We start from the raw sequence: 115,343 nt of genomic DNA on the forward strand, positions 1-115,343 counted from the left end.
TTTCCCGGAACGCACGCAGGATCTCCTGGCGCTCCGCCACCGAGATGCGCCCGCTGCGAACCGCACTTTCGGCGACCTGGCGGAACTGTTCCTGCATATGCTTGGGCTCGTACTCTACATAGCTCAGCACGTCGGAAATACTGTCACCGTGGAACTCGCGGGCAAAGTCGAAACTGCCATCCGGGTTGATCGTGACATTCACCACGTTGGTATCGCCAAACAGATTGTGCAGGTCGCCGAGGGTCTCCTGGTAGGCGCCCACCAGGAAAACGCCGAGAATGTAATCCTCGTCTTCGCGCAGTGGGTGCAGCGGCAGGGTTTTGGAGGTACCTGCGGGCAACGAGAAATTATCGATCTTGCCGTCGCAATCACAGGTCAGGTCAGCGAGCATCGCTTCACGACTGGGCGACTCCTGCAGCCGATGCAGCGGCATGATCGGGAACAGCTGGTCGATAGCCCAGATGTCCGGCAGGGACTGAAACAGGCTGAAATTCCCGTAGTAGATGTCCGACAGGACTTCACTCAGGTTTTCCAGCTCGGGCGGCACCCGGGCCACGCCGGGCAGAATCTGGGCGATGCGCTGCAACACAGCCAGGCAGATATCCTCTGCCATGGCGCGTTCACGCAGGCTGGCCTGACCGTGATTGAACATGTCCCGCACTTCATCACGGTAAAACAAGGCGTCGTTATAGCACTCCTGGAAATTTGCATCGCTCACCACCCGCAACACTTCCTGAATGTGTTTCAGCGGCTCGACGCAATCGGCGCCGATGGTTGCAGGCAGGTCCATCGGCTCGCAACTGCGCACATCCAGCACATTGAACAGCAACAACGACGAATAGGCGACGGTGGCGCGCCCGGACTCGGAAATGATCACCGGATGCGGTATCTCCAGAGGGTCGAAGGTCTCGCGAATACTCTCCACAATATTCACGCAGTATTCTTCCAGCTGATAGTTCATGCTGTGCGTACTGTTGGTGCGCGCGCCTTCATAGTCCACCGCGAGACCGCCGCCCAGGTCGAGGTAGCCCATGGCTGCCCCCTCCTCTACCAGCCCCGCATAGTATCGACAGGCCTCCAGAACACCGTTGCGCACATTGCGAATGTTCGGCACCTGGGATCCGAGGTGACAGTGCAGCATCTGCAGGCAGTGCAGCATACCCGCGGCACGAAGCTCATCGACAACTGCGATCAGCGCAGCGGTGGACAGGCCGAAAATCGAGCGGTCGCCGCTATCCTGGCTCCAGTGTCCATCAACCTTGACGGAGCTCTTCATGCGCACGCCGATCAGTGGCTCAACGCCGAGTACCCGGCTGCGCTCGATGATCATGCGCAGCTCGCTCAACGATTCGAGGACGAAAAAGCAGGGATAGCCCATGCGGCGTGCGTACAGACCGAGATCGATAAACTCGGAGTCCTTGTAGCCGTTGCATACCACCAGGCTTTCGGTATCCCGCAGCTGGCTCAGGGCGATGGTCAGCTCCGCCTTGCTGCCGGCCTCGAAGCCGTGATGGTAGCGGCTGCCGTAATTGGCAATTTCTTCAATGACATGACACTGCTGATTGACCTTTATCGGGAACACACCGCGGTAGACGTTGTTGTAGCCACCGCTGGCGATGGCGTCGGCAAACGCCTCGTTGAGCACCTTGATTCGGTGATCCAGCACGTTTCGGATGCGCAGCACCGCCGGCATTTCCAGATTGCGCGCGCGCATGCCGGCAACGATATCCATGAGGGAAACGGTGGTGTCTGCGTCACCGGTAGTGACCGTGACCTGCGCCTCGCCACTGTCGGAGATACTGTAGTAGCCTGCGCCCCAGGCATTGATACCGTAGAGTTCCGCACTGTCGGCGGCACTCCAGTCCTGCTCGGGCTGTGCTGAATCGGTCATGGTCCTCCTGGGCTCCTGTCGGGGTGCACGCGGAGGTGTGGACTCCTCAGGTGCAACGATTGGGCAAAAACAGCATAAGGTACAAGGGTAGTGAAAACGGCGCCGATTCTAAGGCGCTGCGAAGCAAACGCAAGGGGAATTTGCCGCCGGATCCACGAAGGACAGCCTAACAGGCCAGGGCGGTGTTTTGGTAGTTTTCAACCTGCCATCAGGGCGACCGTGACAGTAGACCGCGAGACACACTATATTGGGCGCAATTGTGGAAGTCAGCCAACATGTCCCCACCTGAACAAGCCACCGCCAGAAGCGAGACTGCACTGCAGATTGAAACGACACGCCCGGACGATCTCGACGCCCTGCTGCAGATTGAGCACGACTGCTTTCGTACCGACCGTCTGTCGCGGCGCAGTTTCAAGCGCTGGTTGCGCCGCCCGGACTGCGTGTTTCTCGTGGCCAGGGATTCTGCCGGCCTGGCCGGATACTGCCTGGTGATACTGCGCCAGGGTACCCGGCTTGCTCGCCTGTACTCGCTTGCCGTTGCTCCAGACCGTCAGGGCCGGGGGGTAGCGCGCCAGCTGCTGCAACAGGCCGAAGTTGACGTGCGCAGCACCGGCGCCCTTTACCTGAGACTCGAGGTCGCGGCCAGCAACACAGCTGCCATACGCCTCTATGAGCAGCTCGGTTACACCCAGTTCGGGCACTACGACGATTACTATGAAGATCACAGCGATGCCCTGCGCATGGAAAAATGCGTGCGCGCCTACCAGCCCGAGAATGCGCCCCGTACGCTGCCCTGGATTGCACAGACAACGCCGTTCACCTGCGGGCCCGCTGCCTTGATGATGGCCATGGCGGGGCTGGATCGGACCTACCAGCCCTCGCCTCTGGAGGAAATCGAAATCTGGCGCGAGGCCACGACGATCTTCATGACCTCCGGCCACGGTGGCTGCCACCCGCTGGGCCTGGCGCTGGCGGCCCATGCGCGAGGCTTCCACAGCGAGGTCTGGGTGAACACCCCCGGCCCCCTGTTCATCGAAGGTGTGCGCGACGACAACAAAAAAAGGGTAATGAGCCTGGTGCACGACAGCTTCGTCAGCCAGTGCGCGACTCGCGGCATTACCGTGCACTATCAGGACCTCGAGCAGGAGCGCCTGCTGGACATGTTCAATGCCGGTGTCAACATCCTGATACTGATCTCCACGTACCGCCTCGACAGCAAAAAGGCGCCGCACTGGGTGGTGCTGTCGGGGTACGATGAAGCCTGCTTCTATGTGCATGACCCTGAGCTGGACGACCTCGGGACGCCGCGGGCGAGCCGGGACGACAACAAGGCGCCGCTGGACTGTCAGTACCTGCCCATAGCACGCGAAGAATTCGCTGCCATGAGCCGCTTTGGCGGTAATCGGCTGCGGGCGGTGGTGGCGGTCGGGGCCGCCGGGCCAGGTGGCAATGAGCGCTGATCCCCAGTACCTGGCGCTGGTCAGGACACTCTCAGACCGCATTGTCGAGGCGCAGCGGCCCATCCGCATCCTGGACGCCATCAAATGGAACGCAGCCATCCGCCGTGAGTTCTTCGCCAGCGGCTGCCGGGAGCTGCCGCGTATTGATGCCGCATTCTATCAACAGCAGAATCCGCTGGATTTTGAACCGGGCGCCAAACGTGCGGAGTTTCAGGAGATCGAACGCGACATCGCGCGCAAGCTCGGGCAACTCAATCCCCTGGCGCAGATCATGCGCCGTATGTGCCGCGAGTATCGCAGCGTTGTACAACTGCTGGAAGTTCGGGGGCAGCCTGAATTTGGCCAGATATCCGAGGACCTCTACGGCTCTTCATCGGATGTTTTTCACGCCGGCGACCCCACGCTGGCGGACCTCGGCACCGCGATGGAGGCAACCCTCATCAACCTCCTGCAAAACACGTCCATGCAGGAGGCCCCCAAGACCATACCCGCTGTGGACGCGGTGGCGATGCTCAACGAACGCCTGCTGCAGGCATTCCCGGACGCCGGCATCCGCGTGTTGCTCAACGACCAGATGACCGCCGATGCCGCCGCGGGCTCTGACTACCTCAAGATCCGCAGCGATGCGATGTTCAATGCACTGGATATCGATGTACTGGAAGTCCACGAGGGCTGGGTGCACCTCGGCACCACGCTGAACGGCACGGCACAGCCTGCCTGTACGTTCCTCAGCAAGGGCACGCCGTCCGCCACCACCACCCAGGAAGGCCTGGCCGTGCTGACCGAGATACTCACCCTGCGCTCCAGCCCATCGCGACTCTACCGGCTGATCAACCGGGTCCGGGCCGTGACACTGGCAGAGAACGGCGCAAATTTCCTCGAGGTCTTCAATTACCTGCAGGACCACAACATGAGTGCCGATGACAGTTACAGTATCGCGGTGCGCGTGTTCCGTGGCAGCACGCCGGAGGGTCGCCCCTACACCAAAGACCTCGCCTACATGCGCGGCTTCGTGCAGACCTACAACTTCCTGCGCCTGGCGATGAGCACCGGGAAGCTGGATACCCTCCCGGTCCTGTTTTGCGGCAAAATCCTGCTGGAAGACATCAAGGACTGGCGCCTGCTCATCGATGAGGGCGTCGTCGCGGGGCCGCGCTTTCTCCCCCCACATTTCGCGGACCTGACCGGGCTCGCTACGTGGATGAGCTTTTCCCGCTTTATCGCCTCGCTCAACTTTGACCAGTTGCAGGCGGATTACGGCGCCCTGCTGTAAAACCGGCAGTCCCGGGCGTCACGATTGCCTGCAGCGGGGAAACTCGACATCATTGGCCCTCATCACCCCTGATGTCGATGACCGGGGACACGCCGCAGTTGTTGCCGCAGCCCGGCAAGATGCTGGCGATAGGCAGCGGCGTCGCGGGGGGCGCCCCCGTACTCGAGTTGTTCGAAGGCGTCGATAAACTGCATGGCCCAGCCTGCCAGCTGTGGGGCTTCCCGCGCTACACGCCGCCCGAAGCTGCCCGGCGCTTCACCCGTTGCACGCGTCATACCCCGGCGACGCATCTGCTCACAGAACTCCAGAAACAGCCGCTGCTCCGGTGGCAGGGGCCGAGGCCGGCGACGCTGCAGCAGCAACCAGCCGACCGGCACTAATACCACCACGCCACTGAGCAGAATCGCACCGGCAAACACCGGGGCGCGTATGCTTCCGAACAGGTCCTGCAGCAGGCGGTACTGCGCTTCGCCGTCGAAGCCGGTGACCCAGCTCTGCCATCGGTAGGTGAGCGCATCGTAGCGCAGACGCAGCATGTTGACCCAGTTGACGCCCCGGTAGCGCAAGGGCGACAGCGGTGAGTTGGCGAGGAAACTGCCCTCCGCCGCCACCGCTTCTTCAAGCCCCAGCTCAATACGGTCGGGCGACACCGCCGCCGTGGGGTCGATACGCACCCAGCCCCGCCCTTCCAGCCAGACCTCTGCCCAGGCATGCGCATCGAACTGGTGAACGATGACCGTGCGATTCACGGGATTGATCTCACCCCCCTGGTAGCCGGCGACAACACGCGCCGGTACACCCGCCGCGCGCATCATGACCACAAAGGCGTACGCATAGTGCTCGCAGAATCCGCGCCGGGTCTGCAGGAGGAACTGATCCATACTGTTCTCTGCTGTCAGCAGAGGTGGCTGCAACGTGTAAACGAAGGGCTCATCACGGAAATACTGCAGTACCGCATCGACAAAGGCGGCGCTGTCAGCCGCCCCATCGCGGAGGCGCTGCGCCAGCGCGCGAGTCGCCGGGTTGTCCTGCACCGGAAGCGCCAACTCGGTCTCGCGGCGCCAGTCCGAGAGTTCGGGATCCAGTGGTGTGCCGGGCCAGCTGCGCACCCGGTACTGTAATTGCTCCTCGATCTCTACCGGGGAGTAAAGACGATAATCCGCGGTGCTGAGGATGCCTCGCTGGGCCGGCTGGGCATAGCGCAGGCTGTACAGCCAGTTCTGCTGGGTGGGCAGCATGAGAACGGTGTACGCCAGCGGCTCGCCCTCGGGCTCGACAGCCGGCGGGCGCAACTCAAGCCCCGGTAACTCGTTGTAGCGCAGGCTCCGCCAGGCACCCTCCTCCAGCACGCTGAATACGAGTCCCCGCCAGTAAAGCTCGGACTTCGGGGGGATATCGCCCTCGAACTGCACGCGGAAGGCCACGTCATCGGACTGACTAAGCTCGGAGATATCCCCGGGCCGCATAAAGTCGCTGACCCCCGTTTTCGCGGCGTGACTCTTCACCGGCACCGTCCACAATGGCCCAATGCGGGGAAACAGGAAGAACAGTACCAGCATCAGCGGAAACGCCTGCGCCAGCATCAGCGCGGGCAGACGCAGGCTGCCCAGCCGGAAGTGGTCCTCGCGAGGGCGATGCAGCGCCACCAGACCGGTGGTGACCAGGACCAGGGTGAACAGGGAATAGAGAACGAACAGGATATCCTGGCTGAACAGGAAGCCGATCACACAGATAAAATAGCCAAGGAACAGCAGCACATAGGCGTCCTTGGGTTTCACCAGTTCCAGCAGTTTGAAGGCGAAGGCTATGAGCAGCAACGCCACTGTGGGCTCAAGCCCCAGCAGGTTGCCATAGCTCAGGAACACAGCGACACACCCCCCCAGCGCGAGCGAGGCCCGCACCAGACGGCCGGGAAAGGACGCTCGCCCCTGGAACACCAGCAGACGCCATACCGCCGTCCCCAGGTACACCAGCACCAGCCAGAGTGGCAGCCGCAGGAGGTGCGGTGCGAGCAGGGCAAACTGGCTGATGATGATCCACACCAGCGCGTTGCGGGGAATGAGGGTGCCGGCGGCGGCTGCACGCTTCACGAGGCTGCTGCACCATGCTGATACAGGGCCAAGGCCGCCAGTACTCGGTCCTGGTGAGCCTCCCCCGATGCCGGAGCGATATCGACGCCCGGCAGGGTAAGGCCGTAGTCCTCGCCGCGCTTCTCCAGAGCCAGCGCCCAGTAACAGAGATAGGAGAGACGCTGCTCCGTGGCAATACCGGGGAATGCCTCCCAGTCCAGCCAGGCGGTGCGACTGGCATAGGCAGCGTAGACCTTGGACTGCAACGAGTGCCCCCTGGCCACCGCTTTCCAGTGCACCTGCCGCAGCGAGTCACCCGGGCGGTAGCTGCGAAAGCCGTGAAAATCATCGCTGCCTGCGGTCTCTCGCGCATTGCCCTCCGGGCGCCCGCCGTCGCCACCCGGAGGGGCTGTGGTCGGCAGGGGCCTGGGATACACCAGGGCCTGCAAATCCAGGTCCAGCCACGTCCAACAGCGCAGCAATCCGAGCGGGTAGCGGCTTTCCAACAGCAGGCGTCCGGGATTGTGCCAACCCCGATTGCCCACGGGGACATACAGCGCCACTTCGCAGCTCTCACGGTCAGCCAGGCTCACAACGCTGTCGCTGCCCTGCGGCCAACTGAGGCGCAAGGCATAGTGCGCGGCCTTGCCTGAGCGCTGCAGGCGCAACCTGAACTCACTGCGTTGCCCCGGAAACGCCGGTGTCGCCGACAACGCGTGCAGGGTCAGCCCCGCGAGGTTGGCATAGGTATGCAGGATGGACACCACGAACAGCGTGGCCAGCAGAAATGCGACGGCATACGCCATATTGTTCTGGTAGTTGATCGCTGTGAGCAGGATCAACAGCAGCAGTACGAAAAAAAACAGGCCGGGCAGCGAGGGGAAAATGAAGATTCTGCGCTGGTCCAGGGTAACCGACCTCGCCGGAGGGATGCGCCGGTCGAGCCAGCGCGAGAACTGCCGGCTGAATCGCCCGCTTTCCGCTGCGCTACGGGCTGTTTCGACAGCGTTCACCGGCATCAGGGCCGGATCACGTCCACGCTGCGTTGCAGGAGGTCAACCAGCGCGTGACCATCGCCGGCGTAATCACCGCTGGGCACCAGGCGGTGCGCCGCCACCGCCGGCAGTACTGCCTGCAGGTCTTCGGGCACCACATGCTGTCTGCGGTTCATGAACGCCCAGGTACGCGCGCAGTTGAGCAGCGCCAGCGCCCCGCGCGGCGACAGCCCCACGGCAAACTCGGGACGCTCGCGGCTGAAACCCACCAGGCGCTGCAGGTAATCGAGCAGACTGTCAGCGACATGCACGTCGCCGGCCGCTGCGCGGCAGGACTGCAGTTCCTCGGGTGAGAGACAGCGGCGCAGAGCGGCCTCCGGTGACTGCTGTGCAGCGCCAGCAAGGAGCATCCGCCGCTCAGCCTGGGGATCCGGGTAACCCAGTTGCAGGCGCATGAGGAAGCGATCCAGCTGGCTTTCCGGCAGCGGGTACGTGCCGGACTGATGAATCGGGTTCTGGGTGGCAATCACGAAGAACGGTTGTGGCAGGCGCCGCGTCTCGCCCTCCACTGTGACCTGCCCCTCCGCCATTGCCTCCAGAAGCGCACTCTGGGTGCGCGGCGTGGTGCGATTGATCTCATCCGCCAGCAGTACCTGCGTGAATATGGGACCGGGGTGAAAGGTAAAGCTTGCGTCGTTGCGGTCGTACACCGAAACACCAAGGATATCTGCGGGAAGCAGGTCGCTCGTGAACTGGACCCGCCGGTATGCGAGGCCGAGCACGGCGGCCAGGGCATGCGACAGCGTGGTTTTGCCCATCCCGGGCAGGTCCTCTATCAGCAGATGCCCGCGCGCGAGAAGACAACACAGGGCCAGCCTGATCTGCGCCTCCTTGCCCAGCAACGCCTTGCCAACCTCGGCCACCGCGTCGTCAATGGCGCCTACTGTATCCATACTGTTGCTCCTGCCCCTTCATGCTGCATTAGCAAGGTAGTACGCGGGAAATGCGTTTTCAGCCCGCCGCGGCGAGACCGCGCTGCAGATCCCTGCGCAGATCGGCCACATCCTCCAGCCCTACCGCGACCCGGATCAGGCCATCGCTGATACCGGCAGCGGCCCTCTGCTCGGCACTGAGGCGCCCGTGGGTCGTGGTCGCGGGATGCACGATGGTCGTTTTCGCATCCCCAAGATTGGCCGTCAGCGAGAGTATCTGTGTTGCATCGATACAGCGCCAGGCAGCAGCCTGACCACCCCGCACCTCAAACGACAACACGCCGCCGAAGGCGCTCTGCTGACTGGCGGCCAGCCCATGACCCGGGTGACCGGGCAAGCCGGCGTAATAGACACGCTGCACCTGCGGCTGCTGCTGCAGCCACTGGGCGAGTTCAAGTGCCGCCCGCGAGTGCGCCTCCATACGCAAGCGCAGTGTTTCCAGCCCCTTGAGGAAAACCCAGGCGTTGAAGGCGCTCATGGTGGGCCCGCAGGTGCGCAAGAAAACCACGACCTCGTCCATCAGGGCACGCGCGCCAACGACAGCTCCACCCACGCAGCGCCCCTGGCCGTCGAGGTATTTGGTGGCCGAATGTATGACGATATCCGCACCCAGCGCCAGCGGTCGTTGCAGGGCCGGCGTACAGAAACAGTTGTCGACCACCAGTAATGCATTGTGCCCGTGGGCGAGCTCCGCCAGCGCGCGAATGTCGGCCACTTCGCACAGCGGGTTGGACGGGGTTTCCAGGTACAGGAGACGCGTTTCCGGACGCAGCGCCGCGCGCCACTGATCAGTTGCGAGCAGCGGCACGAAGTCCACACTGACGCCGAAACGCGTCATGTAGCGTGCAAACAGGTTGGTTGTCGTCCCGAACACATCGCGGGAGCAGATCACATGGTCGCCGGCTTTCAGTAGCGCCATGCAGGTACTGAGTATGGCGGCCATGCCGGACGCCGTCGCCACCGCAGCTTCTCCACCTTCCAGTGCTGCGAGACGCTCCTCGAAGCTACGCACCGTCGGGTTGGTGTAGCGCGAATAGACGTTCCCGGGGGACTCACCGGCAAACCGCGCCGCGGCCTCTGCCGCGGAGCCGAATACGTAGCTGGAGGTGGCAAAAATGGGCTCGGAATGTTCGCCCTCGGCTGTGCGGTGGATACCGGCGCGAATGGCGAGCGTATCCAGCCCTGCACCTGCCAGGGGGTCATCGTGATCGTTCATAGTGCCTCAGCTGACGTCATTGTGAATCCCCACCACGGTGCCTTCGGCAAGCACCCGCGCCCGGCTGCGGCTTTGCGCATCATCATTGCGCAGCGCTTCGATACGCTCGAGGTATGCCTGATCGACATCCCCGGTCGGGTATTCACCGTTGAACACAGAGCAGTCAAAGCCCATCGCGCTCTTGTTGCCCTCCCGGGAGCAATTGATCAGGTCATCGAGATCCTGATAGACCAGCCAGTCCGCGCCGATGGCGTCACAGATTTCCTCAACGGTGCGCCCGTGTGCAATAAGCTCCGATGCGGATGGCATGTCGATGCCGTATACGTTCGGGTAGCGCACGGGGGGTGCCGCTGAGGCGAAATACACCTTGTTCGCGCCGGCATCACGCGCCATCTGGATGATCTGCCGGCAGGTGGTGCCGCGGACGATAGAATCGTCCACCAGCATCACATTCTTGCCTTCAAACTCGAGGGGCACCGGGTTGAGCTTCTGCCGCACTGACTTCTTGCGCTGGCTCTGGCCAGGCATGATGAATGTGCGTCCAATGTAGCGGTTTTTCATGAAACCTTCGCGAAACTTGATCCCCAGTTCCGATGCCAGTGACTGCCCGGCGATACGGCTGGTATCGGGAATCGGTATCACGACGTCGATGTCGTGGTCGGGCCGTTCGCGAAGCACCTTACGTGCCAGCGCCTCGCCCTGGCGCATGCGCGTCTTGTAGACCGAAATGCCATCCATCAGCGAATCGGGCCGCGCAAAATACACGTGCTCGAAGATGCAGGGGCGAAGCTGCGGGTTTTCCGCACACTGGCGACGATGCATTGCACCGCGGCTATCAATGAACACGGCCTCCCCCGGCGCGACATCGCCCAGCATGCGAAACCCCAGCACATCCAGCGCCACGCTCTCCGACGCCAGCATGTACTCGTCACCGGCGTCGGTCTTGCGCACGCCGACGACCAGTGGCCGGATACCCAGCGGGTCACGGAATCCCACCACGCCATAGTCGACGATGAGGGCGACGGCGGCGTAGCCACCGCGGCAGCGCCGGTGCACAGCGGTCACCGCCTGGAAGACATCCTCCGCGGTCGGGCTGAGCTTGCCCAGCGTCTGCAGTTCGTGGGCGAAAACGTTGAGCAACACCTCCGAGTCCGAGTCGGTATTCAGGTGTCGCAGGTCGTCCTGGAACAGCTCCCGGGTGAGCTGTTCTGAATTGGTCAGGTTGCCATTGTGCGCGAGCGCGATGCCGTAGGGCGAATTGACATAGAACGGCTGGGCCAGCGCGGTGCCGGAGCTGCCCGCTGTCGGGTAGCGCACATGACCGATACCCATGGGCCCTTTGAGGCGCTGCATGTGGTCCTGGCGGAAGACATCACGCACCAGTCCCTCGCTCTTGCGTTGCGTAAAGCGTCCACCGTGACAGGTCATTATCCCGGCAGCATCCTGGCCCCGGTGTTGCAGCACCGTCAGTGCGTCGTAGATATCAGGGCCTACCGTGCCCTTGCCCACCAGTCCTACCAGCCCACACATTCCGCATTTTCCTCGTTGTCAGAGACTCACCGCCGGCAGCCGACCGGCATTGAAATCGCCCAGACGCTGCATGGCCCATTCGAGCAGCGCGTCAACCTGAGGCATCAGATAGGCCTGATGCAGCCAGACCTGGTCGCGCGGCGGCAACAATTCCCGGACCAGAAAGACCAGGACCAGCACAATAATGACACCGCGCGCAAAACCGAAAATGGTCCCCAGCAGGCGGTCGAGCGTTCCCAGCCCGGTCGCCTTGACCAGCTGCGCCAGGAGCAGACTGACCAGGCCGGTACACAGTAAAACCCCGACCAGGATCAGCAGCCACGCGGCAATGTAGCGAGCGGTCAGGTTGCTGATCAGCCCCGTCAGCCGCGACGCCAACTCGCCAGCGAACACATAGGCCAGTACAAACGCTGCAATCCAGCCCGCCAGGGAGAGCGCCTCGCGGGTAAACCCCCGCAGCAGACTGAGCAGCGTCGACAGGCCCACGATCGCCACAATCGCCCAATCCACCCAGGTGAGCGCGTCAATGTTCAGCACTGTGCCTCCCGCCATCGCCTGGCCTGCGGGGGCGGCAGTCTATCAGTTTGATTCACCACACCAAAGTCAATGAGCCGCGTCATCAGGGTAAATACCGCCGCACTAAGGACTTGACGCCAAACTCGGCATCGACCTGCGGGCGCAGGTTATCGAGACGGGCGCGTTCAAACTTGGGGCCAACGTTGACCCGGTACATGGTCCGGCCACCGACGTTTACCGGGTCCACCCAGGCCTTTTCACCCATGGCCTCAAGTCGCTGCCGCAGCGCCTCGGCCTTGTCCTGGCTGCTGACGCTGGCCACCTGCAGCATCCACGCAATGGGCACACCCTGGCCATCCAACTCTGGCTGCTCCGGCGCCTCATCGCGTGTTTCACCGGGCGCCGGCAGCGCCGTCGGCTCTGCCGTTTGCGGCTCGGCTGGCGGACCGCCGGGATCAGCCACCTCAATCTCTGCACCCACCTCGGCCACCGGCGCTGTCCAGTCCATGGTGTCGCCGCCCTCCACGGCATCTGTCTCTGCCTCCAGCGCGCCTTCAAGTTCGGGTGAAGGCCGCATACCCGCGGGATCCGGCGCGGCAATGGGCGTGGTATCCACCTGCGGTCGGGGCGGAATGCGCAGGTCCTCGATACTGCCATCGGGTTGTGGGTCAACGAAAATGATGGGCCAGAAAATCACCCCTAGCGCGACCAGTATCAGCGCACCAACGAGGCGTTGCTTGAGGATATCGTTCACGGACTACGCCTTTTCCCGTTCTCGCGCCAGCCAGGACATGGCCGCCGCAACTGTGTGGAAGGAGCCGAATACCAGCAGCCGATCACCTGCTGCTGCAACGCTGCGCGCCCGCGCGAGGGCCTGACGCAGGTTGCGACTGACACTGATCATGCCTTCGCCCGCGGCGCGCAGCTGGGCCGCAATGCCAGCAGCGGTCGCGGCGCGGGCGTTGCCTGGCTGGTCTGCCAGAAACCAGCCGTCTACCTCACCGCGCATGAGTTGCAGCATGCTGGGAATATCCTTGTCCGCCATCGCGGAGAAAACCGCGATCGTCTTTTGCCCACAGGGCCTCTGCTGCAGAAACTCAACCAGCCTGGCCACTGCCGCGGGATTGTGCGCCACATCCAGAACGAGCTCGACGCCGCCCACGATCATTGCCTGCCGCCGTCCCGGCACCTGCAGCGCAGGGAGTATTGCCTGCGCCTCCACATCGGACACTGGATACCCGAGACACTCCAGTACCTGCAGCGCAGCGTAGAGATTTTGCGCCAGCAACGCCGGGTTCTGCGACAGCGGCAGCCGACGTCGCGTGCCCTCTGTGCCACTCACCCAGCCGTCCCACTCCTGCATCGCGGGCTCGACACCGAACGCCTCACCCAGCCAGTAGGCGCTGGCGCCACTGGCCATAACGGCCTCGGCCAGCCCCGCAGGCACCTCGCTGCAGGCAATCACAGCGGGGATGTCCGGCCGCAGGATTCCCGCCTTTTCACGCGCAATAGCATCCAGGCTGTCTCCCAGCCAATCCTGGTGATCCAGCGCAATACTGGTTATCACAGCGACATTGGGGTCGACGATGTTTACCGCATCGAGGCGACCACCGAGGCCAACCTCGAGCACCACAACGTCCACTGCCTCGCGCTGGAACAGCAGCAGGCCAGCCAGGGTGGCAAACTCAAAGTACGTGAGCGAAATGTCGCCCCTCGCGACATCAATGGCCTGCAGCGCGGAGACAATCCCGGCGTCATCCGCTTCGCAACCACCGATGCGAATGCGCTCATTGAAGCGTAACAGGTGCGGCGAGGTGTACACGCCGGTGCGAATACCCTTGTGCGTCAGCAGCGCCTCAAGTGCACCGACCACAGACCCTTTGCCGTTGGTCCCTGCGACGGTAACCACGGGCACGGAGACCGGCAGCAACTGGAGGCGGCGAGCCACAGCCGCAACACGCTCCAGGCCCAGTTCGATTTCCCGCGGGTGCAGCGCTTCAAGCCGCGCCAGCCATTCGGCCAGCGATTGCTCAGTCATCCGTGCGGTCGATACTCTCTGCTGACCCGGTGGCGTCTGCACTGCTGGCATCATCCTCGGCGTCCTCAGGCGATAGAGGGACCTGGCCGGTAAATTTGCCCAACAGCCTGGCCAGCGTGTCGCGCATGTCGTTGCGATGCACAATCATGTCTATCGCACCGTGCTCAAGCAGGAACTCGCTGCGCTGGAAGCCTTTGGGCAGCTTCTGGCGAATGGTCTGTTCGATGATATTCGGGCCGGCAAACCCCGCCCGCGCGTCCGGCTCGGCAATGTTCACATCACCGAGCAGCGCCAGTGAGGCGGACACGCCGCCATAGATAGGATCGGTCATCACGGACACGTAAGGCACACCAGCAACTTTCATGCGCTCGATGACCGCGCTGGTCTTGGCCATTTGCATCAAGGAAATCAGCGCTTCCTGCATGCGTGCCCCACCGGACGCCGAAAAACACACCAGCGGAATCCGCTCCTTGAGTGCGAGTTGCGCCGCGCGGGTGAACTTTTCGCCCACCGCGTAGCCCATGGAGCCACCGTGGAAAGCGAATTCGAAGGCGACAGTGACCAGGGGCATACCCTGCAGCGTGCCGCGCATGGCGACCAGTGCGTCTTTCTCGCCGGTGGCCTTCTGTGCCGCAGAGAGCCGATCGCGGTAACGCTTTTTATCGCGGAACTTCAGTCGGTCAACGGGCTCGATCTCCGCCAGGATCTCCTGCCGTCCCTCCCGGTCGAGGAAGATGTCCAGACGCCGCCGGGCGCCGATGCGCATATGGTGATCACATTTCGGGCAGACGTCGTCGTTGCGCTCTACATCAGGCCGATACAACACGGCATCACATTTGACGCACTTCTTCCACAGTCCCTCGGGCACGCTGGAGCGGCGGGCACCCTCTTCCTTGCGCACTCCAGAAGGCAGTATCTTGTCAATCCAGCTCATGGCATCCCCCGTTTGGTGGCACCATTATAGACGCCGCCGGCGCCTTCTAGGAAGCGATGCTGTCCAATCCCGCGCGGATACTCGCAACCAGCTCCGTTGCCGCCTTGAGCAATTCCTCCTGACTCGCGCCCTGCGCCGCCGCCCGGGCGATGGTATCCACCAATGCGCTGCCGACTACCACTCCGTCTGCGGCAGCGCCCACCCGGCGTGCCGAATCGGCATCCTTGATCCCGAAGCCCACAGCGAGTGGCAGCGTGGTGGCCTCGCGAATGTGTGCGAGGTGCTGCGCTACATCCTCGGCATCCAGGTGTCCCGCGCCGGTGACGCCTTTCAGCGCCACGTAGTAAATGAAGCCGCTGGCCTGATCCACGATCGACTGGATGCGCGCCTTCGGGGTGGTGGGTGCCACCAGGAAAATGTTGTCCAGGCCCACGCGGTGCAGCTCGGCGTTGACGCCGGCAACCTCCTCCGGGGGAATATCGACGGTCAACAGCCCATCCAGACCGACCGCCGCCGCCTGGTCAGCAAAGCGGGCGTAGCCCATGTGCTCGACCGGGTTGGCATACCCCATGAGCAACACCGGTGTTTCCGAGTCACGCTCGCGGAACGTTGCGACCATGGCAAGCGCATCGCGCAGGCGGGCGCCACTGGCAAGAGCGCGCTCGTGGGCCTTCTGTATGACCGGTCCCTCGGACATGGGATCCGAGAACGGCACACCCAACTCGATGATGTCCGCGCCGGCGTCCACCAGGGCGTGCATCAGCGGCACCGTACTGGCGAGATCGGGATCTCCCGCCACGATATAGGGCACCAGCGCCTTCCGGCCCTGGGCGGCGAGCTGCTGGAAGCGCCCGGCTATCTTGCTCACTGCATATTCTCCTCGTGATACCTGTTCAGAAGTCGATACCGTCGATATCGGCTACCGTATGTATGTCCTTGTCGCCGCGACCGGACAGGTTGACGATAATCGTCTGCTCCGGCGTCATGGTGGCGGCCAGCCTGCCGGCGTAGGCCAGGGCATGGGCGCTCTCCAGGGCGGGCATGATGCCCTCCGTGCGCGTCAGGTCGTGGAACGCTGCCAGCGCTTCGGCATCGTCTGCCGTAACGTAATTCACCCGACCGACGTCCTTGAGCCAGGAGTGTTCAGGCCCTACACCGGGGTAGTCAAGACCGGCAGACACGGAGTGTGTGTGCATGATCTGGCCGTCCTCGTCCTGCATCAGGTAGGTGCGATTGCCATGCAGTACACCGGGCGTGCCCGCTGTGAGCGGTGCGGCGTGCTCTCCGGTGGCAACGCCGTGGCCACCGGCCTCCACACCGTACATGGCGACAGACTCGTCCTCAAGGAAGGGATGAAACAGGCCGATGGCATTGGAGCCACCGCCCACACAGGCGACCAGTGCGTCGGGCAGACGCCCGGTTTGCGACAGGGACTGGGCCCGCGCCTCGCGACCGATGACGCACTGGAAATCGCGCACCAGCATCGGATAGGGGTGTGGGCCTGCCACGGTGCCAATGATGTAGAAGGTATCGTCAACGTTGGTCACCCAGTCACGCATGGCCTCGTTCATGGCGTCCTTGAGGGTGCGGGAGCCCGAGGTGACCGGCACGACCGTGGCACCAAGCAGTTTCATGCGGTACACATTGAGCGCCTGGCGCCGCACATCCTCTTCCCCCATGAACACATGGCACTCGAGGCCCAGGCGCGCGGCAATCGTCGCTGTGGCCACACCGTGCTGCCCGGCACCCGTCTCGGCAATCACGCGCCGCTTGCCCATATGCTTGGCCAGCAGCGCCTGCCCTACCGTATTGTTGACCTTGTGCGCGCCCGTGTGGTTCAGGTCCTCACGCTTGAGCAGGATGCGAGCGCCGCCGACCCGGTCGGACCAGCGACGCGCCTCGTAGAGTGGCGAAGGCCGCCCGACATAGTGTGCGAGGTCCTCGTCCAACTCGCGCTGGAACTCCGGGTCGTCAGCGAGCCTGCGGTACAGGATCTCGAGTTCAGAGAGTGCCGACATGAGCGTTTCGGCGACAAACTTGCCGCCATATACGCCGAAGCGACCATCGGCATCGGGAACCGAGGCAAAGAGTTTCGTGTTGATATCCGTTGTCATGAGGTCTTCCCCTGCTAAAGTCAGCTGTGCACGGCGGCGATGAAACGCTGTATTTTCGCCGCGTCCTTGATTCCAGGCGCGCTTTCCACGCCACCGCTTACGTCCACGGCGGCGGGTTTCACGGCAGCGACAGCGGCGGCGACATTGTGCTCATCGAGGCCACCTGCCAGCACCAGTGGGCGCGGCAGCTGCGCGGGTATGGTCGACCAGTCAAAGGTCTGCCCGGTGCCGCCGGGAACACCCGGCTGCCAGCTGTCCAGCAATAACCCCCTGGCGCCCGGATAGCCTGCCGCGACAGCCGCAACGTCCATGCCCGGCCGCATCCGCAAGGCTTTCAGGTAGGGGCGGTCGAACTGGGCGCAAAAGGCCGCGGATTCGTCGCCATGAAACTGTATGCAATCTACGGGTACGCGCTGCAGAGTGCCATGGATTTCATCTGCACTGGCATCAACGAACAAGGCCACAACCGAGACAAAGGGCGGCAACGCCGCAACTATCTCGGCAGCCAGGGACAGGTCGACACAGCGCTTGCTCGGTGCATAGAACACCAGTCCGATGGCATCTGCTCCGGCTGCACTGGCCGCTAGGGCATCCGCGACACGGGTAATGCCGCAAATCTTGACAAGGGTTCTGGCCACAGTACCGATCGGTGATTGCCTGACGAAGGCGGCGGATAATAGCAGACCCGGGGGCGCAGTGTCTTTAACCCGGCAAAACAAGGGGTCCGGGGGGCGTGGCAGGCAGGCCAAACTGGGATGGGTAGCGGACATCCACCAGGTAAAGGCCCTCTGCGGGTGCGGTTTCGGCTGCGCGCGTGCGATCCCTGCCCTGCAACAGCTCCGCAATCCAGTCCAGCGACTGCTCGCCACTGCCGACGGCCATCAGGCTGCCTGCGATATTGCGCACCATGTGGTGGAGAAAGGCATTGGCTTCGATATCAATGACCAAGAGCTCACCGTAGCGTTGCACGGTGCAATGATTGACGCAGCGAAACGGTGTGCTGGACTGGCAGGCGGCGGCGCGAAACGCACTGAAATCCTGCTCGCCGAGCAATGCCTGCGCTGCGGTGTGCATGCGCTCCGCCTGCAGCGGCTTTCTCTGCCAGGTCAGCTGACGGTGGCAGAGGGCCGGACGCACAGTGCCATTGGCGATGATGTAGCGGTAACGTCGGGCCAGGGCGGAAAACCGGGCGTGAAAGGTCTCCACCACTGGCTGCGCCCAATGTATGCGAATGTCCGGCGGCAGGTGGCTGTTGCCACCCAGCACCCAGGCTTTCGCGGTGCGGGCACAGGGGGCGTCGAAATGAATAATCTGGGCGTGGCCGTGCACCCCCGCGTCTGTGCGGCCAGCACAGTGGACCCGCACAGGTTGCGCGGCAACGCGCTCAAGCGCACGCTCCAAAGCGCCCTGCACGGTCGGTGAAGGGGATTTGAGCTGCGCCTGCCAGCCGTGGTAGGCACTGCCGTCGTACTCTATGCGACAGGCAATGCGGGTCCCGGAAGGAAGCGATGTACTGGCGAATACCTGATCTGCGCCTGAATCAGCCAAGCCTCTCGAGCAACTCCCGTGCTTCCTGCTGCTGATCAGCACTTCCGCCCGACATCACCTCGTCGAGGATTTGCCGTGCACCATCGTCATCGCCCATATCGATGTAGGCCCGTGCCAGGTCCAGCTTGGTCGACATCGGGTCGCCGTCATCGGCGAACACAAAGTCGTCCTCACTGCTGTCGCCACCGCTGCGGGCCTTCTCGAAGTCGGCGGAGAGATCCAGGTCTTCAACACTGCCATCCTCGATTTCAAGATCGAGGAATTCCGGTTCTTCGTCTACGGAAGGGACCAGTGCATCGCGCGCATCGAGGCTGCCCAATTCATCGAGTTCAGGCAGCTCTGCCGAGAGGTCATCGGCCTGCGTCGCTGTGGCCCTGGGTGCGGGCTCGTCATTGAGATCGGACAGGAACCCGCTGTCCTCAAGATCCCCACTGAGGTCGCTGGCGGACGAGAAATCCGCGGGCTCTCCGGTACGCTCGCCTGCGCCCGACAACCTGGCATCTGCCAACAGCTGCTCAGCCCGGGCAATACTGTCTGCATCGCCGATGCGCTGCAGTTCCATCATCTGCTGGTCGGCTTCATCGCGGTCGCCCATTTCCGCCGCAAGGCCGAGCAGTTTCAGGTGGTACGAAGCGTTGTCCGGGTCGGTTCTGGTCGCCTTGCGCAGCAATTCCATCGCCTGGCTGTAGCGCCCGTAGGCAATGTAGATATCTGCCTCGGCGAGAGCATCTCCGGCATCAACGTCGGAGGCGTATTCATCGTGCTTGCGCTCACCGTAGCCGCGCTGCCCGCCGCGCTGCAGGGTTGTATCGTCCCCGGACGCAGCCGGCGTTGCGGCCGGTTCGGCATCGCTGCTCTCGTCATCGAACTCAACCGCGTGGTCCTGCAGTTGGATGTCGTCAAAGGCATCGGCTTCTTTCTGCCGTGGACGAGCGACAGGCACCAGCGCGGCAGGTTCCTCGCTTGTGTCATTCTGCCGACGTCGCCACATCAGCCCGCCGAGCAGCAGCGCCAACAGCCCGCCACCCGCGACATAGGGCCAGACGCCCATGCCCCCTGATGCCTCTGGAGCTACGGGTTGTGGCTGTGGCTGTGGCTGCGCCTCCGCTACAGACGGCACCGGTGGAACCGCCGCGGGCTCAGCCGCCGCTGCGCTGGACGACGATGCCTCCGCCGCAGCGAGAGCCTGCTGCAGAGAGGCAATTTCAGCGTCTTTGACCTCAACCATGCGCTCCAGCGCGTCCAGACGTTCGGTGAGGCGAGTCAACTGTTCCGCAAACGCATCACGCTCACCCTGCATGGCCTCGGCGTCTGCCGCGGAAACGGGCGCACTCTCGGTTGCGGCACTGGCGGCATTGCTCGCAGCATCGCTGTCGGTGGCGGCCGCGCCATCACCAGTACTGTCCGGGGTGGTAGCGTCATTCGCCGCGCCTGCGGAAATCCGCAGCGCCGGCCCGGCAGACGAGGGCGTGGAAGCCCTGCCGGCGCGCCAGTCTTCATTCTGCTGACGCACTTCTGCGAGTACAGCCGCGACATCGGTCTCACTGGCATTGACATCGCTGCTATCCGGCAGGTAGATGATGTAACCCGCCTTGATGCGATTGATATTGCCGTCAATAAAGGCATCCGGATTCAGGCGCTGTATTTCCAGCATGGCCTGCTGCACGGAAATGCCCTCCGGGCGGGCACGCTGTGCAATGGTCCACAGCGTCTCGTCGCGGCGAATCATGTAGCGGGCACCTGGCGCCGGCTCGGCAGCGGTGCCTGCGCTAAAATTTCGTTCGGGCATCGCCCCCGGCGCGAGGCTGGATTCGCGCATGCCCACGCGTGTGCCCTCCGGGACCGCCTCGACCTCAGTGGCGGCGGGTTCTGGCGTACCCTCCACTTCAGCCACGCGACGCGAGGCCGACACCGTCGTGCCCTGGGACTCAAAAGCAGGTGGATCGACGAGCACCGTGTAGTTACGCAGTAAACGGCCGGACGGCCAGCGCGCTTCAACGATGAAGTCGAGGTAGGGTTCGAGTACCGGATCTTCCGAGGTGAGGATGATCTTGCCGCGACCGTTCCTGTCCACCTGGACTTCGAAGCTGATGCCCGTCAGGAAATAGGCGCGGTCGATGCCGAGCCGGTCGAAGTCGTCTGCCGTCGCCAGCCTGACGCGGATCTGGTCCTGGTCGAGGTTACCAACATCCAGCAGACCCACTTCCGCCCGCAACGGTTCGTTCAGAAACGAGTTCAGCGAGAGTTCGCCAAGCCCCAATGCCCAAACAGAACCTGCTTGCAGGCACCCCAAGGCTGCCAGTGCTACTGCCAACCGCTTCTTTCGAGCCATAAACACGCCTTGTTATGCTCCCCTGCCATCCCCTGAGCCGTCTTTTACGCAGCCCGAGCCCCTTTATGACGACTCCGAAGATACCGCAAGTATGTTGTAACGCAAAGGTTTAATCAATATAACCCCGGATAAGTGCCTCGGCAATCTGGATGCTGTTCAGCGCGGCACCCTTGCGCACGTTGTCGGATACAACCCACAGGTCCAGCCCGCGGGGATGGGAAATATCCTCCCGAATCCGGCCAACAAACACGGCGTCCTTGCCGGCGGACTCTGTCACCGCAGTCGGATAACCCCCATCGGCGCGCTCATCAAGCACCGTGATTCCCGGAAAATCCTCCAGCAGCTTGCGCGCGGCGGCAGCCGAGATTTTTTCGCGCGTCTCGATATGCACCGCTTCGGAATGGCCGAAGAACACCGGCACGCGCACGCAGGTGGGGTTGACCTGAATGCTGTCGTCACCAAGGATTTTCTGCGTCTCCCAGACCATTTTCATCTCCTCCCGGGTGTAGCCATTGTCCTGGAAGGTGTCGATGTGCGGCAGCACATTGAACGCTATCTGCTTGGGGTACACCTCACAGTCAATAGACTGCCCGTTCAGCAGGCGCGCGGTCTGCCCCGCAAGTTCCTCGATAGCCTCTTTGCCGGTGCCAGACACCGCCTGATAGGTACAGACATTGATGCGCTCGATACCGACGGCATCGTAAATGGGCTTCAGGGCAACCAGCATCTGAATCGTGGAGCAGTTGGGGTTGGCAATGATGTTGCGTTGGGTATAGCCAGCGAGTGCCGGCAGATTCACCTCCGGCACCACCAACGGAATGTCCGCATCGCGCCGGAAATGGGAGGTGTTGTCGATAACGATACAGCCCGCTGCAGCGGCTTTCGGCGCAAACTCTTCCGATATGCTGCCACCGGCGGAGAACAGGCCGATCTGCACCTGGCTGAAGTCGAACTCGGCAAGATCCGTCACGCGCACCGATTTGCCGCGAAACGTCACGGTTTTGCCCGCCGAGCGCGCGCTGGCCAGCGGATACAGCGTACCCACCGGAAAATCACGCTCTTCAAGTATCGACATCATGGTCTCGCCGACCGCGCCGGTAGCACCGACGACGGCAACGTCATACTGCTTGCTCATAAAAAACCTCGCATTTCTGTGTGAAGGTTCAACCGCGCAGCGCCGCCACAACGGCAGCACCCATGTCGCGGGTTGACACCGCGCGCTGGCCGGCGGCGGCGATATCGGGCGTGCGCAGCCCCTGGTCGAGCACGTCGCTCACCGCCTGTTCGATGGCGGCGGCGGCGTCTGCTTCGTCAAGGGTGTAGCGTAACATCATTGCCACCGAGAGGATGGTTGCCAGTGGGTTGGCCTTGCCCTGCCCTGCGATATCGGGCGCCGAGCCATGGCAGGGTTCGTACATGCCGCGGCCATTCTTGTCCAGAGAGGCAGACGGCAGCATGCCGATGGAGCCCGTCAGCATGGCAGCGGCATCTGACAGAATGTCGCCAAACATATTGCCCGTTACCATGACGTCAAACTGTTTTGGGGCCCGCACCAGCTGCATGGCGGCATTGTCGACGTACATGTGGCTGAGTGCCACGTCAGGATAGTCCCGCGCCACCTCCTCCATGACCTCTCGCCAGAGCACAGTGACTTCCAGTACGTTGCTCTTGTCGACCGAGCAGACGCGACGGTCACGCTGCCGCGCAAGGCCAAATGCCAGGTGCCCGATGCGCCGGATTTCCGACTCCGAGTACACATAGGTGTTAAACCCTTGCCGCTCGCCGTTTTCCAGCGTCCGTATGCCGCGAGGCTCGCCGAAGTAAATGCCACCCGTCAGCTCGCGTACGATGAGAATATCCAGCCCCGCCACCACCTCCGGCTTCAGGCTGGAGGCATCTGCCAGCTGCGGATACAGGATCGCCGGACGCAGGTTGCCGAACAGCTCCAGCTGCGAGCGCAGACCCAGCAACCCCCGTTCTGGCCGCAGATGCCGTTCCACGTTGTCCCACTTCGGGCCGCCCACGGCGCCCAACAGGATCGCATCCGCGTCCCGCGCAGCTTGCAGCGTGGCATCGGGCAGCGGCACCCCGTGTTCATCAATGGCGGCGCCGCCCAGCAAACCGTGTTGCAGAGACAGGCCGAGGGTGAAGCGCTCGTTCACCGTCTCCAGGACCCGCACCGCTTCCGTCATGATTTCGGGACCGATGTAGTCCCCCGGCAATACCAGAATCCGTCGTGCCATGTTAAACCGGCCCCCTGCCGATCATGTTGAACAACCAGGGTGACTGCTCCCGCCACCGATCCTCGAACTGCCGGATCGCGGCCGCGCTTTCCAGCGTCACCCCGATATCATCCAGGCCCTTCAAGAGACAGTGTTTACGCGCCACATCAACCTCGAAGCGAAGCACCTCCCCGATGGGTGTGCGCACGGTCTGCGCTTCCAGGTCGATTGCCAGCCGGTAGCCCTCTTCCGCGTAGAGCGCAGTGAACAGCTTGTCCACGGTTGCCGCCGGCAGTACCACGGGCAGGATCCCGTTCTTGAAGCAATTGTTGTAGAAGATGTCGGCGAAGCTGGGCGCGATGATACAGCGAAAGCCGTAGTCCTCGAGCGCCCAGGGCGCATGCTCCCGACTCGACCCACAGCCGAAGTTTTCCCGCGCGAGCAGTACAGTGGCACCTTGATAGCGCGACTGGTTCAGGGGAAACGCGGGATTCAGCGGGCGCCCGCTGCAGTCCTGCCCGGGCTGCCCCTCATCGAGATAGCGCATTTCGTCGAACAGGTTGGGCCCGAAACCGCTGCGCTTGATCGACTTCAGAAACTGCTTGGGGATGATCATGTCGGTATCGACATTGGCGCGATCCATGGGCGCGACCAACCCCTCCAGCACGGTAAAGCTCTTCATTGGATGGGCTCCTGCAGGTTGCGAATGTCGACGAAGTGGCCAGCGATGGCGGCAGCGGCTGCCATGGCCGGACTCACCAGATGGGTGCGTCCGCCGATGCCCTGGCGCCCCTCGAAATTCCGGTTGGAGGTGGACGCACAGTGTTCTCCGGCACCCAGCTTGTCGGCATTCATGGCGAGACACATGGAGCAGCCCGGCTCGCGCCATTCCATACCCGCGGCAAGGAAAACCTCATGCAGGCCCTCCGCTTCGGCCTGCGCCTTGACCTGGCCGGAGCCGGGCACCACCAGTGCCTGCTTCAGCGTGGATGCAACGTGCCGGCCACGCACCACGGCCGCAGCGGCGCGCAGGTCCTCGATCCGGGAATTGGTGCAGGAGCCGATGAACACGCGGTCGAGGCGAATATCCGTAATCGCCATACCCGGGGTAAGGCCCATATACTCGATGGCACGTTGTGCTGCGCTGCGCTGGGTGGCGTTTTCCATGCTCTCGGGGTCCGGCACGCGCCCCGTCACCGGAAGCACCATCTCCGGTGAGTTGCCCCAGGTGACCTGCGGCAGGATGTCTTCCCCGCGCAGGGTGACAACCTTGTCGAACACCGCGTCTGCGTCACTGTGCAAGTCGGCCCAGGCCGCTTGCGCCGCGTCCCACAGGGCACCGGAAGGCGCGTAGGTCCGACCCTTGACGTAGTCGAGCGTCGTCTGGTCGACGGCGATCATGCCCATGCGGGCACCCGCTTCGATCGACATATTGCACAGTGTCATCCTGCCTTCCATAGTCAGGCTGCGCACCACCTCGCCGGCAAACTCTATCGCGTAGCCCGTACCCCCCGCCGTGCCAATGTGGCCAATGACGGCCAGCGCAACATCCTTGGCGGTCACGCCTGGCTGCAAGCAACCGTCAACCCGAACCAGCATGTTCTTCATTTTCTGCTGGATCAGGCATTGCGTCGCCAGCACGTGTTCCACTTCGGACGTACCGATACCGTGCGCGAGCGCGCCGAGTGCGCCGTGGGTGGAGGTGTGGGAGTCGCCGCACACGACGGTCATGCCCGGCAGCGTGGCACCCTGCTCCGGCCCGACCACGTGCACGATTCCCTGCCGCACATCATTGATGGGGATCTCTACAATGTCGAAATCCCGACAGTTGTCGTCGAGTGTCTGGACCTGCAACCGCGATACCTGGTCGCGGATGCCGGCAACTCCGCCCCCCCGCTCCTCTCGTGAGGTCGGCACATTGTGGTCGGGCACCGCCAGGTTGGCGTCCAGCCGCCACGGCTTGCGCCCCGCGAGGCGCAGCCCCTCGAATGCCTGCGGCGACGTCACCTCGTGGATCAGGTGTCGATCGATGTAGATGAGCGCGGAACCGTCCTCACGCTCTTCCACCAGATGGTTGCGCCACAGTTTGTCGTACAGTGTCAGCCCGGCCATGCTTTGCTCCCCCACGAGGGTGTGTCCAAGGCGCAAATAATAAGCTTGACCGGATGATTACTCAAATTTATTATTTTTATGAATATCATTCCTTATAGGAATCTCTTTGGATATCCAGAACCTGCAGGCTTTCCTCCTGGTCGCCGAAGAAGGCTCGTTTTCCCTTGCGGCTGAGCGCCTGCACCTGACCCAACCGGCGGTGAGCAAGCGCATTGCGTTACTTGAACAGAGTCTGGGCAGCGCGCTGTTTGACCGCATAGGGCGACACACCACACTGACCGAGGCAGGACAGGCCCTGCTGCCGCACGCGCGCACCATCACCCAGCAGCTGTTCAGCGCGGAACGGGCGGTGCGCGATCTGTCCGGGGACGTGGCCGGCGAATTACGGCTTGCCACCAGCCACCACATCGGCTTGCACCGCTTACCACCGGTGCTCAGCGCATTCAGCAAGGCTCACCCCGCCGCCCACATCGACATCGAGTTCACCGATTCCGAACAGGCCTACGATCTGATTATGCAGGGGCGCTCTGAACTCGCCGTGGTCACACTGGCGCCGGAAGACGACGACAGCGTGATTACGCGCCCGATCTGGCCCGACCCGCTGGTGTTTATGGTCGCCATCGACCACCCGCTCGCCGTTACGGGTGGACTCTGCAGCCTCGCGGATCTCGCCGCGCACCCCGCGATCCTGCCCGGACTGAATACCTACACAGGACAGATCATCAAGCGACTGTTTGCCGAACACCGGCTGGAACTCAGGGTCTCCATGGCCACCAACTATCTGGAAACCATCCGCATGATGGCGGCCGTGGGGCTGGGTTGGACGGTGCTGCCCGCCACTATGCTCAACGACGAGCTGTGCGCCCTGCCGGTCCGCAGCATTACACTGCAGCGTACCCTGGGACTGGTGTATCACCGCGGCCGCAGCCTCTCGCGTGCGGCGAGGGCGTTTATCGCGGTACTGGAATCCTGCGCCAATGATCCCGCGGTACAGCGCTAGCGCTATTCACCAGCGAGCAGGCTGGCGGCCGGCGGCGGGCGTTTCCATATGCCCTCATGGTCAGGCAGGTAAAAGGTACCATTGAAGCGCACGACCACACCGTCGGGGCCACTGATCAGGCCGCTGGCGAACCCGAAACGACGCTTGACGCTCACCTGCAAAACGTCTGCCTGCAGCCACTGGCCACGTTTTCCTGTGCTGACAAAATCCAGGGAGAGATTGATGGTGGGGCTGCCCGCATCGCGCCCGGCCGCGTGGTTGACGCCGCTCGCCGCAGCGATATCTGCCAGCGTTGACAGCACACCGCCGTGGCAAATGCCCATCACGTTACAGTGTTGAGCCTCTACCCTGAGGCCGAAACTGACGCCGGACGTGCGGATACGCCGATAGCAGGGCTGCAGCGTATCGGTGTAGCCCAACCCGCTGGGCAGGCGCTCAAAACCCTCCGGCACCCTTACCTGGCTTTCGGTATCCGACATCTACCCTGCTCCCTCATCCAGCGGCATGATCAGAATATGCCCATCTCAAGGCCCGCGGCAAACCCCGCTCCGAGCTCGCGCGCCCGCGCCTCGAGGTCGGGGGTGACCGGTCCGCGACAGACCACAGGTTCCACTGCCTCACGCATGGGAAAGCCCGAGAGAATACGCTGAGCCTGCCGGACGGCGCCACGGCCATCGTTCCCCGCGCTGAGCAGCAGGGCGCAGGGCAATACACGCTCGCGCTCACCCACGGGGTAGAAGGTACGATCCAGGAAGTCTTTCATGCCGCCGCTCAGGCCACCTGAATTCTCCGCCGCGACCAACAGCAGGCCATCCACAGCCAGAATATCCTGTGAACCGGCATCCCAGGCCCTGCACAGTGTCACCGTGATCCCGTCCGTGGCTTCCGCGCCCCCCCGCGCCGCCGCAGCAAGCCGCGCACTGGCGCCGCTCTGGCTGTGGTAGACAACTAGCAGACGGGGCACAGGCAACCTCCAGACACCGGACCTCTGCGGCTATCGCCCTTGAGGAAGAACCCTGCTGCCGGCATCAGACACAGCTTATCCACAGAACAGCCTGTGGATAAGTCTGGGGACATTCCGTTTCGGCACCAACCCACCCTTTTTAGCCTCGGCACTTCGTCGCTGAAAATATTTGATTTTTTAACTTTAATTATCATTGAGTTATGGTGTATATATAATGCTAATTCTATTAACAGACGCCCTGCTAACAAACGATTTGACCGGTGTCAATAAGTGTGGACAAAAAAATCGACCATGTTTGCAGGCACTCACCGGCGGACCCACGGGCTCGCTGGCTTCCCGGCGTCTGGCTGGGTGATCCGCCAGCATTGATGAATTTTTGGGTTGCGCTGAAAATCGGGGTCCAGCGTCGCCCGGGTGATATCTTCACAGTGGTAACTGCTGACCAGGTCCGGATCCAGGCGAAAGCCCCGGCGGTTATTGGAGAAATACAGTACGCCCCCGGGCCGCAGGCGGGCCAGTGCCGCCCTGACCAACGCACCGTGATCCCGCTGCACATCAAAACTTCCCTCCACTTTCCGTGAATTGGAAAAAGACGGCGGGTCCAGCAGAATCAAGTCATAGCGCTGCGTGCTTTCCTGCAACCAGGACAGGCAATCGGCACGCACGATGTGATTGCGGCTCTCGTCCAGCCCATTCTGCGCCAGGTTTTTGCGCAACCAGGCCAGGTAGGTATTTGACAGGTCGACACTGGTGGTGGTGCGGGCGCCCCCCAGGGCCGCATGCACGGTGGCCGTGCCGGTGTAACAGAACAGATTGAGGAAGTCGCGCCCCGCAGCCTCCTTGCCCAGCCGCAGCCGCAGCGGTCGGTGGTCCAGAAAAAGGCCGGTGTCCAGGTAGTCGTGCAGGTTGACGAGCAGCCGCGCGGCCCCCTCGCGCACGGTCAGGAGCTCTCCGTCGGTGCCCTGCTTCCGGTATTGTTCATCCCCGCGCTGCCGCTGGCGCACTTTGTAGGCGACGTCGGCGGCTGCAACGCCCAGTGCCTGGGGTAGTGCGGCTCTGATCTCGTCCAGGCGGGTGGCGGCTGCCTGCGGGTCTACACCAGCCGGGGCCTGATACTCAGCGACGTGAACTCGCGTGCCGTAGAGGTCGACCGCGACGGCGTACTCCGGCATATCCGCGTCGTACAGCCGATAGCATTCGATACCTTCCCGCTTCACCCAGGCGGCGAGGCGGCGACGATTCTTGCGCAGGCGATTGGCAAACATCTGCGCACCGGGCGACAGTTCGGCGCCCTGCTCGTCCAGGCTGGCGGCGACACCCGCACCGGCCGGCGCTACCGGCGGCCGGTCGCTGACCCGGTTGTCGGTGAGATCGAACAGCAACAGGCAGGCTTCCAGGGCGCCGTTCCAGAGCGTGTACTGCTTGTGGCTGCGCAGCCCGGTGGCGCGCCCCAGTGCCTTGTCACCGGTAAAAATCGCGGCCTGCCAGCCCTTGAACTCCCGCGCCAAGGTCTCGCCAAGCTCTCGGTAAAGGTAAGGCAGGCTGTCGCGATCCCCCAGACGTTCGCCGTAGGGTGGGTTGCACACGATGAGGCCCTGGGGCAACGGCCGGTGTGTGGGTTTGCTCAATTCTGCCAGCGGCCGGCAGCTGACCCGTACCGCGTCCTGCAGACCTGCGCGCGCGATGTTCTCCTGCGCGCGCCGCACCACGGCGGCATCGGCATCATAGCCACGCATTTCCGGCAGCTGCGCCTCCCTGCCGCGCTGCGCCCGGCCCTGCGCATCTGCCAGCAAGGCTTGCCACTGGGCTGCATTATGCCCTTGCCAGCGCTCGAATCCGAAGCGCTCCCGGCCGAGCCCGGGGGCAATATCCGCCGCCATCATGGCCGCTTCCAGCAGCAGGGTACCGGACCCGCACATGGGGTCAATCAGGGCACCGCCGCGCGCTGCCATGCCTGGCCAGTCCGCACGCAGCAGAATCGCTGCGGCAAGGTTCTCCTTGAGGGGCGCCGCCCCCGCCTGCAGGCGGTAGTTGCGTCGGTGCAGGCTGCCGCCCGACATGTCCAGCGCCAGCAGCGCGCCATGCCGTGACAGTCGCACATTGAAGCGCAGATCCGGATTGCGCCGGTCTACCGAGGGGCGCTCGAGGCCCTGCTCTGTAAACCAGTCAACAATGGCATCTTTACAGCGCTGGGCGCCAAACTGGGTGTTTCGGATCTGTGCGTTTTCACCGGTGAAGTCGATGCTGAATGTCTGCTCAGGAGAGAAGACGTCACGCCAGTTCAGCGCATGCATGCCGCGGTACAGCGCATCGGCATCACCGGCGTCGAACTTCCCCAGCGGCAAGAGCACGCGGTTGGCCAGCCGCGACCAGAGGCAGGCCCTATAGCCCATGGCGAGGGGGCCATCGAAATACACGCCGGCGACGGTTTCCCGCGCGCTGCTGGCTCCAAGGGCGAGCATCTCGTCGCGCAGCAGCCCTTCCATGCCCTTGGGACAGGTGGCGAACCACTGCCGGTTGGCCGTGGCCGGCTGCAGTGGGGAGGCAGGTGATGTTGGCGCGGGCCTTGGCATGCAACAGTCCGGATGTCAGCGGGCCGCACAGTGTACCGGAAAGCGCAGCTAACTGCGCTTGCGGGGTGCCCGCTTGCGCGCAGCCGCGGGGCGTTTCGGGGCGGCGGCGGTGGGCTTGTTCGCGGCCTTTTCCTTCTCCATGACATCGAGCACCAGTCGCGCAGCACCATCAATGTATTGAATGAAGCGATCGTGCTCCGCATCGCTCAGGCTGCGCAGAGCGTCGTGCTGTCGGTACAGATTCACGAAGCGCCGTTCCCGCTCATACTGCCGCGGCAGCGCCATCACGCCCCACTGCTCGAGCACCTGTTCCAGCTGCGGATTGTAGGTGCGCAGGAACTTGATCAGAAAGGGCACGGGATCGTGTCGGGCGAGCAGGCTGGCACTGCGCAGCACCAGCTCCAGGGGCATGATCTTGTCGCCGCGCTCCACCTCTTCCAGCATGGACTTGTCGGACAGGCCCAGGCTATCGGCGAGTTCCTTCAGCGACAATCCCGCGGTTTCCCGGGCGTCGCGCAGAAAGTGCCCCGCATCGGCCATGGCCTCGAGGCGCTCGGGCTCCATGCTCTGCAGCACCATCTGGCGCACCCACCCCTCGCCGAACATCGCAGTCATGGTTGCGGTGTGCCGGGCAATTTCCAGGGTGCCGCCCGCCACCTGCCCGGTAAAACGCATCAGGCCGGCCAGCAGGCTCTCGGTATCTTCTGTCGATTTTTTATCACTCATGGGACAAGCTTAGCGCAACCCTCCGGGTTTTGCCGGTGCCGCCCACTCAGGGCAGACCGGATTCGATACGGAATATCTGCTCAAGAATTTCACGCCACTCTGCGTACTGGTTTTCCAGACTGCCGCTCAACCGGTATACGCTGCCACTGGCTTCCAGGACCGTCGGCTGTACCTCGTTATTGAAGCCCCGCGCCAGGTCCTCCAGGTCCTGCTGCTGGATTTTGCTCCACTTGAACGCATTGTAGGTTTGCTCCATTGCCGCGAAGGTGCCACGGGGGCCTGCACGATCGCGCTGGGAGAGACGCTGCGCATAGTCCTCGCGGTACTCAGCCTGCTCGCGTCCGAACTGACGCCAGAGGTTGTAGGTTGGCTGCATGGTTTCGAAAAGGTCTACGTACTGCTGGTCGACCGCGTCAATGAAGCGGTATTCCTGGTCCCGAATGCGCTGCACGCGAGCCATCATCGGGTCGTCCTCCGCAGGTGCCCTGCGCAAGGTCACCACCGCGTCCTCGTCCACCAGATACCCCTCAAATGCGGCGGGTGCCAACAGACGGGCCTGGCGCAGCAGGGCTACGGTTGGCAACTGTGCGAGCGTGGCGGCCTGCTGCCGTTCGTAAGCAGCCAGCAGATCATTGGCCACCTGCCGGTAAAGGTCGATAAAGGGGTCGCTGGCGCTGCCGGCCGCGAAGTCGCCGGCCTGCGATTCATCCCGGTAGCGTCGGTCGAGCCACACCTGCCCCATCGCATCGACAGCGCGCACCTGCAGCAACAGCACACGCCCATCAGAATGCAGTATCCGTCCGTCCACCTGCAGCTCAGCGGTTGGCTGCGGTTCGGGAAGCACGCGTACCGGACCCCAGGCATTGCTTTCCTGCAGCACCTGTCGCAGCAGCACCGGCATGAAACGGGCTTCAGCCTTGCGTATCTCCGGGAAGACACCCAGGCGGCTGAGCCCCGCGGTGGACTCAGGCAAGCCGGGGTCAAAACTAGCAACCACCAGCGACAGCGCCGGTGCCAGTGGAGCCTCCAGGGTACGCAGTACGACGCTGCCGACCACCGGCGTGGCGTCACTGGCGAGCGGAGACTCGGTAACTCCAGCGGCGGGAACCGGCGCAGGCGGGGTCGCTGCGCAGGCGACGAGACACAGGGCGGCACACCACAGCGCGAATAGGCGACTCAGTCGGTTTCGGTGGTGCACACAGTGCCTCGGGTCAGGGTCTGCTGGCAGGAAAAACCTTGTGCGCCCGGCTCGATACGGCGGTAGACGCGGTTCAGCGTAAACGGCTGGGATACGCGGTCAGAACTGACCGTGCTGGCAATATTGAGCAGCTGTCCGTCGGGGCCGAGGGTGAGCCGGTGGCGAATCCCCAGTCCATCCGGCAACGAGAGCACAAAGACGAGCTGATGCCCGTCCCAGGCACAGAGCTCACGCCCCAGGGGCGTTTCCACTGCCTGCGGTCGACCCTCGTGAAAGTCGCAGTCGAGGGCGAAATCATCCTCACGCCGCACCCGGATGCCCTGCTGATCCTGCGTGATATCCAGCAGTGGACTTCGACTGACCAGGTCCGCCATCTGCGCCAAACCGATGATGGCCGAACCGCTGTCGCTGCCCGTGCCACCCACCAGCAGGCTGGCACTGGGGATGCGCGGATCAGCGCCGGCCGCCTGTGCCCTGCGCTCTGCCTGCCGCTGCAGCTCGCGCACGAGCACGTTGAGGCTGGCCTGCAGGTTGTCGCTCATGCCGTAATCCAGCGACCACTGCCCGCTGAAATCGACACCCACGCGACTGGCTGTCGCCTCGCGCGTCGGCCCACTGCCGCAGGCAACCAGCGACAGTAGAAGCAGAACCGTTGACAAGCGCAGCACCATGAACTCCAGTGTACCTCAGAGACGCCCGCAACCGGAGCGAAATCTGCGGGCACAGCCCACAACGGCAGGCTAGCTGAACAGGCCCTCACCGCGCGCCAGGCGCCGTCCCAGCGCAGCGGTCTGTGACGCACTGGAGCCCAGCGCCATCTCATTGAAACGCAGCCAGAGGCAATAGCGCCAGAGCGGATAGTCGCGGTCGATACCGGTGCCGCCGTGCACGTGCTGGCAGGCGTAGCTGACCCGGTGGCCGACATCACCTGCCCATATCTTGGCGATCTGTACCTCGGTGGTCGCAGCCCGCTCCTCGCCCAGGAGCGAGAGCGCCTGCCACGTGCACAGGCGCAGGCATTCGATATCGATGTAACCGTCGGCCATGCGGTGGCCCACGGCCTGGAAGGTCGCGATCGGCACACCGAACTGTTTCCGTTCGCTGGTATATCCGGCGGCCATGCGCAGTGCATGATCTGCCGCTCCCAGCTGTTGCGCGCACAGCGCCGCGGTGCAGCGCTCCCGCGTCCATGTCACCAGTTGCTCACCACCAGAGGCGAGGAGAATATCGGCACTGGGGACGCTTACCGCGTCCAGCGCCACCGCAGCGTGGGGCTCGAAATGCGTCATCTGCAGATCTGTCAGGTGCAGGCCCGCGGCCCCTGCAGGCACCAGCACTATCGCGATATCGTCAGCGAGCTCCACGGGCACCAGCAGCCAGTCCGCCTGCCGCGCAAACGGCACTGCAGCGCAGTGCCCTGTCAGCCGCAGGCCATGCGCCGTGGCTTCCCCCTGCACTGTAGGCGCGCCGGAGCCGGACCAGAAGTCTCCTGTCAGCAGCAGCTCACCGCGCGTGGCAGGCGGCAGCAGGCGATCCTGCAACTCTCGGGCGGCATAGCGCTGCAGGGGCAGCAGGCCCGATACGCAATGGGCGAGCACGGGAACCGGGGCGATGCTGCGCCCCAGCTCTTCAATGAAGAGGCCGAGTTCCATGAAACCCAGCCCCATACCGCCGTATTCCTCCGCGACGGTGATACCTGGCAGGCCGCTATCCAGCAGCGTCTGCCAGAGGTCGCGGTCAAAACGCGGGGCGGCAAACTCGTCATAGGCCGCGAGAGTGACGGCCGACACCGCATCGTCAAGAATCTTGCGCGCCAACGCGCGCAGTTCGCCCTGAATGTCTGAGAATCCGAAGTCCATGACTGTCTCCTGTCAGCGGCTTGCGCGGGGCATCCACAGGCCCGCCGCGGATATGATGTCGCGCTGTATTTCGTTGGCACCGCCACCAAACGTGATAATCGACGCTGTCCGATACAGACGTTCGATTCGGCCCGCCTGCTCGAAAGCCCCCGGAGAGTGGCTGCGCAACAGGCCGCACTCCGCAACAATTTCACCCAGCAGTCGATACACTTCGATAAACCCCTCCGAACCGAACACCTTGGCGGCTGATGCGTCGGCCATGCCCAGTGTGCCCGCCGTCATCGCCCAGGACTGCTTGTAGACAATAAGCTTCATGCACTCGATCAGCGCCCGACTGCGAGCGAGGTTGGCCTGCACCCAGGGCTGCTCAGCAACCACCCCACCCTCGCCAGAGGCTGCTGACCGGGCCCACTGCACTACCTGGTTGAACAGTTCCGAGATCGGGCCGAAATTGATCAGGCTCAGACGTTCCCGGTTCAGCTGGCTGGTGATCAGCTTCCAGCCTCCGTGCAGTTCGCCGACACGGTGGGCATCGCTTACCCGGATGTTGTCATAGAAGGTTGCATTGGTGCGCACACCGCCCAGGGTATGCACCGGCGTACAGCTCCAGCCCGGGTCACTGTTGGGCACCAGAAACATGGAGATACCCTTGTGCTTTCTGGACACGTCGGGGTCGGTGCGGGCAGCGAGCCAGGTGTAGTCGCAGAAATGCGCCAGCGACGTCCACATCTTCTGCCCGTTGATTATCCAGTCATCGCCGTCCCGGACCGCTGTGGTACGCAATGCAGCGAGGTCGGTCCCTGCGTCCGGCTCGGAATAACCGATGGAAACCAACAGCTCACCGCGCAATATCCTCGGGACAATGTCCTCCCGCATCCAGTCATTGCCGTGCTCCGCCAGCGTGGGCCCCACCGACTCGGTAGTCAGAAAGGGAAACGGGTACCCGGCCCGCATCACCTCTTCCACAAAAATAAACTGCTCCATCGGCGACAGATTGCGTCCGCCGTACTCCGCGGGCCAGCCCAGGCCGATCCAGCCATCGCGACCCATACGCGCCAGGGCCTCGCGCCACAACGGCCCGCCACCCTCCCCCATATCCCGTTCGCACTCGGCGCGCAGCTCCGGCGTCATCAGCTCGCGAAAATAGGCGCGCAGTTCGTCCCGCAGCGCCAGTTGGGCATCAGTAAACTGGATTTTCATACCTGTCTCCGGGGCAACGAGCCCTCATGATAGCGCCGCCTGACCACCGGGTCAGGACGGCGGGCGGCCAAGGTTTATGGCGAGCGGTCAGCACGGCGCCTGCAAGCGCTTCAGGTCCTGCAGGATCTCCCGCCACATCGCATCGGGGGCATCGTAGGGTGCATAGATTGCGAGCCGGTCCGCACAGTCGCCGTAGCGCGCGAGCAGTGAAGCCGCAACATCGCCGGGATGTGCGGTGACGGCAAAGGCCTCCATGAAGTCATCGTCAATATGCTCACCCAGTGCCTCCCAGTCACCCGACTTGGACAGCCGATTGAGCTCAGGCTGCAAGTCCCCGAACCCCATCGCCGCCATCGGCGGCAGGTAGGCGGGTGTCGACGCGTAGAAGCCGAGCAGACTCCGCACGGCGGCGCGCGCAGCGGCTCGCTGCTGGTCTGTGACTCCGGTGACGACGATGGCGTTGATCTGCAAGGTGAAAGCTTCGCGGCGCCGCCCGGCACTGGCCAAACCGCGCTGTACCGCTGGCAGGGCCTGCTCATGCAGGAAACGCAGGTTGTTGAAGGGATGCACAATCAAGCCGTCGGCCACTTCGCCGGCGACCTCCGTCATGCGAGGACCCAGGGCACCCAGCAATACAGGTGGCACGCCATAGGGGTTGGGTCCGGGATTGAACATGGGTGTCATCAGGGTGTGCCGATAGAACCGGCCCTGATACGCCAGTGGCACGCCATCCTGCCAGCAGGCAAAAATGGCCTTCAGGGCGAGGATATAATCGCGCATGCGCGCGGCGGGCGGGCTGAACTCCACCCCGAAGCGCTTCTCGATGTGCGCCTTGACCTGCGAACCGAGACCCAGCAAAAAATGTCCCCGGCTGTACTGCTGCAGGTCCCAGGCCTGGTATGCCAGGTGCAATGGATTGCGCGGGAAGGCAACCGCGATACCTGTCGCAATGTCGATACCGGGGGCATGCTCTGCCGCGAGTAACAGCGGCAAGAACGGGTCGCTGCTGCCCTCCAGCGTATACACCCCATCGTAGCCCAGGCTTGCCAGCCGCCGCGCCGCCTCGGCAGCCTCACCCAGCCGGGCATACAGCGGGCCATCGATTTTTATTGACATGGGCGACTCCTGTTGTGCCTGTGCCACGTTGACTCCGGCCAGAGAATATACCCTCTGTCACAGGAAATGCCCGCGATGATTACGGCCGCTGCCCTACTGCAGGGTGCTGCGGTGGAGGGTCGGCCCCGCTGGTTTACATACGTGTACAGCTGAGCGGGCACCGTTGCCGTCGTCTGGGTCATAATCATGATTCACCTCACCAGGACGCTGCAAAGATGAAAGTTGGAATCTGCCTGCCCTATATGAAAGCCGGTCTCACCCGCGACGACTACCTGCAGTGGTTCCAGCGGGTTGACCAGGGTCCCTTTCACAGTGTTTCTTGCGGCGAGCGCGTGCACGGGCCAACGTTCGATATGCGCGTTCTGCTGGCAGCCGCGGCGGCATGCACCAGCAAGGTCATGATCACGCCGACCCTGTACGTGCTACCCATGCACAGCGCTGTGCAGGTGGCCAAAGAAGTCGCCAGCCTCGATATTCTCTCCGGCGGTCGGGTGCAGCATGTCTGTGTAGGCTATGGCGGCAGGGACAAGGACTATGCCGCGCTGGAGGCCCCTTTCAAAGGTCGATATGGCCGCATGGACACCCAGGTCGAAACGCTCCGCCAGGTCTGGAACCAGCAGGAGGTGGTTCCGGGCGCCGGCGTCATTGGCCCCGTGCCGACGCAGCCCGGGGGCCCGAAACTGCTGGCGGGGGCGTTGGGCCCCAAAAGCATTGCCCGCTGCGCGCAGTGGGCGGACGGACTCTATGCCTGGTCGGGCAACGGCGAGCAGGCGGAACTGGCCAATGCCTTCACTATGGCCGACGAGGCCTGGCAAGCCGCCGGACGGGACAGCAAGCCTTACCGGCTCGGCGGGTTCTGGTGCACCCTCGCGGATAACGGTCCGCAGCGCCTGTATGACTACGTGTACGAGTATCTCGCCATCGCCGGACCGGAAATCGCCACCATGATGGCAGAGTCGGTACACCGCAGCTCCGAAGATGCCGTGCGGGAAGCGCTGGACAATGCCGAGGCAGCCGGCTGTCAGGAACTGTTCCTGGTACCGGCAACCGCGGATCTCAGCGAGGTCGACAGGCTCGGGGATCTTCTGCTGCGCCGGGGCTGATCTCCGCGGAGCGGCCCCCCCTTTTTTCCGCTATACTCGCGCGCGAATTCCGACAGCAACTCCACTAACCAGCCGGAGGACCCATGGCCAAGCGCGTATACCTGTTCAACGAAGGCAGCAAGGACGACCGGGACTTGCTCGGTGGCAAGGGTGCCAACCTCTGTGAAATGACCTCCCTGGGCCTGCCCGTGCCCTATGGTTTCATCATCACCACGCCAACCTGCCGAGAGTTCTTTGAGGCCGGCAACAAGCTGCCGCCGCTGCTGGAACAGGAGTACCGCGTCGCCCTCGACCTGGTAGAGAAAAAGATGGGGGCGCGTTTTGGAGATCCGGAGAACCCCCTGTTGTTCTCGGTGCGCTCCGGCGCGCCGGTGTCCATGCCCGGGATGATGAACACCATTCTCAATCTGGGTCTCAACGACGAAATTGCCGAGGGCCTGGCGAACAAAACCGGTAATCCGCGTTTCGCCTATGACTGCTACCGGCGCTTTATCCAGATGTTCGCGGATGTCGTCCTGGAAGCCGATGGCGACCGGTTCGAACACGAGATCGAGCAGTACAAGGCCGCCCACGGCAAACGTGACGATGTGGACATGAGCGCGGAGGACTGGCAGGAAATTATTCGCATCTACAAGACCCTGGTGGACTTCCCCGAGGACCCCTTCGTGCAGCTGAAGCTGGCTGTGGAAGCCGTATTCCTGTCCTGGCATACGCCGCGTGCCTACGTTTACCGGGAGATGAACAACATTCCCGAAACGCTGGGGACGGCGGTCAACGTACAGGCCATGGTGTTCGGCAACTTCGGTGACACCTCCGGCTCCGGCGTGGCCTTTACCCGTAATCCCTCCAACGGCGACCACGATTTCTTCGGTGAGTTTCTCTTCAACGCTGCCGGTGAGGATGTTGTCGCCGGCATCCGTACGCCGCTGCCGGTGGCCGCGTTGAAAGAGAGGTTACCCGAGGTCTACGACGAACTGTTCAGGACGCAGATTCTGCTGGAGAAGCATTATCGCGACATGCAGGATCTCGAGTTCACGGTACAGGAAGGCAAGCTATACATGCTGCAGACACGCAGCGGCAAGCGCACCGGGCGGGCCTCGGTGAAAATCGCCGTGGACATGGTGCGCGAGGGGCTGATCTCAGAGAGCGAGGCCCTGATGCGTGTGTCACCTGAACATGTCGAATCCTTTCTGCACCCGATGGTCGACCCGACCCAGAAAACCGAGATTGTCGCTACTGGCCTGCCGGCAAGTCCCGGCGGCGCAACCGGCCGGGTGGTGTTCTCTGCCGAAGAGGCGGTGGAGGTTGCAGCGACAGGCGCGAGCGTCATTCTGGTCAGGCGGGAAACCACACCGGAAGACATTCACGGCATGAAGGTGGCTGCCGGCATACTGACCGAACTCGGCGGCATGACCTCCCACGCCGCCGTCGTCGCCCGGGGTATGGGCGTCTGCGCGATCACCGGCTGTGGCAGCCTGAGCATCAACTATGCCGAGGGCACCGCCACGACGGCTGATGGTGTCGTTATGCGACGCGGCGACATCATTACACTCGACGGTACCGCCGGCGAGGTGATGCTGGGCGACGTACCCAAAACCGAAGCGAGCAGCAGCGAAGACTTCCAGATCCTGCTCTCCTGGGCTGACCAGCACCGGCGACTCAAGGTACGCGCCAATGCGGAGACACCGGAGGATGCCGCCAAGGCCCGCGAGCTCGGTGCCGAAGGCATCGGCCTGTGCCGCACAGAGCACATGTTTTTTGATGCCGAACGCATTGACCAGATGCGCGGGATGATCCTCGCCGAAAACAGGGATGAGCGGCAACGCTACCTGCAGCAACTGCTGAAATACCAGGAAGAGGACATGCTGGCACTGTTCCGGGTCATGGACGGGCTTCCCGTCACCGTGCGCCTGCTGGACCCGCCCTTGCACGAGTTTCTGCCCCACGACGAGGCCGATATGGTCGCGCTGGCTGGCCGTATCGGCAAGCCCGTGGAGAAGATCCGCGAGATGACCGAGAGTCTGAAGGAAGTGAATCCCATGCTGGGATTCCGCGGCTGCCGGCTGTCGATCGTCTACCCGGAAATTACGGAAATGCAGGTCAAGGCGATCATCAGCGCGGCTGTGCGGGCTATTGAGGAAGGCCTGAAGCCGTTGCCGGAGATCATGATTCCGCTGGTGGTGAACGTGCGGGAAATCCGCCTGATCAGTGAAATCATCGATCGCGGCATCCAGGCTGTGATGAAGGAAAAGCACGTTTCCGTGCCCTACAAGATCGGCACCATGATGGAAACACCGCGCGCGACACTCGGTGCCGATCGCCTTGCTCCGGAAGTGGAGTTCATGAGTTTCGGCACCAACGACCTCACCCAGATGACCTACGGTTTCTCGCGCGACGATGTGGGCAAGTTCCTGCCCATGTATCTGGAGAAAAAACTGGTGGAGAGTGACCCCTTCGTCTCGCTTGACCAGCGCGCAGTGGGCAGGCTTCTGGAAATCGCCGTGCAGGAGAGCCGGGCGCGCAAACCGGGCATCAAGTACGGCATCTGTGGAGAACATGGCGGCGACCCCCGTTCCATCCAGTTCTTTCACGACCTCGGGCTGGACTACGTGTCCTGCAGCCCGTTCCGGGTGCCCGTTGCGCGCATCGCCGCGGCACAGGCAAAAGTGCGCCGCGAAACCGAAAGCCGGCGCAGCTGAACAGGAGCAGCACGATCATGAACAAGAGTTTTTTCCCTCCACACCGCGTATTGATGGGCCCCGGCCCCTCCGACGTATCACCTCGCGTGCTTGGCGCCCTCGGTCGGCCGACCATCGGTCACCTGGACCCCTTGTTTGTCGGCCTGATGGACGACGTGAAAGGTCTCCTGCAATACGCTTTCCAGACGAATAACGCGCTGACCCTGCCCATTTCCGCACCCGGCTCGGCCGGTATGGAGGCCTGTTTCGTCAACCTCGTCTCACCGGGCGATACCGTGATTGTGTGTCGCAACGGCGTCTTTGGCGGACGCATGCAGGAAAATGTAGAGCGTTGTGGCGCAACGGCGGTCATGGTGGAGGACGACTGGGGTCAGCCCGTGAGCCCCGACAAGGTCGCCGCGGCGTTTGCAGCTCACCCCGAGGCTTCCCTGCTGGCGTTTGTGCACGCTGAAACCTCTACGGGCGCTCGCAGCGACGTCGCAGCACTCTGCGCACTGGCCCGGGAGCATGGAGCCCTCAGCATCGTGGACAGCGTCACCGGCCTCGGCGGCATTGAACTGCAAGTCGACGCCTGGGGTGCAGACGCCGTATATTCCGGCACCCAGAAGTGCCTGTCCTGTGTGCCCGGCCTGTCCCCCGTCACCTTCAGCCCGCGCGCTGTGGAACGCATCCAGAATCGCAGCCACAAAGTGCAGAGCTGGTTTCTCGACATGCAACTGGTGATGGGCTACTGGGGAAGCAGCAGCAAGCGCGCCTACCACCACACCGCGCCCATCAACCTGCTGTACGCCTTGCATGAGTCTCTGCTGATGTTGAAGGAAGAAGGCCTTGAGGCGGCACATGCGCGGCATCGCCTGCATCACCAGGCGCTGGTAGCGGGACTCGACGCGCTGGGGCTGGACATGGCGGTTGCCGCCGAGTTCCGCCTCCCCCAATTGAACGCTGTGCGGATTCCGGAAGGCGTCGACGATGCGCGGCTGCGGCAGACACTGCTGCAGGACTTCAATCTGGAGATCGGCGCAGGCCTCGGCGCGCTCGCGGGTAAAACCTGGCGCATCGGCCTGATGGGACAGGCGTGTAACCGCAGCAACGTGATCCTCTGCCTGACTGCGCTGTCCACCGCGCTGCAACAACAGGGGTTGAGCACGGATACCGACGCAGCACTAATCGCCGCCAACGCCGTACTCAACGCCTGATGCACTGCGCGACGGGGTGCTGCCAGGCACCCTTTCGCCCCGCAGCATGCGCCACAACACACCGGCCTGCTCGCGACCTCCGCTACGATGCATCGCGTAGCTCACGTGGTCGTCCGGGCCGGCCTGCGGACGCAGCTGGATGCTCCACAGCGAGTTGATCTCGTTCGGCAACATGGAATAGCGCACGTCGATAATCCGCCCCGGCACGTCGGGATCCAGCGCCACATAGCCGTTGCTGAACCAGCGAAAGCGTTCGACATCCAGTCGCTGCTGGCTTTCACCCTGCAACCACGGAAGATCGCGCGCGACATCCAGTCGCGGGATGCTGCCACCGGGATAGTCGACCACGGAGGGCCAGGTGCGCACCGCATCGACATGAAAGTGCGTGTCGGTTTCGTAAACAATCTTCCAGACGAGGATATTGGCAAAGCTCGGCTTGGCCTCGAGTCGCAGGGGCTCGTGGCCCCGCTCCCGGGCCAGCGCCCAACCGTGTAGCTCTGCCTGCTCCCGCTGCCACACCCCCAACCCCTGATACACGAGGACCCAGACCAGGGCCGCGCGCGCCAGTGCAGGCCGGCGCCGCAGGGCTGCCCAGACGACCAGCGCGAGTACGGGCAGTGTGAACAGCGGGTCGATAATGGAGATTGTATTCCAGGCAAAACGCTGGTCACTGAAGGGCCACAGCAACAGGGTGCCGTAGGTGGTACAGGCATCGAGCAGACCGTGGGTCGCATAGCCCAGCACACAGAAGAGGTAGGTTTGCCAGGGCAGTAGCCCGCCGCGCCGACCAATCAGGCCGTGCAGCACCAGCGCGCAGATGAGCCCGCCGAAAGGCACGAAAAACAGCGAGTGGGTAAACTGCCGGTGGTACTCGAGGAACAGCAGCGGATCCTCGCTGGAGCGAATCAGCACGTCGAGGTCGGGCGCCATGCCGGAGAGGAAACCCAGCAGTCCGGCACTGACAACCTGCCGCCGCCGGGCCACCGCCTGGGGAAATGCTGCGCCAAGTGCGCCCTGGGTCAAGGGATCCATCTTGCTCCTCTCTATCACTGCGGCCCTGGTGCTGCAACTTTTCCACCGCTTGCAGGTCCCAGCAAGCGTGTTTACGCTGCACTTCCGCAAATGGACGAGGAGATTACCCCATGCGCCTGAATTTTGTTACCGCAATCACCACCAGCCTGCTGCTGAGCGCCTGCACCACCAACCCTTACACAGGTCAGCAACAGGCCAGCAAGGCGGCGACCTACGGGGCCGGCGCTGCCGCAGTCTGTGCACTGGTGGGTGCCATTGACTCCGGCAAGCATGCACGCAATGCCGCCCTGGGCTGTGGCATAGTGGGTGCTGGCGTCGGCGCCTACATGGATGTGCAGGAAGCCAAGTTACGCGAGCAGTTGCAGGGCACCGGTGTGCAGGTTGCACGGGAGGGGGACAATATCCGCCTGATCATGCCAGGGAATATCACGTTTGAAACAGGCTCTTACAACCTGCGTGAAGGTTTCTACCCGACACTGAACTCGGTGGGTGAAGTGCTCTCCAAGTACGCCGACACCACCCTGCGCGTCACCGGCCACACTGACAACACCGGCGGCCGCGCCATGAACCAGACACTGTCGGAGCGCCGTGCCGGCAGCGTTGCCGACTACCTTGTCACCCGCTCCGTCGATCGCTCGCGCATGTTGGTGCAGGGCATGGGCCTTGACCAGCCCGTGGCCGACAATACCACCGAGCAGGGGCGCAGCCAGAACCGGCGCGTGGAACTGACCATCCTGCCCAAGGTCTGACGCTCAGTTGATATCAAAGCTGTAATACAGGTCTACGGAGCTCTCAAGGCGACTGACCACCTCCAGCCACAGGCGCGCCTGCAGATACAGGCGCGCCGTGAGCACGTTGATGGGCTCGTACAGCCCCACCCCGTAGGACAGATAGATCCGCTCACCAATGTAGCCACTCACTGTGGCGGCTGTGTCGTCCTCTGAACCGTCGGTGCCAAATTCTACATTGCGCAAGCCCGGCACCTTGTTCAGCTCTTCCACCAGCGCACTGCGATTCATCAGGCTGGTACCCAGCGACAGGGCCATTGCCGTGCCGTCCGCGCCCGCCCCGGAGTCCAGCCCCCGACCGCGCAGCAGGTAGGACAAGGCCTCGGTCTGCGACATCGTCGGCTCCGCGTACACCGTCAACTCCGGCTGTTCCAGAGTGCCGGTGACCGTGACTCCAGCGCGCACGTCCTCCGCCGGTATCTCACGTTCTGCCCGCAGATTGAGCTCAGGGTTTTCCGGCACCCCGCTGAAGGCAATTCGCCCCTGGCGTACCAGCAGTCTCTGGCCATAGGCGCGCAACTCACCACCGAGAATATTCAGGTTACCAAACAGCTGCAGCGGCCTCTCAGGCGCCTGGCGCAGACTGAGATCCCCTCCCACCGTGATGTTCAGATCCTTGCCGCGTATCCGGAAACGGTCGTCGATGCGCAGTCTCAGGTCGGCGTCCAGGCGCAGCGGGTTGTGCGCTTCCAGCGGTTTCCCGGTGAAATCGACCTCAACCACGTCATCCGAGAGCGTTACGCTGCCCGGAGGCAGTTCCTCGTAGGCCAGCAGACCCTCATGCACCAACACCTCACCCCGGGCCTGTATCCCCGAGGAAGTCATCGCCAGTTGCAGGTCGGGAGACACCTCCACCTGCGTACTGGGCGGATACAGCAGGCGGTTGTTGTCGCCTTTGATGTTGAGGCGTAAGGCGGGTTCTTCGCCCAACTGTGCATCGCCGGTCAGTTCAAGCTGCCCCCCACCCAGCAGGGCAACGCCACGCAGGTCCGCCCGCGATCCCTGCAGGGCAATCTGCAACTCGACAGCGTCAAGCTCTGTGGGATTCAGCTCCAGCCGTACCACCCCGTCGGTCCAGCGCAGGATGCCGTCTGCAAGCGGTTCCTGCACAGACCCGGAGAGCATCACCTGCCCGTTCAGGGTCCCCTCGAGGCGCTCCAGTTGCGGCAGGAATGGCCGCAAGGCACCTACCTGCAGTGCGTCGATTGCCACTTCACCCTGCAGCAGCCCGGCGCGATCAGGGGGCAGCTGCACGCTGAGTGCCAGACGCTGGCGGTCGGCCTGCAGCAATCCCGCCTGCAGGGCGAGCCCACGATCATCCTGCCGCAGTGTTGCCTGCAGGACGTCCCAGCTAAATGTGGCCGACTCCCCTTCCGGATAAAACTGGGTTACCGAGCCGCCGGGGCTGGACAGTTGCGCCTGCGCGCGCAGGGGCGAATCGCCCCCCCAGGACAGCGCAATATCCGCCTCCAGAGGGCCGCGGGCTTCAATCTGCTGTGGCAGCAGTGCGGCAAACAACGCGAGGTCGCCCGTCAGCCGGCCCGTGACGCCGCCCGCGGCGCCAAGCTGTAGTTCGGAAAAACACAGCTCAGTCTCCGGCAGCTGCCAACAGTGCGCACCCAGCGTACCGCTGTCCCCGGCAAAGCCCGCCTGCAGGGGAGCGGCAAGGGTCAGCGGTCCTATCGGCGTCGCAAACTCCGTGCGCTGTAAAGCGACCTCCCACACGCCCTCGCTGGCGGTTGCCGAGGCCTGCAGCGCTCCCGCAATCTCGCCTTCGCTGCTCAGCTCCAGCGTTGCGGTGTCACGGTCAGCCTGGACACTGAGACTGAGCCCGTCGAGGTTGACGCCCGCCAGTTCCAGTTGATCCAGTCGCAGGCGACCCGCGCCCCGGGGGCCATCGGCGAGGCTGACCGTGCCCTCCAGCACACCGCGGTCCGCCCGCAGGCTGTTCCAGTGTATGCCGTCGACACTGCCGCGCAGCGCCAGACGGTTGTCGGCACGGTCCCAATCGACGTTGAGCAGGACGCTGCCCCCTGCTCCCCGCGACCAGCGCCCCAGATCTGCAATGCCCAGTTCAGCGCGCGCACCTGCCGCACCCGAGGCGCCTGCCGAAACATCAATTTCCGCGCCGTTCACCTGTGCGCGCAGGGCACCGCTGCGGATCAGTTCGCTGGAGTCGAGCTGCAGTCCGCCCTTGATCATCGCCGGCAGACCGTTGACGTCACCCACCAGGTCAACCTCCTGCAGCTCCACCTGCCAGTCGTCATCTGCAAGGCGACCGCGCGTCGAAAGCGAGCCCGCTACCTGGCCGAACAGATACTCGCTGAGCTCAGGCATCTGCAAACCCCGGCTGTGTACCGCGGCCTCCCAGGCGATGGCCTCTGCGTAGCTCACGCTGCCCTCGACGGACAGGCTGCCCGCCTCGGCGGCATCAAGCAGAAAACTGTGCACCTGCACCAGACCCGGGGCATGGCGCGCAGAAAGCTCCAGACTCATCATGGCATAAGCGAGATCCTGTACCCGTGCCGTCAGCGTCAGATCCTGCCCGTCGAGATCGCCTTGCGCCGTCGCCTGCAGAGGCCAGAGGATGGCCGCATCGACCAGCCCCGGCGGCAGGCCGGTTATGCCAGGCAAACCTGCCAGCGGCAACGGCTGATTCCCGGTGAGCCGTAACGAGGCATTGAAAGGCAGCGTCGGTGCAAGCAGGTCCACGTCACCTGTCAGCTGAAGCTGTGGCTCCCCAGGCGAGAGCAGTTCCAGCTGCAGCGCGCGCGTCGACCCCGACAGGGCTAGCGCCAACCTGCGCGCACCCAGCTCCATCGGCAGAGAGGGCATGTCCAGGTCGGCCCGAATATCCAGCTGCAACGGCCAGTCCCCCGACATGACGACCTGTCCGCTCGCTTGCAACCGACCCCGGCTCTGCTGCGACAGCTGCAGCGACGCAATCTCAAGACGCTCCCCACGCCAGCGCAGTGCACCGCGGATGGCGTCGAATGCTTCGAGCCGCTCACCCTGACGCACGCTCGGGCGCTGCAGCAGCACGTCATCGATTGCCAATGTCAGTGGCAGTGCCAGCGAGGGCAAAACGATGGGCGACGGTGCCGAAGACTCCGCCGCCTCCAGCGCAAGCTGTGCGTCGCGCAGGACGACGTTGCCAAGAAACACACCCTCCGGCTTCAGCTCGATATCCAGTTGACTGGCGCCCTGTCGCCACACGCCCCCGGGCCAACGGACCTCCGTTCGCCCGATACGCACGCCGGGTGCGCGCAGCCGAAGCGGCAACGCAAGCATTTCGATGGGCCCCGCCTCTGCCGTCTGCGGTTCGGTGTCATCGTCCGGCGGCAGATTGACCTCAAGCTGCTCGATCTCCAGAGCAGCAAAGCAGAACAGGCTCTGCCACAGACAGGCCGGGCGCAGTCGGCTGTGCACGCCAGTGAGTTCCACCTCGAGGCCATCCAGCGACACACGCAGCTTTTCCAACTGCAGTTCCCCGCCGAGGCTGCCCCCGGCGTAGATAACCTGCACGGGCGCTGTAGATGGCAGCAGAATGAACAGAAGCCGCGTGCCGGCAGCACTGAAAGGCAACAGCACAAGCCCGATGGCAGCGACCAGCACCGCCGCGCTCAGAACGCCCGCCAGCCTGCTCAAAACTCGGCCCCGATGTTGATGTGTATGCGCCAATCGGGATTATCCTCACTCACGCTGTTGGCGATCTCCAGCTTCACAGCACCGACAGGCGTCAGGTAGTGCAGGCCGAACCCGGCACCCACGACGGCGTCAAACTCGCCCTCATCAAAGGCGTCGCCGCCGTCGACAAACACGGCCGCACGCCAGTCAGGTAGAAACCTGTACTGGTACTCGATACTGGCGAGCGCCAGCCGGTCCGCACCCAGCACATAATCCACGGCCTCCCCATCACGCAGCGTCACGGGCACCGTGTTGCCGATTGACTGGTAGCCGTACCCACGCAGGCTCTGCGATCCACCGGCAAAAAAGCTCAGGGACGGTGCCAGGTCATCGCGCTGCCCCTCTCCGATCAATGCCGCGCCGGCCTCGGCGCGACTGACAACCCGGCCACGGTCGCCCAGCGGCATGACATAGACCCAGTTGGCATAGAGACGGGTCATGTCGATACTCGAGCCGAGCTGGCTTGAGGTTGCCTCGACTTCGTAGAACTGGCTGAACCCGCGGTCCGGGTTTACCGGTGACCCCTGGCGGGTCTTGTGGGACACGGTGAAACCGGGCAACACGTAGTCTTCGTCGCCGGTTACCGTCGCGGCGTCCCAGCGTTCGTTCAGCAAACGCAGGTGGTAACTCAGTACCCAGTTGCCATAGCGGCGTTCGCGCCGGACCTGCGCTTCATTCTGGTTACTGTCGAGATCACCGTACTCGTTCTGCTCTACCCGCAGCGAAAGTTGCAGGACGTCATCCAGCGGGTGGGTCAGCGGAATGTTGTAGATGAACTGCCCGCTGGGGTTGATGCGGGAGTACTCGAAGCGGGTTTCCTGGCTGTGCCCGAAGCGGTTCACGCGCGGCGTCGTCCACGTCGCGGAGACGCGCTCCTCGGTGTCGGTACTGAAACCGATACCGACCTCAATGGTGTGGCGCTTGGCGGGAAACAGTTCCAGGCGCACGGGCACACGCCCCGCTGCCCGCTCGTCGAGCAGCGGCCGCAGGGTAACACCGGAAAAATAACCTGTGCGTTGCAACTCCGCCTGCAGGGTCTGCAGCCTGGCCACATCGTAGGGCTCACCGGAGCTGAAACTTCTCAGGGATTTGAGCAGGGTCGGCGAGACGATGTCCTCGGCGTAGCGCAACTCACCCACCAGATAACGATCGCCGCTGGCATAATGCAGGTGCACGCGCGCCGTATTCGCGGCCGGCTCCACTTCCACAGAGCGCTGCAGCAGGCGGGCATCAAAGTAGCCCCGACGCTGTCCCAGCTGCAACAGGGCGTTACGCAGGGTCTCGTACTGGCCGTGGTGCAGGGTATCCCCCAGTGCAATGCCGGGCGACGCCAGCAGGCGCTGAAATGCGGGATCGCCCTGTGCGGCCCCGGTGACCTGGATATCCAGCTCTGCGATCGTGACGGGCGGACCGGGAGTGACTGAGACCAGCAGCTGCCAGGGATTGCGGGACCGGTCTACAGAGAGGTCGATGTCCGCGCGGTAGTAACCCAGCGCCTTCAGGCTGTCAGCGACCCGTTCGCGCGCGGACGACAGGAAATTGCTGCGCGCCGCCTCGCTCTCCGGCGCCGCGCCCAACCAGGCCTCCACATTGGCGCGCTGCGCTTTGTCCAATCCCTCGAGGCGGTATTCCAGCAGCGCGTCGGCGGCGAGCGCCGGCCCCGACAACAGACAGCAGACGAAAAACCAGAGGCGAAAAACCCGCAACACGGCGACGGTTTACCTGATCAGGCCCGGTCGATGCGTTGGGCACGACCCCAGTAATTGTAGCCGGCAATGCGCGGCGTATTCGGCAGATACATTGTCTGCAGCTCATCGACCTGGAACCCACCCGAGGCCAGCAGCTCGGGGATATCACGATTGAGGTTGCAGCCGCCACAGACGGATGCCCAGACACCGTTGATCCGGTGCTGCCAGCGCTGCACCCCGTCGTCTGGCGCAAGACCGTGCTCGCAGAACAGCAGCTCGCCACCCGGCTTCAGCACCCGCGCCATGCCACGGAGCGCCGCAATGGGGTCGGGAATGGTACACAGGGCAAAGGTCACCACCACCGTATCGACACTGTCGTCCGCCAGCGGAATGGCCTCACCCGGCAAACCCACAAACTCAACGGGGAAGGACAGAGCCTGGGCGCGCTTGCCCGCGAGCTCCCAGGATTTTTCCGACGGATCGAGGCCAATCAGCCGGGTCACTTTCGCCGGATCATACAGCGGCAGGTTAAGCCCGGTGCCGATACCGATTTCCAGCACCTCACCCCGCGCCTGCGGCACCACCTTTTCACGCTGGCGCATGATCGGCTTGCTACCGCAGGCGCAGTTGATGACGTGAGGCAGTATCCTCCGTTCGTAAAAACCCATGCTGTTACTCTCCCTGAATTGCGTATGATTATACCGGCGCAAGAGGCGGTAGCCTATCGCGCACACAAAGAATCCCGTTGACAGACAGGAGCCCCCGTGAGCAACAGGACACACAGACCAGCGCAGCGGGCGCCCGAATGAAGGCGCGCGAGAAAGCCCTCAAACACGCTTTGTTGCAGGCACAGCGCGACCTCGCGACGCGCGACTACCCCGTCATTATCGTGCTGGGCGGCCTGCCCGGTGCCGGCAAAAGCGAGCTGGTGCATCAGCTGAATGAGTGGCTGGATCCGCGATTCGTCACCACCAGTGCCCAGTGGAAGCACTCGGATGAGGAAGAGGATCGCCCTTATTACTGGCGCTTCTGGCGACATATGCCACCCAGGGGGCGCATGACGATATTTCTGGGCTCATGGTACACCCAGCTTCTCTACGACGGCGCGTCTGGCAGGCTGGAGCCAGGTCATTACGACCAGCAGCTGAAGCGGATCCGGCAGTTCGAGCGCATGTTGCGCGACGAGGGTGTGCTTCTGGTGAAAGTGTGGCTGCAGGTCGAGCGCGCCACGCAGCAACGGCGCCTTACCGAAGATAGTCTGCGCCTGCGCCACCTGCCCGCATCCGCCAGGGCCTGGGCGGAGGATTACGCGGCGGCGCAGCGGGCGGCAAAGACCGTGCTGCAGGGCAGTGACGGGCCCGAGGCGCGCTGGCAGACAGTGGACGCCGATGACCCCCACGAACGCAACCTGATTGCCGGAGAGACCCTCCTGCAGATGATGAACGCGCACGTTGCACGAAGCGCCCCCGGCATTGGGGAGACGGCAGCGGCGCGCAGCGCGGATGGCGGGCGCGCCGCACCATCACAGGCACTGGCGACATTGCCTCGCAACCTGCAGTTGGGCAAACAGGAATACCGCGCCCTGTTGCGCGAGCAGCAACAGCGGCTGCAGAAACTCGCGTGGCAGGCGCACGATGCCGGACGCTCGCTGATTGCCGTTTTTGAGGGCTGGGACGCCGCTGGCAAAGGCTCGGCCATACGCCGCGTCACCGCGCCTGTGGATCCCCGTCTGTATCGCGTTATCCAGAGCAGTGCGCCGTCGGATGAAGAGCGCGCACACCATTACCTGTGGCGCTACTGGCGCAGTCTGGAGCGGCGCGGACGCATCATGCTCTTTGATCGTTCATGGTATGGACGAGTGCTGGTCGAACGCGTGGAGGGCTTCGCCCACCTGCATGCCTGGCAGCGGGCCTACGCCGAAATCAATGACTTCGAATCGCAACTGGCAGAGCATGGCAGCATCGTTGTAAAGTTCTGGCTGCATATTTCCCCGGAGGAACAGCTGAAACGGTTCCGGGAGCGCGAACACACACCGCATAAACAGCACAAGATTACCGCGGATGACTGGCGCAACCGCGCACGCTGGAGCGACTATGAGCAGGCCGTCCTGGACATGCTGCAGCTGACATCCACGGCGACGGCGCCCTGGACAGTGGTGGCAGCCAACGATAAACGCTACGCCCGGGTCCACATTCTGCAGACTCTCTGTGACGCTCTGGAGACCGCGCTCGGTACCCAGTAACCCACGCCGGCGCTATACTGCCCGCCCGCGCACAGCCAACGGGGCCCAGGCTCATGAAACTGCATATCATTACCACCGGCGGCACCATCGATAAAATCTATTTCGATGCCAAGAGCGACTACCAGGTCGGAGCACCGGTCATTGGGGAGTTGCTGCAACGCATGGGTGTGCAGTTTGCCTACAGTGTGGAATCGGCCATGCGCAAGGACAGCCTCGATATGACCGACGCGGACCGGGCGCTGATCCGTCGCGCAGCGATGCAGTGTGAGGAGCGCTGGGTCCTGATTACCCACGGCACCGATGGCATGGTCGCCACGGCGCGGGCCCTGCAGGATATCCCGGGCAAATGCATCGTGCTGACCGGCGCCCTGCAGCCGGCCGCCTTCGCCCAGTCCGATGCCATCTTCAATATCGGCTGTGCAATCGGCGCCCTGCAGAGCAAACCGCCGGGCGTCTACATCGCCATGAATGGCGAGGTCTTTGATGCCGACAAGGTGGTCAAGAACACCGCAGCCAACCGCTTCGAGGCACTTCACTCAGCGTGACAGCGGCAGCCCGGTGTCCTGCTTTATGGCCTCGATAACGACATAGGTGTGGGTCTGCGCTACGCCGGGCAGGTCGACGATGCGGGTCAGTACGGCGCGGTACGCATCCATACCGGTGAGCCTCAGTTTGAGCAGATAATCGAATCCGCCAGCCACCATATGACACTCGGCCACTTCCGGAATGGTGATGACCGCATCCCGAAAACGGTCAAACACCTCCGCCGTGGTGCGATCCAGGGTCACCTGGATGAACGCGCTGGTGCCGTAACCCAGCGCGGACGCGTTAAGGCGCGCGCTGTAGCCCGCAATCAGCCCTGCCGCCTCGAGCCGGCGCACGCGCTCCAGACAGGGGCTGGCGCTCAGATTGACGCGCCGCGCCAGATCCACATTCGACATGCGGCCCTCGCCCTGTAGCAGGGAGAGAATGAGCAGATCAGTCTTATCCAGGGTAAGTCCCATAGCGCTACGACTCCAGCTTCCTGACAATGCAGAACAATCTACTGAGAATAGACTCCGTTACAGAATATTATTCAAGGGCCACGCCAAAATAAACAGCTCATTCTGCACCCCGATGACTACAATTTACGCTCTGAACGCTATCCGGAGCCTCACGACATGCTGCACGACTGCCACCTTGACCCGACCGATCCGCTGCGCATGGCCATGGAGAAAAGCTACCGCGACAGTGAGGCGAGCGTGTTGGCGCAGCTACTGCCCGCTGCCACCCTGAGTCAGGCCGCCCGTAGCCGGGCCTGGGAGCGGGCCCGGGTGCTGGTCCTGAACATCCGCCAGGCACAGCATGGTAAGGGCGGTGTTGATGCACTGTTGCAGGAATTTGCACTGTCCACCGAAGAAGGCGTGGTGCTGATGTGTCTCGCCGAGGCACTGCTGCGCGTCCCGGACCAATTGACCATGGATCGACTGATACGCGACAAACTTGCTGATGGGGACTGGAGCTCGCACCTCGGTAACAGTGAATCGCTGTTCGTCAACGCCTCGGCCTGGGGCCTTCTGCTCACCGGCAAAGTGGTCAATTACAATGACGAGGACAACCCGCGCCAGTTCGGCCTGCTGAAGAAAACCATGGGACGCCTGGGCGAGCCGGTGATCCGCGCCTCCGTGCGCTATGCGATGCAGATCATGGGCACCCAGTTCGTGATGGGAACGACCATTGAGAAAGCACTGCACCGGGCCAAAGACGCTGAAAGCAAAGGATACCGCTACTCCTACGATATGCTCGGAGAGGCCGCTCGCACAGCCGCGGACGCGCAGCGCTATTTCGACAGCTACTACAACGCAATTGAGGCGATTGGCCGGGCCGCACACGCACGTGGTCCCGAATCCGGCCCCGGCATCTCGGTGAAACTCTCCGCGATTCATCCGCGGTATGAGTTCGCACAACGCCAACGGGTCATGGACGAACTGGTACCACGGTTGAAGTCCCTGGCGCTCGCGGCAAAAGCTTTTGATATCGGTTTTACCGTTGACGCCGAGGAAGCCGACCGCCTGATGCTGTCGCTGGACGTGATCGAAGCCGTTGCCAGTGACCCGGACCTGGGTGACTGGCAGGGCTTTGGCGTGGCCGTGCAGGCGTACCAGAAACGCAGCCTGCTGGTGATTGAGTGGCTGCGAGCGCTGTCTCTGCGCTGCCAGCGGCGCCTCATGGTACGCCTGGTCAAGGGCGCCTACTGGGACACCGAGATCAAGCTGGCGCAGGTGGAAGGGCTGGATGACTACCCGGTATTCACCCGCAAGGCGGCTACCGATGTGTCCTACCAGGCCTGCGCGGCTCGCCTGCTCGCCTACCGCGACAGCCTTTACCCCCAGTTCGCCACGCACAATGCCTACACCGCGGCAACGATTCTCGAGATGGACGGTGATCGCAACGGCTACGAGTTCCAGCGCCTGCACGGCATGGGAGAGACACTCTACGACCAGATTGTAAGCACCGAGCAGGTCCCCTGCCGGGTTTACGCGCCGGTGGGGGTGCACGCCGATCTGCTCGCCTATCTGGTGCGACGGCTGCTGGAAAACGGCGCCAACAGTTCTTTCGTGAACAACATTGTGGATGAGGCGATTCCCGTTGAAACCCTGCTTGAGGACCCGGTTGAGGCGGCCCAGAGCTGGGCTGAAAAACGCAACCCGCTGATTCCGTTGCCACCTGCACTGTATGGCCAGGAGCGACGCAACGCAGAGGGCGTGGACCTGCAGCACCGTCCAACCCTTGAGGCAATGCGCCGCGCCATGCGCAGCTGGGAGGCGTCACTGCCGATGGGCGAGACAGATGTCGGCCTTTGCGAGGTGCGCAATCCCGCGCGGCATGAAGAAATCGTCGGGCATATCAGGCTGGCGGATAGCGAGGGCATCGAGACGGCGCTGGCGAAGGCTGACGGCGCCTTCGCGCACTGGTCCGCACTGCCGGTTGAGCAACGGGCAGACTGCCTGCTGCGCCTGGCGGATGCGCTGGAAACACACCGTGACGAGTTCATCGCATTGTGCTGCAAAGAGGCCGGCAAGACGCTGCGCGATGGCGTGGCGGAAGTTCGGGAGGCGGTGGATTTCCTCCGCTACTACGCCACAGGCGCTGCGCGGGCGGGATTTGCGGAGCGCGGCCTGCGGGCACGCGGCGTTGTGCTGTGTATCAGTCCATGGAATTTCCCGCTGGCCATTCTTCTCGGCCAGGTCAGTGCCGCGCTGGCGGCAGGTAACACCGTGGTGGCCAAACCGGCAGAGCAAACCAGCCTGATCGCCAAGCGTACCGTTGAATTGATGGCTGACTGCGGTTTTCCGCCGGATGCGGTGGCGCTGCTGGTTGCGGAAGGTCGCAGCGTGGGCGAGCAACTGGTGCCCGACCCGCGTGTGAAAGCCGTGATGTTCACCGGCTCCACGGCGACGGGTAGCTGGCTTGCGCGCACGTTGGCGCAGCGAGAGGATGCACCGGTACCGCTGATCGCGGAAACCGGCGGCCAGAACTGCATGATTGTCGATTCCACCGCACTGCCCGAGCAGGTCGTCCGCGATGTCGTGACCTCGGGCTTCCAGAGCGCCGGGCAGCGCTGCTCTGCCCTGCGGGTACTGTTCCTGCAGGAAGATATTGCAGACAAGGTAATCGAGATGATTATCGGCGCAATGCGCGAGCTGCGCATCGGCGATCCAGCCGCGCTGTCGACGGATATCGGGCCGGTCATCGACGAACGTGCGCGGCAGTCGCTGGTGGATCACGTGCGCTATCTCGAGGCGACCGGGCGCCTGCTCTACGCGTCCGAGCTGCCAACGGAACTGCCCGGCACATTTTTCGCGCCCCACCTGTACGAGATCAGTAACCTGTCGCTGCTCGAACGTGAGGTCTTCGGCCCGATCGTACACGTGATCCGCTACCGCGCAGAAGCGTTTGACGACGTGCTGGCGCAAATCAATGCAACCGGCTTCGGGTTGACCTTTGGCATCCACAGCCGTATCGAGGAAGCCTGTCAGCGGGCGGCCGACCGCGTACAGGCGGGCAATGTCTACGTCAACCGCAACATGATCGGTGCCATCGTCGGGGTGCAACCCTTCGGCGGACGCGGCCTGTCCGGCACCGGGCCAAAAGCTGGAGGACCGCAGTACCTGTCGCGTTTGGTCACCACCGGTGAAGAAGCCGAAAACGCCGCGGGGCAGAAACCGCTTCCGGATGCCGCAGGCGACTGCACGTCGGCGGCAGAGGTACTGCGCGCGGCGCAGGATGGAGGCACGCGCTGGGCGCGCTGCAGCGTCAGTGAGCGGGTATCTGTCCTGCGCCGTTTCCTGGCGTCCTACGCCAGCGGCCCAGAGGACAACCCGGCCATTCTCGAAGAAACACTGGGTGCCGCTCGAGATCAACTCCGTGCTGCGAGCCAGCTGCTTGCCGCGCCCGTGCAGCTACCCGGGCCCACCGGAGAATCGAATCAGCTGCTGCATGAGCCCCGCGGGCCGCTGCTGTTGCTGCTCGACAACCCGGCGCATCAGGGCGAGTATCTGATGGCCATGATTTCTGCCCTGGCCACGGGCAACAGTGTGATTGGGGTGGCTGCGCCAGCGCTGTTGGAAACATGGCAGACCCTGGCGAGCAGCCTGACTGCCGCCGGCCTGCCCTCCTCTCTGCTCCCCATGCAGCCGCTGGACAACGCGGTAGCACTGCTGCAGCAACCCGCATTGCAGGGTGCGATGGTGCATGCGCGCAGTCGCTACCTGCGCGCGGTGGCGCAGGCCGCCGCAACGCGGGAGGGCCCGATAATGGCCTTGATCAGCTGTGTGGCACCGGAAACGCTGCTCAGGCAGACCCTGTGGGAGAAGTCGGTGAGTATCGACACGACGGCCGCGGGCGGCAATGCGTCCTTGATGACCATGGCCAACTAGGACGCAAGGCGCGTGGAGGGCGCTAGTCCAGTCGGGCCAGCGTGCCCGCCTGGCAATTAAGGAAGTCTGAGTTGGCCAGCCAGTCCGGGTCCGGATACCAGGAGAACAGGAATTGTCCGTCTTTCAGGGTATCCACCACGGTGCTGGCAACCTCCGGGCGCACCGCCGGGCAGCCCTGGCTGCGTCCGATGCGTCCCTGGCGATCTATCCACTGTGGATCAACATAATCAGCACCGTGTATCACGATAGCGCGCTCCCGGGCGAGATCGTTGATACCGGCCTCCAGGCCATCCATCCGCAGGGAGTAACCGTGGCGGCCGCGGTAGCTCTCGCTGGTGCGAAAGAGGCCAATACTCGACTGATGACTGCCCGATACATTGGAGAACTGCGAGGCCAGGTTCTGGCCCGAACCCTGGCCGTGGGCGACCAGTTCATTGAGCAGCAATTCGCGGCGGGACAGATCAAAAATCCACAATCGCTGCTCACTGGACGGGAGAGAAAAATCGATAATGGCGAGCCGCTCGGCGCGCTCCAGACCACGGTCCAGGGCGCAATTCATTGCCGACACCGCCCGACGCAGTACCGTGCGGTCGAGGTTCGGGGCAGCTGCGGTCAACGCACGCACCAGGTCTGCGCCGCCGCCTGCCGCAGCAGGCAATGATACACCCAGACACCAGGCTGCCAGAATAACGAAAAAAATACTGGCACGACCGGACATGTTGTGATCTCGAAGGGCTGGAGCGACAGCTTACCTCATTGCCTCACCCCTGCCTAGCCTGCCAGCCGGGGCCAACAGGTCGCCACGCCGCGCTACCGGCCGCTACCCGGAGTGCTCAGGGCAGGATCTCGATGGGCGTGCCCACCGTCACCAGCTGCCAGATTTCATCCATATGCTCGTTGCTGACCGCGATACAGCCGTCGGTCCAGTTGAACAGCTCCGCCCCCGGCTGGGGGGTTTCCGGCTGGCCGTGGATCATGATGTTGCCACCGGGATCCACCCCCAGCGCCTGGGCCCGCTCGCGATCGCGCCGATTCGGGTAAGACACCCGTATGGATTTGTAGAAGCGGCTCTCCGCATTCTTGTAGTCCAGGATATAGCGCCCTTCCGGGGTGCGCTCATCGCCCTCGCGCTCCTTGTGCCCCCAGGGCACCGGACCCAGTGCGACCGGGTAATGGCGCACTATCACCCCGCTCGACTTGAGGTACAACTTGCGCTCCGATTTGACCACAACCACCTGATCGACCTGCGGATTGAAGGCCGAAACGGGCGAAGGCAACAAAAAATTCAGGAAAAATGCACAAAACGCCAATAACGCTCTTATGCTCACTGGTTTACCATGCTCCGAGAGTGATATTTTACGCGCGTTCGAACCAAGGGCCCCAGACGGGAGTTCGAAGTTTGCACGTTTCGCCACTTTGTGGCTTCCTAGATCTGACAGGCCAACCCTGCTCAAGGAGTTTTACCATGAAATCTACGCTTATCAAGGCTGTTTCTATCGCCGCCTTCGCGGCACTGGCCACCGGCTGCGCCAGCTCTTCACAACTGGACGAAGTTCGCAGCATCGCGGAAGCCGCTCAGCGCTCAGCTGACGAAGCCAAGCAATCTGCTGCCGGTGCAGAGCGCACTGCCTCTGACGCCAAGCGCATCGCTGAAGAAGCCAAGCGCAGCGCCGACGAAGCCAACAGCAAAATTGACCGCGCATTCAAAACCTCAATGCAGAAGTAAGCGGTTTTGCAAAACCCGGCGGGGCTTCGGCCCCGCCGTTTTACTTCAGCTATCGTTTTATTCCCCGACAGCACCGCTGTCTTCCTGTCCCGGCCTGTGATGCTCAAGCCAGATCGGACCTACCGGCACCGGCAAGCCCGTAGACGCTTCAGCAGCACTGCGCACCTTGCTCCAGTCGACCGTAAAATCCCTGCGTTCACCCAGCGTCCGCGCGATTGCGGCCCGCAATTGCTGTACCCGCTCGTCCACCGTAATCTCTAGATCACCCAGCGGGTTGTGAGACTCGACATACAGTGTGTCACCCATCCAACCGGCCTTTACCGGCTGGTAGACGATTTCTACCTGACTGCCCACCGGCACCTGCTCGTAAAGGTATTCGACATCCTCGGGGTACATACGAACACAGCCCGCGGTGACCGGCATACCGATGCCGAGCTCGCGGTTGGTGCCGTGGATGAGGTAGGCGGGCAGATTCAGGTAGAGGGCCCGCGTACCCAGTGGATTGTTCGGCCCCGGTGGCACCACAGCGGGCACCGGCGTGCCCCGCGCTGCTCGGTCCTTGCGAATCGATTCCGTGGGGTACCAGGTGGGATTCTCAGCCTTGCGCGTCACCCGGGCAGTCGCGAGCGGCGTTTCGCGCCCGCTGCGGCCAATGCTGATGGCGTAGACGCCCACGCGCGCGGGACGATCCGCGCTGGCACCCTCGTAGTGATACAGGCGCATTTCCGCTGTGTTGATGACAATCCCCTTGCGTGGCGCTTCCGGCAGGATATGCCAGGTCGGCAGCAACACCTGCGTCCCTTCTCCCGGTAGCCAGGCATCAACGCCGGGATTGGCAGCGCGGATAGCGCCGTAACCGGTACGGTGACGCCGACCGATCAGCACGAGGGTATCCTCTTCGCTCGCCGTCGTCGTCCCCAGGCCACCGACGAGATGATCGTCTGGCGCCGGGAGCGGATAAAAACCGCTCGCCGCACCCTCGGACACAGCGAGACTGCCCTCGGCAAGCAGGGCGAGAACGCAGGCCGCGAACACGGCACGCGAAGAAACTGAAAACCACTTCATGGAGCATCCGACTATCCAGCGAAACAGGGCAGCATCATACGCGCTGCCCTGCTCGCTGAAAATAGCCAGCGTGCTACGGAGACCCTATTCGAACAGCTCTCCGGCGCTGACTTTCTGCTGCACGATCGCCGGCGCGGCAAAGCGTTCGCCATAGCGCTCTGCCAGCTCGGCACAGCGCGCGGCAAACCGTTCCAGACCGTAGGTATTGACGAACTGGATGAGGCCCCCGGTCCACGGCGGCGCGCCAATACCCATAATCGAGCCGATATTGCCGTCGTCCACGGTGCGCAGCACGCCGGTCTCCAGGCAGCGCAGCGCTTCAATGACCTGGCGGAACAGCAGGCGATCGCGCATATCCGCCTCCGGCACTGCGACTCCCGACTGGTAATACAGTTCGTACAGACCTGGCCAGATGGCCTTGCTGCCGTCCTCGGCGTAGTCATAGAAACCACCGCCATGGTGACGACCACCGCGGCCGTGTTCGCCGACCATGGTGTTGATCACGGCACGCGTCACGGTACCGTCGCTGAACTTGTCAAGAACCCCCATCTCCGCCCAGGTTTCCTGCGCCTTGCGGGTCAGCTCCAGGCTGACTTCATCATAGACGGCGAGCGGCCCGACCGGCATGCCTATGGCCTTGCCCATGTTCTCTATCTGCACGGGATGCAGGCCTTCGCTGACCATGCGCACCCCCTCATCGAGGTAGGTACCGAAGGTTCGCGAGGTGAAGAAGCCCAGTGAATCGTTGACGACAATCGGGGTTTTCCGGATCTGCCTGGCAAAGTCGTAGGCTTTGGCCAGCGTCTCTTCGCTGGTTTCAGCACCGCAGATAATCTCCACCAGGGGCATTTTGTCGACGGGCGAGAAGAAGTGGATGCCGATGAAGTTGGCGCGGTTGGCGCTCGCCTCGGCGAGTTGGGTGATGGGCAGGGTCGAGGTGTTGGACCCCCATACGCCGCCGGGCGCCAACTGCCCTTCAAGTTCACGGGTCATCTGGTGCTTGAGTCCCATATTCTCGAACACGGCTTCCACGATCAGGTCGCAGCCAGCGAGATCATCGTTCTTCGCAGTGGGCAGTATGAGGTCGAGGATGGCCTGTTTTTTATCTTCGGTGAGCTTGCCGCGCTGCACACGCTTGTCCAACAGGCGCTCGCTGTAGGCCTTGCCGCGGTTGGCCGCGTCCTCGGAGATATCCTTCAGCACCACCTGTATGCCAGCCATGGCGGCAACATAGGCGATGCCCTGCCCCATCATTCCGGCACCCAGCACCCCGAGCTTCTTCACCTGCTGTGGCGGCACACCCTCCGGCCGGCTACCACCGCGGTTGACACGGTTCATGGCAAAAAAGAAGGTCGAAATCATGTTCTTGGCAACAGGGGTCATGGCGAGGTAGGTGAGGCCGCGGGATTCCACCCGCTGGGCTGTATCGAAGTCCAGCCGCAGCGCCTCTACGGCACAATCCAGGATGACTTCCGGCGCCGGGAGCAGACCCCGGGTCTTCTTCCGCAGCATGGCGGGCGCCACGGTAATCAGCTGGGCCAGATGCGGGCTGGCGGCATTGCCCCCCGGTATACGGAAGCCTTTGCGATCCCAGGGCTGCAGCGCTGCTTCTGCGTTGCCCTGTTGCGCCCTGATCCACGCCTTTGCTGCGGGCTCGAGCGCATCGCGGCTCTCCACCAGCTCCTGCACCAGGCCGGCCTCCAGCGCCGTAGCGGGGTCTATACGCGTGCCCTCAAGCAGATAGGGCAAGGCTTTCTCCAGACCCAGAAGATTCACCATGCGTACCACGCCACCGCCACCGGGTAACAGACCGAGGCTGACCTCGGGCAGGCCCAGTTGCACGCTGCGATCGTTCAGCGCGATACGGTGATTGCAGGCCAGCGCCAGCTCAAAACCGCCACCCAGGGCTGCGCCGTTGATGGCCGCCACCACAGGCACCGGCAAATGTTCCAGCCGTCGCAGCCCCGATTTCACACGCTCGCCTTCGGCCATGAAGGCTGCCTCATCACCGGGCTTGGCCGCCAGGAGGTCGTTCAGGTCACCGCCGGCAAAAAACACCTTCTTCGCCGACGCAATAACCACGCCGGTGAGGTCACTCTCCGCTTCCAGCCTTTGCAGGGTTTCATCCATCGCCGTGCGGTATTCCTCGTTCATGGCATTGACCGGACCGGTCATGTCCATGGTAACCGTGACGATGCCGTCGGCGTCTTTCTCGTACTTGAATACACTCATTGTCTATCGATCCTTTTCCTGTTCGCAGCCGGCTTATACACGCTCAATGATGGTAGAAATACCCATGCCACCGCCCACACAGAGCGATAGCATGCCGCGCTTCAGTCCGCGTCGTTCGAGTTCGTCAAGCACGATGCTGACCAGCATGCCACCCGTCGCACCGAGCGGGTGCCCCATGGCGATCGCGCCCCCGTTGACGTTGGTCACGCTGTGATCAACACCAAGATCCTTCATATAGCGCAGAGCCACAGACGCAAAGGCCTCGTTGATCTCCCAGAGATCGATATCCGACTTTTTCAGACCCGCCTTGCGCAAACACTTCTCCGCTGCCGGCCCGGGCCCGGTCAGCATGATGATGGGGTCGGTGGACAGCACGGCTGTCGCCACGATCCGCCCACGGGGCGTCAGCCCGAGATCCTTACCTGCACGCTCACTGCCGATCAGGACAGCGCTGCTGCCGTCGACGATGCCCGAGGAGTTGCCCGGCGTGTGCACGTGGTCAACCCGGTCCAGTGTGGTGTACTTGGCCAGAATCACATCGTCAAAGCCCATCTGTCCGGGCATCACAAAGGACGGCTTCAGCGCAGCGAGACCCTCCAGCGTGGTGTTGGGCTTGATGAAATCATCCCGCTCCAGAATCGTCAGGCCATTGCCGTCGCGCACCGGAACGACGGAGCGATCGAAGTAGCCGTTATCCCGCGCATGGGTCGCGCGACGCTGGGATTCCAGCGCGAAGGCATCGACGTCGTCACGGCTCCAGCCTTCCAGGGTAGCAATGGTATCGGCGCCAATACCCTGGGGCACGAATCCGGTCTTCAGGCTGAACGCCGGATCACCACCCATAGGGCCGCCGTTGCTGCCCATCGGCACGCGGGACATACACTCGATGCCCCCCGCTACCACCAGGTCCTCCCAACCGGAAGCCACCTTCTGTGCCGCGATATTGACCGCCTCCAGACCGGATGCGCAGAAACGATCCAGTTGGACACCCGCCACCGACTCGTCCCAGTCGGCGTTCTGAACGATCATCTTGGCGATGTCCGAACCCTGCTCGCCGACCGGCGTGACGCAGCCCATGACGACATCATCGACATACGCGGTATCCAGGTCGTGGCGCGACTGGAGCTCGCGCAGCAGGCCCGCGCCCAGGTCAACGGGTTTGACTTCATTCAGGCTGCCGCCCGCCTTGCCTTTGCTGCGCGGGGTGCGCACCGCATCGTAAATATACGCCGTGTGTGTCATGAGACTCCTCATTTCTGGGTTGTGCACGCTGTCCAGCGCACAGTGTGAAAGCTGGCCCTGAGACTGGCAATGACGTCAGCTACTAAAAAAATTGACTTCAGGTGACACGCGCCACAGGCCGTGTGACGTCCCCGCCCCCGGCTTGCTCGCCGGGTCCGTCGCGGCTACGAGTTGGAGGGTTCTGCCAGACCCGCGGCGGCCGCGAGCTCGGGCCAACGCTGCCGGGCCTGCTTGAAACCCGAGTAGCGCGGATTGTCGATCGCCATCTGGCGCAGGGTGCGCTCCCGCAGGTAATCGATGAACGCGCCACTCACCTGCAGTCTGCCATCGCGCAACGCCAGGCTCAGCGCCCGGGCGGCTGGATGGTTCTCCTCGTCCGGCGATGCCCCCGCCGCGGGACCCAGCCAGCGCGACCCCGCCTCCCGATCGAGCTCGAGGATGTCGTCCCGCGCGGCGATTTCGCGACTGACGATCGCCAGGCTGTTGGCGGCGACGCGTGTGGTGTAGGCGTCAAACCCCTCCAACTGCGGCAATACCGACTGGCGCAGGAACCCCTGCACCGCAGCCAGCAACTCCTTGGCATCCGTGTGGCTCATTCTCTCTCCCCTGGTCGTCTGAACGTCTATGCGGCCCTGCTACAGCCGGTCTTCCAGCAACAGCAGCAAATCCATTTCGGACTCTGAGACCCGTCGCCCAACGGCGGCGCGTTCCAGCGTCGGATCTGCCCCGCTGCGGTACAGGTCAACCATGGTCAGGCACACCAGCCCCCAACCCAGCGCGCAGAACACTTCCCAGTAGTGGATGGTGTCCATATCCGGGGCCCAGCCTGCCACCTCACGGTAGCCAGCCAGCAATTCGTCGTAGTCGCCAAAGCCGCCTACCGGTTTGTCTGAGTAGCCAAAACGCCAGACGTTGCCGCACAGGTAGCCCAAATCCTCAGCCGGGTCACCGCAATGCGCCAGCTCCCAGTCGAGCACAGCCACCAGCCCCTGCTCATCCACCAGCAGGTTACCGTTGCGGAAGTCACCGTGCAGCAGGCAGTGGCGCTGCGGGGACGGCGCATGCTGGCGTAGCCAGTTGAGGGCCAACTGGTGCACGAGCGACGCATTCCCAAAGCGATCCAGCGAACGCTGATGCCCATCGAGACGTTCCGCCAGCGTCTGGTTGGGCACTTCCCGGGGAAGTTGCTCCGGGTTTACGCGGTGTAAACGGGCCAGCGTCTCGCCGCACTGTCGGGCCAGATGACGGCGTGCTGCCGTGTAGCGGTCGTCTGCCAGAATACGCCCCGGAAGCGCCTCTCCCCGTTCGCGGCTCATGATGTAGCCGGGGCCGAGGGTGTCGCTCTCGGACAGCGCGCAAAGCACCGTCGGAACCGGAACGCCCTGCTCCGCCACCAGCGGCAGCAGTGCCGCCTCCGCGCTGAGTGGCAGCGCGGACACGGCAGTACCGGATTCCCCCGGTACCAGGGGCGAGCGACGCAGGATCAGCGGTTCCGCAACGCCGTCCTGCACCAGGTCAAACGCCCAGGTTTCCATATTGGCACCACCGGAAAGCCGGCGCAGGTCGTGGATGCTGTTCGCGTCCTCGGCTCCGTGCGGTGCGAGTACCTCCGCCAGTGCGAGTGGGGTGACCACATCACCGCCTGATGTCTGTTCAGAACTCAAAGCGGTTCACCTTTTCGCCGGCTGTCACCTGGCCCTGCATACCTACCGGGTCACAGTCCATCAGCGTCTGCAGCGCCGCCATGTCTCCGCGCGGCGTATTGGCGAGGAAACGCCGGCCATCCGCCATGCGGCCGATCAGCATGCCGCGACTGGGCGCTTCCTTGTCAAAGGCGACCGCGCAGGCCTCGATGGTGCCCCGTCCGCTCGGTCGATCATCTACCTGCAACCGCGGAGACGCGTCTACCGCCGCCTGCAGATCGGGACGTGCGATCGTCCAGGGCTGAGAGCCCGCCTCCCGCGAATAGACACCCACCGCATGCTTGGTCAGGTAGTTGCCGTTGGCCGTCACCACGGCGTGATCGCCCTGCCGTGCCTGCAGCCGCGACACAACCTCCGCGATAGCGTGCAGCGAATAGTTATTCCCGGGTCCGCCAAACAGGGTAAGCCCGCCGGTTACCGTCACGCCGCGTGGATCTTCCAGATCGAGGCCGAGGGCATTGCACGCCACCTGCACGGCAGACGGGAAACAGCTGTAGAGATCGAACAGGTCAATCGCTGAAAGCGGCAACCCGGCCTGCTGCAAGGCACTCTGGGCACAGGCCGCAAGCGCAGGCGACTCGTGCAGTACCGGGCGCTCACTCACGTTCCAGATGTCGCAGGCCGCCGCACCACCGCGCAGAAATATCCAGCGTGCCGGGTCGAGGCCGAGACGTCGGGCCTCGCCAACCGTTGTCATGATGACCGACGCGGCCATATCCACGGCCAATATGGCATTCATGCATTTGGTGTAGGGCCAGGTAATCATGCGGTTGCCGTTGCCCGTGTCTACCGCCTCTTCCGCTGTCAGTTCTGTGCGACGCCAGGCCAGGGGGTTCGCCGCGGCCACTTTGCTCATGCGACTCACCAGGCCACCGAGTCGCTGCATGTGCGTTGCATGATCCCAGCCCCCGGCATGACGCAGCGCACTCTCGAACATCGGGTAGATGCGAATGGGCTCTACCAGTCCGTGGGCCCATTCACTGTCCGTGCAGGCGATCCGGTTGTCGCCCAGCTGCACCGCGGTATGGCGACCACCCTGCTGCCAGTGGCTGATGTCTGCCCCGGATGAAAGCGCCCCAAACAACGTGTACATCAACTCTGCGCCGCTGATCAGCACGGCTTTCGATTCACCGGCTGCCAGACGGTCGGCGAAATAATTCACCAGCAATTGCGGCGTATTGCCGCCAACATCCGCCTCAAACGTTTTCGCCTTGATGCCCAGACGCTGACAGAGGGCATCACTGGCGTGCGGGGGCAGAATTTTCGCCAGATCCGGCACCTGCGCCGCCAGGAACGGCACAGTGGCCACGGTATCGATGGCGTCTTGCAATGCCGGACACTGCGCATCGTCAAGCGCCGCGCGGGAGATGCTTTCAAGGGCGTCAACCAGACTGCGCGCAGGGTCCCGGTCCCGCCACGTGTGCTGCGCCTGGGCGACAAATATCGGTTGGTCGTCAGTCATGTGCTCTCATCATCGTTTCTCTCGTGAAAGGCGATCAGGCCGTCACCACAGCCTCGGGCGCGGCCGCCGCAAAAGCCGGCAACTGCTCCAGATGTTCCGTGATGGCGACCAGCCTTGGATACGGCGCCAGATCCTGCTGGAAGCGCCGCGCGTTGTACATCTGGGGCACCAGGCAGATATCTGCCAGGGTAGGCCCGGGACCAAAACAATACAGTTCCCCTGTGACCTGCTGTTCCAGAGCTGCGAAACCGAGCGCGATCCAATGGTGATACCACGTGAGTTTGGCTTCCTCGTCCAGGCCCAGTGAATCCACCAGGTAGCGCTGCACACGCAGGTTATTCAGCGGGTGAATATCGCAGGCAATGGCCTGCACCATGGATCTCACCCGAGCGCGCTCAAGCGGCCCTGCTGGCAGCAGGGGCGGCTCCGGAATTGTCTCCTCCAGCCACTCCAGTATCGCAATCGACTGGGTGAGCAGCTGTCCCTCGCCTGTCGTCAGCGCAGGCACGAGGCCCTGGGGATTCCGTTGCAGGTAATCGGCCGCGGACTGCGCGTCGCGCATGAGGTCTATGGGCAGCGAGGTGTACTCAAGGCCTTTCAGATTCAGGCCAATGCGCACGCGAAACGCGGCCGAGGAGCGCCAATAATCGTACAGCTGCAGGTCTGTCACGGGTGATCCGGCCCGGTCAGGCCAGAACCTCGGCAAGGAAGTTGTGCATTGCCTGCGCCGAGCGCCGGTCTGCATCTGCATTGTAGACCGCCCCGAAACCGGGATCGTTAGCCGCCGGATTGGTAAAGGCGTGCAGGGTGTTGCCGTAGGCATGAATCTGCCAGTCGGCACCGCCCGCAGTCAGCTCCGCCGCGAGGGCCAGCACACTCTCCGGCGGCACCATGGGGTCATCATAGCCATGCAGGCAGAGCACCTTGGCACGGATTGCCCCCGCTGCCGCCGTTTCCGGAGCATTGAACAGGCCGTGAAAACTGACCACGCCCCGGACATCAGCACCGCTGCGGGCGAGATCCAGCACGGTGAGCCCGCCGAAGCAGTAACCCATCGCTGCGAGCCGACCGGAATCCACCTCGGCTTGCTCACTCATCTTGGAGACCGCCTTGTTGACCAGAGCCTGCAACAGCGCTCGATCCGCCAACAGCGGCGCGATGAGTGCCTGACACTGCTCTGCACCCTCACCGCGCACCCCCTTGCCGAACATATCCAGGGCGAAGCCAACATAACCCGCTTCCGCCAGTTCTACGGCCTTGCCCTGCTCAAACTCACTGCGACCCGCCCAGGTATGCGCCACTGCCACGCCCGGTCGCGGCTGGGTAGCCGCGTCATCCCAGGCCAACAAGCCTTCATAGGTAACCCCTGCGTGGGCGTACTCAATCAAACGCGTTTGTATGGACATGCTTGCTCCCTCACAGAAAAGCCCTAGCCTAGACGATGCCGTCGACTCAGACCAGCCCCTGCACAACCCGCAGGCAGGGCTGGCCGTCGTGCTCCACCAGGCCGTGAATCTCGATACCCGACCGTGCGTTATACAGATCGCACAGGAACACAGCGATATCCCGGGAAATGCGCTGGCCGGGCACCAGCACGGGAATGCCCGGAGGATAGGGCACTACCTGGTCCGCGCTGACGGACCCGACCAGCGCCGCATTGGGACCCTGGCCAGCGCCCTGCAACGGAAGCCTCTCCGCAGGCGCAAAGTAGGCTTCGCGGGGCAGGCAGGCGAAGTCAGTCAGCGACGGCAACCCGGCGGCCACCCGACGCGGCGCGCTGTCCGTGCGCACGCCGGGGGCTTTGCGTGCCAACGCCTGCAGGGCGTTTAACAGCCGCAACACCTTGCTCTCCGTAGAGCCGAGGGTAACCAGGATACTCAGGGTGTTGTGGGTCACCTTCTCGATCTGGATGCCGTAATCCTCAAACAGGGCCAGCTGCAACTGGCGCGCTGAATAACCAGAGGCCGACACATCCACGCTGAGTTTGAGAGGATCCAGCCGGATGCCATCACCCCGCAGGCTCTGCGGCAACATATCCTCCAGGGTCAGAACCCTGAAGACGCCCGTGCGATCTATGCCCTCGCGCAGCTGACCGGCGATCCGTAAACAGCCCTGCAAACGGGCGAAGCCCTCAAGAGTCATCTGTTTACGGGCTACATCAAGGCTGGCGATCATCGCGTATTGCGGACTGGTGGATGTGTGCATATTGAGATTTTCCCGGAAGCGATACAGGTCGAAGTCCGGATCTGCCACATGAATCATGCTCGCCTGGGAAAAGGCCGAAAGCATTTTGTGCGTGCTCTGCGTAACGTAGTCAGCGGCGCAGTCGAGTGCACAGGGGTGCAATTCGGGATGAAAACGGCCATGTGCATACCAGGCCTCATCGACCAACACCTTGATTCCGGCGGCGTGCGCGTGCCGAATCAGCGGCGCAAGGTTGTAGCGGAATCCATCATACGTGCAGCTGGTGAGCACAAGCAGACGTGCGTCCGGGTGCGCGTCAATCGCCCCGATAACCGCCTCCTGCGGCACCGGCCCGTAGAACCCGAAGCGGGTATTCATGGAGGCCGCGAGATACACCGGCTCAACACCGAACAGCACCACGGCATGGTGCACCGATTTATGACAGGCCTGATCCAGAATGACCTTGCCGCCGGCGCCGACAACCTGCTGCAAAATCACCTTGTTTGCGGTGGAGGTGCCGTTGGTCACAAAAAAGGTATGCCGGGCACCGAAGGCCTCGGCCGCCAGCGCCTGCGCTTCCTGTATGACGCTGTGCGGCTCCAGCAGGGAGTCCAGCGTCTGCACGGATACCGACAGATCCGTATTGAAGATGTGCTCACCCATCAGCTCGTAAAAGTCGGCGACCCAGGGGCTGTCGCGCAGGCTGTCACCACCGGAATGACCGGGGGTATGCCAGGCATCCTTCGCGCTGTAGACATAGTCTCGCAGGGTATCGGCAAAGGGCGTGCGTGCGCGGCGCTGCAATGCTGATACCAGCTGCCGAAACAGGTGCGCCGGCTTGGTGTCCTCACGGTGCAGCAGCTCCACCGCGAGGGTTTCAGGGCGCGCATCGCCCTCGGGCATCAGGAAAATATCCACCTCTGGACGGCGTGCAGCGAGCGCCGGCAACAGTGACGCGCTATCGGGCAGCGTTGTTGCATCCACCACCAGGGCCTGCAGCAGCCCGTCATCCTGCGCAAGTTGCAGCGCGTCCGCGCCGCCCGCCACGGCGAGGAAACGGAAATCGCAGCGGGGGGGACGCCGTTCAAGCGCAGCGCAGGCGGTCAATTCGGCAACCCAGCGGGCCGCGAACGCGTCATCGCCGCTGACAATGGCAACGTGAACCTGGGGTTCTCGCATGACGCCCGACCTCTAGTGAGTGTTCAGCCCGGAGCCTTCCGGTAGGCCGCAGGATCGAGCCTGCGCATCTCGGCTTCAATCCAGCGCTCGACCTCATCCATCAGCTCGCCCGGGTCGCGGTCCAACGCAGAGACGGGTGTACCAATCGACACGTCAATAACACCCGGTATAAACGAAAAAGTGCGCCGCGGCCAGCAGCGCCCGGAGGTTACCGCGACAGGAATGACGCTGGCACCGGTGGCCACCGCGAGACGCGTGGCGCCACTCTTGTACTGCCCCTTGCTGCCACGGGCCGTGCGCGTGCCCTCCGGGAACATGATGACCCACTTGCCCCGGTCCATCAGCTCCCTGCCCTGCGCCGCCACCTTGCTCCAGGCTTCGGAACGCCTGCTGCGGTCTATATGCACCATTTTCAAACGGGCAAGGCACCAGCCAAAGATGGGAATGTAGAGCAGTTCCTTTTTGAACACATAGGCCAGAGGGTGCGGCGTCATGCTGGGAAAAAAGAAGGTTTCCCAGGTTGACTGATGCTTCGGGCACAGGACGATCCGGCGCATGTCATCTGCCGCCGGCAGGTTTTCGATGCCATGGATGCGGTACTGCACCCCGGCAACAATCCGCGCCACCTCGATGACGCCGCGCAGCCAGGGCACGGCAAACCACCACCAGAGCCGGGTGTCGTTCACAAACACCGACATGACCACCAGCGCCAATCCGCAGGGAATCACCGTGACCACCATCCACAGGAATACCAGCAGGGAGCGCAGTGCGTTCACAGGTCGCCGCCCTCTGCAACGGGTACGCCCGCGCTGGCGAGGAATTCGGCAACATTGGCAAAGGCCTCCTCGGCCTCTTCCAGCTCGGGTGTAAATATCTGCCACACGTGGACCATGTGCGGCCAGGTTTGCAAGACGACCACCGAGCCGGCCTCTTCGGCACGCGCGGCATAGCGACGGGAGTCATCCAACAGCATTTCCTGTTCGCTGACCTGCAGCAGGGTCGGCGGCAGACCGGCGAGGTTGCCGCGCAGCGGCGATAAATCCGGGTGCGAGGGCGGCAGTCGGCTGGTGAACCAGGTGACCCACAGCAACAGCAGAGCGGGGACTTTTGCCATCCAACTGAACATGGGGCCCAGCATGGGATCGGTGGCGAGGTTACTGCGCAAACTGCCGCTGCTCATCGTCACGTCCGTGGACGGCGAGAAGCCGATCGCGGCATCGGCCTGACGCAGACCCTCGTCGCGAATCCACGCAATCAGGCCCAGGGTGAGGCTGCCACCGGCAGAGTCACCGCCCACCATCGCGTACTCCAGCGGGGCGGGACCGTCGGGACCATTCTCGACCAGCCAGCGCCAGGCATTGCGGCAATCGTTGATACCGTCGATACGCCTGTGCTCAGGAAGCAACCGGTAGTCCAGGGAAAACACCGCCGCCCCCGTCAGGCGAGCCAGCCGATCGGTGATGACGCGGTGACTCAGGGGACTGCCAGCGATCCAGGCACCGCCATGAATGTACAAAAAACGACGTTTGGCATCATAACCCGGCGCCAGAACCCATTCGCCTCTAACGCCCTGCTGGTCAACGGGCACAAAACGGGATGCGAACTGCCTGCCCTCGCTGAGCCCGTCCATGATGCGCCGCATGTGCAGCAGGCGCTCGCGCCCGCGCATCGACTGCCCTGCCGGCAACATCTCGCGCAAGCGCTGCAGCACCTCCGCGTGGCCCGCACTGGGTGGCATCGTCGGTGCCGGCAACTGCGCACCGTCAAAGCGGGAGAGGTCCTCTCCGCGCAGGTACAGCAGGCTGAATAAAACGAGTGCCAGAAGGACAACAATAAACCAGACCATGCGAGTTCCCCGGGGCTGTGAGGGCTGCATTAAACCAGAAGGCCGGTAGGCTGCACAACGCGAGGTCGCAGCCGAACGCACGGGGAACATCACGGGCGACAATTTGCCTCAGAGTCCCTGACCAGTATACTGCCCGAGCCGCCATCGCAGCAGGAGCGCAATGAGCAGAGAGCAATCAGCCCAGTCAGGCATCGCGGACGGTGCAGGTCTGCCCTGGACAGCGCATGACGCGCCCGCTGGCCGGGCGGTGGGCGTTGGAGCTCTTGTCGGGCTTGGCGCACTGATCGTGGCCGCGGTATTCGCGGGGCTGCTGTTACCGTACTGGGGAACCCCGGCAGCACCCGTTACCGGGGACACGCCCCCGGCGGAGACCTTTGACGGACGCGCTTTCAGCCCCACACGCGCCGGGTCTTCGCAGATCGAGGGCACTGCGCAGATCATCCACACCCTGCTCGGCAATGAAGCCGTCTTCAGCCTGACAACGCGCCTGCCACTGCAGCAGTTCCCCTTTGTACGGCTGGAGCTGACAGGCGGCGCCTCCCTGCGCTATTTCCTCTTCTGGCGGACTGCGGAGCAACCGGAACAACAGTTCTTTGCACCGCTACCGGGTGCCGGACAGGGCGTATCCTGGCACGCCTTCCCCGACCCCGCACTCTGGAGTGGCACGGCAACGACGGTAGCTATCGGCGCGTTCGGTGACGCTGCAGGCGCGCCCATCATATTGCGCAGCCTCGGTTTCCATGGCGATTCCCGCTGGGCCCGAATCGCCTCCGTGTGGACGCTATGGCACGCCGGCGGCAGCTGGCCGGCATCCGGCATCAATCGCTACATGGGGACGCCCCTGCAGGCAGGCGCTGTTTTCCCGGTCGCCTGGATTGGGCTGTGGGCCTTCCTTGCCACAGGCATGGCTGTGCTCTGGGTGTTGTGGCGCCGCGCCGGCCGACGCACCGCAATCACCGCGGCGCTGCTGACGATTTTCCTGCCGTGGCTGCTTCTCGACCGGCTGTGGCAGGCACAGTTGGAGCGGCAGGTGGCGTTGACGTATGCCGCCTTCGGCGACAAGACGCAGGCCGAAAAACACGCTGCAGAAGCAGACGCGGATCTGCAGGACTATGCGGCACGCATACGCGGCATGCTGGCGACCCCGGATGCCCGCGTGGTCCTGCTGCATGCCTCGGAGGGACACAATCACGATCGCCTGCGCCTGCAGTTTCACCTGCTCCCCGCCAACGTGTACAACTACGGATCCAGGCTGCTCGCGCCGGGGGAAATACGCAGAGGTGACTACGTGCTTGCGCTGGGTGCCCTGCCAGAGTTCCAGTATTCACCGCGCGAGCGGCTGCTGAGCGACGGTCGCCATGTCTATCGGGCAAGACGCATCGATGCACATCCACTGGGCAACCTCTATCTCATCTCCGGCTATGCGGGGACCGCCTCAACACCATGACCGCTGAAGTCCATCTACCATCGCTGGCCATCGCCCTGCTGCTTCCCTGGCTCGCCGGCGCTGTTACCATCCGCAGGATTGTCGGGCCTGCCCCGGCCACGCTGCTCCTGGGGCACGGTTTCATGCTCGGGCAACTGCTGGTAATCCTGCTCGCACTGGCATGGAACCGTGCGGGCCTGACATTTGCGTTCACGCCAATGGCGATCACCCTGGCCGGCTTCAGCGCGCTACTCGCACTGACCCAGCGCTGGCGGGGTGTTTTACCCAGGCCTCGTCTCCCCTTTGGCTGGCGAGATGCTCTGTGGCTGATTCCGCTGGCCCTGTTCCTCGCGGAGCGCGGCGCGAGCCTGACCCAGGAAGTTCTGCTGCGGCCCCTGTTCGCCTGGGACGCCTGGATGAACTGGGTGCCGCGGGCCGTGGTGTGGTTTCACCAGGGCGCATTGACACCCTTTGTACTGCCCGAGGCCTGGCTCACCACAAACGCGGATACCGTGTCCTACACTCTGGGCAATCCGCGGGCGAACCTGTATCCGCCAGGTATTCCGCTGCTGGTTCTATGGCAAATGCTTGCGGCGGGCACGCACGACAGCACCCTGCTCTACCTGCCCTGGTTGCTACTGCCCGCCGCGCTGGCCCTGGCGCTGTGGGGGCATTTGCGCCAGCACAGTGTACCGAGGCCGCTAAGCGCCCTCGCCGTGTTTGCGTTGCTGAGCCAACCCCTGGCCAATACCCACGTCGCCCTCCCCGGCTACGCCGATCTCTGGCTCGGAGTGGCGTTTGCGCTCGGTGCGATGGCGTTGGCCGAGTGGCACAGGAGCAGCAACTGGCGCTGGGGGCTCCTCGCTGCGGCACTGGCCCTCTGCTGTGCACTGTTCAAGGTGCCGGGCCTGGGCTTCGCCGGACTGCTCATGGTCGGGGTGGGAGTTCTGGCCTGGCGGCCACCCGTGCGCTGGATTGCCTGTGCCGTCCTCGCTGCGCTGGCGCTGCTGATGATCGGCCTTCTTGTGGGCCTACACCCCGTTTCGGCGCAGTTCCTCGCGGACAACCTGGCAATACCCCTCCCGGAGCCACTGCCGACGCTGCGCATCGCGCCGGCCCCTCTGCTGCCTTTGCTCTGGGACAATATGTTCCTGTACGGCAACTGGCACCTTTTCTGGCTGCTGTTGGCCGGGAGCTTTGCCGCGACTATTTTCACCCGCCATGCCGACCCACTGCGCAACATCGCCTGTCTGATGTTTGTGGGAGGCCTGGGGCTCTTGCTGGCCGTTTTCGGTCTGACCCACTACTTCAACCAGGTCGCGAATGGTGTGACGTTTGATCGCTCAATGCTCTACGTGGTGCCATTGGGCGTCTACGTGGCCTTTGTCCTGCTGGCGGACCTGTGGGGTGTCCAGCAACACACCGGGCAACGGGGATGACCCCGGCGAACGATATACGTCTTGCGCGTTTTGCCCCGCTTCTGGACGCCCTTGCCCTGACGTCTGCGGGCGCACTCAGCTGGTATTTACGCTTCGGGGCCGCGCCGGTGGAGGAACACTACCCGGTTGCCCTGCTCCTTGGCTTTCTCATGGCCCTGGTTTTGCTGCCTTTGGCGGGCGCCTACCGGCGACCGCGCTGGTCGCACCCGGTCACCGGGCTGCTTGCCGCCGCGCCAGGCATTTTGCTGTTATACAGCGGGTTACTCCTGGTTGCCTCGCTGACCAAAACGACCGCCGACTTCTCCCGCATCTGGATGGTCGGGTGGGGCCTGTTGGGCATTGTCGCCATGGCCTGCTGGCGCTTGCTCCTGGATCCCGTCCTGCGGCAGGGTGCAAGAAATATTGCCATGCTGGGTACAGGACACCTGGCCTGCTCCACAGTTCGCCACCTGCAGACGAACAGTAAACACAATCGCGTGACGGGCATGCTCAGGCTTCCCGGGGAAAACCCCGTGCCCGCAGACAGCCTGCCAGCAGCGCTGCTCGGTGAGCTGGATGATCTGGAACCGACGCTGATAAGTGGCGACCATGGCATTGATGAGATATGGCTGGCCCCGGATGCGACGCATGCCATCGACGATGCCGTGCTGCTCACGCGAATTCAGCAAATTAGCCTGCCGGTGCATTACGTGCCGGATCTGACGTTACTGCGCATCTTGCGGCACCGGGTCAACGACATCGACGGCGTCACGCTCATTGAACTCAATGCAACGGCACTGGACGGTCCCGAAGCCGTACTGAAGCGCATAATGGACTACACCCTGTCGGCATTGGCCCTGCTGCTTCTGGCTCCGCTGCTAGTGTTGCTTGCGATCCTCGTCCGGCTGGAATCTCCGGGGCCCGCCCTCTTTGTTCAGGCGCGCCATGGGGGTGGTGGTCGCATTATTCAGGTATTCAAGTTCCGCACAATGCGAGAGGGGGCGTGCCCTGACCGGCAGGCGACGCGAGATGACCCCCGCATTACACGTCTCGGCGCTTTTCTTCGACGCAGCAGCCTGGATGAGTTGCCGCAACTCTTCAATGTGTTGCGAGGCGACATGTCCCTGGTCGGTCCGAGACCACACCCGCTTGCGCTGAACGAACAGTTCGGACAGCAGCTCGATACCTATATGCAGCGCCACCGGGTTAAACCGGGCATCACCGGCTGGGCCCAGATCAATGGATTTCGCGGAGAAACAGACACGCTGGAGAAAATGCAAAGCAGGCTGGAGTACGACATCCACTACATCGAGAACTGGTCGCTCTGGCTGGACATAAAAATCCTGGCCAGAACCGCTCTCATGGGCTGGACGGGGCGTAATGCCTACTGAAACCGAAACCGGTGAACTGGCAGGCAGGGAGATGCAGGCCTTCGCAGGTTGCGCAGTACGGCCCCGCAGCCTGCCAGAGCTGTTCGAGCACATGCAAGCCATGCTGGCAAGTGGCACCACCGGGGAAATCATCGGGCACCACAATCTGCACAGTTTGTATCTGGCGAACACTGACCCCGTTGTGCGCAGGTTCTACGAGCAGTGCCGCGACTGCTACATTGACGGCGTGGGCGTGTTGTGGCTGTTTCATCTTGCGGGGGTACGGGAGCGCAAGGTTCAGCGCTTCTCCCTGATGGATTGCCTACCCGAGCTATTGACGATGGCCGAGCGCTCGTCATTGCGACTGTTCTATTTCGGCGGGTCGCCAACCAGTGTCGAGCACGCACGCAAGTGGATTAAGGGCCAATGGCCAGAGCTCCACATCCAACTGCTCAATGGCTACGTTGCCGACAACACTGAGGTCGTGGCACAGATCAATGCCTTCGCACCCGACCTGTTACTGGTTGGCCTGGGAATGCCCAAACAGGAATCCTGGATACTGCAACAACGCACACAGCTCAAGGCCGGGATTCTTCTGCAGGCGGGTGGCACGCTGGATTACTACAGCGGTGAACAGGCGCAACCACCGGCTTCCTGGTCACAGCGAGGTTTCGGCTGGCTTTATCGCCTGTTGCATGATCCACGGCGACTCTGGAAACGCTACCTGATCACGCCCTGGAGGTTGCTACCCGCAGTTTGGCGGCTTCGCCGAGGCTTGTCTGAAGAGCGCAGACGACAAACCCGGGAGACCACGAAACCGGGTTAGGAGGGCGTCATCACAGCGCAACAAGGCCAGGACATAATTCACCGCCAGGCGACGTCTGCGCCTGCCGCACAGCGGCCTGCTTCGCCCTGCCGCTTCTCTGAGCACGTCCTCGACCCGCGGGCGCAACTCTACACGCATCGCCGCCTGGGACATTCTCAGGAACTGGCGTATGCGGGCAACCTGCAGATACCTGCGAGCACCTGCGCTCAGGCAGGCATAGGCATTGGCACCGTGAATCCGATAATAGAAGCCCGGCGTGGCGCAATAGTGCTTTTGCGCACCGAGCAATGAGCACAGACGCACGATAATACCGTCTGCGGAGTTGCGGGTAGCCGCGTGGCTGGTTGTGCTGATCGCAAAAAAGCGGACAGCCCACCGCGGGATAACGACCCGGTCCGAGAGACGCTCCCGGTGCTCCAGCAAGGTATCCCGCAGCGCACGACGCAAGGCGAGGCCAGAGGTCGGTGAGCCCAGGAACTCGCCACCCGCCCAGGTACTCCAGCGACTTGACCCGGTCAACCCCGGGGGAACTTCAATACGTGCAAGCATCGCTTTCGTTTCCCGCACGGCCTCCTCCGCTTCACCGCCGGGGGATGCTGCACAAAAGAAAAAGTCGGCCTCGGGATTCTGCTCGGCATGTCGCCGAAGCCTCGCCAGATAGCCGGGAAGGAAATAGTCATCGCTGTCCAGCAAGGCGCACAAGTCGCCATGCGCCACGGAGAGCCCTTCCAACACGGCGCTCAACTGCCCCCGGTTGGCCTGCCGGATAACACGTACGTGCTGTTGCGCCGCATAGCTGGCGAGTATCTCCGCCGATCCGTCTCCGGAGCCATCATCGACGACAATCAGTTCGTCCTGCGGAGCGAGTTGGGCAAGTACCGAGTCGAGTGCCTGTGGCAGGTAGTGGGCGTAATTATAGTTGTTCACGACGACAGAAACGCTCAAACCCGAAGACGCCTCAGCGTGCGCGCGTTCCTGAGCTGGATTCATGCGAGATCGCCATGATGCCTGAAGTAGTCGATCGTGCGCTCGAGCCCATCAGCAAGGGGTACTGCAGGCTCCCAGCCAAGCAATTGTCTCGCCAGATCAATGTCAGGCTGGCGCTGGCGAGGGTCGTCCTGGGGCAGCGGTTCCTGCAACAATGACGACTGCGAGCGCGTCTGCGCGAGCACCTGTTCCGCCAGCTCCCGAATCGTAAACTCCACAGGGTTACCGAGGTTTACCGGCCCGGTGACTTCATCAGGTGTATTCATGAGCCTGATCAGTCCCTCTATGAGGTCGTCGACGTAGCAGAAGGATCGCGTCTGCTGACCATCCCCGTACAACGTGATCGGCGCTCCGCGCAAAGCCTGCACAATAAAATTGGAAACCACACGCCCGTCATTGGGGTGCATCCGCGGACCGTAGGTATTGAAGATGCGCGCCACCTTGATGCGCAGCCCGTGCTGACGGAAATAATCGAAGAAAAGTGTCTCCGCACAACGCTTGCCCTCGTCATAGCAGGCGCGTGGTCCGACGGGGTTCACCCTGCCCCAGTAACCCTCCTGCTGCGGATGCACCTCCGGGTCTCCGTACACTTCACTGGTCGATGCCTGCAGGATACTTGCGTTCACTCGCTTCGCCAGTCCCAGCATGTTGATCGCGCCATGCACACTGGTTTTGGTGGTCTGTACCGGGTCCAACTGATAATGAATGGGAGACGCTGGACAGGCCAGATTGTAGATCTGATCCACTTCAACGTAGAGTGGAAAGGTCACGTCGTGCCGCAGCAATTCGAAACGGGGATTTCCCAGCAGATGCAGAACGTTGTCGCGGCTGCCGGTAAAGAAATTATCTACGCAAAGAACGTCGTGACCATCCGCGAGAAGTCGCTCACACAGATGACTGCCCAGAAAACCTGCTCCACCGGTAACCAGAACACGGGGGCGTGATAAAGAACGCATGATGGAGGCTCCGTTGCACAATAGGTGTCGGAAAGACAGCGCTGGGACACCAATCGCCAAACAAAACCACAGGGTACACAATCGAGGTTTTAGTGGCCAGTTTGTTCAGGGGAATCGGGAGAAGGCTGTCTTCCGGGGCCGTTGGAAGCCTGCCGGTTCCCGGAATAGACTGTTACCTATGTGACCGGAATGCACCCCGGGTTTGGTGGCAGGGGCAGAAGGACTCGAACCCTCGACCTACGGCTTAGAAGGCGGTTTTTTACCCCTTACACATCAATAGCTTAGATATTTTTCTCTTTATATTTCAACCGCTTAAGTTTTTTAGTGTTTGTTGCTATTTGCCGATGTTATACTTCTTTGCACTTACATTGCACTTACGAGGTGCGATATGGCTGCAACCCTAACCGAAAAGACCATACCGAAACTGGCCCCCAAAACCTCAGCCTATGAGGTACGAGACAACGGGGGCAAATCCTCCGTTAAGGGTCTACTCGTTCGAGTGCAACCGAGTGGCCGCAAGACCTTTTATGTCGAGATTAGCCGAGGCAAGCGCGAGCGTATTGGAGATGCCAGCCAACTAACCCTGGCGTTCGCTCGTGAGCGCGCAAAAGAGATCACGGGCATGGCCGCAGGCGGGCATGACTTCCAGGCTGAGCGCAGACAGAAGAAGGTGCTGAAGGATTCCACCCTGCGCAGCTATCTGGAAGGCCCGTTTAAGGTTCACGCTCAAGCCAATATCGCCAGCCACAAGGACATGCTCGCCCGGATCGGCAAGGTCTTCGACCACATCCTCGACAAGCCCATGACGGATATCTCAGAGCTGGACATGGCGAAGTGGCGGCGGGAGCGCAGCAAGGTCTCTCTTGAGACCCAGCGCCGGGAACTGAGCTACCTCAAGGCCGTGCTCAACCACGCAGTCAACAACAAGATGATCCCCGGCCACCAGTTGGGGCAGGTCCGGGTCAAGGGCACGCTCAAGCAAAACGAGGGCGAGGCCAAGGTGCGGTTCCTGTCCGATGCTGAGGAAAAGCGGCTGCGTTCTGCCCTGGATACCAGAGAGCAGGAATTGCGCGATGCCCGAGACCGTATGCGGGCATGGCAACGGGAACGAGGGAAGGCGCTCTCCCCTGCCATTCCAGCCGACCACTATGCAGATCACCTCAAACCCTTGACGTTAGTGGCGCTGAATACCGGGCTGCGACGTGGCGACCTATTTAGCCTCAAGTGGGAGCATGTTGATCTGGAGCGCAGACAGATTCGCAAGATAATCGGCAAAACCTCTCACGCCCGCCGCAAGGCAGGGAAAAAGTTAGAGCCTGCTGTGCTGCCACTGTCTGCGGAGGCCCACAAGGTGCTGGAACAGTGCTACAAACAACGCGGCGACTCTGCCTATGTGTTCCCCTCCCCTATCTCCAACGGCCCGCTAACGGACGTTAAGAAGGGCTTCGAGGCTGTTCTTAATGACGCGAACATTAAGGGCTTTCGGTTCCATGACTTGCGGCACACCTTCGCATCACGATTGGTAATGGCCGGGGTTGATATAAACACCGTGCGGGAGTTGATGACGCACTCAGATATTAAAATGACGCTGGTCTATGCTCACCTAAGCCCGGATCACAAGGCGGCAGCGCTGGATCGTGCATTCGGGGGTGAATCGTGAGATTCGATACCGCCGAAGAAGCATGGAAGTACACCCGCCAAAACAATGAGGACATTTCAGACCCGCGCTGTGCTGGGCGCCAGTTTGAGGCAACGCAACAAGTACACGTCTTCCATGAGAAGCACCTAAAGGGCGACACGACCGCCCTGCCTTACGCCCTGGCCATCTGCGCCCATCACGGCCTTGCCATGCCGAATTGGCTGTCTGAGGTGATCTACAACGGTATCGTGAGCTGGCACAACTTCGAGACAGGAACACTGGATGACGCATTTGGAGTTTCCCGAAAAGGCCGTCGGAAACCGGATGAGTTGAATTACCGCAGGCATCGCGATTCTGTATTCCAAAGAGTACTAGTCCGCGTGCAGGACGGTGAATCCGTTGATGACGAGTTGTTTGAGTTGATTGCCGATGAAATGAACGCTGGGTTCGCCGGCGGTACATGCAAGAGATGGTTCTATCGATACCTCGATGAGTCTCCTGTTGCGCAATCGTTGTACGACCATTGCAAAGGCCCTGCCAGAAAAAAATAACTTTTCATAAAGCGGGCCATTGTTTCAATGTGCAGTAATCGAAAAATTGCTGCACATTACTTGCCTCGGACCACCGCTTAATCTCAACCCCGTAAACAGAAGCAACCTTTTACGGGGGTCACACAATGTCAAAAACCAATGCCAACCACTCGCTGCCGGAGGTGGAGAAGCAAGCGTTCTCCATTGAAGAATGGCGTGCTCGCTGGGGATTCGGTCGCAATTTCACTTATGACCTGATCGCCTCCGGGAAGCTGAAGAGCACCAAGCTGGGCCGCAAGCGAATCATCACCGCTCGCCAAGACCGTGAGTTCGCCGACACAATTGAAGCGGAGGCGAAGCAATGAACGTTGAAGCCCCCTCATTCGCATCAAGCGACCGGCAAGAAGCCCCTTCCAGCGCGCTAGATTCAACGATCAGCACCCGACCCGAATACAACCCCGTAGTGCGGAACATTGGCAATTCTAAGTCGCTAAGAGGCGCTTTAGACGCCATGTGCGCGCATTGCATGGGCTGCACTGCGGATCACCTTGAACCTGGCTTTCGTGAATCAATCCGCGATTGCAGTGCGCCAGCCTGCCCCTTGTGGCAGTTCCGACCCTATCAGCGGAGCGCATAACCATGACCAAGACAATTTTACTTCCCAGCATTGCGCCCGGAATTACTCGCAGCGTCACCGTTGTGCCTGGGCAATACACCTGCCGAATCTTGGTTGATGACGTGGAAGTTCTGAGCCGGATTAAGGGCAGGCCCTGGACCATCGCATTAGACCTAGATGACCTCACGATGGTTGCAGATGCCTGTAGGGGCGCACTCAGACTTTCACGCAAGGCATAAAAAAACGCCAGTTTGCGGCTGGCGTTCAGTGAATTGTCCTAAACGGGAGGACACGCGCATGGTAACACAATCAGACATTCAGTCGGCAGTAGAGGCGGCAAAGGGGGAAACAAAAAGCAGGCAGGCCCATCGACTGGCCGATTATTTAGTCGTGAATGACTCCGCGCTTACTGGCGACATCGCCCGCGACTGTGCAATCGGCAACATATCTGCCGCTGCGAACTTCATACGCCCAGCACTACAAAAGCGCGGTTACACCATCATCGCCAATATGCCAGATAGACCAATCCGCAACAGGTTTGGCGAGCCTTCAATGTCGCACGAATGGCGACTGGTGCGGATTCGCTAATGGCAAAGGGAAAGACATCACTGCCTTTCGACAAGCGCGGCGGAGTTGTGGCCATACAACGGCGGCTGTTGAAGTCACCGGCCTATCTGGGGCTGTCAGTGCAGGCAAAGGTACTGCTGCTCCAAATGCAGGTGCATTGGCGTCCTGACGTGCCGGTCGGCTTCGGCGTCCGTGAGGCTGAGGCAACAGTCCCATGCTCACGAAAGACTGCCATGAATGCGTTCAATGAACTCCGTGAAGCCGGTTTCATCAAGCTGGTGGACGACAGCCTGTTCTGTTCGCGTGCCAAATCCAGAACCCGTACATGGCGTTTGACCTGGCTCCCGTGGGCCTACAAAGCACCGAGCAACGAGTGGGAGCAAGCCAACCATGAAGCCTGAAGTTTCGATTTCTACCGGTGGAAAAACGATACCGCTAGACCCCTTACAGGTGTCGTTTTTACACCATATGACCCGATTTCAGGCGCTACAGGTGTCGTTTTTGACACCGCTAGCCCCTGTTTTGAGCATCTACAGGTGTCGTTTTTACACCACTCCTACATTACCACCACCTATGTCCCTTCAAATCCCTTTAAACCCGCCTCAGAACAGAGCGCGGGTCACCGAGGTCGCGGAGCATGTAGCCAAGCGGAAGGAGTTGTGGGAGGCGAGGGAGCGGCAAAGAGTATCGGCGCAAGTTGAGCCGAAACTAAGCGTCCGAGGCCGAGATGGTGAGGGAAGACCCGAAGGCTTCGCAACCGAGACAGCCAAGGTGGAGCGCAACCAAAAGATTGAGCAGCTTGCCGACCAGGGAAAGAGTCAGCGCGAGATAGCCGCAGAGGTTGGGGTTGATCACAAGACCGTGGGGAAGGCGTTGTCTGGGGAGAAACGGAACAGCGCCGAAATTCCCCAAATCAATCCAACAACAATTCAGCAACCAGAGCAAAAGGAACAGCCGGTAAGTCGTGGGGGGTCCCTGTCGACTCTGGAGGCAACGATGCGGACACCGCGACCAAAGTTAATTTCTCGTATCCACAATTCAGGTCATGGATACATGGGGGGGGATGGTCGCAAAAGAGAGAACGCGAATCCGGACACCGCGCCCGAAGTCTTCTTTTCATTAACTTGTAGTTTTTAGGTGATCGTATGCAAACAATCTGCCCGAACTGCGGCCATCACCTCGCTGAACGCACGAGCGGGGATGATGTGCAGGAATGCGCAGACCGCATCGTTGAATGGGCACGGGATAACGGCGTGCCGCTGATACGCGGGGATCGGCTCAGGCTTGAAGATGCAGCGCGTTACCTTGACCGATCACCTGGCACACTCCGCAACTGGCTGGCGGCAGGCGTCCCACTGCCAGTGGTATCAGTGAACCGCAGGCACTATCTGCCGGTGATGCCGTTTGCCCAGTACCTGGTCGAGAAAATGGCCGAAGACTGAAAAAAAGCTTCACGATACGTCACGACATATCACGCCATATAACGTTCTGATTTCTGTCAACCGCGACCAGGTGGGAAAATGGAAGTGTTCAAAAACACTTTATTTTCAAGCTTAAACGAGGATCACGGGATGCAAATTCAAAAAACAGGCGTACTGTCCGATGCGGCGAGAGCAGGCCGCGCACTGGTAACAACGCTTCTAGTTCAGAACCACCACGAGCGCGAAGCCGACATGGAGCGGCGTTGGCATTGGGACCGGCAACGTACCAAAGCGGCGGTTGGGGCTTTTTCAAGCGGAGACTTTCACAACAGCACTTCAACCAGCGCCGAATTCATGGCCCACCTGACTCGGCAGTCAGTGGTGGCCCGGATCGCGGCCTCGACTATGCGCGTAGGGTTCAACCAGCCGGTTAATTCCCCCTTCAGCGCGTCAGCCGCATGGGTGCCCGAGCTGCACGCCATTCCCGTTTGCTCCCAGAGCTTGGTCAACCACTCCCTGCCGAGTCGCAAGATAGGCGCGGTTACAGTTTTAACTATGGAATCCCTGGAGCAGGAAAACGCGGAGTTCGCACTGCTGGAAGCGCTGTCTGAAGCATGTACAGAGGTGATGGACGCGCAATTCCTCGACCCGGACGCGGTGAGTTCGGAGGCACCGCGCCCGATTACAGCGGATGCCGAAACCATTGTCGCGGGCAGTGATCCCGCTGCCAGTTTCCGGGAGCTGTTGCAGAACTTCCGCAACCTCTCGACCAGCGTCTTGGTAATGCATCCAGAAACCGCAGCGCACTTGAGCTTGACAACTGTGAACGGGGCACACGTATTCCCTGACGTTGGCGTGCTGGGCGGAACAATCTGCGGTCTGCCCGTGATCTGCTCACAGAGCGCGCCCCTCGACTCTACCGGCTCAACCATCACCTTGCTGGACGCTTCTCGCGTTCTCCTGGCAATGGGCGGCGTTTCGATCTCCCGCACTGAATCCGCGTCGATTGAACTTCAGGACGACATTGATTCGGACGGCATGGGCCAAGCGGTATCGCTGTTCCAGAGCAACGCAGTCGCGGCGAAATCCCTGCTGTTCGCTAACTGGAAGCTGCTGGACCCTGACGCCTGCCGCATCCTTGTAGGGGCGAACTGGTGATGGATTTAAAAATGTTTGGAGCGTTTGCCAAGGCTGTTGCGCCGGTCATTCGTGGTCACGTGAAAGACTCCATTGACGCTCACGACCAGGCATTGCGCGCTGAGTTCGCCGCGCTGGAATCCCGCATTGCCAGATTGGAAGCGGAGTCATCGACCGAGAAATCAATTGCAGATTCCTACGATGGCCCGTGGCAGTTCGGCACTGAATACGCGCGCGGTCGCCTTGTGACAGATCGGGGCAGTCTCTGGCTGTCCCTGGGCGACAACGCGAAAAACACTCGCCCTGGTAGCGGCCCTACGTGGCGGCTGGTGAGCAAGAACGGTATCCCGCACACAGGAGAATGACTCATGGCGACACTCGCAGACATATTGTCTAACACCTATTTTCCCCACGTTGTTCGATGCCCCGGTGACTACGCCAAGGCTATTCGTGTACGCCACGTTGGGGGGCAAGGGTATCAAGCTATCCTCGAATGCAAGTCTGGTCACACCATCGCAGAGGACTTCGCAGTGCCGGATACGCTGCCCGTCTGTGACGCAGTTATCGCAAGCTTGAACGCAATGCTGTTTCGGGGAACCGCCCTCATTGATGCCGCCATTGATGCTGCGCTGAAGAAGCACATCCCTGGTAAACCCGAGGTGGTCCACTGATGAGCGGGCCAAGATTCCAGCGTGACGGATACCTCATTGAGCGCGGCGAGCCAAGCACTTGCCGAGCGTTTCTGGCGGCACGCGAGAAAGCCCATGCGGCGGGGTTTCGACTGTACTGCACCGGAGATTCCGATGCTAAGTATTGGTTGGCTCGACCGCTGGCAACAGCGCGACTGTTTGAGACCGACGACCTGGATCATATCGCGCAGTACATCAATGCCCGACTGACGACGAACGCAGACCCCATTGAGGAGAGTCGCTAATGGCTTCAAAATCTCTGGGAACATTGACCCTCGACCTGGTTGCCAAAACAGCCGGGTTTGTGCAGGGAATGAGCAAGGCAGAGCGTGAGTCTGCAAAGTGGAAGCGCAACGTCAAGAAGAACATTGACGAGACCGGCAGGGCACTGAAGAACCTTTCGATCATTGCGTCAGGGGCTTTGGCTGCGTCATTTGGTGCCGTTGTTGCGGCAAGTGCGAGGCAGGAGGCCGCGATAAAGCAGGTAGAGCAACGCCTTATATCCACGGGTAATGCAGCCGGGAAAACGTCAGAGGGCCTGCAAAAGGTTGCATCAGAGCTACAGAGAACCACTACGTTTGGCGATGAGTCTGTGCTTGAGATGCAGTCCATTTTGCTGACGTTCACCAACATCCGTGGTGAAATATTTGACAGAACTCTGCCAGCTATTCTTGACCTAAGCACAGCAATGGGTAGCGACCTAAAGTCATCGGCGCTTCAGCTCGGCAAGGCATTGAATGACCCTGTTAAGGGCGTTTCAGCTTTGGCTGAGTCTGGCATTCAGTTTACTGATTCGCAAAAGAAGATAATTTCGCAGATGGTTAGCACTGGCGATACCGCTGGCGCTCAAACCATGATCCTTAAAGAGCTTGAGACTCAGTTTGGCGGCGCTGCTACAGCCGCTGCGGATACGTTTGGCGGTGCACTGAAGCAGGTGCAGAATGCGTTCGGTGACCTGTTGGAGAACCCTTCCGGGCTTGAGGCAAACAAGGAGGCTCTGAAGGAGTTTGCCGACTTCCTGCAAGACCCTGCGATCGTCAAGGCTGCGAATGATTTAACGTCAGCACTAATCAAAGGGTTCGGTGAGGTCGCGGCGTCGATTAGAACCACGGTAGGCCTATTCCAGTTTCTCGGTGAAGAGTTCGCGGCGATCACCAGCGGCGCGGCGAGTGATGATCTGGTTAGGCTGCAAAATGAATTGGCCAAGGCACGCAGCGCGCTGGAAAACCCGAGCGAGAGAATACGGATCGGTGGCCCAGGTGGATGGATAGCGTACTACAACGAAGACGAACTGCGAGCGGAGATAGCGGAGCTTGAGGCCGCCATTGATGCCGAGGTTGAACGCCTCTCCAGAAAATACCGCGAATCCCTGCTTCAAGACATAGTGCCGCAGGGCGCGAGAGTGACAGGCTCAATTCTCGCTCCAGTTGTAGATGACCTTGAAAAGATCAGTGTCATCGCCAAGAAGCGGGAGATGCCTGAATACATCAAGGAGGCGCTAGACCTTCAAATTGAGTACCAGCGCCTTGTTGGCGCACTCCGTACCGATGAGGAGGTTGTGCTAGACACCCTCCGGGAGCGCCTTAATCTGCTGGAGCGCATCAATGCGGCCTATGGTGATGCCAAGCCTGGACAGGGTGAGGCGCGCGCACGCTCCATTGGTGCCGCGTTCGGCGGTGATGCTCCTGACTACAGTGGATTATCTCCCGAGATTGGCGGGGCGTTCTCAGAATTCAAGCGTATCGAGGATGCGAGGGAACAACTGGAGGATTGGTATTCGGACAAGATTGATCTACTGCGCGAAGCGAGAGAGCAGGAATTAATCACACAAGACGAATACAACTCCCTTGAACTTGCTCAGGCCCAAAAGCATCAAGACGCTCTCGCTGAGATTGAGCAGGCGAGGCAGTACGTTGCACTGGCTACGGCTGAAGAGACATTCGGCAGCCTGGCTGACATTGCCAAGCAATTTGCGGGTGAGCAGTCGGACGCCTACAAGGTTCTGTTTGCCTTTGAGAAGGGCGTAGCCATTGCCCGGTCTATCATAGCCATTCAAACCGCAATCGCTCAGGCGGCAGCCTCTGGCCCCTTCCCGGCGAACCTTGCCGCTATGGCGACCGTTGCCGCTCAGACCGCTTCGATTATCGCCAACATCCAGTCTGCCAGCATCGCGGGGCAGGCTCACGACGGGATGATGTCAGTCCCCAAAACGGGAACTTACATTCTGGAGAAGGGTGAGCGCGTTGTGTCGGCTGAGACCACCAAGAAGATGGATCAAAAACTAGATGGTTTTGGCAGTGATCCGCAGGTCAATCTGCGTGTTATCAACGCCTATGATTCAAGCGTGATGCAGGAATACATGGGGTCTTCGGAGGGTGAGCGGATCGTGATGAACCACGTGAAGCGCAACGCCAAGGCATTACGATCAATTGTGACTTGATTCTGGGGGCTGAAGTGGGCGATGTAATACGGTTAAAGGCGAAACCGAAAGGCGCTGACAAGTTCGTAGAAGAGAAAACCAAGTTTCTGATTTCCCAAGGCTATTCCGCTAATGATGTCTCACGGGTTATGTCTGAATTTCGAGAGTATCTGCCCGCCGAGGTAGTCGAATTTGAGGTCAATCTACCGGGCAGTTTGGGTTTGTCGGATCAACAATCCGAGGCCATTACCGAATTGGTTAACAAGCACTTCATTGAGATATCCGATTACCACGGGCAAGCGCAGGATGCACTGCTGCACACAATCCTGGGGCTTCTAGTTCGGGAGTTAGGCTATTGAGCCAAGTTGCGCCCCCCGAAGGGGGCGGAGGTTAGGCGGCAGACTGGTGATTGTCTGTTGACTCATTTTCTCGGTGCCATGTTGGTGGCATAAACCATTTATCCGCATCGCCCTTCCAGCATCCACCGTGGGCGTCCGCGATGTAACCGATAGTCTGAGCAAGGTTTCTGGCAGCGTCGAGATATACATCCAACATCCGCATGCTCTCTTCTACGTGCTCTGGTTTGGTGTTCAGTTGCACGACCGCCTCTACACAAATCTCATGGAGCGAATTCGCCTTCTGGGCTATTTCGTCCATCGCGATGCGAGTTTGCTCAAGGGTTGGGGTTTTTGCGGTAGTATCGTTGGTAGCCATGTGGCACCTCCTGGTTAGGTGTGGCGTGGTTAGGTCTCCTGGAGTGCTCCAACACTTCAGGGGACCGCTTTACCTTAGACCTGCTTCTCGGCAAGGTCAATCACCATAACGCCAATGTTTCACTTACGCCGTGGAAGCGGAATCGCTGCACTTAAACTGCACTTACGGATGAATTGCGCGAGAGAAGAGAAGGCGTTACTGGGAATTTATCGTTTAAATTCAGTGATTTAGTGGCAGGGGCAGAAGGACTCGAACCCTCGACCTACGGCTTAGAAGGCCGTTGCTCTATCCAGCTGAGCTATACCCCCAAAAAGGCAATTGAACGCTTGCCAAGCCTACCGCTCGACCGCGTAACGTGGCACCTGAGCCATGACCGAAGTGGAACGCCCCGGACGCCGCGGCCGCGAGTATAGCATCCGGTCGACAGGTTTCCAGCTTGCGTGGCCGAAGTCTGGTGGCACATGAGGCAGGAGGGAGTGGGGTGGCCGACGGGTCTTGAACCCGCTACCTCCGGAGTCACAATCCGGTGCTCTACCAGGTGAGCTACGGCCACCACTGCAAAAGGGCTGAAAACAACACAACCAACTCGACAACCGTGGCCAATAGTTGGTCGGGGTAGAGAGATTCGAACTCCCGACATCCTGCTCCCAAAGCAGGCGCGCTACCAGACTGCGCTATACCCCGATATTCTGTCTGGACCAAACTGCGGCCCGTTTTCAGGGGGCGAATGATACTCAGCCCCCGGCAGGGCGTCAACGTCAGTTTGGTCATAATATCTCCCTTTCGCCCCGCCCTCCTCTCCCATTCGGCGCGTGCGCATGGGACAATAGCGGCCCGCTCGCAACTTCAAACACAGGATACAGACCCATGTCAGCACTGGTTCTGGACGGCAAGGCTCTCGCGGCCAAAACCGAAGCCGAACTGCTCGCGCGCGTCGAGCAACTCAAGGCCCGCTCAGGCGGCAAAACACCAATTCTCGCCACGATACTGGTGGGTGACGATCCGGCCTCCGCGACCTACGTGAAAATGAAAGGGAACGCCTGTCGTCGCGTGGGCATGGAATCCCTGGCGGTTGAACTTCCCTCAACCACCAGCACGGATGAGCTGCTGGAGGAGATTGCCCGGCTGAATGCCAACCCCGATGTGCACGGCATCCTGTTGCAGCACCCGGTGCCCGCCCAGATCGACGAGCGCGCCTGTTTCGACGCCATCGCGCTGGAGAAAGATGTCGACGGTGTCACCTGCCTGGGTTTCGGCCGCATGGCGATGGGCGAGGAGGCGTACGGCTGCGCCACGCCACAGGGCATCATGAGGATGCTGGAGAGCTATGGCGTTGCGATTGAAGGCAAACACGCTGTGGTGGTGGGTCGCAGCCCTATTCTGGGCAAGCCCATGGCGATGATGCTCTTGCAGAAAAACGCGACCGTGACCATTTGTCACTCCAGGACACAGGGTTTGCCGGCGTTGATCGCCCAGGCCGACATTCTGGTGGGTGCGGTTGGCAAACCCGAGTTTATCAAGGCGGCCTGGGTCAAACCCGGCGCGGTAGTGGTGGATGCGGGCTACCACCCTGGCGGCGTCGGCGACATCGAACTGGCACCCCTGCTGGATACCGCCAGTGCCTACACGCCGGTTCCCGGCGGTGTCGGGCCGATGACCATCAACACGTTGATCATGCAGACCGTGGAATCCGGCGAGAAGTCCCTGGGCTGAACCTTCGCGGACCCTCAGGCCCTGCGCCAGAGGGTCCCCTCGCGGCCATCCTCCAGTTCAACGCCCGCGTCCAGCAGCTGCTGGCGAATGGCATCGGCACGTGCATAGTCCTTGTCCTGTTTAGCGGCCTGGCGCTCGGCGATAAGTGCTTCAATCGCCTCGGGCGCAATGTCATCGGCCGCTGCGCCGCCCTGCAGCCATGCCTCGGGCGCCTGCTGCAGAATGCCCAACAGCCTCCCCGCCGCCAGCAGCCGCGCTTTCAGACGGGGCTTGTCAGCGTCGGCAGCCTTGTGCAGTTGCTTGGCCAGCGCGTGCAGTTCGGCAATCGCCAGCGGCGTGTTCAGGTCGTCTTCCAGGGCGCCATAGAACCCCTCAGCCGAGAGATCGATGTCATCGCTCTCCGATACGTCCTGCACACCGCGCAAGGCAGTGTAAAAACTATCCAGGTTGGCCTCCGCCTGCGCCAGGAGATCGGTGGAGAAGTTCAGTGGTGAGCGGTAGTGTGCTGAGAGCAATGCGAAACGCAGCACCTCCCCGCGATAATGTGCCAGCAGTTCACGCACTGTGCGGAAATTGCCCAGCGACTTGGACATCTTTTCACCGTCGATATCCAGGTAGGCGTTGTGCATCCAATAGCGCACGTAATCACCACCGTGAGCGCAGCGGCTTTGCGCGATTTCGTTTTCGTGGTGCGGGAAAATCAGGTCGCGGCCGCCGCCGTGAATATCAATGGTTTCGCCAAGGTGCGCGCGAATCATGGCAGAACACTCGAGGTGCCACCCAGGCCGGCCGCGACCCCAGGGGCTGTCCCAGCCGGGATCTTCAGCAGATGCCGGTTTCCAGAGTACGAAGTCACCCGGGTGGCGCTTGTAGTCGGCGACCTCCACGCGCGCGCCTGCCAGCATGTCGTCAAGTGACCGCCCGGAAAGGCGGCCGTAATCCGGCATGGATTCCACGGCAAACAGCACATGGCCCTCGCTGACATAGGCATGGCCCTTGGCCAGCAGGGTTTCGGTGAGCGCAATCATGCCGTCGATGTGGTGTGTGGCATGTGGCTCGAGCGTCGGCGGCAAGGCGTTCAGTGCCGCCATATCCTCGCGATATTTGTCGGTAAACTCCGCGGTGACGTCCTCGATGCCGCGCCCGCTGTCCCGCGCGGCGGCGATGATTTTGTCATCGACATCGGTGATGTTGCGTGCGTAGATCACCTCGCGGTACCGGGTCTGCAGCAGCCGGAACAGAACATCGAACACCACCACCGGGCGCGCGTTACCGATGTGCGCCAGGTTGTAGACCGTAGGGCCACACACGTACATGGTGACGCGGTCGGGCTGCAGTGGCTCAAATACCTCCTTGCGCGCACTCAGGGTGTTGTACAGCACAATGCTCATGCATCCTCCCCTGCCGCCGCCCAGGTGTCCCTAAGCCCTATCGTGCGGTTGAACACCGGATTTTCCGGCGTATGGTCGAAGCGGTCAGCAACGAAGTAACCTTCCCGCTCAAACTGAAAACCCTGTTCCGGCCTGGCGGCGGCGAGTGCCGGTTCAATCCAGGCGCCCTCGACGATCTGCAGTGACGCGGGATTCAGCCACTCCAGATAGGCGTTATCACTACGATCCGGTGCCTCATGCGTAAACAGGCGATCATACAGGCGCACAGTGGCACGGCGCCCCTCGCTGGCAGACACCCACTGGATCACGCCCTTCGGTTTGACGCCATCGGCCGGATCGTTACCCAACGTCCCGGGGATGGTCTGCGCGTGCACGGCGATGATCTCTCCCGCCTCATCCCTGATCACCTCGGTCGCTTCGATGACATAGGCATTGCGCAGGCGAACGCGCTTGCCGAGCACCAGCCGCTTGTATTTCTTGTTGGCCTCTTCCCGGAAATCATCCGCATCGATGTACAGCTCGCGGGTAAAGGGCACCTCGCGGCTGCCCAGATCCTCCCGGCTCGGGTGCGAAGCCGCAGTAAGGACTTCGCGATGCGCTTCCGGAAGATCGGTGAGAATCACCTTGAGCGGGTTGAGCACGCACATGCCACGCGGCGCGTTGGTATTCAGGTCATCGCGAATCGCATGCTCCAGCATTGCGACATCAACCACGCCGTCGCTGCGGGTCACGCCGATCATGTCGCAAAACGTGCGGATCGAGGCCGGGGTGAAGCCGCGTCGGCGCATCCCTGCAATGGTTGGCATGCGCGGGTCATCCCAGCCGCTGACAATGCCTTCGTCCACCAGCGCCTTGAGTTTGCGCTTGCTGGTGACGGTGTAATTCAGGTTGAGGCGCCCGAATTCGTACTGACGTGGCCGCGTCGGTACCGGCAGGTGTTCGATCAACCAATCGTACAGAGGGCGATGATCTTCGAACTCGAGGGTGCAGATCGAGTGGGTGACGCCCTCGATAGCGTCTTCCTGCCCATGGGCGAAGTCATAGGTGGGATAGATCACCCAGGCATCGCCGGTCTGGTGATGAGGCACCTTGCGAATGCGATAGAGAATCGGATCGCGCAGATTCATATTGGGCGATGCCATATCGATGCGGGCGCGCAGTACACGGCTGCCCTCCTCGAACTCACCCGCGCGCATGCGCTGAAGCAGGTCGAGATTTTCTTCCACAGAGCGACCGCGGAACGGACTGTTCCGGCCGGGTTCAGTCAGTGTGCCGCGGTACTCACGGGCCTGCTCCGCATTCAGGTCACACACATAGGCATCACCATTTCGCACCAGGTGCAGGGCCCACTCAAAAAACTGCTCGAAATACGCGGAGGCAAAGCGCACATCACCCGCCCACTGGTAGCCCAGCCAGCGCACATCTTCCTGGATCGCGTCGATGAATTCCTGGCTCTCCTTTTCCGGGTTGGTGTCATCGAAACGGAGGTGGCAGTGCCCGCCGAAACGCTCAGCGAGGCCAAAATTCAGGCAGATCGACTTCGCGTGGCCCACGTGCAGATAGCCGTTGGGCTCCGGCGGGAAACGAGTGACCACGGTCTGCACCCGGCCGGCCGCGAGATCGTCCGCGATGACCGTGTGAAGGAAATTGTTGCCAGGTTTGGTATCCATGCCGCCTTTGCTTCCCAAAAGCCGCGCATTATAGCCCCAGAGGCCCGACGCGTGCAGCTATACTCTGGTGGCTCGGGCGAGTATTCGCAGGCACCTGTGACAGCCCGCGCAGACACTGGCCGAATACGATGGCAAAAGTGTGCCCTAATGCCAAACGCACGCCGTGTGTTTTACAGGCAGGCAAAAGTCCGTATCATTGCGCTCTCTTTTTTCAATCGAGTTTTTCACTCCCTAACAAGGCGGCGTACCTGCAATGGTTATCATTAAAACGACCTTCGGCGACATCACTCTCACTCTCGACGCAGACAAGGCCCCCGTCACCGTGGCGAATTTCCTCAAGCACGCGCGTGAAGGGTCCTATGACGGCACCATTTTCCACCGTGTTATCGACAATTTCATGATCCAGGGCGGCGGCTTTGACACCGAGATGCGCCAGAAGCCGGCGGGTGAACCGATCCAGAATGAAGCGGACAATGGCCTCAAAAACGACTTCGGCACCATTGCCATGGCACGCACCATGGACCCACACTCGGCCACGACGCAATTCTTCATCAATGTCAAGGACAACGACTTTCTCAACCATAGCGGCAAGAACATGCAGGGCTGGGGTTATGCGGTGTTTGGCAAGGTCACAGGTGGTGAAGAGGTACTGCACAAGATTCGTGTGCTGCCCACCACCAGCCGCAGCGGACACCAGGACGTGCCCGTTGACCCCGTGATCATTGAGACGATCGAAATCGTCGAAGACTGACTCTCAGGCACGCAGCAGTGAGCGCGACCTACCTGATCTCGGACCTGCACCTTGAGTCCACCCGCCCGGCAACGGTGCGGGCACTGCGGCGCTTTCTGCTGGACCATCAGGACTGCGACGCGCTGTACATCCTCGGCGATCTGTTCGAGGTGTGGATCGGCGACGACGATGACACACCGCTTGCTGCAGAGGTCACGGAAATGCTGCGCCGCTTCTCCGCTGCCGGGCCCAGGCTCTACCTGCTGCCCGGCAACCGGGACTTCCTGCTCGGGCGTGACTTCTGCGGCGCCGTTGGCGGCAAATTGCTGCGCGACCCCCGCGTGGTAAACCTCTACGGCACCCCCACGCTGCTCATGCACGGCGACAGCCTGTGTACCCGGGATACGGAATACCAGGCCTTCCGCAAGACAACGCGTTCAGCAGCCTGGCAGACCGAACTGCTGGCACGCAGCCTGGAGGAGCGCCGCGCGCTGGCTCGGGAGCTGCGCAATCGCAGCCGCGAAGCCAACAGCAACAAGGCAGAAGACATCATGGATGTCACACCAAGCGAGGTTGAACGCGCTTTGCTCGACCACGAGGTGCAGTGCATGGTGCACGGTCACACCCACCGCCCGGCACGCCACGAACACGCGGCAGGGGTGCGCTGGGTACTGGGGGACTGGGACCAGTCAGGCTGGTACCTGAAGGCCTCACCTGATGGCTTTAGCCTGCATAGTTTCGATATAAAACAATAACTTAATAAACTTTATTAATCTTGTTTCCAGCTATCGCCCGGCGGGTACACCGCTGTGGAAGCGGAACTCCACGTCACTGCCGGTAATGAGAGCGGTCTCTACCGCCTTCAACTGCTCAAGGCGCTCGGTGATTTCTGCTGCGGATGCGAGGTCACTCGCCAGCGCGAGATAATCCTCGAAATGGCGTGCCTCTGATTTCAGCAGAGAGGCGTAAAACTGCGCCAGCTCGGCATCCAGGTGCGGAATCAAGGCCGCGAATCGTTCACAGGAACGGGCTTCAATCAGGGCGCCGACCAGCAGCGTATCCACCAGCCGGCCAGGCTCATTGCCACGCACCTCCGCCCGCAGACCTGCGGCGTAGCGTGAGGCCGAGAGCTGCGGATACGCCAGCTTGCGCCGCTGCATAATGGCAAAAACCTGCTCGAAATGGCGCAGCTCCTCCCGCGCCAGACGGGACAGCTTTTGCAGCAGGCGCGGGTATTCCACATAGCGGTACATCAGATTAAGCGCCGTGGATGCCGCCTTCTTCTCGCAGTTGGCGTGATCTACCAGCAATGTCTGTGGATGTTCCAGTGCCCATTCTACCCAGGCGTCTGGCGTCGCACAGGGAAGAAATGCGCGCACCGGCCCCAACAGCGCCTCCGTCATGAGGTTATGCTGCCGAAGAGGTCAGGGGTGCGCATATACCGCTCATAGTGTGCTTCCGAAAGGATATAGAACTCCCGATCGATGAGGTCGCGTAGCTGGGGCAGTCCCAGGCGGGCGTGGCTGGCATGCACTTCGAAACCGAAATCCGCCGGCCGATCAATCTGGCCCGCCCCCGCCTTCAGCAGGCTGAATACCCAGCAATACTCGTCATGTTCGGGGTTGTAGCGCAGCTGCTGCACCTGCAGTTGCCAGGCGAGCAGTGGCTTGTCGATCACCGTCAGGGCATTGCGCACACACTGCGAGAGGAAACAGGAAAGACGCCCATCTATGGCCCGCTTCTGCTCATCGCTGTAGCTGTTCCAGTGAATCACTTCGTGACTGAACCGTTTGCAACCCCGACAAACGGCATCACCGATGCCCGTCGAGCAGACGCCGATGCAGGGTGTCTTGACCGCAGGTTTGCGCATAATCAGGAAAAACAGAGGGGCTGACAACAAGCGAAAAGTGTACGTCATCAGCCTGCTGAATGCACGGTATAAGCGTTTGATTTATTTATCTTAAACAGCCTCTGGGATATACTTCCGCCGCACATCAGCGCGCAGTCACGGCGGCCGCAGGGCCCCTGCTGTGCCTCCCCGACACCGTAACAAGGAGTTTTACCGTGTTAGACGCCTACCGCGAACACGTGGCCGAACGGGCCGCCCTCAACATTCCGCCCAAGCCCCTGAGCGCCGAGCAGGTCGCCGCACTGGTTGAGCTCCTGAAAAACCCGCCCGCCGGCGAAGAGGCCTTTCTTCTCGACCTGATTACCAACCGCGTTCCACCGGGCGTGGACGAGGCGGCCTACGTCAAGGCCGGGTTTCTCTCCGCCATTGTGCAGGGCCAGGCCAGCAGCCCGCTGATCGACCCTCAAACCGCGGTCGCCCTGCTCGGCAACATGCACGGCGGTTACAACATTGAGGCACTGGTGGGCCTGCTGACGGACGAGAATCTGGGCGCACTGGCGGCGAAAGAGCTCAAGCACACGCTGCTGGTGTTTGATGCGTTCCACGATGTCGAAGAGCTCGCGAAGGGCGGCAATGCAAACGCCCAGGCGGTGATGCAGGCCTGGGCCGAGGGCGAGTGGTTCACCAACCGTCCGGCCGTGCCTGAGTCCATCAAGGTGTCTGTGTTCAAGGTCACTGGCGAAACCAACACGGATGACCTCTCCCCTGCTCCTGATGCCTGGTCGCGTCCCGACATCCCCCTGCACGCCCTGGCCATGTACAAAATGACCCGCGACGGGCTCACACCCGAAGAACACGGCGTGACCGGCCCGATGAAGCAGATTGCGGCCCTCCAGGACAAGGGTTTGCCGGTTGCCTTCGTGGGTGACGTTGTCGGCACCGGCTCCTCGCGCAAGTCCGCGACAAACTCGGTACTCTGGTTCTTCGGCGAGGACATGCCAGGCGTGCCCAACAAGCGCGGCGGCGGTATCTGCATCGGTGGCAAGGTTGCCCCCATTTTCTACAACACGATGGAAGACGCTGGCGCTCTGGTATTTGAGGCGCCCGTGGACGACCTGCACATGGGCGACGTGATCGAGGTGCGCCCCTACGAGGGCAAGATCCTTTCTGAAACCGGCGCCGTACTGTCCGAATTCAGCCTCAAGTCCGAGGTGTTGCTGGACGAAGTGCGCGCCGGCGGCCGGATCAACCTGATCATCGGTCGCGGCCTGACCGCGCGGGCCCGGGAATCGCTGGGCCTGGCGCCCACAGACCTGTTCCGCCGCCCCGAGCAGCCTGCAGACAGCGACAAGGGCTTCACCCTGGCGCAGAAAATGGTCGGCAAGGCCTGTGGTATGCAGGGCATCCGTCCCGGCACCTACTGCGAGCCGCGCATGACGACCGTCGGCTCCCAGGACACCACAGGGCCCATGACCCGCGATGAGCTGAAGGACCTTGCCTGCCTGGGCTTCTCCGCCGACCTGGTCATGCAGTCGTTCTGCCACACAGCAGCGTATCCGAAGCCTGTGGACATCGACACGCAGCACACCCTGCCAGATTTCATCATGACCCGCGGCGGCGTGTCCCTGCGCCCGGGTGACGGCATCATTCACAGCTGGCTGAACCGCATGCTGCTGCCTGACACTGTAGGCACCGGCGGCGACAGCCACACCCGCTTCCCCATGGGAATTTCCTTCCCGGCCGGCTCGGGCCTGGTGGCGTTTGCGGCGGCAACCGGCGTCATGCCGCTGGACATGCCGGAATCCGTTCTGGTGCGCTTCAAGGGTGACATGCAACCGGGTATCACCCTGCGCGACCTCGTGCACGCCATCCCCTACTACGCCATCCAGGAAGGCCTGCTGACGGTGGAGAAGAAAGGCAAGAAGAACATCTTCTCCGGGCGTATCCTCGAAATCGAAGGCCTCAAGGGCCTGACGGTCGAGCAGGCGTTCGAGCTCTCTGACGCCTCTGCCGAGCGCTCAGCGGCGGGTTGCACCATTGCCCTGGATGAGGACACCATTGCCGAGTACCTGCGCTCCAACGTGGTGCTGCTGCGCTCGATGATTGCCGAAGGGTACGGCGACAGCCGCACCCTGGAGCGTCGCGCCGCGAAGATGGAAGAGTGGCTGGCGAATCCGAGCCTGATGACCGCCGATGCGGACGCCGAGTATGCTGCCGTGATCGAGATCGATCTCGCCCAGCTGCGCGAGCCGATCGTGTGCGCGCCCAACGACCCGGACGATGCCCGCTTGCTGTCCGACGTAGCCGGCGACAAGGTCGATGAGGTCTTCATTGGCAGCTGCATGACCAACATCGGCCACTTCCGTGCGGCTGGCAAACTGCTCGACCAGCACAAGGGCGGCATCTCCACGCGCATGTGGATATCGCCACCTACCCGCATGGACGAGCATCTGCTGATGGAGGAAGGCTACTACAACATCTTCGGCCGCGCGGGCGCCCGCACCGAGATGCCGGGTTGTTCACTGTGCATGGGCAACCAGGCACGTGTCGCACCCAACAGTACAGTGCTCTCGACGTCGACGCGCAACTTCCCCAACCGCCTCGGTGACGGTGCCAACGTGTACCTGACCTCCGCCGAGCTGGCCGCCGTTGGTGCCATCCTGGGCAAACTGCCGACTCCGGCGGAGTACCTGGAGTACGCCAGCCGTCTGGACGCGATGTCATCGGAGATCTATCGCTACATGAACTTCGACCAGATCGTCGAGTTCCAGAAGAGCGCCGAGGAAGGCAAGCGCATCTCGGCGGTACAGATCGATACCGTCTCGGCCTGAGCCTCTTCAGTCGGTGCGCGGCCCGCTGTAATGGGCCGCACATCGGGACACAAAAAAGCCGGCAATTACGCCGGCTTTTTTGATGGCGGAGAAAAACCTCCGCGAGGGTTGCGCTCAGCTCAGAGTGCGGACTCCAGCTGGGGCAGCGCGTCGAACAGGTCCGCGACCAGGCCGTAATCAGCAACCTGGAAGATCGGCGCATCTTCGTCCTTGTTGATCGCGACAATCACCTTGGAGTCCTTCATGCCCGCAAGGTGCTGAATCGCCCCGGAAATCCCGACGGCAATGTACAGATCCGGCGCGACAATCTTCCCGGTCTGTCCGACCTGCATGTCGTTGGGCACAAAGCCCGCGTCCACGGCGGCACGTGAGGCCCCGATGGCCGCACCCAGCTTGTCTGCAATGCCCTCGAGCAACTTGAAGTTGTCGCCGTTCTGCATGCCTCGGCCACCGGAAATAACCACCGGAGCAGCGGTCAGCTCAGGGCGATCGGACACCGCGACTTCTTCGCCCACGAAACTGGACAGGCCGGCATCGTGCACGGCTGACACGGCCTCGACAGACGCCGAGCCGCCTTCCGCCGCTGCCGCGTCAAAGGCGGTGGTGCGCACGGTGATCACCTTGCGCGCGTCGCTGCTCTGCACAGTGGCAATCACGTTACCCGCATAAATCGGGCGCTTGAAGGTGTCGGCGGACTCTACCGCGATCACATCGGACACCTGCGCAACGTCCAGGAGGGCGGCTACGCGGGGCATGATGTTCTTGCCATTCGTGGTCGCCGGGGCGACGACGTTGTCATAGCCGGCAGCGACCTCTGCGATCAACAGGCTGACGTTTTCGGCCAGTTGGTGCTCATAGACGGCGTTGTCAGCCACCAGCACCTTGCCGATTCCGGCAATTTTTGCGGCTTCTTCGCCCACCGCCGCGCAGCCGGCACCGGCCACCAGGATATCGATGTCGGCACCCAGTGCCTGGGCCGCTGTCACCGCGTTGAGGGTAGCCGGCTTCAGGCCGCTGTTGTCGTGCTCTGCAATAACGAGTGTACTCATGAGATCACCTTCGCCTCGTTCTTCAATTTGTCGACCAGCTGGGCAACGTCCTCGACCTTGATCCCCGCCTGGCGCTCTGCCGGCGGCTCTACCCGCAGCTGGGCAATGTGGTGGGTGACTTCCACCCCGAGGTCCGCCGGGCTGAACACGTCCAGCTGCTTCTTCTTCGCCTTCATGATGTTCGGCAGCGACGCATAGCGCGGCTCGTTCAGGCGCAGGTCTGTGGTGACGATCGCAGGCAGGGAAAGACTGATGGTCTGCAGGCCACCGTCAACCTCGCGCACTACATTAAGTTTGTCGCCTTCCACCTTGATTTCTGAGGCAAAAGTACCCTGAGGCATATTGGTCAGTGCACCCAGCATCTGCCCGGTCTGGTTGTTGTCACCGTCGATGGACTGTTTGCCCAGAATGACCAGTTGCGGCTGCTCTTTTTCCACCACGCCCTTGAGCAGCTTGGCGATCACCAGCGGCTCGATCCGCCCTTCGGTTTCCACGTGAATGCCGCGGTCGGCACCCAGAGCGAGTGCGGTGCGAATCTGCTCCTGGCAGGGCTTTTCACCCACAGAAACAGCGATCACCTCGGTCGCGACTCCGGCTTCTTTCAGTCTCACCGCCTCTTCAACGGCGATCTCACAGAACGGGTTGATGGCCATTTTGACGTTGTTCAGGTCAACGTCACTGCCATCGCCCTTGGCACGGACTTTGACGTTGTAGTCAACGACGCGCTTAACGGCAACAAGAACCTTCATAGGATTTCCAATGCTAGTTTCGGGTGGGTTTGCATGGGCTGGCGCGCGCCACGCGGGGCACCGGCCTGTACTCGGGCCGCTATGTTGCCGCCAAAGGCAGTAGAGGTCAAGAGCGTTTCAGTGCAGCATAGCGTACGGTGCTGGACAGAAACGGAGCATCGCAGGCCGCCGCTCTTCTGGTTTTTAACCTTTAAAAATTATATACTTGCGCGGCTTTTTTGGCTGCCCTTCGATTCAAGCGACTGGGCGCACCCAGCCATTCGGACCCCCCGCGCGAACTAGAGGAGCCTATCGTGGAACGTGAATCAATGGAATTCGATGTAGTGATTGTTGGCGCGGGGCCTGCGGGTCTGTCCGCCGCCTGTCGCATCATGCAACTCGCACAGGCACAGGAGCGGGAAGTCACCGTTTGTGTTGTCGAGAAGGGTTCCGAGGTCGGCGCACACACGCTCTCTGGTGCCGTGCTTGAGCCGCGCGCGCTCGCGGAGCTGTTCCCGGACTGGGCCAGCATGGGGGCACCGCTGAATACCGCCGTCACCCATGACAACTTCTTTTTTTACACCAGTGAAAAGAAGGCCATCAAACTGCCCAACTTCCTGATCCCGAAACCCACGCACAACGAAGGCAACTTCATTGTCTCCATGGGTAACGTGTGCCGCTGGCTGGCCGAGCAGGCCGAAAACCTTGGCGTTGAAGTCTACCCCGGGTTCGCCGCCGCCGAGGTGCTCTACCACGAAGATGGCCGGGTCAAGGGCATCGCGACCGGCGACATGGGTATTGGTGCCGACGGCGAGAAGAAAGACAGCTACACCCCGGGTATGGAACTGCACGCCCGCTATACCCTGTTCGCGGAAGGCTGCCGGGGCCACCTGGGCAAGCAGCTCATCAGCCGCTTCGGGCTGGATGACGGCAAGGATCCCCAGCACTACGGCATCGGGATCAAGGAAATCTGGGAGATTCCGGCCGAGCAGCACAAAGAGGGACTGGTGGTGCACGGCCTGGGATGGCCCCTGAAGGAAAGCGGCGCCAGCGGTGGCGCGTTCCTCTACCACGCAGAAAACAACCAGGTTTACCTGGGCCTGATCACCGACCTGAACTACAGCAACCCGCACCTCAGCCCGTTCGAGGAATTCCAGCGCTGGAAGCAGCACCCGGAAACCCTGAAGTACATCCAGGGCGGCACGCGGATCAGCTACGGCGCCCGTGCCATCGCCAAGGGCGGCTACAACTCGCTGCCCAAAATGCACTTCCCGGGTGGTCTGCTGATTGGCTGTGACGCAGGCACGCTCAACGCCGTGAAGATCAAAGGCAATCACACCGCCATGAAAAGCGGCCTGCTCGCGGCTGAGGCCGTGGTCGAAGCGCTGCTTCAGGGCGAGTCTGCGCCCGCCGACCTGGAAGGCTATGCCGAGCGTGTGCGCAACTCCTGGCTGCATGACGAACTCTACACAACGCGGAACTTCAGCGGCTTCATGCACAAGTTCGGGTTCATGCTGGGGTCGGCCATGGTCTGGATTGATCAGACCCTGTTCGGCGGCAAGCTGCCTTTCACGCTGAACGACTCTGTGCCCGATTACGCCACCCTGAAACCGGCGAATGCGTGTAAGAAGCCCGACTACCCCAAACCGGACAACAAGATCACCTTTGACCGGCTGTCCTCCGTGTTCCTCTCCAATACAAACCACGAAGAAGACCAGCCCTGTCACCTCACCCTGATTGACCCCAGCATACCGCTGGCGAAAAACCTGCCGCTGTACGATGAACCGGCACAGCGCTATTGCCCGGCAGGTGTGTACGAGGTGGTCGAGGATGCGCAGGGACAGCGTTTCCAGATCAATGCACAGAACTGCGTGCACTGTAAAACCTGTGACATCAAGGACCCTTCACAGAACATTGTCTGGGTCACGCCGGAAGGGTTCGGGGGGCCCACCTACCCCAACATGTAACCCCGCAGGAAGCGCCCCCGCTACGGTAGCCCGCGGCTACTGTAGCGGGAACCAGACCCCGGCGCTGTGGACCTGCAGCCGACCATCCCGTGCTTCGGCACTCTCCACCAGTCGGTACCAGGCGGCGCGCGTCAACACCGCGCTAAGGCCGTGCGGCAGGTGAATGGCGGCAACATCGCCAAGGGCAGGCTCCAGAAACAGGGCGTTATCCGCGCCTATGGCGACTTCAGTGCCCGTGTTCAAGCGGGCGTACAGGGTGTCGTCGCGACGGTTGATCTCCGTCACCACCAGGGGATGCAACTCAACCTGGATGCGCCACTTCTCGACGGGCGTCACGAGGTAGTAGTCGCCGTCATCCTCGCGCCGCAAAATACTGGCGAACAGCGCGACCAGAGGCGCGCGGCGGATGCGACCGCCCTCGTGATACCAGCTGCCATCGGCGGCAATACGTATATCGATATCGCCCGACAGCGGCGGATGCCAGCGCTCCAGTGGCGGAGGGGACTTTTGCGCAGCGGAGGGCACACTGCCCGCCAGTGACTCGAGTCTGTCTGTCATGACTGCACTCCGCGGCAGGGCATCAGGGAATCACCCTGACATTGATCACGCCCTCCAGCGCACGCATTGAGGCCAGACTGGACTCTGCCGGGCAGATGTCCATGTCGATAAGGTTGTAGGCAATGTTGTCACGGCTTTTGTTGAGCATATCGACAACGTTGATATTCAGCTCTGCCAGGATCGACAACACACTGCCGAGAATCTTGGGCACATTGGTGTTGGTCACCGCCAGACGGCAACCTCCTGCCCGCTCCAGCTGCAGCGTGGGAAAGTTGACCGCATTGCGAATGTTGCCGTTCTCGAGAAAATCACGCAACTGATCGGCGGCCATGATCGCGCAGTTGTCCTCCGCTTCGTCCGTACTGGCACCAATGTGCGGCATCAGCACCGCATTCTTGCGGCCAATCAGCGCAGGGCTGGGGAAGTCTGCGATGTATTTGCGCAGTCGCCCCTGATCGAGTGCTGCCAAGAGCGCGCTCTCATCAACAATCTCCTGCCGGGCAAAGTTGAGCAGGCAGGCGTGCGCGGGCATGGCGGCGAACAGTTCGGCATTCACCAGTCCGCGGGTAGACTCCAGTGCGGGAAGATGCAGGGTCACGTAGTCGCTGCGGGAGAACAGCGCCGTCAGCGAGTCTGCCTTGCGCACCTGGCTGGACAAACGCCAGGCCGCCTCTACCGACAGCGCCGGATCGTAGCCGATCACTTCCATACCCAGGGTGAGGGCCATATCGGCGACCAGTGAACCGATCGCGCCCAGACCAACGACGCCCAGCGTTTTACCCCTGAGTTCGTTGCCCTTGAAATGCTTCTTGTTGGCTTCGAGTGTCTTGTTGAGCTCAGCCGTATCCGTGATGTCGGCAAGCCCTGCAACGTACGCCAACCCCTCCACGACCCCGCGGGAGCCCAGCAGCAGCCCTGCAGCCACCAGCTCCTTGACTGCATTGGCGTTGGCCCCGGGCGAGTTGAACACGGGGATGCCCCGCTGGGTACAGTCCGCAACGGGAATGTTGTTCACCCCCGCCCCGGCCCGGGCGATCGCCAGCACGCTGTCGGCAATATCGGCCGCCTGTAATTTATGGCTGCGCAGGAGAATGGCATCCGGGTGCGCGAACTCACTGGCAATCTCGTAGGCGTCTCTAGGCAGGCGCTCGAGGCCTTTCAGGGAAATCTGGTTAAGGGTAAGAATACGTCGGGCCATGATCCAGCAGGTGTCCTTGTCAGTGGGTCAAAGTGCTCTATAGCACGGTGATGTCGGCTTCTGCGCGCAGGCCCTGCTCGTGCTCAACCTGCAACAGTGCACCGAATTCACTGCCAATGCGCTGTCGCAAGCTGCTCTCCTGCTCGGGCGCCAGGCTCGCCAGGGAGCCCGCCTGCACACGGACAAGTTGCAGCACCCGGGCGTCACCCGAGGCATCAATCACGTAGTCCGCGACGGGACTGTCAGCGCTGGGGGCAGGCAAGCTGAACGCGCGCTGCAACACCGCAGGGGGCACGGCGCGGCTGTCACGCAGGACACCGAGCTCCACCTGCCACTCCACATTCTCACGGGCCGCAAGCGCTTCTATGCCCTCCTCGCCAGACTGCAGCTGCGCAACGGCCTGGGCCGCGGCACTCTCCAGTGCCTCACGCGCGCGCTCGCGCGTAAGACTGCGCACAATCTCATCACGCACCGCCTCCAAAGGCTGCAGCGCGGGCTTGTTGTGTTCCTGTACGTGCACGGCGACATACCGGTCGCCGCCCAGTTCCAGCACCTCGCTGTTATGGCCCAATTCCAATACGTCTTCTGAAAAAGCGGCGCGCAGCACGGCAGGGTCTGCCAGCGGCCCATCGCGCTGCTCGCGCGTGACAGGCTCCGAGCGCTGCACTTCCAGCCCCAGTTCCTGCGCCGGCGTCCGCAGGCTGTCAGCCGTGAAGGCGATATCGCGCAGCTCCTCGACCGCCAGCAGCAGCGCCACGCGCGCCTCGCGCTCCTGTAGGCTCGTTTCGAGTTCCGGGCGCAGCTCGTCAAAACTCGGCGGATCGGAGTCGCGACGTTCAGTGACCATCAGGATGTGGGTACCGGCATCCGTCTCTACCGGACCCGAAATCGCATCCACCTCCAATGCCGCGACCGCTTCCTCCATTTCGGGGGGGAAGGCATCGCCCGCGGAGAACCCGAGGTCCCCGCCATTACCCGCTGAACCCACATCGTCCGAGCGCTCCGCCGCGACATCGGCAAACGCCTTGCCCGCAGCGAGCTCACTCTGAACCGTCTCGATGCGCGCAGCGAAGTCAGCCTCGGACTCTCCGCTCCCGCGCTGCAGGAGGATGTGCGAAACGCGATTCTCCGTCTGGTACTGGTAGCTGTCGAGGCGTATGCGGTACTCCTCCTGGAGTGCCGCGTCGTCAACCGGCTGGCGGAAGTCATCCAGGGTCAACTCGACGTAATCGAGCACTACGGACTCCGGTGTCATGAAGCGCGACTCATTGTCACGATAGAACGCCTCGAGGTCCGCTTCGCTGACCTCCACCGCTTCAAGGTACGGCGCCAGCGGCAGGGTCAGATAGCGGACGTCCCTCTGCTCTGCCAGCACTTTCGCGGCGAGGGAGAGCTCGGCGGGGGTCGCAAAATCACTACCCGCCAACCCCGCACGCACCTGTCCGAGGATCAGGTCATCGCGCAGCGCACTCTTGAACGATGCCGGTGTGAATCCGGCCGAGGCCAGCAGGCTCTTGTACATCTCGGGGGAGAACTCCCCATCAAGCTGGAACTGCTCCATGCCGGCAATCACCGCACCGAGCTCCGCCTCGGAGACCGTCAGGCCCATTTCGCGCGCCGACTGCATGAGCAGCTTGCGCGACACAATGCCCTCCAGCGCCTGAGCGCTGAGCCGTTGCTCGTCCAGCATTGCCGGATCAAGATTCTCACCCATCATGGCGATCAGCTGGCGCCGCTGTGTGTCCACGGCCTGCTGCAATTCCACGGGGCTCACGGCCTCACCGTTCACCTCGGCAACGGTACTGCCACCGCCGCCCAGGAGAATGGACTCAATGCCGAACAGCGCAAAGGAGATAACGATCAACCCGACAACGACCTTGGCGGCAGTCCCCTGGGTAGTCTTGCGGATATCCTGAAGCATGGTGTTTTCCGTTCCTTAGCAACAAAAAAGCGCACTCGTGAGTGCGCCTTTCCCTGAACCGCTACCGGTGCATAGGCAGGTCAGACGCGTCGTGAGCGAACGCCGAACCTGCCCGTCACTGCAACTCAGCCGTTGACGGCATCCTTGAGTGCCTTGCCAGGCTTGAAGCCGGGCACGTTGGAGGCCTTGATCTGGATGGTCTGGCCGGTTTGCGGATTACGGCCTTCGCGTGCGGCGCGGGCTTTTACCGCAAATGTGCCGAAGCCCACCAAGGTTACCTGGTCGCCTTTTTTCAGGGCTTGCGTAATGCTGTCTACAACAGCGTCGAGCGCGCGTCCGGCGGAAGCCTTGGGCAGATCAGCAGCGGCAGCAATGGCGTCAATGAGTTCAGTCTTGTTCACAGGTATCCCCTTGGAATGTTATCTGGCTTTAAGTGTGGTGTTCTGGCCGCAATACAGAGCGGGCGATTCATGGTGCGGCAGGAGAGCAACGGTACGTGATGACGGCTGCTACTGCGGGCTCCCCCGATGCCAAAAGCGAAGGGAAGCGCACTGAATTCAGGGTGCTGACTGTATACCACAGCCGAGTTGGCGGTCAACCGGCACCCGGCTTTCAATGCGTATTTATCCGGTTTTTACCCGCCTGCTCATCGTCCTGCCCGGTCCCGGGTGCGGGGGCGAGGTACTCCTCGTCGGTAAGTGGCTCCGGCACTCGCTCCAGCGCGATCGCCAGCACCTCATCGATCCACTTCACCGGACGGATCTGCAGGTCCTGCTTGATGTTCTCCGGCACTTCCTTGAGATCGCGCTCGTTCTCCTTGGGAATCACCACGGTCTTGATACCGCCGCGGCGGGCTGCCAGCAGCTTTTCCTTGAGGCCGCCGATGGGCAGCACCTCACCGCGCAGGGTGATCTCACCGGTCATGGCCACATCGGCGCGCACCGCAATACCGGTGCTGATGGACACCAGCGCAGTACACATCGCCACCCCGGCGCTGGGACCATCCTTCGGCGTTGCGCCTTCCGGCACATGGATGTGCACATCGTGTTTGTCGTGCCAGGACGCGGGGATCCCCAGCAACTGGGAGCGGCTACGCACGACGGTCGTTGCGGCCTGGATGGATTCCTGCATCACATCGCCCAGCGACCCCGTTTTCACGTAGCGCCCCTTGCCCGCGACCGATGCTGCCTCAATCGTCAGCAGTTCACCACCGACCGAGGTCCAGGCCAGGCCGGTCACCTGCCCGACCTTGTTCTGCTCTTCCGCGATTCCGAAGTTGAACTTGCGCACACCCAGCAGGTCCGGGAGCATATCCGGAGTGACCTCAGACGCCACCGTGTCCTCCTCCAGGGCAATCCGCTTGACCATCTTGCGGCAGATCTTCGCCACTTCCCGCTCCAGGGCGCGCACGCCGGCTTCGCGCGTGTAGTAGCGGATAATGTCTATCACCGTACCTTCCGCAATCGAGATCTCGTCCTTGCCCAGGCCATTCTGCCGGATCTGCTTGGGAATCAGGTATTTGGCGGCAATGCTCACCTTCTCATCCTCGGTGTAACCGGGAATGCGGATGACCTCCATGCGATCGAGCAGCGGCCCGGGAATGTTCATGGTGTTGGAGGTACACACGAACATCACATCCGAGAGGTCGTAATCGACTTCAAGGTAATGGTCATTGAAGGCATGGTTCTGCTCGGGGTCCAGCACCTCCAGCATCGCGGAGGCGGGGTCACCCCGGTGGTCCATGCCCATCTTGTCAATTTCGTCGAGCAGGAACAACGGGTTGCGCACGCCTGCCTTGGCCATTTTCTGCAGCAGTTTGCCCGGCATTGAGCCGATGTAGGTCCGGCGGTGTCCGCGAATCTCCGCCTCATCGCGCACACCGCCCAGGGCCATGCGCACGAATTTGCGGTTGGTGGCACGGGCCAGGGACTCACCAAGCGACGTCTTGCCCACACCGGGTGGCCCCACCAGACACAGCACGGGGCCCTTGACCTTACGGACACGCTTTTGCACCGCGAGGTATTCGAGAATGCGCTCCTTCACCTCCTCCAGGCCAAAGTGGTCCTCGTTGAGGATCGTCGAGGCGCGCTTGAGGTCATGCTTCACCTTGCTGCGGCGCGACCAGGGCACACTCACCATCCAGTCGATGTAGCTGCGCACCACTGAAGCCTCAGCCGACATGGGCGACATCATCTTGAGCTTGTTCAGTTCGGCCAGCGCTTTGGTTCGCGCTTCATCGGGCATGCGCGCGTCGTCGATGCGGGCCTGCAGGTCGTCCAGTTCGCTGGGGGCTTCATCGAGATCGCCCAGCTCCTTCTGGATCGCCTTCATCTGCTCGTTGAGGTAGTACTCGCGCTGGCTCTTTTCCATCTGCTTCTTGACGCGACCACGAATGCGCTTCTCCACCTGGAAGAGGTCGATCTCCGCTTCCATCAGGCCCATCAGGTGCTCGAGCCGGGCCCGGATATCCGCAATTTCAAGGATCGCCTGTTTTTCCTGCAGATCCACGCTCATGTGGGCCGCTATCGTGTCCGCCAGACGCCCGGGCTCATCAATGCCGGAGAGCGACGTGAGCACTTCCGCCGGCACCTTCTTGCTGAGATTCACATACTTTTCGAATTGCGTGACCGTGGAGCGCAAAAGCCCCTCAGCCTCATCATCCGGCACATCGTCACTTTCGATTTCGCGCACACCAGCGACGGTAAAGCGACCTTCATCGTCCACGTTGTCGATGGCCGCACGATAGCTGCCCTCGACCAGCACCTTGATAGTGCCATCAGGCAGTTTCAGCAGCTGCAGGATGTTGGACACCGTACCCACCTGGTAGATGTCATCCACCCCCGGGTTGTCATCCGCCGCATTGCGCTGGGCCACCAGCAGCACCTGCTTGCTGCCAGCCATGGCATCCTCAAGCGCTTCGACCGACTTCTCCCGGCCGACAAACAGCGGCAACACCATGTGTGGATAGACCACGACATCGCGCAGGGGCAACAGGGGAAGATCAATTACCGATGAGGAACCCATAAAAATCTCCGGGTTGTGAAGGGTCACAGATGACCTGTAGATGGGGGCGGCGTGACAGGAACACAAGCCCCCACCGTACAGCGCCTGGGCCGGGCCGGAGCCCGGCCGAACGGGGGCCTTGCGACCCCGGCGCTATTCGTCCTTGGACGCTGCCCGCGCTGCAGGCTCGTGATTCTGGTACACCAGCAAGGGCTCGGAGTCACCGCGAATCACCGACTCGTCGATCACCACCTTGCTCACGTCGCTGCGTGACGGAATGTTGTACATGGAATCGAGCAGGACGCCCTCGAGAATAGAACGCAGGCCGCGTGCGCCGGTCTTGCGCTCCATGGCCCGCTCCGCCACTGCGCGCAAACCGTCCTCGCGGAAGTCCACTTCAACGCCTTCCATCTCAAACAGCTTGCTGTACTGCTTGGTGAGGGAGTTGCGGGGCTCCGTCAGGATCTGCACCAGGGCCGGCACGTCCAGCTCTTCGAGCGTTGCAATCACCGGCAGACGCCCCACGAACTCCGGGATCAGGCCGTACTGCACAAGATCCTCGGGCTCGAGGTCGAACAGCAGTTCGCCCACATTGCGGCGCTCGTCCTTGCTTTTCACCTCGGCGTTGAAACCAATGCCGCCTTTCTCGGAGCGGTTGCGAATCACCTTGTCCAGACCGGCGAAGGCACCACCGCAGATGAACAGGATATTGGACGTGTCGACCTGCAGGAATTCCTGCTGTGGGTGCTTGCGTCCACCCTGGGGTGGCACGGAGGCCACAGTGCCTTCAATCAGCTTCAGCAGCGCCTGCTGCACGCCCTCTCCAGAGACATCGCGAGTGATGGAGGGGTTGTCCGACTTTCGTGAAATCTTGTCGATCTCATCGATATATACGATGCCGACCTGCGCCTTCTCCACATCGTAGTCGCATTTCTGCAACAGCTTCTGGATGATGTTCTCGACGTCCTCACCCACATAACCCGCCTCGGTCAGCGTCGTGGCGTCAGCAATGGTAAAGGGAACGTCCAGCAACCGGGCAAGGGTTTCTGCCAGCAGGGTTTTGCCGCTGCCGGTGGGGCCCACAAGGAGGATATTGCTCTTGCCCAGTTCCACGTCTTCGCCGCGACCGGTGGCCTGGCTGTGGCGCAAGCGCTTGTAGTGATTGTACACCGCCACCGAAAGCACTTTCTTGGCCCGCTGTTGCCCGATCACATACTCGTCGAGAATCGTCTTGATCTCGTGCGGCGTTGGCAGGCTGTCGCGTTTTGCCTCGCTGTTACCTTCCTGCACCTCTTCGCGGATGATGTCGTTACACAGATCCACGCATTCGTCGCAAATGAACACCGAGGGACCAGCGATCAGTTTACGCACTTCGTGCTGGCTCTTGCCGCAAAATGAGCAGTACAGCAGCTTGCCGCCGTCGTCGCCTGATTTTGTGGTGTCTTTAGTCATGCTGCGCCCTGTGGCCTATGAATTCTGAAGTCTCATCGGTTTTAAAGATGATGTTTTTTGCCGCCATTTGCAAGCCCGCGGACGCGCCACCGGCTCGAGACGGCTACGATGCAGACGGGGCCCGACGATCAATCACTTCATCCACGAGGCCATATTCCTTGCTCTGCTCGGCATTCATGAAGCGATCGCGCTCGGTGTCGCGCTCGATGGTCTCGAGACTCTGGCCAGTATGCTCGGCCATGAGCTCATTTAGCCGCCGGCGGATGATCAGGATTTCGCGTGCCTGGATGTCGATATCCGAAGCCTGCCCCTGTGCGCCGCCGCTGGGCTGGTGAATCATGGTGCGTGCGTTCGGCAGGATGAAGCGCTTGCCTGCGGCACCGCCCGAGAGCAGGAACGCGCCCATTGAGGCCGCCTGGCCGATACACATGGTGCTGACATCGGGCTTGATGAACTGCATGGTGTCGTAAATCGACAGCCCGGCGGTTACGGACCCACCCGGCGAGTTGATGTACAGGTGGATGTCCTTGTCGGGATTTTCCGACTCGAGGAACAGCAACTGGGCGACAATGAGATTCGCCATGTGGTCCTCTACCGGCCCCACCACGAACACCACGCGCTCCTTCAGCAGGCGCGAATAAATGTCGTAGGAACGCTCGCCGCGTGCAGTCTGCTCCACGACCATCGGGATAAGACCCAGATTGTTGACATTCATTGTGTTACGGCCGTCCGGCAAGTTCGCCATGCAATCGTTTCCTTGGTTGTCTGTAGGGGACGCCGTCAGAGACGGCGCCCGGGTGTGCACTCAGCGCTGGCTCTGGGCCTGCGCAATGGCCTCCTGGTAGCTGCAGGGCTCGTCAGTCACTTCCGCTGACTCCAGCAGCTTGTCGACCACGCTGTCCTCAAGGACCTTGGACTCGACGGATGACAGCTGGTCCGGGTTGCCATAATACCAGTTGATGACCTCTTCCGCGTCCTGATACGTTGCGGCGAGCTCCTCGATCGTTTCCCGCACCTTGGCGGGGTCTGCCTTGAGCTCGAACTTGCCGATCATCTCGGACAGAACCAGCCCCAGTTTGACCCGGCGCTCGGCGTTGTCCCGGAACATGTCATCCGGCAGCAGGGAGTCGAGATCCAGCCCTTCCGGCGCCGCTCCACCAAACTGCTGGAACATCTGCTTGCGCAGGGCCTGGATTTCCTGCTTGACCAGCGCCTTGGGCACTTCCAGCGCCTTGTGCGCCTCGACCACCGCGTCCATCACCTGCTGCTTGACCCGACTAGTTACGGCATTTTTCAGCTCGCGGGTCATATTTTCTGCAACTTCCTTGCGGAATTGTTGCTCACCGCCTTCCTCAACGCCGTACAGCTTGAACAGTTCCTCGTTGAGGGGCGCCAGCACCAGCTCCTTCACCTCGTTGACCTTGACCGCAAACTGTACCGATGCGCCGCGCAGATCTTCGTTGTGATAGTCCTCGGGGAAGGTGAGGTCCAGGGTTTTCTCATCGCCGGCGGCGAGCCCCACTATGCCATCCTCGAAACCCGGGATCATCCGTCCGGAGCCAAGCTCCAGGTCAGTGCCCTCGGCGCTGCCACCGTCGAAGGCCTCACCGTCGCGAGTGCCCACGTAGTCGAGGTTAACGATGTCGCCTATCACCGCGGCGCGCTCAACCGTTTCACGCGTGCCCTGCTGTTTGCGGAACACATCGATGATGTTGTCGACATCCGCGTCCGTGACCTCGGCGACCGGCCGGGTGACGGCAAAACCGGACATGGAGACGACTTCAACCTCCGGAAAGACCTCGAAGGTGGCGACGTACTCGAGATCCCGGCCCGCTTCCAGACTGCGCGGCTCAATGCTGGGCTGGCCGGCCGGACGCAGCTTTTCCTGCACCACGGCCTGCTGGAAAGAGCGACTCATGACCTCACCCAGCACTTCCTGACGCACGCCCGCACCGTAGCGCTGGCGCATGACTTTCATCGGCACCTTGCCGGGGCGAAAGCCGGGCAAGCGCACGTTCTGAGCGGCCTTTTGCAACCGCGAATCGACCTCACTGTCGACCTGAGCGGCGGGTACGCCGACAGTCAAGCGGCGCTCCAGGCCCGAAGTCGTTTCAATGGACACCTGCATGGTTATTCCTCACAATCCAGTCGGTAGTGGGCGCCGGTGCGCCCCGTCATCAGAACGACCCTGCACCGGGGCCAGGGTCGCTGTCAGTTGGTGCGGAAGGAGAGACTCGAACTCTCACGCCTTGCGGCACTGGAACCTAAATCCAGCGCGTATACCAATTTCGCCACTTCCGCGTGTCGGGAAACCGCTATTGCGTCACGCCGCAGTGCTGAAACAACGCTGCAAATACGGCGTAACCTGTTGATTTTTCTGACCTTGATGGCCTGAAAAAATGCAATTTTGAGTTCTCGCAAGGCTGCGGATTCTGCCACAAACCGGAATCCGGCACAACCGCGACCGATGCCGATCCGCAGGCTAATCCGTGAGGCAGGCCGGGTCGAAGGCATATTCGCCACGCAGCCAGCCCGCCACCTCACAGGCCGCCGGGCCGGGCAGGCTGGCGTATTCCCCGGCCAGTGCCAAGCGGCGCTGCGCCGGCATCGCGGAAAGCCCGGTCGCACGAAATTCCTCTGCGTCGCGCTGCAGGCAGCGCCACAGCGACTCGCCCAGCAGCTGCCCCGGGAGATCGGGGTGCGGACCCGCACCCTGGGTATAAAGACCGGCCAGACCCAGGAGTGCCGGCAGGGAGCAGCGGCCTTGCAGCATGGGATTGCACAGGTGACCGGTGACAAGCGAGAGGTCCGTAACCCCTGCGCGCTGGCTGAGCGGCGCCAGATACAGGTGGTTGCTGCGCACTGCGCCATCGTTCACTGGATAGTTGTCCCAGAGCATCACGGGGCGCCCCAGCGCAGACACGGCCCGGTTCAGGTCATCCCGCGTGATGGCGTCGGCGCACACGTGGTTACCGGTCCAGAAGACATCGACGCCCGGGTCCAGCAGGCGCCCCAGATCGGGCCAGTAGTCCGCAGGCATCAGGCCGAAATGACGCTCCAACACCGGATCGAAGGAATAGTAGGTGGGGCAGACAAGCAACCGGTCTGTATCACTCCAGTCGCGCACATCGGCGACAATCTCCGCCTGGCGTTCGGCCAGGTCGGCCTGGTCGCCCGGCATATCATCGAAGAGAATTGCCAACAGGGTCGCCGGAAGCTCGTTCAGGCGGCGGATTTTGTCCCGCAGCTGACGCCGCTGCCCCGGCCCGTAGCGTCCATACAGTGCGAATGGCGACAGACCAACGCCGAAACACAAGCCACGCTGGTGGTAGTGGGCGGCGAGCTGTTCCAGGGCCTGCCACTCCGCGGCCGGCCAGTGTTCCTGCCAGCGCTTGCGCAGCCAGGGGTCAGCCTTCGGTGCGTACAGGTAGGTATTGAGGCCCAGAGCCTGCAGGAACCCGGCATAGGACAGCCTGAGCTCGTGCTGCCAGGGGCGCCCGTAGAAACCCTCTACAACGCCGGTAAGCCGGTAACGCGACATGGTTTAGCGCTCGCTTATTCCAATTTGAGATATTTATCTAGTTTATTATCGTAAATCAGCCTAATAATTCGCCCGCGAGACTGTGGAAAATTACCACTGATAGGCGATACTAAATATGTGGCTGCTTTTCCCCTGACTCGAGCGAGCAGCCACTCAGAGCGTACCCAACGCTTTGAAAGGGAAGCAATTCCTTTTGTGTTTCACTCCTAATGGTCTTCTTGGGTCCCTGGCGGGACCCATTTTTTTGCCTGAACGCCGTGCGCAACGCTACATGGTGTGGGTCGGGCGATCCGATCCCAGTGACCCGGCGAGATGGTTCTCGATCTTGCTGTTTGCGGCAGCATCCTGCTCGCTGAACTGTACGCCGATACCCGCAGTGCGGTTGCCCTGGGCACCCCGGGGCGTCACCCAGACCACCTTTCCGGAGATCGGTATTTTCTCCGGCTCGTCCATCAGGGTCAGCAGCATGAAGACCTCATCCCCCACCTTGTAGGTCTTGTTGGTGGGCACGAACAGGCCGCCGTTGTGTAGAAAGGGCATATAGGCCGAATACAGCACGGCCTTGTCCTTGATGGTGAGCGACAAAATGCCGTTGCGGCTGCCCGCTGCAGAATCACTCATGGTGCGATCTCCTCTGAAGACGGACGCATGTTAGCACCGCTGCGCATCACACCAAAGCCATCCGCCAGGCTGATCAGCACACTTTCCAGCGCCAACTGTGGATTCGGGTTGGAGCCTGCCGCACTGGCGGCCTGCAGCGCTTGCATGCGGTCGAGCAGGTGGAACAGCGGTTGCGCCCTGCGCAGCGCAGCCTGGTCCTGCCGGCACAAATACAACTGCAGAAACAGGGCGATGTCGCGCAGCGCCTCGGCGAGCTCCAGCTGGGCGAAGCGCGCGGCCACAACCGGTACCGTCGCCCTGCCCCGGGCCAGGTCTCCCAGCAGGGCGCGGCGCTCACGCAAGGGCCCGGCGCCACCTTCAGTAAACAACTGCTCGGCGAGCAGCGGCACGCCGCCAGCGAGTGCGAGCAGGTCTGCGGCACCCGCCTCGTCACCGGTGACGCGCTGCAGCCACGGCAGGCACTGATCACGGCCCGGCAGGGGCAGTTGCAGCAACTGGCAGCGGGAGCGCACGGTTGCGGGCATGCCCTGCAAACGTTCTGCGACCAGTATCAGGTGAGTATCTGCAGAGGGCTCCTCCAGTCCTTTCAGGAGAGCATTGGCAGCACCATGCGACAGGCGTTCGGCGGGGCTGAGAACCACAACCTTGCGCGGGCCGAACCCTGCCGTGCGGTAGACAAAGGCTACCGCCTCTCGCACCTGTTCAATGCGTATGACCTTGCTGTTACCCTCCGGCTGCAGCCAGCGGAAGTCACCGTGACTGCCGGACTGGCTGAAACCGCAGGCCCTGCACGCGCCACAGTTGTGTCCGGCGACGGGCTGGTGGCACAGCAGATAGCGTGCCAGTGCCAACGCCAGCCGCTCCTTGCCGATGCCCCCCGGGCCCGCCAGCAGCAGCGCGTGTGGGAGCTGCTGGCGACTGAACTGCTCCTGCAGCCGCGCCCAGGCCTGGGCCTGCCACGGCAGGGGTACGCTGACTTCAGGCAGGTCCTGCAGGTTCATTTCGCCACCGGGTGTCGCGGTGCCCAGCAGGCGAACAGCTCCGCGCATATTTCTTCAATGCGCGCCTGCACCGCGTCGAGAGGCTGACTGGCATCGACAACGTGATAGCGACCGCTGCTCTCCCGGGCGAGTTGCAGGTAGGTATCGCGCACACGCTCGAAAAAGGCCAGCTCCTCGCGCTCGAAGCGATCCAGTTCACCGCGGCCCCTGACACGCTCGAGCCCCGTGGCCACAGGCGCATCAAGCAGGAGCGTGTAGTCAGGCCGCAACTCCCCCTGCACCAGCGTTTCCAGCGCACGCACGGCTGCGGCGGGCATTCCGCGACCACCGCACTGGTACGCGTAACTGGCGTCGGTGAAGCGATCGCAGATCACCCATTTGCCGGCGTGCAGCGCGGGCTGAATGACATCCTGCAGGTGCTGGGCGCGCGCTGCAAACAGCAGCAGCAACTCGGCCATCGGCACCACGGGCTCCTCTCTCGGGCGCAGCAGCACCGCTCGGATATCCTCACCCAGACGGGTGCCACCCGGCTCGCGTGTCACCACGAGGTCTACCCCGCGCGACTCCAGATAGGCCTGAATACAGGCAATATTGGTGGATTTTCCTGCGCCTTCACCGCCTTCGACGGTGATGAACAGACCGCGTGCTGTGACCATGGTCAGGGACTCTCCGGAGATGAACGGTAATCTTCGCGCCGTTGCAGCTGGTATTTACGCACGGCACGCTCATGCCCTTCAAGCGTGGTATTGAACTCGTGGCTGCCATCGCCACGCGCGACGAAAAACAGGGTTTCACCCGCCGCGGGCTGCAGGGCGGCCTGCAGTGCCGCGCGCCCGGGCAAGGCGATCGGAGTGGGTGGCAGCCCATCGTGACGGTAGGTGTTGAAAAGATTGTCCGCGTCCTGCAGGTGACTGCGGCGCAGGTTGCCATCAAAGGCATCGCCCAGCCCGTAAATGATGGTCGGGTCGGTTTGCAGCCGCATCCCGCGCTGCAACCGCCGCACAAACACTCCTGCAATTTCTCCGCGCTCTTCCGGCACACCGGTTTCACGCTCAATAATGGACGCCATGATCAGGGCTTCGTAGGGAGAAGCATAGGGTAGATCTGCGTCGCGTATTGCCCACTCCTGTTCCAGCGCCTCCAGCAGCGCACGGTGTGCACGGCGCAGGATATCGAGATCGCTGTCGCCGCGCTCGTAGCGGTAGGTTTCCGGCAGAAACAGGCCCTCGACCGCCTCGTAGGGTGCGACGAGCTGCAACAATCTGGCATCATCCGGCCCTGACAGGACGCTCTCCAGCGCGTTCTCGCGCTGCAGAATGGCAATCGCCTGTGCAACCACGATACCCTCGGGAAGCGTTACCTGGTACTGCACCACACGCCCACTGACCAGCAGCGCCAACAGGCTTTCAGCCGTAAGCCCGGGCTCCAGCGCGTACTCCCCCCGCCGAATCCGGGCATCGAGCCGGTGGTAGCGCGCCCAGAGCAGCAACAGCTCCGGGTGCGGCAAGACGCCCTCCGCCTGCAGGCGCTCGGC

Annotated in this window: 101 protein-coding genes and 4 tRNA genes (2 of these 105 cut by a window edge); 33 read left to right on the forward strand and 72 right to left on the reverse strand. The window is 62.1% G+C overall.

The features are described from left to right. Positions 1–1,891: the 5' portion of a biosynthetic arginine decarboxylase gene (gene speA, locus AACZ17_RS04095; protein WP_290739511.1), read on the reverse strand. 35 nt of this gene lie to the left of the window's left edge; only the first 1,891 of its 1,926 coding nucleotides appear in the window; it begins with the start codon at positions 1,889–1,891; its stop codon lies off the left edge, out of view. A gap of 275 nt (positions 1,892–2,166) precedes the next feature. Between speA and AACZ17_RS04100 the strand changes: the two genes are divergently transcribed. Together AACZ17_RS04100 and AACZ17_RS04105 are read left to right on the forward strand one after the other, a co-directional pair. Then, entirely contained in the window at positions 2,167–3,351 is a 1,185-nt protein-coding gene (locus tag AACZ17_RS04100) for a GNAT family N-acetyltransferase/peptidase C39 family protein (RefSeq protein WP_290739513.1), read from the forward strand. Then, complete coding sequence (locus tag AACZ17_RS04105) at positions 3,341–4,624, forward strand: flavohemoglobin expression-modulating QEGLA motif protein (protein ID WP_290739516.1); 1,284 nt, start codon at positions 3,341–3,343, stop codon at positions 4,622–4,624. The genes AACZ17_RS04100 and AACZ17_RS04105 overlap by 11 nt, the downstream gene beginning before the upstream one ends. Before the next feature lie 62 nt (positions 4,625–4,686). On the opposite strand, the gene AACZ17_RS04110 is transcribed toward AACZ17_RS04105, so the two are convergent. The 18 genes from AACZ17_RS04110 to leuC form a co-directional block, all read right to left on the reverse strand. Continuing rightward, positions 4,687–6,714, reverse strand: coding sequence for a DUF3488 and transglutaminase-like domain-containing protein (locus AACZ17_RS04110; protein ID WP_290739519.1), 2,028 nt, complete (start codon positions 6,712–6,714; stop codon positions 4,687–4,689). Next, positions 6,711–7,712, reverse strand: coding sequence for a DUF58 domain-containing protein (locus AACZ17_RS04115; RefSeq protein ID WP_290739522.1), 1,002 nt, complete (start codon positions 7,710–7,712; stop codon positions 6,711–6,713). The genes AACZ17_RS04110 and AACZ17_RS04115 overlap by 4 nt, the downstream gene beginning before the upstream one ends. Further along, positions 7,712–8,641, reverse strand: coding sequence for a MoxR family ATPase (locus tag AACZ17_RS04120; protein WP_290739525.1), 930 nt, complete (start codon positions 8,639–8,641; stop codon positions 7,712–7,714). Before AACZ17_RS04120 ends, AACZ17_RS04115 begins: the two co-directional genes overlap by 1 nt. A gap of 58 nt (positions 8,642–8,699) precedes the next feature. Then, positions 8,700–9,896, reverse strand: a complete 1,197-nt coding sequence (locus AACZ17_RS04125; protein ID WP_290739528.1) for an O-succinylhomoserine sulfhydrylase — start codon at positions 9,894–9,896, stop codon at positions 8,700–8,702. A 6-nt stretch (positions 9,897–9,902) separates the two neighbouring features. Beyond that, a complete protein-coding gene (gene purF / locus AACZ17_RS04130) occupies positions 9,903–11,426 on the reverse strand; it encodes an amidophosphoribosyltransferase (protein WP_290739531.1) in 1,524 nt (507 codons plus the stop codon). Between the two features lie 18 nt (positions 11,427–11,444). After that, positions 11,445–11,963, reverse strand: coding sequence for a CvpA family protein (locus AACZ17_RS04135; RefSeq protein ID WP_290739534.1), 519 nt, complete (start codon positions 11,961–11,963; stop codon positions 11,445–11,447). Positions 11,964–12,045: 82 nt separating this feature from the next. Next, positions 12,046–12,696, reverse strand: a complete 651-nt coding sequence (locus AACZ17_RS04140) for an SPOR domain-containing protein (RefSeq protein WP_290739537.1) — start codon at positions 12,694–12,696, stop codon at positions 12,046–12,048. A 3-nt stretch (positions 12,697–12,699) separates the two neighbouring features. Beyond that, entirely contained in the window at positions 12,700–13,980 is a 1,281-nt protein-coding gene (folC, locus tag AACZ17_RS04145) for a bifunctional tetrahydrofolate synthase/dihydrofolate synthase (RefSeq protein ID WP_290739540.1), read from the reverse strand. Next, positions 13,973–14,914: an acetyl-CoA carboxylase, carboxyltransferase subunit beta gene (gene accD / locus AACZ17_RS04150; RefSeq protein ID WP_290739543.1), complete on the reverse strand. Its 942-nt coding sequence runs from the start codon at positions 14,912–14,914 to the stop codon at positions 13,973–13,975. Before accD ends, folC begins: the two co-directional genes overlap by 8 nt. 46 nt (positions 14,915–14,960) lie before the next feature. Beyond that, positions 14,961–15,782, reverse strand: coding sequence for a tryptophan synthase subunit alpha (trpA, locus tag AACZ17_RS04155; RefSeq protein ID WP_290739546.1), 822 nt, complete (start codon positions 15,780–15,782; stop codon positions 14,961–14,963). Between the two features lie 25 nt (positions 15,783–15,807). After that, entirely contained in the window at positions 15,808–17,028 is a 1,221-nt protein-coding gene (gene trpB / locus AACZ17_RS04160) for a tryptophan synthase subunit beta (RefSeq protein ID WP_290739549.1), read from the reverse strand. A 20-nt stretch (positions 17,029–17,048) separates the two neighbouring features. Next, the gene (locus tag AACZ17_RS04165) at positions 17,049–17,666 is read right to left on the reverse strand and encodes a phosphoribosylanthranilate isomerase (protein ID WP_290739552.1); all 618 of its coding nucleotides are present in this window, start codon (positions 17,664–17,666) and stop codon (positions 17,049–17,051) included. A gap of 64 nt (positions 17,667–17,730) precedes the next feature. Beyond that, the gene (gene truA / locus AACZ17_RS04170) at positions 17,731–18,576 is read right to left on the reverse strand and encodes a tRNA pseudouridine(38-40) synthase TruA (RefSeq protein WP_290739555.1); all 846 of its coding nucleotides are present in this window, start codon (positions 18,574–18,576) and stop codon (positions 17,731–17,733) included. Further along, positions 18,569–20,908: a FimV/HubP family polar landmark protein gene (locus AACZ17_RS04175; protein ID WP_290739558.1), complete on the reverse strand. Its 2,340-nt coding sequence runs from the start codon at positions 20,906–20,908 to the stop codon at positions 18,569–18,571. Before AACZ17_RS04175 ends, truA begins: the two co-directional genes overlap by 8 nt. A 109-nt stretch (positions 20,909–21,017) precedes the next feature. Continuing rightward, positions 21,018–22,043, reverse strand: a complete 1,026-nt coding sequence (locus tag AACZ17_RS04180; RefSeq protein WP_290739561.1) for an aspartate-semialdehyde dehydrogenase — start codon at positions 22,041–22,043, stop codon at positions 21,018–21,020. Positions 22,044–22,071: 28 nt separating this feature from the next. Further along, complete coding sequence (leuB, locus tag AACZ17_RS04185; RefSeq protein WP_290739565.1) at positions 22,072–23,151, reverse strand: 3-isopropylmalate dehydrogenase; 1,080 nt, start codon at positions 23,149–23,151, stop codon at positions 22,072–22,074. A gap of 1 nt (position 23,152) precedes the next feature. After that, positions 23,153–23,812, reverse strand: coding sequence for a 3-isopropylmalate dehydratase small subunit (leuD, locus tag AACZ17_RS04190; RefSeq protein ID WP_290739568.1), 660 nt, complete (start codon positions 23,810–23,812; stop codon positions 23,153–23,155). Then, the gene (gene leuC, locus AACZ17_RS04195) at positions 23,809–25,242 is read right to left on the reverse strand and encodes a 3-isopropylmalate dehydratase large subunit (protein ID WP_290739571.1); all 1,434 of its coding nucleotides are present in this window, start codon (positions 25,240–25,242) and stop codon (positions 23,809–23,811) included. Before leuC ends, leuD begins: the two co-directional genes overlap by 4 nt. Before the next feature lie 106 nt (positions 25,243–25,348). Between leuC and AACZ17_RS04200 the strand changes: the two genes are divergently transcribed. Further along, entirely contained in the window at positions 25,349–26,242 is an 894-nt protein-coding gene (locus tag AACZ17_RS04200; RefSeq protein WP_290739574.1) for a LysR family transcriptional regulator, read from the forward strand. A 2-nt stretch (positions 26,243–26,244) separates the two neighbouring features. Here the strand turns inward: AACZ17_RS04200 and AACZ17_RS04205 are convergent, their stop codons facing one another. From AACZ17_RS04205 to AACZ17_RS04245, 9 genes are all read right to left on the reverse strand, one after another. Beyond that, entirely contained in the window at positions 26,245–26,721 is a 477-nt protein-coding gene (locus AACZ17_RS04205) for a PaaI family thioesterase (protein ID WP_290739577.1), read from the reverse strand. Positions 26,722–26,750: 29 nt separating this feature from the next. Beyond that, positions 26,751–27,206: an NAD(P)H-dependent oxidoreductase gene (locus AACZ17_RS04210; protein ID WP_290739580.1), complete on the reverse strand. Its 456-nt coding sequence runs from the start codon at positions 27,204–27,206 to the stop codon at positions 26,751–26,753. Positions 27,207–27,511: 305 nt separating this feature from the next. Beyond that, complete coding sequence (rlmKL, locus tag AACZ17_RS04215) at positions 27,512–29,779, reverse strand: bifunctional 23S rRNA (guanine(2069)-N(7))-methyltransferase RlmK/23S rRNA (guanine(2445)-N(2))-methyltransferase RlmL (protein ID WP_290739583.1); 2,268 nt, start codon at positions 29,777–29,779, stop codon at positions 27,512–27,514. A 48-nt stretch (positions 29,780–29,827) separates the two neighbouring features. Beyond that, positions 29,828–30,505 (reverse strand): helix-turn-helix domain-containing protein, encoded by a 678-nt coding sequence (locus AACZ17_RS04220; RefSeq protein ID WP_290739586.1) that lies wholly within the window; start codon positions 30,503–30,505, stop codon positions 29,828–29,830. Positions 30,506–30,551: 46 nt separating this feature from the next. After that, a complete protein-coding gene (locus AACZ17_RS04225; protein WP_290739589.1) occupies positions 30,552–31,703 on the reverse strand; it encodes a hypothetical protein in 1,152 nt (383 codons plus the stop codon). Beyond that, on the reverse strand, positions 31,682–32,371 hold the full coding sequence (locus tag AACZ17_RS04230; protein ID WP_290739592.1) for a hypothetical protein: 690 nt from the start codon (positions 32,369–32,371) through the stop codon (positions 31,682–31,684). Before AACZ17_RS04230 ends, AACZ17_RS04225 begins: the two co-directional genes overlap by 22 nt. 72 nt (positions 32,372–32,443) lie before the next feature. Beyond that, a complete protein-coding gene (locus AACZ17_RS04235; protein ID WP_290739595.1) occupies positions 32,444–33,562 on the reverse strand; it encodes an acyl-CoA dehydrogenase family protein in 1,119 nt (372 codons plus the stop codon). Positions 33,563–33,574: 12 nt separating this feature from the next. Further along, positions 33,575–34,762: an acyl-CoA dehydrogenase family protein gene (locus AACZ17_RS04240; protein ID WP_290739598.1), complete on the reverse strand. Its 1,188-nt coding sequence runs from the start codon at positions 34,760–34,762 to the stop codon at positions 33,575–33,577. An 87-nt stretch (positions 34,763–34,849) separates the two neighbouring features. Continuing rightward, positions 34,850–35,878 carry a TIGR03617 family F420-dependent LLM class oxidoreductase gene (locus AACZ17_RS04245; RefSeq protein WP_290739601.1) on the reverse strand — a complete coding sequence of 343 codons (1,029 nt, stop codon included), beginning with the start codon at positions 35,876–35,878 and terminating at the stop codon, positions 34,850–34,852. Positions 35,879–36,093: 215 nt separating this feature from the next. Between AACZ17_RS04245 and AACZ17_RS04250 the strand changes: the two genes are divergently transcribed. The 3 genes from AACZ17_RS04250 to AACZ17_RS04260 all read left to right on the forward strand — a co-directional run bounded on the left by AACZ17_RS04250 (position 36,094) and on the right by AACZ17_RS04260 (position 40,876). Further along, complete coding sequence (locus tag AACZ17_RS04250; RefSeq protein ID WP_290739604.1) at positions 36,094–36,981, forward strand: LLM class flavin-dependent oxidoreductase; 888 nt, start codon at positions 36,094–36,096, stop codon at positions 36,979–36,981. A gap of 83 nt (positions 36,982–37,064) precedes the next feature. Then, positions 37,065–39,680, forward strand: a complete 2,616-nt coding sequence (gene ppdK, locus AACZ17_RS04255) for a pyruvate, phosphate dikinase (RefSeq protein WP_290739606.1) — start codon at positions 37,065–37,067, stop codon at positions 39,678–39,680. A 17-nt stretch (positions 39,681–39,697) separates the two neighbouring features. Next, on the forward strand, positions 39,698–40,876 hold the full coding sequence (locus AACZ17_RS04260) for an alanine--glyoxylate aminotransferase family protein (protein ID WP_290739609.1): 1,179 nt from the start codon (positions 39,698–39,700) through the stop codon (positions 40,874–40,876). Here AACZ17_RS04260 and AACZ17_RS04265 read toward each other — a convergent pair. Beyond that, a complete protein-coding gene (locus AACZ17_RS04265; RefSeq protein WP_290739612.1) occupies positions 40,844–41,908 on the reverse strand; it encodes a metal-dependent hydrolase in 1,065 nt (354 codons plus the stop codon). The two genes, AACZ17_RS04260 and AACZ17_RS04265, sit on opposite strands and share 33 nt — an antisense overlap. Before the next feature lie 110 nt (positions 41,909–42,018). Between AACZ17_RS04265 and AACZ17_RS04270 the strand changes: the two genes are divergently transcribed. After that, positions 42,019–42,657 carry an OmpA family protein gene (locus AACZ17_RS04270; RefSeq protein ID WP_290739615.1) on the forward strand — a complete coding sequence of 213 codons (639 nt, stop codon included), beginning with the start codon at positions 42,019–42,021 and terminating at the stop codon, positions 42,655–42,657. A gap of 3 nt (positions 42,658–42,660) precedes the next feature. Here the strand turns inward: AACZ17_RS04270 and AACZ17_RS04275 are convergent, their stop codons facing one another. The 3 genes from AACZ17_RS04275 to AACZ17_RS04285 are packed head-to-tail and all read right to left on the reverse strand — an operon-like array spanning position 42,661 to position 48,739. After that, entirely contained in the window at positions 42,661–46,344 is a 3,684-nt protein-coding gene (locus tag AACZ17_RS04275) for a translocation/assembly module TamB domain-containing protein (RefSeq protein ID WP_290739618.1), read from the reverse strand. Continuing rightward, positions 46,341–48,092: an autotransporter assembly complex family protein gene (locus AACZ17_RS04280; RefSeq protein WP_290739621.1), complete on the reverse strand. Its 1,752-nt coding sequence runs from the start codon at positions 48,090–48,092 to the stop codon at positions 46,341–46,343. Before AACZ17_RS04280 ends, AACZ17_RS04275 begins: the two co-directional genes overlap by 4 nt. Positions 48,093–48,109: 17 nt before the next feature. Next, complete coding sequence (locus AACZ17_RS04285; protein WP_290739624.1) at positions 48,110–48,739, reverse strand: methyltransferase domain-containing protein; 630 nt, start codon at positions 48,737–48,739, stop codon at positions 48,110–48,112. A gap of 77 nt (positions 48,740–48,816) precedes the next feature. Here AACZ17_RS04285 and pap point away from each other — a divergent pair, with 77 nt between their 5' ends. Then, positions 48,817–50,313: a polyphosphate:AMP phosphotransferase gene (gene pap, locus AACZ17_RS04290; protein ID WP_290739627.1), complete on the forward strand. Its 1,497-nt coding sequence runs from the start codon at positions 48,817–48,819 to the stop codon at positions 50,311–50,313. Between the two features lie 53 nt (positions 50,314–50,366). Continuing rightward, positions 50,367–50,858, forward strand: a complete 492-nt coding sequence (locus tag AACZ17_RS04295) for an asparaginase domain-containing protein (protein ID WP_290739629.1) — start codon at positions 50,367–50,369, stop codon at positions 50,856–50,858. Here the strand turns inward: AACZ17_RS04295 and AACZ17_RS04300 are convergent. Further along, positions 50,850–51,317 carry an Lrp/AsnC ligand binding domain-containing protein gene (locus tag AACZ17_RS04300; RefSeq protein ID WP_290739631.1) on the reverse strand — a complete coding sequence of 156 codons (468 nt, stop codon included), beginning with the start codon at positions 51,315–51,317 and terminating at the stop codon, positions 50,850–50,852. The two genes, AACZ17_RS04295 and AACZ17_RS04300, sit on opposite strands and share 9 nt — an antisense overlap. Before the next feature lie 156 nt (positions 51,318–51,473). On the opposite strand from AACZ17_RS04300, the gene putA reads away from it, so the two are divergent. Then, positions 51,474–55,232, forward strand: a complete 3,759-nt coding sequence (gene putA / locus AACZ17_RS04305; RefSeq protein WP_290739633.1) for a bifunctional proline dehydrogenase/L-glutamate gamma-semialdehyde dehydrogenase PutA — start codon at positions 51,474–51,476, stop codon at positions 55,230–55,232. Positions 55,233–55,254: 22 nt separating this feature from the next. On the opposite strand, the gene AACZ17_RS04310 is transcribed toward putA, so the two are convergent. Continuing rightward, positions 55,255–55,950 carry a murein L,D-transpeptidase catalytic domain family protein gene (locus AACZ17_RS04310; RefSeq protein ID WP_290739636.1) on the reverse strand — a complete coding sequence of 232 codons (696 nt, stop codon included), beginning with the start codon at positions 55,948–55,950 and terminating at the stop codon, positions 55,255–55,257. Positions 55,951–56,065: 115 nt separating this feature from the next. Further along, a complete protein-coding gene (locus AACZ17_RS04315; protein WP_290739639.1) occupies positions 56,066–56,509 on the reverse strand; it encodes a L,D-transpeptidase family protein in 444 nt (147 codons plus the stop codon). Between the two features lie 188 nt (positions 56,510–56,697). On the opposite strand from AACZ17_RS04315, the gene AACZ17_RS04320 reads away from it, so the two are divergent. Then, on the forward strand, positions 56,698–56,958 hold the full coding sequence (locus tag AACZ17_RS04320) for an Lpp/OprI family alanine-zipper lipoprotein (protein ID WP_290739642.1): 261 nt from the start codon (positions 56,698–56,700) through the stop codon (positions 56,956–56,958). Between the two features lie 57 nt (positions 56,959–57,015). Here the strand turns inward: AACZ17_RS04320 and AACZ17_RS04325 are convergent, their stop codons facing one another. The 11 genes from AACZ17_RS04325 to AACZ17_RS04375 all read right to left on the reverse strand — a co-directional run bounded on the left by AACZ17_RS04325 (position 57,016) and on the right by AACZ17_RS04375 (position 69,871). After that, positions 57,016–58,023 carry a L,D-transpeptidase family protein gene (locus AACZ17_RS04325; RefSeq protein ID WP_290739645.1) on the reverse strand — a complete coding sequence of 336 codons (1,008 nt, stop codon included), beginning with the start codon at positions 58,021–58,023 and terminating at the stop codon, positions 57,016–57,018. 84 nt (positions 58,024–58,107) lie between these two features. Then, a complete protein-coding gene (locus tag AACZ17_RS04330; protein ID WP_290739648.1) occupies positions 58,108–60,255 on the reverse strand; it encodes a 3-hydroxyacyl-CoA dehydrogenase NAD-binding domain-containing protein in 2,148 nt (715 codons plus the stop codon). Between the two features lie 33 nt (positions 60,256–60,288). Further along, positions 60,289–61,497, reverse strand: a complete 1,209-nt coding sequence (locus tag AACZ17_RS04335) for an acetyl-CoA C-acetyltransferase (RefSeq protein ID WP_290739651.1) — start codon at positions 61,495–61,497, stop codon at positions 60,289–60,291. Between the two features lie 164 nt (positions 61,498–61,661). After that, positions 61,662–62,093 carry a DUF6285 domain-containing protein gene (locus tag AACZ17_RS04340; RefSeq protein ID WP_290739654.1) on the reverse strand — a complete coding sequence of 144 codons (432 nt, stop codon included), beginning with the start codon at positions 62,091–62,093 and terminating at the stop codon, positions 61,662–61,664. 39 nt (positions 62,094–62,132) lie between these two features. Then, positions 62,133–63,161 carry a phosphotransferase family protein gene (locus AACZ17_RS04345; RefSeq protein WP_290739657.1) on the reverse strand — a complete coding sequence of 343 codons (1,029 nt, stop codon included), beginning with the start codon at positions 63,159–63,161 and terminating at the stop codon, positions 62,133–62,135. Continuing rightward, positions 63,151–64,662 (reverse strand): acetyl-CoA acetyltransferase, encoded by a 1,512-nt coding sequence (locus tag AACZ17_RS04350; RefSeq protein ID WP_290739660.1) that lies wholly within the window; start codon positions 64,660–64,662, stop codon positions 63,151–63,153. The genes AACZ17_RS04345 and AACZ17_RS04350 overlap by 11 nt, the downstream gene beginning before the upstream one ends. 34 nt (positions 64,663–64,696) lie before the next feature. Further along, positions 64,697–65,332 (reverse strand): maleylacetoacetate isomerase, encoded by a 636-nt coding sequence (maiA, locus tag AACZ17_RS04355; RefSeq protein WP_290739663.1) that lies wholly within the window; start codon positions 65,330–65,332, stop codon positions 64,697–64,699. Between the two features lie 16 nt (positions 65,333–65,348). Continuing rightward, entirely contained in the window at positions 65,349–66,068 is a 720-nt protein-coding gene (locus tag AACZ17_RS04360; RefSeq protein ID WP_290739666.1) for a dienelactone hydrolase family protein, read from the reverse strand. Positions 66,069–66,114: 46 nt separating this feature from the next. Next, on the reverse strand, positions 66,115–68,025 hold the full coding sequence (locus tag AACZ17_RS04365; protein ID WP_290739669.1) for an ornithine decarboxylase: 1,911 nt from the start codon (positions 68,023–68,025) through the stop codon (positions 66,115–66,117). 23 nt (positions 68,026–68,048) lie between these two features. Further along, positions 68,049–68,801 carry a lysophospholipid acyltransferase family protein gene (locus tag AACZ17_RS04370; RefSeq protein ID WP_290739672.1) on the reverse strand — a complete coding sequence of 251 codons (753 nt, stop codon included), beginning with the start codon at positions 68,799–68,801 and terminating at the stop codon, positions 68,049–68,051. Next, the gene (locus AACZ17_RS04375; RefSeq protein WP_290739675.1) at positions 68,798–69,871 is read right to left on the reverse strand and encodes an alpha/beta hydrolase; all 1,074 of its coding nucleotides are present in this window, start codon (positions 69,869–69,871) and stop codon (positions 68,798–68,800) included. Before AACZ17_RS04375 ends, AACZ17_RS04370 begins: the two co-directional genes overlap by 4 nt. Positions 69,872–70,031: 160 nt before the next feature. Here AACZ17_RS04375 and AACZ17_RS04380 point away from each other — a divergent pair, with 160 nt between their 5' ends. Genes AACZ17_RS04380 through AACZ17_RS04395 form a run of 4 tightly spaced genes read left to right on the forward strand, consistent with a single transcriptional unit; the run spans position 70,032 to position 74,911 of the window. Then, the gene (locus AACZ17_RS04380; RefSeq protein WP_290739678.1) at positions 70,032–71,318 is read left to right on the forward strand and encodes a hypothetical protein; all 1,287 of its coding nucleotides are present in this window, start codon (positions 70,032–70,034) and stop codon (positions 71,316–71,318) included. After that, on the forward strand, positions 71,315–72,736 hold the full coding sequence (locus AACZ17_RS04385) for a hypothetical protein (RefSeq protein ID WP_290739681.1): 1,422 nt from the start codon (positions 71,315–71,317) through the stop codon (positions 72,734–72,736). The genes AACZ17_RS04380 and AACZ17_RS04385 overlap by 4 nt, the downstream gene beginning before the upstream one ends. Then, positions 72,733–74,106, forward strand: coding sequence for an undecaprenyl-phosphate glucose phosphotransferase (locus AACZ17_RS04390; RefSeq protein ID WP_290739684.1), 1,374 nt, complete (start codon positions 72,733–72,735; stop codon positions 74,104–74,106). Before AACZ17_RS04385 ends, AACZ17_RS04390 begins: the two co-directional genes overlap by 4 nt. After that, the gene (locus AACZ17_RS04395; protein WP_290739687.1) at positions 74,096–74,911 is read left to right on the forward strand and encodes a WecB/TagA/CpsF family glycosyltransferase; all 816 of its coding nucleotides are present in this window, start codon (positions 74,096–74,098) and stop codon (positions 74,909–74,911) included. The genes AACZ17_RS04390 and AACZ17_RS04395 overlap by 11 nt, the downstream gene beginning before the upstream one ends. Here the strand turns inward: AACZ17_RS04395 and AACZ17_RS04400 are convergent. Next, the gene (locus tag AACZ17_RS04400) at positions 74,831–75,901 is read right to left on the reverse strand and encodes a glycosyltransferase family 2 protein (protein ID WP_290739690.1); all 1,071 of its coding nucleotides are present in this window, start codon (positions 75,899–75,901) and stop codon (positions 74,831–74,833) included. The two genes, AACZ17_RS04395 and AACZ17_RS04400, sit on opposite strands and share 81 nt — an antisense overlap. Continuing rightward, entirely contained in the window at positions 75,898–76,854 is a 957-nt protein-coding gene (locus AACZ17_RS04405; protein ID WP_290739693.1) for a UDP-glucuronic acid decarboxylase family protein, read from the reverse strand. The genes AACZ17_RS04400 and AACZ17_RS04405 overlap by 4 nt, the downstream gene beginning before the upstream one ends. A 388-nt stretch (positions 76,855–77,242) precedes the next feature. On the opposite strand from AACZ17_RS04405, the gene AACZ17_RS04410 reads away from it, so the two are divergent. The 13 genes from AACZ17_RS04410 to AACZ17_RS04470 all read left to right on the forward strand — a co-directional run bounded on the left by AACZ17_RS04410 (position 77,243) and on the right by AACZ17_RS04470 (position 86,231). After that, positions 77,243–78,514, forward strand: a complete 1,272-nt coding sequence (locus tag AACZ17_RS04410) for a site-specific integrase (protein WP_290739696.1) — start codon at positions 77,243–77,245, stop codon at positions 78,512–78,514. Beyond that, complete coding sequence (locus AACZ17_RS04415) at positions 78,511–79,044, forward strand: hypothetical protein (protein WP_290739698.1); 534 nt, start codon at positions 78,511–78,513, stop codon at positions 79,042–79,044. The genes AACZ17_RS04410 and AACZ17_RS04415 overlap by 4 nt, the downstream gene beginning before the upstream one ends. Before the next feature lie 125 nt (positions 79,045–79,169). Further along, positions 79,170–79,388, forward strand: a complete 219-nt coding sequence (locus tag AACZ17_RS04420; RefSeq protein ID WP_290739701.1) for a hypothetical protein — start codon at positions 79,170–79,172, stop codon at positions 79,386–79,388. A gap of 548 nt (positions 79,389–79,936) precedes the next feature. Next, entirely contained in the window at positions 79,937–80,227 is a 291-nt protein-coding gene (locus AACZ17_RS04425; RefSeq protein WP_339637794.1) for a hypothetical protein, read from the forward strand. Next, positions 80,227–80,607: a hypothetical protein gene (locus AACZ17_RS04430; RefSeq protein WP_290739704.1), complete on the forward strand. Its 381-nt coding sequence runs from the start codon at positions 80,227–80,229 to the stop codon at positions 80,605–80,607. The genes AACZ17_RS04425 and AACZ17_RS04430 overlap by 1 nt, the downstream gene beginning before the upstream one ends. Next, complete coding sequence (locus AACZ17_RS04435; RefSeq protein ID WP_339637796.1) at positions 80,597–81,343, forward strand: helix-turn-helix domain-containing protein; 747 nt, start codon at positions 80,597–80,599, stop codon at positions 81,341–81,343. The genes AACZ17_RS04430 and AACZ17_RS04435 overlap by 11 nt, the downstream gene beginning before the upstream one ends. Positions 81,344–81,351: 8 nt before the next feature. Next, positions 81,352–81,648, forward strand: coding sequence for a hypothetical protein (locus tag AACZ17_RS04440; RefSeq protein WP_290739707.1), 297 nt, complete (start codon positions 81,352–81,354; stop codon positions 81,646–81,648). 78 nt (positions 81,649–81,726) lie between these two features. Next, the gene (locus tag AACZ17_RS04445; RefSeq protein ID WP_339637799.1) at positions 81,727–82,785 is read left to right on the forward strand and encodes a phage major capsid protein; all 1,059 of its coding nucleotides are present in this window, start codon (positions 81,727–81,729) and stop codon (positions 82,783–82,785) included. An 11-nt stretch (positions 82,786–82,796) separates the two neighbouring features. Next, positions 82,797–83,129: a hypothetical protein gene (locus AACZ17_RS04450; RefSeq protein WP_339637800.1), complete on the forward strand. Its 333-nt coding sequence runs from the start codon at positions 82,797–82,799 to the stop codon at positions 83,127–83,129. A 3-nt stretch (positions 83,130–83,132) separates the two neighbouring features. Next, positions 83,133–83,435, forward strand: coding sequence for a hypothetical protein (locus AACZ17_RS04455; RefSeq protein WP_339637802.1), 303 nt, complete (start codon positions 83,133–83,135; stop codon positions 83,433–83,435). Continuing rightward, complete coding sequence (locus tag AACZ17_RS04460) at positions 83,435–83,698, forward strand: hypothetical protein (RefSeq protein WP_290746735.1); 264 nt, start codon at positions 83,435–83,437, stop codon at positions 83,696–83,698. Before AACZ17_RS04455 ends, AACZ17_RS04460 begins: the two co-directional genes overlap by 1 nt. Next, positions 83,698–85,893: a phage tail length tape measure family protein gene (locus AACZ17_RS04465; protein WP_290746731.1), complete on the forward strand. Its 2,196-nt coding sequence runs from the start codon at positions 83,698–83,700 to the stop codon at positions 85,891–85,893. The genes AACZ17_RS04460 and AACZ17_RS04465 overlap by 1 nt, the downstream gene beginning before the upstream one ends. Continuing rightward, positions 85,890–86,231, forward strand: a complete 342-nt coding sequence (locus tag AACZ17_RS04470) for a hypothetical protein (RefSeq protein WP_339637805.1) — start codon at positions 85,890–85,892, stop codon at positions 86,229–86,231. Before AACZ17_RS04465 ends, AACZ17_RS04470 begins: the two co-directional genes overlap by 4 nt. A 31-nt stretch (positions 86,232–86,262) precedes the next feature. On the opposite strand, the gene AACZ17_RS04475 is transcribed toward AACZ17_RS04470, so the two are convergent. The 4 genes from AACZ17_RS04475 to AACZ17_RS04490 all read right to left on the reverse strand — a co-directional run bounded on the left by AACZ17_RS04475 (position 86,263) and on the right by AACZ17_RS04490 (position 87,270). Then, positions 86,263–86,586, reverse strand: coding sequence for a hypothetical protein (locus AACZ17_RS04475; protein WP_290746725.1), 324 nt, complete (start codon positions 86,584–86,586; stop codon positions 86,263–86,265). 231 nt (positions 86,587–86,817) lie between these two features. After that, positions 86,818–86,894: transfer RNA gene (locus AACZ17_RS04480), tRNA-Arg, on the reverse strand. A 169-nt stretch (positions 86,895–87,063) separates the two neighbouring features. Further along, positions 87,064–87,139: transfer RNA gene (locus AACZ17_RS04485), tRNA-His, on the reverse strand. A 54-nt stretch (positions 87,140–87,193) separates the two neighbouring features. Next, positions 87,194–87,270 (reverse strand) — tRNA-Pro (locus AACZ17_RS04490). 183 nt (positions 87,271–87,453) lie between these two features. Between AACZ17_RS04490 and folD the strand changes: the two genes are divergently transcribed. Then, on the forward strand, positions 87,454–88,299 hold the full coding sequence (gene folD / locus AACZ17_RS04495; RefSeq protein WP_290746721.1) for a bifunctional methylenetetrahydrofolate dehydrogenase/methenyltetrahydrofolate cyclohydrolase FolD: 846 nt from the start codon (positions 87,454–87,456) through the stop codon (positions 88,297–88,299). Positions 88,300–88,313: 14 nt separating this feature from the next. Here folD and cysS read toward each other — a convergent pair whose 3' ends face one another. Next, positions 88,314–89,690: a cysteine--tRNA ligase gene (gene cysS, locus AACZ17_RS04500; RefSeq protein WP_290746719.1), complete on the reverse strand. Its 1,377-nt coding sequence runs from the start codon at positions 89,688–89,690 to the stop codon at positions 88,314–88,316. Beyond that, positions 89,687–91,360 (reverse strand): glutamine--tRNA ligase/YqeY domain fusion protein, encoded by a 1,674-nt coding sequence (locus AACZ17_RS04505; protein WP_290746716.1) that lies wholly within the window; start codon positions 91,358–91,360, stop codon positions 89,687–89,689. Before AACZ17_RS04505 ends, cysS begins: the two co-directional genes overlap by 4 nt. Positions 91,361–91,613: 253 nt before the next feature. On the opposite strand from AACZ17_RS04505, the gene AACZ17_RS04510 reads away from it, so the two are divergent. Beyond that, positions 91,614–92,111: a peptidylprolyl isomerase gene (locus AACZ17_RS04510; protein WP_290746714.1), complete on the forward strand. Its 498-nt coding sequence runs from the start codon at positions 91,614–91,616 to the stop codon at positions 92,109–92,111. Positions 92,112–92,128: 17 nt separating this feature from the next. Then, positions 92,129–92,845 carry a UDP-2,3-diacylglucosamine diphosphatase gene (locus AACZ17_RS04515; RefSeq protein WP_290746711.1) on the forward strand — a complete coding sequence of 239 codons (717 nt, stop codon included), beginning with the start codon at positions 92,129–92,131 and terminating at the stop codon, positions 92,843–92,845. A gap of 30 nt (positions 92,846–92,875) precedes the next feature. On the opposite strand, the gene miaE is transcribed toward AACZ17_RS04515, so the two are convergent. Both miaE and AACZ17_RS04525 read right to left on the reverse strand, forming a co-directional pair. Next, complete coding sequence (gene miaE, locus AACZ17_RS04520) at positions 92,876–93,493, reverse strand: tRNA isopentenyl-2-thiomethyl-A-37 hydroxylase MiaE (RefSeq protein ID WP_290746709.1); 618 nt, start codon at positions 93,491–93,493, stop codon at positions 92,876–92,878. Then, positions 93,490–93,960, reverse strand: a complete 471-nt coding sequence (locus AACZ17_RS04525) for a DUF1289 domain-containing protein (RefSeq protein ID WP_290746741.1) — start codon at positions 93,958–93,960, stop codon at positions 93,490–93,492. The genes miaE and AACZ17_RS04525 overlap by 4 nt, the downstream gene beginning before the upstream one ends. A gap of 194 nt (positions 93,961–94,154) precedes the next feature. Between AACZ17_RS04525 and acnB the strand changes: the two genes are divergently transcribed. After that, positions 94,155–96,770 carry a bifunctional aconitate hydratase 2/2-methylisocitrate dehydratase gene (gene acnB, locus AACZ17_RS04530; RefSeq protein ID WP_290746707.1) on the forward strand — a complete coding sequence of 872 codons (2,616 nt, stop codon included), beginning with the start codon at positions 94,155–94,157 and terminating at the stop codon, positions 96,768–96,770. Positions 96,771–96,889: 119 nt separating this feature from the next. Here acnB and AACZ17_RS04535 read toward each other — a convergent pair whose 3' ends face one another. Together AACZ17_RS04535 and AACZ17_RS04540 are read right to left on the reverse strand one after the other, a co-directional pair. Then, a complete protein-coding gene (locus AACZ17_RS04535) occupies positions 96,890–97,819 on the reverse strand; it encodes an FAD-binding protein (protein ID WP_290746704.1) in 930 nt (309 codons plus the stop codon). Then, positions 97,816–98,568: an electron transfer flavoprotein subunit beta/FixA family protein gene (locus AACZ17_RS04540; protein WP_290746702.1), complete on the reverse strand. Its 753-nt coding sequence runs from the start codon at positions 98,566–98,568 to the stop codon at positions 97,816–97,818. Before AACZ17_RS04540 ends, AACZ17_RS04535 begins: the two co-directional genes overlap by 4 nt. 293 nt (positions 98,569–98,861) lie before the next feature. Here AACZ17_RS04540 and AACZ17_RS04545 point away from each other — a divergent pair, with 293 nt between their 5' ends. Beyond that, a complete protein-coding gene (locus AACZ17_RS04545) occupies positions 98,862–100,514 on the forward strand; it encodes an electron transfer flavoprotein-ubiquinone oxidoreductase (protein ID WP_290746700.1) in 1,653 nt (550 codons plus the stop codon). A gap of 36 nt (positions 100,515–100,550) precedes the next feature. Here the strand turns inward: AACZ17_RS04545 and AACZ17_RS04550 are convergent, their stop codons facing one another. From AACZ17_RS04550 to mltG, 14 genes are all read right to left on the reverse strand, one after another. Next, complete coding sequence (locus AACZ17_RS04550) at positions 100,551–101,072, reverse strand: DUF1285 domain-containing protein (RefSeq protein WP_290746697.1); 522 nt, start codon at positions 101,070–101,072, stop codon at positions 100,551–100,553. A gap of 22 nt (positions 101,073–101,094) precedes the next feature. Next, the gene (locus AACZ17_RS04555) at positions 101,095–102,270 is read right to left on the reverse strand and encodes a phosphoglycerate dehydrogenase (RefSeq protein ID WP_290746694.1); all 1,176 of its coding nucleotides are present in this window, start codon (positions 102,268–102,270) and stop codon (positions 101,095–101,097) included. A gap of 37 nt (positions 102,271–102,307) precedes the next feature. Further along, entirely contained in the window at positions 102,308–104,191 is a 1,884-nt protein-coding gene (locus AACZ17_RS04560) for a SurA N-terminal domain-containing protein (RefSeq protein WP_290746691.1), read from the reverse strand. A 125-nt stretch (positions 104,192–104,316) separates the two neighbouring features. Continuing rightward, a complete protein-coding gene (locus AACZ17_RS04565) occupies positions 104,317–104,592 on the reverse strand; it encodes an HU family DNA-binding protein (protein WP_027951020.1) in 276 nt (91 codons plus the stop codon). Positions 104,593–104,803: 211 nt separating this feature from the next. Further along, positions 104,804–107,215: an endopeptidase La gene (gene lon, locus AACZ17_RS04570; RefSeq protein WP_290746685.1), complete on the reverse strand. Its 2,412-nt coding sequence runs from the start codon at positions 107,213–107,215 to the stop codon at positions 104,804–104,806. A 132-nt stretch (positions 107,216–107,347) separates the two neighbouring features. Then, positions 107,348–108,646 (reverse strand): ATP-dependent Clp protease ATP-binding subunit ClpX, encoded by a 1,299-nt coding sequence (gene clpX / locus AACZ17_RS04575; RefSeq protein WP_290746681.1) that lies wholly within the window; start codon positions 108,644–108,646, stop codon positions 107,348–107,350. Between the two features lie 103 nt (positions 108,647–108,749). Then, positions 108,750–109,391 carry an ATP-dependent Clp endopeptidase proteolytic subunit ClpP gene (clpP, locus tag AACZ17_RS04580; RefSeq protein WP_290746678.1) on the reverse strand — a complete coding sequence of 214 codons (642 nt, stop codon included), beginning with the start codon at positions 109,389–109,391 and terminating at the stop codon, positions 108,750–108,752. Positions 109,392–109,451: 60 nt separating this feature from the next. Continuing rightward, a complete protein-coding gene (gene tig / locus AACZ17_RS04585; RefSeq protein WP_290746675.1) occupies positions 109,452–110,774 on the reverse strand; it encodes a trigger factor in 1,323 nt (440 codons plus the stop codon). Between the two features lie 88 nt (positions 110,775–110,862). Beyond that, positions 110,863–110,947 (reverse strand) — tRNA-Leu (locus tag AACZ17_RS04590). A gap of 181 nt (positions 110,948–111,128) precedes the next feature. Continuing rightward, positions 111,129–112,187, reverse strand: coding sequence for a beta-N-acetylglucosaminidase domain-containing protein (locus AACZ17_RS04595; protein WP_290746672.1), 1,059 nt, complete (start codon positions 112,185–112,187; stop codon positions 111,129–111,131). A 267-nt stretch (positions 112,188–112,454) separates the two neighbouring features. Next, positions 112,455–112,808 (reverse strand): PilZ domain-containing protein, encoded by a 354-nt coding sequence (locus tag AACZ17_RS04600; protein ID WP_027951014.1) that lies wholly within the window; start codon positions 112,806–112,808, stop codon positions 112,455–112,457. Continuing rightward, positions 112,805–113,857: a DNA polymerase III subunit delta' gene (gene holB / locus AACZ17_RS04605; RefSeq protein WP_290746667.1), complete on the reverse strand. Its 1,053-nt coding sequence runs from the start codon at positions 113,855–113,857 to the stop codon at positions 112,805–112,807. The genes AACZ17_RS04600 and holB overlap by 4 nt, the downstream gene beginning before the upstream one ends. Beyond that, positions 113,806–114,465 carry a dTMP kinase gene (tmk, locus tag AACZ17_RS04610; RefSeq protein WP_290746663.1) on the reverse strand — a complete coding sequence of 220 codons (660 nt, stop codon included), beginning with the start codon at positions 114,463–114,465 and terminating at the stop codon, positions 113,806–113,808. The genes holB and tmk overlap by 52 nt, the downstream gene beginning before the upstream one ends. 2 nt (positions 114,466–114,467) lie before the next feature. Then, positions 114,468–115,343: the 3' portion of an endolytic transglycosylase MltG gene (mltG, locus tag AACZ17_RS04615; RefSeq protein ID WP_290746660.1), read on the reverse strand. The gene runs 198 nt beyond the window's last position; 876 of the gene's 1,074 nt are visible here — the last part of the coding sequence; its start codon lies off the right edge, out of view; the stop codon is at positions 114,468–114,470.

Source organism: uncultured Haliea sp., assembly GCF_963973825.1.
In the GTDB taxonomy this organism is placed as follows: Bacteria; Pseudomonadota; Gammaproteobacteria; order Pseudomonadales; family Halieaceae; genus Haliea.

What these genes read in the sequence shown, in the direction of transcription:
- AACZ17_RS04100 (WP_290739513.1), top strand. Translation starts at nt 2,167, where the DNA reads ATGTCCCCACCTGAACAAGCCACCGCCAGAAGCGAGACTGCACTGCAG.
- AACZ17_RS04105 (WP_290739516.1), top strand. Translation starts at nt 3,341, where the DNA reads ATGAGCGCTGATCCCCAGTACCTGGCGCTGGTCAGGACACTCTCAGAC.
- AACZ17_RS04115 (WP_290739522.1), bottom strand. Translation starts at nt 7,712, where the DNA reads ATGCCGGTGAACGCTGTCGAAACAGCCCGTAGCGCAGCGGAAAGCGGG.
- AACZ17_RS04120 (WP_290739525.1), bottom strand. Translation starts at nt 8,641, where the DNA reads ATGGATACAGTAGGCGCCATTGACGACGCGGTGGCCGAGGTTGGCAAG.
- AACZ17_RS04125 (WP_290739528.1), bottom strand. Translation starts at nt 9,896, where the DNA reads ATGAACGATCACGATGACCCCCTGGCAGGTGCAGGGCTGGATACGCTC.
- purF (WP_290739531.1), bottom strand. Translation starts at nt 11,426, where the DNA reads ATGTGTGGGCTGGTAGGACTGGTGGGCAAGGGCACGGTAGGCCCTGAT.
- folC (WP_290739540.1), bottom strand. Translation starts at nt 13,980, where the DNA reads ATGACTGAGCAATCGCTGGCCGAATGGCTGGCGCGGCTTGAAGCGCTG.
- accD (WP_290739543.1), bottom strand. Translation starts at nt 14,914, where the DNA reads ATGAGCTGGATTGACAAGATACTGCCTTCTGGAGTGCGCAAGGAAGAG.
- trpB (WP_290739549.1), bottom strand. Translation starts at nt 17,028, where the DNA reads ATGACAACGGATATCAACACGAAACTCTTTGCCTCGGTTCCCGATGCC.
- AACZ17_RS04175 (WP_290739558.1), bottom strand. Translation starts at nt 20,908, where the DNA reads ATGGCTCGAAAGAAGCGGTTGGCAGTAGCACTGGCAGCCTTGGGGTGC.
- AACZ17_RS04180 (WP_290739561.1), bottom strand. Translation starts at nt 22,043, where the DNA reads ATGAGCAAGCAGTATGACGTTGCCGTCGTCGGTGCTACCGGCGCGGTC.
- leuB (WP_290739565.1), bottom strand. Translation starts at nt 23,151, where the DNA reads ATGGCACGACGGATTCTGGTATTGCCGGGGGACTACATCGGTCCCGAA.
- leuD (WP_290739568.1), bottom strand. Translation starts at nt 23,812, where the DNA reads ATGAAGAGCTTTACCGTGCTGGAGGGGTTGGTCGCGCCCATGGATCGC.
- leuC (WP_290739571.1), bottom strand. Translation starts at nt 25,242, where the DNA reads ATGGCCGGGCTGACACTGTACGACAAACTGTGGCGCAACCATCTGGTG.
- AACZ17_RS04205 (WP_290739577.1), bottom strand. Translation starts at nt 26,721, where the DNA reads ATGTCGGATACCGAAAGCCAGGTAAGGGTGCCGGAGGGTTTTGAGCGC.
- rlmKL (WP_290739583.1), bottom strand. Translation starts at nt 29,779, where the DNA reads ATGCCAAGGCCCGCGCCAACATCACCTGCCTCCCCACTGCAGCCGGCC.
- AACZ17_RS04220 (WP_290739586.1), bottom strand. Translation starts at nt 30,505, where the DNA reads ATGAGTGATAAAAAATCGACAGAAGATACCGAGAGCCTGCTGGCCGGC.
- AACZ17_RS04235 (WP_290739595.1), bottom strand. Translation starts at nt 33,562, where the DNA reads ATGGACTTCGGATTCTCAGACATTCAGGGCGAACTGCGCGCGTTGGCG.
- AACZ17_RS04240 (WP_290739598.1), bottom strand. Translation starts at nt 34,762, where the DNA reads ATGAAAATCCAGTTTACTGATGCCCAACTGGCGCTGCGGGACGAACTG.
- AACZ17_RS04245 (WP_290739601.1), bottom strand. Translation starts at nt 35,878, where the DNA reads ATGTCAATAAAAATCGATGGCCCGCTGTATGCCCGGCTGGGTGAGGCT.
- AACZ17_RS04250 (WP_290739604.1), top strand. Translation starts at nt 36,094, where the DNA reads ATGAAAGTTGGAATCTGCCTGCCCTATATGAAAGCCGGTCTCACCCGC.
- ppdK (WP_290739606.1), top strand. Translation starts at nt 37,065, where the DNA reads ATGGCCAAGCGCGTATACCTGTTCAACGAAGGCAGCAAGGACGACCGG.
- AACZ17_RS04260 (WP_290739609.1), top strand. Translation starts at nt 39,698, where the DNA reads ATGAACAAGAGTTTTTTCCCTCCACACCGCGTATTGATGGGCCCCGGC.
- AACZ17_RS04265 (WP_290739612.1), bottom strand. Translation starts at nt 41,908, where the DNA reads ATGGATCCCTTGACCCAGGGCGCACTTGGCGCAGCATTTCCCCAGGCG.
- AACZ17_RS04270 (WP_290739615.1), top strand. Translation starts at nt 42,019, where the DNA reads ATGCGCCTGAATTTTGTTACCGCAATCACCACCAGCCTGCTGCTGAGC.
- AACZ17_RS04285 (WP_290739624.1), bottom strand. Translation starts at nt 48,739, where the DNA reads ATGGGTTTTTACGAACGGAGGATACTGCCTCACGTCATCAACTGCGCC.
- AACZ17_RS04295 (WP_290739629.1), top strand. Translation starts at nt 50,367, where the DNA reads ATGAAACTGCATATCATTACCACCGGCGGCACCATCGATAAAATCTAT.
- AACZ17_RS04300 (WP_290739631.1), bottom strand. Translation starts at nt 51,317, where the DNA reads ATGGGACTTACCCTGGATAAGACTGATCTGCTCATTCTCTCCCTGCTA.
- putA (WP_290739633.1), top strand. Translation starts at nt 51,474, where the DNA reads ATGCTGCACGACTGCCACCTTGACCCGACCGATCCGCTGCGCATGGCC.
- AACZ17_RS04310 (WP_290739636.1), bottom strand. Translation starts at nt 55,950, where the DNA reads ATGTCCGGTCGTGCCAGTATTTTTTTCGTTATTCTGGCAGCCTGGTGT.
- AACZ17_RS04320 (WP_290739642.1), top strand. Translation starts at nt 56,698, where the DNA reads ATGAAATCTACGCTTATCAAGGCTGTTTCTATCGCCGCCTTCGCGGCA.
- AACZ17_RS04325 (WP_290739645.1), bottom strand. Translation starts at nt 58,023, where the DNA reads ATGAAGTGGTTTTCAGTTTCTTCGCGTGCCGTGTTCGCGGCCTGCGTT.
- AACZ17_RS04330 (WP_290739648.1), bottom strand. Translation starts at nt 60,255, where the DNA reads ATGAGTGTATTCAAGTACGAGAAAGACGCCGACGGCATCGTCACGGTT.
- AACZ17_RS04335 (WP_290739651.1), bottom strand. Translation starts at nt 61,497, where the DNA reads ATGACACACACGGCGTATATTTACGATGCGGTGCGCACCCCGCGCAGC.
- AACZ17_RS04340 (WP_290739654.1), bottom strand. Translation starts at nt 62,093, where the DNA reads ATGAGCCACACGGATGCCAAGGAGTTGCTGGCTGCGGTGCAGGGGTTC.
- AACZ17_RS04350 (WP_290739660.1), bottom strand. Translation starts at nt 64,662, where the DNA reads ATGACTGACGACCAACCGATATTTGTCGCCCAGGCGCAGCACACGTGG.
- AACZ17_RS04360 (WP_290739666.1), bottom strand. Translation starts at nt 66,068, where the DNA reads ATGTCCATACAAACGCGTTTGATTGAGTACGCCCACGCAGGGGTTACC.
- AACZ17_RS04365 (WP_290739669.1), bottom strand. Translation starts at nt 68,025, where the DNA reads ATGCGAGAACCCCAGGTTCACGTTGCCATTGTCAGCGGCGATGACGCG.
- AACZ17_RS04375 (WP_290739675.1), bottom strand. Translation starts at nt 69,871, where the DNA reads ATGGTCTGGTTTATTGTTGTCCTTCTGGCACTCGTTTTATTCAGCCTG.
- AACZ17_RS04380 (WP_290739678.1), top strand. Translation starts at nt 70,032, where the DNA reads ATGAGCAGAGAGCAATCAGCCCAGTCAGGCATCGCGGACGGTGCAGGT.
- AACZ17_RS04385 (WP_290739681.1), top strand. Translation starts at nt 71,315, where the DNA reads ATGACCGCTGAAGTCCATCTACCATCGCTGGCCATCGCCCTGCTGCTT.
- AACZ17_RS04390 (WP_290739684.1), top strand. Translation starts at nt 72,733, where the DNA reads ATGACCCCGGCGAACGATATACGTCTTGCGCGTTTTGCCCCGCTTCTG.
- AACZ17_RS04395 (WP_290739687.1), top strand. Translation starts at nt 74,096, where the DNA reads ATGCCTACTGAAACCGAAACCGGTGAACTGGCAGGCAGGGAGATGCAG.
- AACZ17_RS04400 (WP_290739690.1), bottom strand. Translation starts at nt 75,901, where the DNA reads ATGAATCCAGCTCAGGAACGCGCGCACGCTGAGGCGTCTTCGGGTTTG.
- AACZ17_RS04405 (WP_290739693.1), bottom strand. Translation starts at nt 76,854, where the DNA reads ATGCGTTCTTTATCACGCCCCCGTGTTCTGGTTACCGGTGGAGCAGGT.
- AACZ17_RS04410 (WP_290739696.1), top strand. Translation starts at nt 77,243, where the DNA reads ATGGCTGCAACCCTAACCGAAAAGACCATACCGAAACTGGCCCCCAAA.
- AACZ17_RS04420 (WP_290739701.1), top strand. Translation starts at nt 79,170, where the DNA reads ATGTCAAAAACCAATGCCAACCACTCGCTGCCGGAGGTGGAGAAGCAA.
- AACZ17_RS04425 (WP_339637794.1), top strand. Translation starts at nt 79,937, where the DNA reads ATGGTAACACAATCAGACATTCAGTCGGCAGTAGAGGCGGCAAAGGGG.
- AACZ17_RS04430 (WP_290739704.1), top strand. Translation starts at nt 80,227, where the DNA reads ATGGCAAAGGGAAAGACATCACTGCCTTTCGACAAGCGCGGCGGAGTT.
- AACZ17_RS04435 (WP_339637796.1), top strand. Translation starts at nt 80,597, where the DNA reads ATGAAGCCTGAAGTTTCGATTTCTACCGGTGGAAAAACGATACCGCTA.
- AACZ17_RS04440 (WP_290739707.1), top strand. Translation starts at nt 81,352, where the DNA reads ATGCAAACAATCTGCCCGAACTGCGGCCATCACCTCGCTGAACGCACG.
- AACZ17_RS04445 (WP_339637799.1), top strand. Translation starts at nt 81,727, where the DNA reads ATGGAAGTGTTCAAAAACACTTTATTTTCAAGCTTAAACGAGGATCAC.
- AACZ17_RS04450 (WP_339637800.1), top strand. Translation starts at nt 82,797, where the DNA reads ATGTTTGGAGCGTTTGCCAAGGCTGTTGCGCCGGTCATTCGTGGTCAC.
- AACZ17_RS04455 (WP_339637802.1), top strand. Translation starts at nt 83,133, where the DNA reads ATGGCGACACTCGCAGACATATTGTCTAACACCTATTTTCCCCACGTT.
- AACZ17_RS04460 (WP_290746735.1), top strand. Translation starts at nt 83,435, where the DNA reads ATGAGCGGGCCAAGATTCCAGCGTGACGGATACCTCATTGAGCGCGGC.
- AACZ17_RS04465 (WP_290746731.1), top strand. Translation starts at nt 83,698, where the DNA reads ATGGCTTCAAAATCTCTGGGAACATTGACCCTCGACCTGGTTGCCAAA.
- AACZ17_RS04475 (WP_290746725.1), bottom strand. Translation starts at nt 86,586, where the DNA reads ATGGCTACCAACGATACTACCGCAAAAACCCCAACCCTTGAGCAAACT.
- folD (WP_290746721.1), top strand. Translation starts at nt 87,454, where the DNA reads ATGTCAGCACTGGTTCTGGACGGCAAGGCTCTCGCGGCCAAAACCGAA.
- cysS (WP_290746719.1), bottom strand. Translation starts at nt 89,690, where the DNA reads ATGAGCATTGTGCTGTACAACACCCTGAGTGCGCGCAAGGAGGTATTT.
- AACZ17_RS04505 (WP_290746716.1), bottom strand. Translation starts at nt 91,360, where the DNA reads ATGGATACCAAACCTGGCAACAATTTCCTTCACACGGTCATCGCGGAC.
- AACZ17_RS04510 (WP_290746714.1), top strand. Translation starts at nt 91,614, where the DNA reads ATGGTTATCATTAAAACGACCTTCGGCGACATCACTCTCACTCTCGAC.
- miaE (WP_290746709.1), bottom strand. Translation starts at nt 93,493, where the DNA reads ATGACGGAGGCGCTGTTGGGGCCGGTGCGCGCATTTCTTCCCTGTGCG.
- AACZ17_RS04525 (WP_290746741.1), bottom strand. Translation starts at nt 93,960, where the DNA reads ATGCGCAAACCTGCGGTCAAGACACCCTGCATCGGCGTCTGCTCGACG.
- AACZ17_RS04535 (WP_290746704.1), bottom strand. Translation starts at nt 97,819, where the DNA reads ATGAGTACACTCGTTATTGCAGAGCACGACAACAGCGGCCTGAAGCCG.
- AACZ17_RS04540 (WP_290746702.1), bottom strand. Translation starts at nt 98,568, where the DNA reads ATGAAGGTTCTTGTTGCCGTTAAGCGCGTCGTTGACTACAACGTCAAA.
- AACZ17_RS04550 (WP_290746697.1), bottom strand. Translation starts at nt 101,072, where the DNA reads ATGACAGACAGACTCGAGTCACTGGCGGGCAGTGTGCCCTCCGCTGCG.
- AACZ17_RS04555 (WP_290746694.1), bottom strand. Translation starts at nt 102,270, where the DNA reads ATGGCCCGACGTATTCTTACCCTTAACCAGATTTCCCTGAAAGGCCTC.
- AACZ17_RS04560 (WP_290746691.1), bottom strand. Translation starts at nt 104,191, where the DNA reads ATGCTTCAGGATATCCGCAAGACTACCCAGGGGACTGCCGCCAAGGTC.
- lon (WP_290746685.1), bottom strand. Translation starts at nt 107,215, where the DNA reads ATGGGTTCCTCATCGGTAATTGATCTTCCCCTGTTGCCCCTGCGCGAT.
- clpX (WP_290746681.1), bottom strand. Translation starts at nt 108,646, where the DNA reads ATGACTAAAGACACCACAAAATCAGGCGACGACGGCGGCAAGCTGCTG.
- clpP (WP_290746678.1), bottom strand. Translation starts at nt 109,391, where the DNA reads ATGGCGAACTTGCCGGACGGCCGTAACACAATGAATGTCAACAATCTG.
- tig (WP_290746675.1), bottom strand. Translation starts at nt 110,774, where the DNA reads ATGCAGGTGTCCATTGAAACGACTTCGGGCCTGGAGCGCCGCTTGACT.
- AACZ17_RS04595 (WP_290746672.1), bottom strand. Translation starts at nt 112,187, where the DNA reads ATGTCGCGTTACCGGCTTACCGGCGTTGTAGAGGGTTTCTACGGGCGC.
- AACZ17_RS04600 (WP_027951014.1), bottom strand. Translation starts at nt 112,808, where the DNA reads ATGAGTGATTCTGCAGCGGGCAGCCGCAACGGCATTTTGTCGCTCACC.
- holB (WP_290746667.1), bottom strand. Translation starts at nt 113,857, where the DNA reads ATGCGCGGAGCTGTTCGCCTGCTGGGCACCGCGACACCCGGTGGCGAA.
- tmk (WP_290746663.1), bottom strand. Translation starts at nt 114,465, where the DNA reads ATGGTCACAGCACGCGGTCTGTTCATCACCGTCGAAGGCGGTGAAGGC.